Source organism: Sphingosinicella sp. SM1-17, from assembly GCF_056821765.1.
Map to the genome: position 1 here is coordinate 891,663 of NZ_JBPDIO010000001.1, position 109,347 is coordinate 1,001,009.

At 65.0% G+C, this 109,347-nt stretch carries 111 protein-coding genes and 2 tRNA genes (1 of these 113 cut by a window edge); 42 read left to right on the forward strand and 71 right to left on the reverse strand.

Going from position 1 to position 109,347, the window contains the following annotated elements:
• Nucleotides 1-39: 39 nt before the first annotated feature.
• Together dapD and ACRYLT_RS04520 are read right to left on the reverse strand one after the other, a co-directional pair.
• Nucleotides 40-861 (reverse strand): 2,3,4,5-tetrahydropyridine-2,6-dicarboxylate N-succinyltransferase, encoded by an 822-nt coding sequence (gene dapD / locus ACRYLT_RS04515; RefSeq protein WP_482662914.1) that lies wholly within the window; start codon nt 859-861, stop codon nt 40-42.
• Complete coding sequence (locus ACRYLT_RS04520) at nt 858-1,532, reverse strand: pyrimidine 5'-nucleotidase (RefSeq protein ID WP_482662915.1); 675 nt, start codon at nt 1,530-1,532, stop codon at nt 858-860. The genes dapD and ACRYLT_RS04520 overlap by 4 nt, the downstream gene beginning before the upstream one ends.
• Nucleotides 1,533-1,635: 103 nt before the next feature.
• Here ACRYLT_RS04520 and ACRYLT_RS04525 point away from each other — a divergent pair, with 103 nt between their 5' ends.
• Nucleotides 1,636-3,930, forward strand: a complete 2,295-nt coding sequence (locus ACRYLT_RS04525) for a S8 family peptidase (protein ID WP_482662916.1) — start codon at nt 1,636-1,638, stop codon at nt 3,928-3,930.
• On the opposite strand, the gene ACRYLT_RS04530 is transcribed toward ACRYLT_RS04525, so the two are convergent.
• The 8 genes from ACRYLT_RS04530 to ACRYLT_RS04565 all read right to left on the reverse strand — a co-directional run bounded on the left by ACRYLT_RS04530 (nt 3,927) and on the right by ACRYLT_RS04565 (nt 10,259).
• Complete coding sequence (locus ACRYLT_RS04530; protein ID WP_482662917.1) at nt 3,927-4,286, reverse strand: HesB/IscA family protein; 360 nt, start codon at nt 4,284-4,286, stop codon at nt 3,927-3,929. The two genes, ACRYLT_RS04525 and ACRYLT_RS04530, sit on opposite strands and share 4 nt — an antisense overlap.
• On the reverse strand, nt 4,283-4,753 hold the full coding sequence (locus tag ACRYLT_RS04535) for an SUF system Fe-S cluster assembly protein (protein ID WP_482662918.1): 471 nt from the start codon (nt 4,751-4,753) through the stop codon (nt 4,283-4,285). The genes ACRYLT_RS04530 and ACRYLT_RS04535 overlap by 4 nt, the downstream gene beginning before the upstream one ends.
• A 9-nt stretch (nt 4,754-4,762) precedes the next feature.
• On the reverse strand, nt 4,763-5,953 hold the full coding sequence (locus tag ACRYLT_RS04540; RefSeq protein ID WP_482662919.1) for a cysteine desulfurase: 1,191 nt from the start codon (nt 5,951-5,953) through the stop codon (nt 4,763-4,765).
• Nucleotides 5,954-5,964: 11 nt separating this feature from the next.
• Complete coding sequence (locus tag ACRYLT_RS04545; RefSeq protein ID WP_482662920.1) at nt 5,965-7,041, reverse strand: SufD family Fe-S cluster assembly protein; 1,077 nt, start codon at nt 7,039-7,041, stop codon at nt 5,965-5,967.
• A complete protein-coding gene (sufC, locus tag ACRYLT_RS04550) occupies nt 7,038-7,781 on the reverse strand; it encodes a Fe-S cluster assembly ATPase SufC (RefSeq protein ID WP_482662921.1) in 744 nt (247 codons plus the stop codon). The genes ACRYLT_RS04545 and sufC overlap by 4 nt, the downstream gene beginning before the upstream one ends.
• Before the next feature lie 200 nt (nt 7,782-7,981).
• Nucleotides 7,982-8,383 carry a hypothetical protein gene (locus tag ACRYLT_RS04555; protein WP_482662922.1) on the reverse strand — a complete coding sequence of 134 codons (402 nt, stop codon included), beginning with the start codon at nt 8,381-8,383 and terminating at the stop codon, nt 7,982-7,984.
• Entirely contained in the window at nt 8,380-9,852 is a 1,473-nt protein-coding gene (gene sufB / locus ACRYLT_RS04560; RefSeq protein ID WP_482665394.1) for a Fe-S cluster assembly protein SufB, read from the reverse strand. The genes ACRYLT_RS04555 and sufB overlap by 4 nt, the downstream gene beginning before the upstream one ends.
• The gene (locus ACRYLT_RS04565; protein WP_482662923.1) at nt 9,852-10,259 is read right to left on the reverse strand and encodes an RrF2 family transcriptional regulator; all 408 of its coding nucleotides are present in this window, start codon (nt 10,257-10,259) and stop codon (nt 9,852-9,854) included. Before ACRYLT_RS04565 ends, sufB begins: the two co-directional genes overlap by 1 nt.
• Nucleotides 10,260-10,361: 102 nt before the next feature.
• Between ACRYLT_RS04565 and ACRYLT_RS04570 the strand changes: the two genes are divergently transcribed.
• Entirely contained in the window at nt 10,362-11,399 is a 1,038-nt protein-coding gene (locus ACRYLT_RS04570; RefSeq protein ID WP_482662924.1) for a quinone-dependent dihydroorotate dehydrogenase, read from the forward strand.
• A 60-nt stretch (nt 11,400-11,459) separates the two neighbouring features.
• Nucleotides 11,460-11,669 (forward strand): DUF2061 domain-containing protein, encoded by a 210-nt coding sequence (locus ACRYLT_RS04575; protein WP_482662925.1) that lies wholly within the window; start codon nt 11,460-11,462, stop codon nt 11,667-11,669.
• Nucleotides 11,670-11,671: 2 nt separating this feature from the next.
• On the opposite strand, the gene ggt is transcribed toward ACRYLT_RS04575, so the two are convergent.
• Nucleotides 11,672-13,369, reverse strand: coding sequence for a gamma-glutamyltransferase (gene ggt / locus ACRYLT_RS04580; protein ID WP_482662926.1), 1,698 nt, complete (start codon nt 13,367-13,369; stop codon nt 11,672-11,674).
• A gap of 146 nt (nt 13,370-13,515) precedes the next feature.
• On the opposite strand from ggt, the gene ACRYLT_RS04585 reads away from it, so the two are divergent.
• Nucleotides 13,516-15,306, forward strand: coding sequence for an AMP-dependent synthetase/ligase (locus tag ACRYLT_RS04585; protein ID WP_482662927.1), 1,791 nt, complete (start codon nt 13,516-13,518; stop codon nt 15,304-15,306).
• Here the strand turns inward: ACRYLT_RS04585 and ACRYLT_RS04590 are convergent.
• The 5 genes from ACRYLT_RS04590 to ACRYLT_RS04610 form a co-directional block, all read right to left on the reverse strand.
• Entirely contained in the window at nt 15,303-15,704 is a 402-nt protein-coding gene (locus ACRYLT_RS04590) for a hypothetical protein (protein ID WP_482662928.1), read from the reverse strand. The two genes, ACRYLT_RS04585 and ACRYLT_RS04590, sit on opposite strands and share 4 nt — an antisense overlap.
• 63 nt (nt 15,705-15,767) lie before the next feature.
• Complete coding sequence (gene gloB / locus ACRYLT_RS04595; protein ID WP_482662929.1) at nt 15,768-16,496, reverse strand: hydroxyacylglutathione hydrolase; 729 nt, start codon at nt 16,494-16,496, stop codon at nt 15,768-15,770.
• Nucleotides 16,497-16,505: 9 nt separating this feature from the next.
• Entirely contained in the window at nt 16,506-17,582 is a 1,077-nt protein-coding gene (locus tag ACRYLT_RS04600) for an NAD(P)H-dependent flavin oxidoreductase (RefSeq protein WP_482662930.1), read from the reverse strand.
• Entirely contained in the window at nt 17,563-17,970 is a 408-nt protein-coding gene (locus ACRYLT_RS04605) for a VOC family protein (protein ID WP_482662931.1), read from the reverse strand. The genes ACRYLT_RS04600 and ACRYLT_RS04605 overlap by 20 nt, the downstream gene beginning before the upstream one ends.
• A 6-nt stretch (nt 17,971-17,976) precedes the next feature.
• Nucleotides 17,977-18,393 carry a VOC family protein gene (locus ACRYLT_RS04610; protein WP_482662932.1) on the reverse strand — a complete coding sequence of 139 codons (417 nt, stop codon included), beginning with the start codon at nt 18,391-18,393 and terminating at the stop codon, nt 17,977-17,979.
• 281 nt (nt 18,394-18,674) lie between these two features.
• On the opposite strand from ACRYLT_RS04610, the gene ACRYLT_RS04615 reads away from it, so the two are divergent.
• Nucleotides 18,675-19,403 (forward strand): SIMPL domain-containing protein, encoded by a 729-nt coding sequence (locus tag ACRYLT_RS04615; RefSeq protein WP_482662933.1) that lies wholly within the window; start codon nt 18,675-18,677, stop codon nt 19,401-19,403.
• Here ACRYLT_RS04615 and ACRYLT_RS04620 read toward each other — a convergent pair.
• Nucleotides 19,391-20,176, reverse strand: a complete 786-nt coding sequence (locus ACRYLT_RS04620) for a tetratricopeptide repeat protein (protein WP_482662934.1) — start codon at nt 20,174-20,176, stop codon at nt 19,391-19,393. The genes ACRYLT_RS04615 and ACRYLT_RS04620 overlap by 13 nt on opposite strands.
• Nucleotides 20,173-20,913 carry an alpha/beta fold hydrolase gene (locus tag ACRYLT_RS04625; protein WP_482662935.1) on the reverse strand — a complete coding sequence of 247 codons (741 nt, stop codon included), beginning with the start codon at nt 20,911-20,913 and terminating at the stop codon, nt 20,173-20,175. Before ACRYLT_RS04625 ends, ACRYLT_RS04620 begins: the two co-directional genes overlap by 4 nt.
• A gap of 119 nt (nt 20,914-21,032) precedes the next feature.
• Here ACRYLT_RS04625 and thrS point away from each other — a divergent pair, with 119 nt between their 5' ends.
• The 3 genes from thrS (at nt 21,033) to ACRYLT_RS04640 (ending at nt 26,732) form a co-directional block, all read left to right on the forward strand.
• A complete protein-coding gene (gene thrS / locus ACRYLT_RS04630) occupies nt 21,033-23,039 on the forward strand; it encodes a threonine--tRNA ligase (RefSeq protein WP_482662936.1) in 2,007 nt (668 codons plus the stop codon).
• Between the two features lie 107 nt (nt 23,040-23,146).
• On the forward strand, nt 23,147-23,689 hold the full coding sequence (gene infC, locus ACRYLT_RS04635) for a translation initiation factor IF-3 (protein WP_482665395.1): 543 nt from the start codon (nt 23,147-23,149) through the stop codon (nt 23,687-23,689).
• A gap of 199 nt (nt 23,690-23,888) precedes the next feature.
• Complete coding sequence (locus ACRYLT_RS04640; protein WP_482662937.1) at nt 23,889-26,732, forward strand: TonB-dependent receptor; 2,844 nt, start codon at nt 23,889-23,891, stop codon at nt 26,730-26,732.
• Here the strand turns inward: ACRYLT_RS04640 and ACRYLT_RS04645 are convergent.
• Both ACRYLT_RS04645 and mutS read right to left on the reverse strand, forming a co-directional pair.
• Complete coding sequence (locus tag ACRYLT_RS04645; protein WP_482662938.1) at nt 26,710-29,538, reverse strand: [protein-PII] uridylyltransferase; 2,829 nt, start codon at nt 29,536-29,538, stop codon at nt 26,710-26,712. The genes ACRYLT_RS04640 and ACRYLT_RS04645 overlap by 23 nt on opposite strands.
• Nucleotides 29,538-32,141: a DNA mismatch repair protein MutS gene (mutS, locus tag ACRYLT_RS04650; RefSeq protein ID WP_482662939.1), complete on the reverse strand. Its 2,604-nt coding sequence runs from the start codon at nt 32,139-32,141 to the stop codon at nt 29,538-29,540. The genes ACRYLT_RS04645 and mutS overlap by 1 nt, the downstream gene beginning before the upstream one ends.
• Before the next feature lie 88 nt (nt 32,142-32,229).
• Between mutS and ACRYLT_RS04655 the strand changes: the two genes are divergently transcribed.
• Both ACRYLT_RS04655 and ACRYLT_RS04660 read left to right on the forward strand, forming a co-directional pair.
• Nucleotides 32,230-33,105 carry a hypothetical protein gene (locus tag ACRYLT_RS04655; protein WP_482662940.1) on the forward strand — a complete coding sequence of 292 codons (876 nt, stop codon included), beginning with the start codon at nt 32,230-32,232 and terminating at the stop codon, nt 33,103-33,105.
• A gap of 72 nt (nt 33,106-33,177) precedes the next feature.
• Entirely contained in the window at nt 33,178-35,445 is a 2,268-nt protein-coding gene (locus ACRYLT_RS04660; protein WP_482662941.1) for an NADP-dependent malic enzyme, read from the forward strand.
• A gap of 12 nt (nt 35,446-35,457) precedes the next feature.
• Here the strand turns inward: ACRYLT_RS04660 and ACRYLT_RS04665 are convergent, their stop codons facing one another.
• The gene (locus tag ACRYLT_RS04665; protein WP_482662942.1) at nt 35,458-35,934 is read right to left on the reverse strand and encodes an outer membrane protein assembly factor BamE; all 477 of its coding nucleotides are present in this window, start codon (nt 35,932-35,934) and stop codon (nt 35,458-35,460) included.
• A 118-nt stretch (nt 35,935-36,052) separates the two neighbouring features.
• Here ACRYLT_RS04665 and ACRYLT_RS04670 point away from each other — a divergent pair, with 118 nt between their 5' ends.
• Both ACRYLT_RS04670 and ACRYLT_RS04675 read left to right on the forward strand, forming a co-directional pair.
• Nucleotides 36,053-36,568 carry a ubiquinol-cytochrome C chaperone family protein gene (locus tag ACRYLT_RS04670; protein WP_482662943.1) on the forward strand — a complete coding sequence of 172 codons (516 nt, stop codon included), beginning with the start codon at nt 36,053-36,055 and terminating at the stop codon, nt 36,566-36,568.
• On the forward strand, nt 36,565-37,095 hold the full coding sequence (locus ACRYLT_RS04675; protein ID WP_482662944.1) for a YceD family protein: 531 nt from the start codon (nt 36,565-36,567) through the stop codon (nt 37,093-37,095). The genes ACRYLT_RS04670 and ACRYLT_RS04675 overlap by 4 nt, the downstream gene beginning before the upstream one ends.
• A gap of 62 nt (nt 37,096-37,157) precedes the next feature.
• Here ACRYLT_RS04675 and ssb read toward each other — a convergent pair whose 3' ends face one another.
• The 11 genes from ssb to gltX all read right to left on the reverse strand — a co-directional run bounded on the left by ssb (nt 37,158) and on the right by gltX (nt 47,215).
• Nucleotides 37,158-37,658, reverse strand: coding sequence for a single-stranded DNA-binding protein (gene ssb, locus ACRYLT_RS04680; protein ID WP_482662945.1), 501 nt, complete (start codon nt 37,656-37,658; stop codon nt 37,158-37,160).
• A 59-nt stretch (nt 37,659-37,717) separates the two neighbouring features.
• Nucleotides 37,718-39,661, reverse strand: a complete 1,944-nt coding sequence (locus ACRYLT_RS04685; RefSeq protein WP_482662946.1) for an FTR1 family protein — start codon at nt 39,659-39,661, stop codon at nt 37,718-37,720.
• A 63-nt stretch (nt 39,662-39,724) separates the two neighbouring features.
• Nucleotides 39,725-40,384, reverse strand: coding sequence for a COQ9 family protein (locus ACRYLT_RS04690; RefSeq protein ID WP_482662947.1), 660 nt, complete (start codon nt 40,382-40,384; stop codon nt 39,725-39,727).
• A 7-nt stretch (nt 40,385-40,391) separates the two neighbouring features.
• The gene (locus tag ACRYLT_RS04695; protein WP_482662948.1) at nt 40,392-41,285 is read right to left on the reverse strand and encodes a DMT family transporter; all 894 of its coding nucleotides are present in this window, start codon (nt 41,283-41,285) and stop codon (nt 40,392-40,394) included.
• A gap of 32 nt (nt 41,286-41,317) precedes the next feature.
• On the reverse strand, nt 41,318-41,737 hold the full coding sequence (gene ribH, locus ACRYLT_RS04700; protein ID WP_482662949.1) for a 6,7-dimethyl-8-ribityllumazine synthase: 420 nt from the start codon (nt 41,735-41,737) through the stop codon (nt 41,318-41,320).
• A 1-nt stretch (nt 41,738) separates the two neighbouring features.
• A complete protein-coding gene (gene ribB / locus ACRYLT_RS04705) occupies nt 41,739-43,025 on the reverse strand; it encodes a 3,4-dihydroxy-2-butanone-4-phosphate synthase (protein WP_482662950.1) in 1,287 nt (428 codons plus the stop codon).
• A gap of 43 nt (nt 43,026-43,068) precedes the next feature.
• Nucleotides 43,069-43,680 carry a riboflavin synthase gene (locus ACRYLT_RS04710; protein WP_482662951.1) on the reverse strand — a complete coding sequence of 204 codons (612 nt, stop codon included), beginning with the start codon at nt 43,678-43,680 and terminating at the stop codon, nt 43,069-43,071.
• A gap of 39 nt (nt 43,681-43,719) precedes the next feature.
• Nucleotides 43,720-44,703, reverse strand: coding sequence for a bifunctional diaminohydroxyphosphoribosylaminopyrimidine deaminase/5-amino-6-(5-phosphoribosylamino)uracil reductase RibD (gene ribD, locus ACRYLT_RS04715; RefSeq protein ID WP_482662952.1), 984 nt, complete (start codon nt 44,701-44,703; stop codon nt 43,720-43,722).
• Nucleotides 44,700-44,924, reverse strand: a complete 225-nt coding sequence (locus ACRYLT_RS04720) for a hypothetical protein (RefSeq protein ID WP_482662953.1) — start codon at nt 44,922-44,924, stop codon at nt 44,700-44,702. The genes ribD and ACRYLT_RS04720 overlap by 4 nt, the downstream gene beginning before the upstream one ends.
• A 153-nt stretch (nt 44,925-45,077) precedes the next feature.
• A complete protein-coding gene (locus ACRYLT_RS04725) occupies nt 45,078-45,749 on the reverse strand; it encodes an energy transducer TonB (RefSeq protein ID WP_482662954.1) in 672 nt (223 codons plus the stop codon).
• A gap of 125 nt (nt 45,750-45,874) precedes the next feature.
• Complete coding sequence (gene gltX, locus ACRYLT_RS04730; protein ID WP_482662955.1) at nt 45,875-47,215, reverse strand: glutamate--tRNA ligase; 1,341 nt, start codon at nt 47,213-47,215, stop codon at nt 45,875-45,877.
• Nucleotides 47,216-47,423: 208 nt separating this feature from the next.
• Here gltX and ACRYLT_RS04735 point away from each other — a divergent pair, with 208 nt between their 5' ends.
• The gene (locus ACRYLT_RS04735) at nt 47,424-48,359 is read left to right on the forward strand and encodes a ribose-phosphate pyrophosphokinase (RefSeq protein ID WP_482662956.1); all 936 of its coding nucleotides are present in this window, start codon (nt 47,424-47,426) and stop codon (nt 48,357-48,359) included.
• Between the two features lie 105 nt (nt 48,360-48,464).
• On the opposite strand, the gene ACRYLT_RS04740 is transcribed toward ACRYLT_RS04735, so the two are convergent.
• Nucleotides 48,465-48,767, reverse strand: a complete 303-nt coding sequence (locus ACRYLT_RS04740; protein ID WP_482662957.1) for a PspC domain-containing protein — start codon at nt 48,765-48,767, stop codon at nt 48,465-48,467.
• Nucleotides 48,768-49,074: 307 nt separating this feature from the next.
• Here ACRYLT_RS04740 and rpmI point away from each other — a divergent pair, with 307 nt between their 5' ends.
• Both rpmI and rplT read left to right on the forward strand, forming a co-directional pair.
• Entirely contained in the window at nt 49,075-49,278 is a 204-nt protein-coding gene (gene rpmI / locus ACRYLT_RS04745; protein ID WP_166092132.1) for a 50S ribosomal protein L35, read from the forward strand.
• Nucleotides 49,279-49,292: 14 nt separating this feature from the next.
• A complete protein-coding gene (rplT, locus tag ACRYLT_RS04750; protein WP_482662958.1) occupies nt 49,293-49,658 on the forward strand; it encodes a 50S ribosomal protein L20 in 366 nt (121 codons plus the stop codon).
• A gap of 51 nt (nt 49,659-49,709) precedes the next feature.
• Here the strand turns inward: rplT and aceB are convergent, their stop codons facing one another.
• Genes aceB through aceA form a run of 3 tightly spaced genes read right to left on the reverse strand, consistent with a single transcriptional unit; the run spans nt 49,710 to nt 52,778 of the window.
• A complete protein-coding gene (gene aceB / locus ACRYLT_RS04755; protein ID WP_482662959.1) occupies nt 49,710-51,287 on the reverse strand; it encodes a malate synthase A in 1,578 nt (525 codons plus the stop codon).
• Nucleotides 51,284-51,481, reverse strand: a complete 198-nt coding sequence (locus ACRYLT_RS04760; protein WP_482662960.1) for a DUF4170 domain-containing protein — start codon at nt 51,479-51,481, stop codon at nt 51,284-51,286. Before ACRYLT_RS04760 ends, aceB begins: the two co-directional genes overlap by 4 nt.
• Nucleotides 51,482-51,491: 10 nt before the next feature.
• Nucleotides 51,492-52,778, reverse strand: coding sequence for an isocitrate lyase (gene aceA / locus ACRYLT_RS04765; RefSeq protein ID WP_482662961.1), 1,287 nt, complete (start codon nt 52,776-52,778; stop codon nt 51,492-51,494).
• 120 nt (nt 52,779-52,898) lie between these two features.
• Here aceA and ACRYLT_RS04770 point away from each other — a divergent pair, with 120 nt between their 5' ends.
• Entirely contained in the window at nt 52,899-54,308 is a 1,410-nt protein-coding gene (locus ACRYLT_RS04770; RefSeq protein WP_482662962.1) for a helix-turn-helix domain-containing protein, read from the forward strand.
• A gap of 4 nt (nt 54,309-54,312) precedes the next feature.
• Here ACRYLT_RS04770 and ACRYLT_RS04775 read toward each other — a convergent pair whose 3' ends face one another.
• A complete protein-coding gene (locus tag ACRYLT_RS04775; RefSeq protein WP_482662963.1) occupies nt 54,313-54,738 on the reverse strand; it encodes a GtrA family protein in 426 nt (141 codons plus the stop codon).
• A gap of 330 nt (nt 54,739-55,068) precedes the next feature.
• On the opposite strand from ACRYLT_RS04775, the gene pheS reads away from it, so the two are divergent.
• Together pheS and pheT are read left to right on the forward strand one after the other, a co-directional pair.
• The gene (pheS, locus tag ACRYLT_RS04780; protein ID WP_482662964.1) at nt 55,069-56,148 is read left to right on the forward strand and encodes a phenylalanine--tRNA ligase subunit alpha; all 1,080 of its coding nucleotides are present in this window, start codon (nt 55,069-55,071) and stop codon (nt 56,146-56,148) included.
• Nucleotides 56,145-58,520, forward strand: a complete 2,376-nt coding sequence (gene pheT, locus ACRYLT_RS04785) for a phenylalanine--tRNA ligase subunit beta (RefSeq protein WP_482662965.1) — start codon at nt 56,145-56,147, stop codon at nt 58,518-58,520. Before pheS ends, pheT begins: the two co-directional genes overlap by 4 nt.
• A 101-nt stretch (nt 58,521-58,621) precedes the next feature.
• On the opposite strand, the gene ACRYLT_RS04790 is transcribed toward pheT, so the two are convergent.
• The 5 genes from ACRYLT_RS04790 to ftsE are packed head-to-tail and all read right to left on the reverse strand — an operon-like array spanning nt 58,622 to nt 62,543.
• Entirely contained in the window at nt 58,622-59,686 is a 1,065-nt protein-coding gene (locus ACRYLT_RS04790; protein WP_482662966.1) for a beta-N-acetylglucosaminidase domain-containing protein, read from the reverse strand.
• Nucleotides 59,683-60,390 (reverse strand): lysophospholipid acyltransferase family protein, encoded by a 708-nt coding sequence (locus ACRYLT_RS04795; protein ID WP_482662967.1) that lies wholly within the window; start codon nt 60,388-60,390, stop codon nt 59,683-59,685. The genes ACRYLT_RS04790 and ACRYLT_RS04795 overlap by 4 nt, the downstream gene beginning before the upstream one ends.
• Nucleotides 60,391-60,394: 4 nt before the next feature.
• Nucleotides 60,395-60,934, reverse strand: a complete 540-nt coding sequence (locus ACRYLT_RS04800) for a YdcF family protein (RefSeq protein WP_482662968.1) — start codon at nt 60,932-60,934, stop codon at nt 60,395-60,397.
• Nucleotides 60,931-61,830, reverse strand: a complete 900-nt coding sequence (locus tag ACRYLT_RS04805) for a cell division protein FtsX (protein WP_482662969.1) — start codon at nt 61,828-61,830, stop codon at nt 60,931-60,933. The genes ACRYLT_RS04800 and ACRYLT_RS04805 overlap by 4 nt, the downstream gene beginning before the upstream one ends.
• Complete coding sequence (gene ftsE, locus ACRYLT_RS04810; protein WP_482665396.1) at nt 61,827-62,543, reverse strand: cell division ATP-binding protein FtsE; 717 nt, start codon at nt 62,541-62,543, stop codon at nt 61,827-61,829. The genes ACRYLT_RS04805 and ftsE overlap by 4 nt, the downstream gene beginning before the upstream one ends.
• Before the next feature lie 151 nt (nt 62,544-62,694).
• On the opposite strand from ftsE, the gene ACRYLT_RS04815 reads away from it, so the two are divergent.
• Complete coding sequence (locus ACRYLT_RS04815; protein WP_482662970.1) at nt 62,695-63,381, forward strand: zinc-ribbon domain-containing protein; 687 nt, start codon at nt 62,695-62,697, stop codon at nt 63,379-63,381.
• A gap of 14 nt (nt 63,382-63,395) precedes the next feature.
• On the opposite strand, the gene ACRYLT_RS04820 is transcribed toward ACRYLT_RS04815, so the two are convergent.
• Nucleotides 63,396-64,778, reverse strand: a complete 1,383-nt coding sequence (locus ACRYLT_RS04820) for an MATE family efflux transporter (RefSeq protein WP_482662971.1) — start codon at nt 64,776-64,778, stop codon at nt 63,396-63,398.
• Between the two features lie 24 nt (nt 64,779-64,802).
• Here ACRYLT_RS04820 and ACRYLT_RS04825 point away from each other — a divergent pair, with 24 nt between their 5' ends.
• The 4 genes from ACRYLT_RS04825 to ACRYLT_RS04840 all read left to right on the forward strand — a co-directional run bounded on the left by ACRYLT_RS04825 (nt 64,803) and on the right by ACRYLT_RS04840 (nt 69,902).
• On the forward strand, nt 64,803-65,906 hold the full coding sequence (locus ACRYLT_RS04825) for a 6-phosphofructokinase (RefSeq protein WP_482662972.1): 1,104 nt from the start codon (nt 64,803-64,805) through the stop codon (nt 65,904-65,906).
• 74 nt (nt 65,907-65,980) lie between these two features.
• A tRNA-Leu gene (locus ACRYLT_RS04830) sits at nt 65,981-66,067 on the forward strand.
• 117 nt (nt 66,068-66,184) lie between these two features.
• Nucleotides 66,185-67,558 (forward strand): alpha/beta hydrolase, encoded by a 1,374-nt coding sequence (locus ACRYLT_RS04835; protein ID WP_482662973.1) that lies wholly within the window; start codon nt 66,185-66,187, stop codon nt 67,556-67,558.
• 235 nt (nt 67,559-67,793) lie between these two features.
• On the forward strand, nt 67,794-69,902 hold the full coding sequence (locus ACRYLT_RS04840; RefSeq protein ID WP_482662974.1) for a transglycosylase domain-containing protein: 2,109 nt from the start codon (nt 67,794-67,796) through the stop codon (nt 69,900-69,902).
• Here the strand turns inward: ACRYLT_RS04840 and ACRYLT_RS04845 are convergent.
• From ACRYLT_RS04845 to ACRYLT_RS04855, 3 genes are read right to left on the reverse strand one after another with little or no spacing between them, the layout of a single operon-like run.
• Nucleotides 69,899-70,597: a M48 family metallopeptidase gene (locus tag ACRYLT_RS04845; protein ID WP_482662975.1), complete on the reverse strand. Its 699-nt coding sequence runs from the start codon at nt 70,595-70,597 to the stop codon at nt 69,899-69,901. The genes ACRYLT_RS04840 and ACRYLT_RS04845 overlap by 4 nt on opposite strands.
• The gene (locus ACRYLT_RS04850; RefSeq protein WP_482662976.1) at nt 70,587-71,018 is read right to left on the reverse strand and encodes a YcgN family cysteine cluster protein; all 432 of its coding nucleotides are present in this window, start codon (nt 71,016-71,018) and stop codon (nt 70,587-70,589) included. The genes ACRYLT_RS04845 and ACRYLT_RS04850 overlap by 11 nt, the downstream gene beginning before the upstream one ends.
• The gene (locus tag ACRYLT_RS04855) at nt 71,015-71,620 is read right to left on the reverse strand and encodes an SCO family protein (RefSeq protein WP_482662977.1); all 606 of its coding nucleotides are present in this window, start codon (nt 71,618-71,620) and stop codon (nt 71,015-71,017) included. Before ACRYLT_RS04855 ends, ACRYLT_RS04850 begins: the two co-directional genes overlap by 4 nt.
• Nucleotides 71,621-71,692: 72 nt before the next feature.
• Between ACRYLT_RS04855 and ACRYLT_RS04860 the strand changes: the two genes are divergently transcribed.
• The gene (locus ACRYLT_RS04860) at nt 71,693-72,283 is read left to right on the forward strand and encodes an ankyrin repeat domain-containing protein (protein WP_482662978.1); all 591 of its coding nucleotides are present in this window, start codon (nt 71,693-71,695) and stop codon (nt 72,281-72,283) included.
• A 4-nt stretch (nt 72,284-72,287) separates the two neighbouring features.
• Here the strand turns inward: ACRYLT_RS04860 and ACRYLT_RS04865 are convergent, their stop codons facing one another.
• The 10 genes from ACRYLT_RS04865 to ACRYLT_RS04910 form a co-directional block, all read right to left on the reverse strand.
• On the reverse strand, nt 72,288-72,785 hold the full coding sequence (locus ACRYLT_RS04865) for an MmcB family DNA repair protein (protein WP_482662979.1): 498 nt from the start codon (nt 72,783-72,785) through the stop codon (nt 72,288-72,290).
• Nucleotides 72,786-72,888: 103 nt separating this feature from the next.
• The gene (locus tag ACRYLT_RS04870; protein ID WP_482662980.1) at nt 72,889-73,590 is read right to left on the reverse strand and encodes a cell wall hydrolase; all 702 of its coding nucleotides are present in this window, start codon (nt 73,588-73,590) and stop codon (nt 72,889-72,891) included.
• Nucleotides 73,591-73,758: 168 nt separating this feature from the next.
• Nucleotides 73,759-74,097, reverse strand: coding sequence for a DUF1491 family protein (locus ACRYLT_RS04875; protein WP_482662981.1), 339 nt, complete (start codon nt 74,095-74,097; stop codon nt 73,759-73,761).
• Complete coding sequence (locus ACRYLT_RS04880) at nt 74,097-74,555, reverse strand: PaaI family thioesterase (protein ID WP_482662982.1); 459 nt, start codon at nt 74,553-74,555, stop codon at nt 74,097-74,099. Before ACRYLT_RS04880 ends, ACRYLT_RS04875 begins: the two co-directional genes overlap by 1 nt.
• On the reverse strand, nt 74,545-75,012 hold the full coding sequence (locus ACRYLT_RS04885) for a PTS sugar transporter subunit IIA (RefSeq protein ID WP_482662983.1): 468 nt from the start codon (nt 75,010-75,012) through the stop codon (nt 74,545-74,547). Before ACRYLT_RS04885 ends, ACRYLT_RS04880 begins: the two co-directional genes overlap by 11 nt.
• A 58-nt stretch (nt 75,013-75,070) precedes the next feature.
• A complete protein-coding gene (gene hpf, locus ACRYLT_RS04890) occupies nt 75,071-75,649 on the reverse strand; it encodes a ribosome hibernation-promoting factor, HPF/YfiA family (RefSeq protein WP_482662984.1) in 579 nt (192 codons plus the stop codon).
• A 54-nt stretch (nt 75,650-75,703) separates the two neighbouring features.
• The gene (gene dnaQ / locus ACRYLT_RS04895) at nt 75,704-76,417 is read right to left on the reverse strand and encodes a DNA polymerase III subunit epsilon (RefSeq protein ID WP_482662985.1); all 714 of its coding nucleotides are present in this window, start codon (nt 76,415-76,417) and stop codon (nt 75,704-75,706) included.
• A gap of 7 nt (nt 76,418-76,424) precedes the next feature.
• Nucleotides 76,425-77,021, reverse strand: a complete 597-nt coding sequence (gene coaE, locus ACRYLT_RS04900; RefSeq protein ID WP_482662986.1) for a dephospho-CoA kinase — start codon at nt 77,019-77,021, stop codon at nt 76,425-76,427.
• Between the two features lie 350 nt (nt 77,022-77,371).
• Nucleotides 77,372-77,965, reverse strand: a complete 594-nt coding sequence (locus ACRYLT_RS04905) for a Maf family protein (protein WP_482662987.1) — start codon at nt 77,963-77,965, stop codon at nt 77,372-77,374.
• A complete protein-coding gene (locus tag ACRYLT_RS04910; RefSeq protein WP_482662988.1) occupies nt 77,962-78,798 on the reverse strand; it encodes a pyruvate, water dikinase regulatory protein in 837 nt (278 codons plus the stop codon). The genes ACRYLT_RS04905 and ACRYLT_RS04910 overlap by 4 nt, the downstream gene beginning before the upstream one ends.
• Nucleotides 78,799-79,138: 340 nt before the next feature.
• Here ACRYLT_RS04910 and hemE point away from each other — a divergent pair, with 340 nt between their 5' ends.
• From hemE to ACRYLT_RS04930, 4 genes are all read left to right on the forward strand, one after another.
• The gene (gene hemE, locus ACRYLT_RS04915) at nt 79,139-80,164 is read left to right on the forward strand and encodes a uroporphyrinogen decarboxylase (protein ID WP_482662989.1); all 1,026 of its coding nucleotides are present in this window, start codon (nt 79,139-79,141) and stop codon (nt 80,162-80,164) included.
• Nucleotides 80,161-80,616, forward strand: a complete 456-nt coding sequence (locus ACRYLT_RS04920) for a CopD family protein (RefSeq protein ID WP_482662990.1) — start codon at nt 80,161-80,163, stop codon at nt 80,614-80,616. Before hemE ends, ACRYLT_RS04920 begins: the two co-directional genes overlap by 4 nt.
• A 140-nt stretch (nt 80,617-80,756) precedes the next feature.
• Nucleotides 80,757-82,013: a transcription termination factor Rho gene (gene rho, locus ACRYLT_RS04925; protein ID WP_482662991.1), complete on the forward strand. Its 1,257-nt coding sequence runs from the start codon at nt 80,757-80,759 to the stop codon at nt 82,011-82,013.
• Between the two features lie 22 nt (nt 82,014-82,035).
• Nucleotides 82,036-82,770, forward strand: a complete 735-nt coding sequence (locus ACRYLT_RS04930) for a TerC family protein (RefSeq protein WP_482662992.1) — start codon at nt 82,036-82,038, stop codon at nt 82,768-82,770.
• 188 nt (nt 82,771-82,958) lie between these two features.
• Here the strand turns inward: ACRYLT_RS04930 and ACRYLT_RS04935 are convergent, their stop codons facing one another.
• Nucleotides 82,959-83,657, reverse strand: coding sequence for a dienelactone hydrolase family protein (locus tag ACRYLT_RS04935; protein WP_482662993.1), 699 nt, complete (start codon nt 83,655-83,657; stop codon nt 82,959-82,961).
• A 79-nt stretch (nt 83,658-83,736) separates the two neighbouring features.
• Between ACRYLT_RS04935 and ACRYLT_RS04940 the strand changes: the two genes are divergently transcribed.
• From ACRYLT_RS04940 to ACRYLT_RS04965, 6 genes are all read left to right on the forward strand, one after another.
• Nucleotides 83,737-83,970 carry a DUF6489 family protein gene (locus ACRYLT_RS04940; protein ID WP_482662994.1) on the forward strand — a complete coding sequence of 78 codons (234 nt, stop codon included), beginning with the start codon at nt 83,737-83,739 and terminating at the stop codon, nt 83,968-83,970.
• On the forward strand, nt 83,967-85,241 hold the full coding sequence (gene mnmE / locus ACRYLT_RS04945) for a tRNA uridine-5-carboxymethylaminomethyl(34) synthesis GTPase MnmE (RefSeq protein WP_482665397.1): 1,275 nt from the start codon (nt 83,967-83,969) through the stop codon (nt 85,239-85,241). Before ACRYLT_RS04940 ends, mnmE begins: the two co-directional genes overlap by 4 nt.
• A gap of 79 nt (nt 85,242-85,320) precedes the next feature.
• Complete coding sequence (gene mnmG / locus ACRYLT_RS04950; RefSeq protein WP_482665398.1) at nt 85,321-87,171, forward strand: tRNA uridine-5-carboxymethylaminomethyl(34) synthesis enzyme MnmG; 1,851 nt, start codon at nt 85,321-85,323, stop codon at nt 87,169-87,171.
• Nucleotides 87,168-87,803 (forward strand): 16S rRNA (guanine(527)-N(7))-methyltransferase RsmG, encoded by a 636-nt coding sequence (gene rsmG / locus ACRYLT_RS04955; protein ID WP_482662995.1) that lies wholly within the window; start codon nt 87,168-87,170, stop codon nt 87,801-87,803. Before mnmG ends, rsmG begins: the two co-directional genes overlap by 4 nt.
• Entirely contained in the window at nt 87,800-88,582 is a 783-nt protein-coding gene (locus ACRYLT_RS04960) for a ParA family protein (protein ID WP_482662996.1), read from the forward strand. The genes rsmG and ACRYLT_RS04960 overlap by 4 nt, the downstream gene beginning before the upstream one ends.
• Entirely contained in the window at nt 88,579-89,487 is a 909-nt protein-coding gene (locus ACRYLT_RS04965; protein ID WP_482662997.1) for a ParB/RepB/Spo0J family partition protein, read from the forward strand. Before ACRYLT_RS04960 ends, ACRYLT_RS04965 begins: the two co-directional genes overlap by 4 nt.
• Here ACRYLT_RS04965 and holA read toward each other — a convergent pair.
• Genes holA through ACRYLT_RS04985 form a run of 4 tightly spaced genes read right to left on the reverse strand, consistent with a single transcriptional unit; the run spans nt 89,484 to nt 94,015 of the window.
• A complete protein-coding gene (gene holA / locus ACRYLT_RS04970; RefSeq protein WP_482662998.1) occupies nt 89,484-90,506 on the reverse strand; it encodes a DNA polymerase III subunit delta in 1,023 nt (340 codons plus the stop codon). The two genes, ACRYLT_RS04965 and holA, sit on opposite strands and share 4 nt — an antisense overlap.
• Entirely contained in the window at nt 90,503-91,003 is a 501-nt protein-coding gene (gene lptE / locus ACRYLT_RS04975) for an LPS assembly lipoprotein LptE (protein ID WP_482662999.1), read from the reverse strand. Before lptE ends, holA begins: the two co-directional genes overlap by 4 nt.
• Complete coding sequence (leuS, locus tag ACRYLT_RS04980) at nt 91,000-93,519, reverse strand: leucine--tRNA ligase (RefSeq protein ID WP_482663000.1); 2,520 nt, start codon at nt 93,517-93,519, stop codon at nt 91,000-91,002. The genes lptE and leuS overlap by 4 nt, the downstream gene beginning before the upstream one ends.
• 22 nt (nt 93,520-93,541) lie before the next feature.
• Nucleotides 93,542-94,015 carry a DUF3576 domain-containing protein gene (locus ACRYLT_RS04985; protein ID WP_482663001.1) on the reverse strand — a complete coding sequence of 158 codons (474 nt, stop codon included), beginning with the start codon at nt 94,013-94,015 and terminating at the stop codon, nt 93,542-93,544.
• A gap of 229 nt (nt 94,016-94,244) precedes the next feature.
• Here ACRYLT_RS04985 and ACRYLT_RS04990 point away from each other — a divergent pair, with 229 nt between their 5' ends.
• Nucleotides 94,245-94,973 (forward strand): hypothetical protein, encoded by a 729-nt coding sequence (locus ACRYLT_RS04990; RefSeq protein WP_482663002.1) that lies wholly within the window; start codon nt 94,245-94,247, stop codon nt 94,971-94,973.
• Here the strand turns inward: ACRYLT_RS04990 and ACRYLT_RS04995 are convergent.
• Entirely contained in the window at nt 94,970-95,491 is a 522-nt protein-coding gene (locus ACRYLT_RS04995) for a thiamine phosphate synthase (RefSeq protein ID WP_482663003.1), read from the reverse strand. The genes ACRYLT_RS04990 and ACRYLT_RS04995 overlap by 4 nt on opposite strands.
• Nucleotides 95,492-95,513: 22 nt before the next feature.
• Between ACRYLT_RS04995 and ACRYLT_RS05000 the strand changes: the two genes are divergently transcribed.
• Together ACRYLT_RS05000 and ACRYLT_RS05005 are read left to right on the forward strand one after the other, a co-directional pair.
• Complete coding sequence (locus ACRYLT_RS05000; RefSeq protein ID WP_482663004.1) at nt 95,514-96,227, forward strand: YggS family pyridoxal phosphate-dependent enzyme; 714 nt, start codon at nt 95,514-95,516, stop codon at nt 96,225-96,227.
• A gap of 296 nt (nt 96,228-96,523) precedes the next feature.
• Nucleotides 96,524-97,186: an HAD family hydrolase gene (locus ACRYLT_RS05005; RefSeq protein ID WP_482663005.1), complete on the forward strand. Its 663-nt coding sequence runs from the start codon at nt 96,524-96,526 to the stop codon at nt 97,184-97,186.
• Between the two features lie 58 nt (nt 97,187-97,244).
• Here ACRYLT_RS05005 and ribA read toward each other — a convergent pair whose 3' ends face one another.
• The 4 genes from ribA to ACRYLT_RS05025 form a co-directional block, all read right to left on the reverse strand.
• The gene (gene ribA, locus ACRYLT_RS05010) at nt 97,245-98,291 is read right to left on the reverse strand and encodes a GTP cyclohydrolase II (protein WP_482663006.1); all 1,047 of its coding nucleotides are present in this window, start codon (nt 98,289-98,291) and stop codon (nt 97,245-97,247) included.
• Entirely contained in the window at nt 98,288-99,082 is a 795-nt protein-coding gene (locus tag ACRYLT_RS05015) for an exodeoxyribonuclease III (protein ID WP_482663007.1), read from the reverse strand. The genes ribA and ACRYLT_RS05015 overlap by 4 nt, the downstream gene beginning before the upstream one ends.
• 227 nt (nt 99,083-99,309) lie before the next feature.
• Entirely contained in the window at nt 99,310-99,936 is a 627-nt protein-coding gene (locus ACRYLT_RS05020) for a LolA family protein (protein WP_482663008.1), read from the reverse strand.
• A 105-nt stretch (nt 99,937-100,041) separates the two neighbouring features.
• On the reverse strand, nt 100,042-102,330 hold the full coding sequence (locus tag ACRYLT_RS05025) for a DNA translocase FtsK (protein WP_482663009.1): 2,289 nt from the start codon (nt 102,328-102,330) through the stop codon (nt 100,042-100,044).
• 129 nt (nt 102,331-102,459) lie between these two features.
• Here ACRYLT_RS05025 and ACRYLT_RS05030 point away from each other — a divergent pair, with 129 nt between their 5' ends.
• On the forward strand, nt 102,460-103,680 hold the full coding sequence (locus ACRYLT_RS05030; RefSeq protein WP_482663010.1) for an FAD-dependent monooxygenase: 1,221 nt from the start codon (nt 102,460-102,462) through the stop codon (nt 103,678-103,680).
• A gap of 106 nt (nt 103,681-103,786) precedes the next feature.
• Here the strand turns inward: ACRYLT_RS05030 and ACRYLT_RS05035 are convergent, their stop codons facing one another.
• The 3 genes from ACRYLT_RS05035 to ACRYLT_RS05045 are packed head-to-tail and all read right to left on the reverse strand — an operon-like array spanning nt 103,787 to nt 105,496.
• On the reverse strand, nt 103,787-103,960 hold the full coding sequence (locus ACRYLT_RS05035; protein WP_482663011.1) for a Trm112 family protein: 174 nt from the start codon (nt 103,958-103,960) through the stop codon (nt 103,787-103,789).
• A complete protein-coding gene (locus ACRYLT_RS05040) occupies nt 103,957-104,586 on the reverse strand; it encodes an LON peptidase substrate-binding domain-containing protein (RefSeq protein ID WP_482663012.1) in 630 nt (209 codons plus the stop codon). The genes ACRYLT_RS05035 and ACRYLT_RS05040 overlap by 4 nt, the downstream gene beginning before the upstream one ends.
• A gap of 1 nt (nt 104,587) precedes the next feature.
• Entirely contained in the window at nt 104,588-105,496 is a 909-nt protein-coding gene (locus ACRYLT_RS05045; RefSeq protein ID WP_482663013.1) for a tetratricopeptide repeat protein, read from the reverse strand.
• Between the two features lie 321 nt (nt 105,497-105,817).
• Between ACRYLT_RS05045 and ACRYLT_RS05050 the strand changes: the two genes are divergently transcribed.
• A tRNA-Gly gene (locus ACRYLT_RS05050) sits at nt 105,818-105,892 on the forward strand.
• 28 nt (nt 105,893-105,920) lie between these two features.
• On the forward strand, nt 105,921-106,424 hold the full coding sequence (locus tag ACRYLT_RS05055; protein WP_482663014.1) for an FKBP-type peptidyl-prolyl cis-trans isomerase: 504 nt from the start codon (nt 105,921-105,923) through the stop codon (nt 106,422-106,424).
• Between the two features lie 21 nt (nt 106,425-106,445).
• On the opposite strand, the gene ACRYLT_RS05060 is transcribed toward ACRYLT_RS05055, so the two are convergent.
• On the reverse strand, nt 106,446-107,144 hold the full coding sequence (locus ACRYLT_RS05060) for an alpha/beta fold hydrolase (RefSeq protein WP_482663015.1): 699 nt from the start codon (nt 107,142-107,144) through the stop codon (nt 106,446-106,448).
• A 66-nt stretch (nt 107,145-107,210) separates the two neighbouring features.
• On the opposite strand from ACRYLT_RS05060, the gene ACRYLT_RS05065 reads away from it, so the two are divergent.
• Both ACRYLT_RS05065 and ACRYLT_RS05070 read left to right on the forward strand, forming a co-directional pair.
• Complete coding sequence (locus ACRYLT_RS05065) at nt 107,211-108,002, forward strand: nucleotidyltransferase family protein (RefSeq protein WP_482663016.1); 792 nt, start codon at nt 107,211-107,213, stop codon at nt 108,000-108,002.
• Nucleotides 107,983-108,714, forward strand: a complete 732-nt coding sequence (locus ACRYLT_RS05070) for a metallophosphoesterase family protein (RefSeq protein WP_482663017.1) — start codon at nt 107,983-107,985, stop codon at nt 108,712-108,714. The genes ACRYLT_RS05065 and ACRYLT_RS05070 overlap by 20 nt, the downstream gene beginning before the upstream one ends.
• On the opposite strand, the gene ACRYLT_RS05075 is transcribed toward ACRYLT_RS05070, so the two are convergent.
• Nucleotides 108,711-109,347, reverse strand: partial view of a hypothetical protein gene (locus ACRYLT_RS05075; RefSeq protein WP_482663018.1) — the 3' portion only. Its footprint extends 323 nt past the window's final position; 637 of the gene's 960 nt are visible here — the last part of the coding sequence; its start codon lies off the right edge, out of view; it ends in the stop codon at nt 108,711-108,713. The two genes, ACRYLT_RS05070 and ACRYLT_RS05075, sit on opposite strands and share 4 nt — an antisense overlap.

Here is a 109,347-nt window from a genome sequence, read left to right on the forward strand (position 1 = left end):
ACGAAACTTGCGGCCGATTCCATAAGCCGCATTTATCGTTCAGTCGCGGAGCAGGTCGTTGATTCCGGTCTTGGCGCGGGTGCGAGCGTCGACTCGCTTGACGATGACGGCGCAGGCGAGATTCGGGCCGCCATCCTTGCCCGGCAGGGTTCCGGGAACCACCACGGAATAAGCCGGAACCCGGCCGTAGCTTATCTCTCCGGTGGCACGGTCGACGATCTTGGTCGACGCGCCGAGAAACACCCCCATCGACAGAACCGCACCCTCTTCCACGATAACGCCTTCGGCGACTTCCGAGCGAGCACCGATGAAGCAATCATCCTCGATGATCACCGGTTCGGCCTGGAGCGGCTCGAGGACGCCGCCAATTCCGGCGCCGCCGGATATATGGACGTTGCGGCCGATCTGGGCGCAACTGCCGACCGTCGCCCAGGTATCGACCATCGTTCCTTCACCCACATGAGCGCCGATATTGACGAAGCTCGGCATCAGCACCGCTCCCCTGCCGATATAGGCGCCGCGCCGAACGATCGCGCCCGGCACGGCGCGGAATCCCGCCGAAGCGAAGTTGTTCTCGCTCCAGCCGACGAATTTCGAAGCCACCTTGTCCCACCAGGCGGCGCCGCCCGGACCACCTGCAATGGCTTCCATCGGGCTCAGTCGAAAGGAGAGGAGGACGGCCTTCTTGAGCCACTGATTGACTCGCCAGCCCGCCGCCTCCTTCTCGGCGACCCGGGCCTCGCCGGAGTCCAGCCGCCGAATGACCTCCTCGACGGCCGAAGCCACGTCGGTGTCGCCGGCGCTGATCGTATCCCGCCGCTCCCAGGCGGAGTCGATCGTCTGTTGCAGGGCCTCGCTCATTGCGCCTCTTCCTTTGTGATCGCGTTCAGCCATTCGCCGATATCGGCGATGCGGAAATCGATAAAGGCGAGATCGGCCTGGTGGCTTGCCTGGTCCGAACCATTGTCGACCCACACGGTCGTCATTCCGAGCGCCTTTGCCGGCACGAGATTGCGCGCCATGTCCTCCGCGAACAGGGCCCGATTGGGATCGATGCCATGTCGCTCGCACAAGGCCGCATAAGCGCGGGCGTTGGGTTTCGGCACATATTCCATGGCGTGAATGTCGTGCATTCCGTCAAAGGCGTTGGCGAGTCCCAGGCGGTCGAGAACGCGTCGAGCATAAGCGCCGTCGCCATTGGTGAAGACGAACTTCCGGCCGGGTAGCTGGTCCATTGCGGCCACCAAAGCGGGGTCTGCGGTTATCCGGGCCAGATCGATGTCGTGAACGAAGTCGAGAAACTCACTCGGCGAAATGCCCTGTTCCGCCATGAGTCCGGCCAGGGTGGTGCCATGATCGCGGAAGTGCTGCTTCTGGATCCTGCGCGCTTCGACCGGGTCGACTCCGAGCAGCCGCTGAATGAACTCGCCGATCCTGCGGTCGATCAGCTCGAACAGGTTGCTCGATGCCGGATAGAGACAATTGTCGAGATCGAAAATCCAGGTTTCGACATGGGCCAGATCGGAACGCATGGCCGCCGACCTAGCCGGCTTTGCACCGTCAGGAAATTGAAAGGATGAATCGGATAAGTAGCGGCTGAAAATCACATATAATAGAGTATCTTAGGAGAGTGGGATGGCTGTTAGGGCGACCCGTACACGATTGATCCTGTCCGTCTGCGTGGCGGCGATCGCGCTTGCCGGCTGCGGCGGGGGCGGGTCCGGGCCCCGTCCCGAGCCGGTTCCCTTGGCGCCGCCGGCTCCACCTCCTCCGCCACCGCCACCGCCACCGCCTCCTCCCCCACCTCCGCCGCCCGCTCCGGCCGCGGTCAACTATGACGACTCCGAATATCGGCGCTCCAATGGCGCCGTGTCCTCGGGGGCGATCCAGGGCTGGAATGCGGGCGGCCGCGGCCAGGGCGTGACCGTCGGCGTGGTCGACAGCGGTATCAACCCGAATCTTGCGGAATTTGCCGGTCGAATCCATCCCGCGAGCCGGGACATTGCCGGCAACCGCGGCGTCAGCGACAGCGAGGGCCACGGCACCGCCGTCTCCGGAGTGATCGCCGCCAATCGCAACGGCTCGGGATCGGCCGGAGTCGCTTTCGAATCGCTGATCCTGTCGCTCAACACGGCGGATCCGAACAATTGCGATCCCAATGACGGCTGCAAGCATTCGGACACGGCGCTCGGACAGGCGATCGACTATGCCCGTCTCAATGGCGCCAAGGTAATCAACCTTTCGCTCGGCGGCGACGGGGTCGGCTCGGCGGTTCTGAACGCTGCCCGACGCGCCGCAGCGGCCGGGATCGTCGTCGTCATCTCCGCTGGCAATGAGGCAAAGCCCGATCCCAGCGCGTTCGCTCTCGGGACCGCGAACAATGCAAGCGGCCACGTGATCATCGCCGGGGCCATGGACGACAGCCGCAACATGGCGAGCTTCTCCAATCAGGCGGGCGCGGGCGCCGCGCACTATCTCGTCGCGCTTGGCAGTCGGGTACGCACGATCGACGAGAACGGGACCGCCACGCTCTGGTCCGGCACCTCATTCTCGGCGCCGGTGATCAGCGGCGCCGCAGCCCTGCTCGCCAGTGCCTTTCCGAACCTGACCGGAGCGCAGATCGTCCAGCTCCTTCTTTCCACCGCCGACGATGCGGGCGCAACGGGACGCGACCCGGTCTTCGGCAATGGAATCCTCAACATCGCTCGGGCCTTTGAGCCCCAGGGCAAGCTGGCAATGGCCGGGAGCGGAACTCCGGTTTCCGACGCCGGCGAAGGCGATGCATCGGAACCGATGGGCGATGCCGGCGGACAGATGAAAGGTGTGATCATCCTTGACGGCTATTCGCGCGCTTATGCCGTGGACCTCGCCGACAGGATCAGCCGGGCTCCGCAGCAAAGACCGCTCGAGCAGGGCTTGCAGGCCGATCTGTCGACCGGCTTCGCTTCCGCCGGTCACACGATGGTTTCGGTAACGGTGCGCCGCAACCTCGGTGGCCAGCCCTGGGTCGGAGTGGCTCAGACCGGACTGACCTATGAGGATGCCAGCGCTGCGCGCGCCGTCGCCGGTTACGCGGTCAGTCGACTCACTCCGCGAACCGCCCTCGCTCTCGGTTTTTCCGAAAGCGGACGAACCTTGCAGCAGAGGCTGGCGAACGAAGGCGGCACGCCCTTCCTTGTCGCGCGCGATCCGATGGGCCGAGCCGGTTTCTTCGCGGACAGCGGAGCGAGCATGGGCGTACGCCACGATCTCGGCCCGGTCGCTCTGACCGTCACTGGCGAACGCGGTCGCGTGCACCGGACCGGCCCGCGCGTTGGCCGGGAAGAGCCGGGCTACAGCCTCTCCTCCGTCACCGCCGATCGGCGATTCGGCGCGGCCAATCTCTCGCTCGGCCTGACTCGCCTCGGCGAGGAGGAGACGGTGCTGGGCGGACGGTTCGCTTTCGCCCCCGGCGGATCGACCAGCTGGTTCCTCGACGCCGGCGCTCGTTACGATTTCGGCTCAGGATGGGCCGCTGGTCTGGGCTATCGACGGGGCTGGACCTCCATGACCGCCGGAAACGGTCTCGTCGCCGGGGGAAAACTCGCCACCGATGCCTGGTCATTGGACCTGCAGCGGGAGGGCGCCTTCGCGCCCGGAGACCGGCTCGCTTTTCGAGTCATGCAGCCGCTGCGGGTCCGCTCGGGCGGCTATCTGCTGAACGTCCCCGTATCCTACGATTATTCCACGCTCGGTGTCGGCTATGAGCTGCGCAATTTCAGCCTGGCGCCGACCGGCCGGGAGATCGATTTCGAGGCGGCGTACGGCATCGGCATTCTCGGCGGCGCGGGGCATCTGAGCGCCAATGCCTTCCTTCGGCGCGAGCCCGGCCATATCGAGGCGGCAAGGAACGACCTGGGGGCGGCGATCAGGCTGAGCCTGGGCTTCTAGACGGTGAAGCTTTCGCCGCAGCCGCAGGCGCCCTTGGCGTTGGGGTTGTCGAAAACGAAGCCAGCCGTGAAATCGTCCTCGCGCCAGTCCATCGTCGAGCCGATCAGGTACAGCACCGAGGCGCCGTCGATGAAGAAGGTACCGCCCGGCGTCTCGATCTTCTCGTCGAAAGGCTGCTCTTCGGTGACATAGTCGACCGAATAGGCCAGGCCCGAACAGCCTCGCCGGGGAGTCGACAATTTCACGCCGATCGTCCCTTCCGGCGCTCGCGCCATGAGATCGGCGATTCGCGCCTCCGCGGCCGACGTCAACCGAACCGGAGCCGGCCGAGCCCTGATCTTCGTTTCCACCGTCATAGCATTCCCAATTCTAGCTTCGCCTCGTCGCTCATTTTCTGCGGGTCCCAAGGCGGATCCCAGACCAGCTCCACTTCCGCGTCGCCGACACCCGGGACCGCGCCTACTCGAAGCTCGACCTCGCCGGGCATGGATTCGGCGACGGGGCAGTGCGGCGTCGTCAGCGTCATCTTGATCCGGGCATGATGCTCCGGAGTGATCTGGACGTCGTAGATGAGGCCGAGATCGTAGATGTTCACCGGGATCTCCGGGTCGTAGATTTCCTTCAGCGCTTCGATCACCTGCTCGTAGAGGTCGCCCCCAGGCTCAACCGGCTCCGGTTCGGCCGGCCGCGGCTGCTGGGCCAGGAAGCCTTCCAGATAATCCTTCTTCCGTTCGAAGCCTTCGCGCACGTCGGCGACGCGCGCCTTGGGCGGCGGCGCCACGCTCTGAACTTCCTCGGTCTCGATCTTCCGCTGCTCGTTCACTCGAAGATCCTATCCAAAAATCCGTGTCACTCGCTCGATGCCGCGAACCAGCGCCTCGACATCCTGCCGGCCGTTATAAACGCCGAAGCTCGCCCGCGCGGTCGCGTCCACGCCCAGCGCCGCCATCAGCGGCTGGGCACAATGGTGACCGGCGCGGATCGCGACCTTGCTCTCATCCAATATGGTACCGACGTCGTGCGGATGCACCCCCTCGACGGCGAAGCTGACGATGCCGGCGCTGTCCTCCGGCCCGAAAAGGCGAACGCTGTTGAGGCTCGACAGCGCCTGACGCGCTTCGCGAACCAGTGCCGCCTCATGTGCGGCAATCGCCTCGAGTCCGATTCCGGTCACGTAATCGATCGCCGCATGAAGCCCGAGCACCCCCACGACATGAGGGGTACCCGCCTCGAAACGCGCCGGCGGTGGAGCGTAGCTGCTTCGCTGGAAAGTCACTTTCTCGATCATTGCCCCGCCACCCTGCCAAGGCGGCATGGCTTCAAGGATTTCCAAGCGACTCCAAAGAACGCCGATTCCCGTCGGGCCGTAGAGCTTGTGACCGGAGAAGACGTAGAAATCGCAGCCGAGATCCTGCACATCGACCGGCATTCGCGGAACCGCCTGACAGCCGTCGAGAAGCAGCTTGGCGCCGACGCCGTGAGCGATTTCGGCGGCTCGCCTGGCATCGACCACGGAACCGAGCACGTTCGACACGTGGCCGAGCGCCACGAGCTTGTGTCGCGGCCCGATCATCGCCGCCATCGCATCGAGATCGATGCGATGATCCGGAGTCAGCGGAACCACATCTATCTCGGCGCCAATCAGCTGCCAGGGGACAATATTGCTATGGTGCTCGAGCTCCGAAAGCAGGATCCTGTCGCCCGGCTTCAGATTGGCTCGTCCCCAGCTTTGCGCCACGAGGTTGATGCCTTCCGTCGCTCCGCGAACGAAGACTATCTCCTCCGGTCCGGCCGCACCGATGAACTCGGCGGCGCGGCGGCGGCTTGCTTCGAAAGCCAGGGTCATGTCGGCCGACCGCTGGTAGACGCCACGATGCACGGTGGCATAGGTCTCGGAATAGGCACGATCGATGGCCTCGATCACCGTCCGTGGCTTCTGAGCGGTAGCGGCGCTGTCGAGATAAGCCCAACCTTCAGGGATCGCCGGGAAGTCGGCGAGCCAGTCGAGAGGGCGAGCGGACATGATGGCGTCCATCAGGCGAACCACCCTTCCGAATCCGCATAAAATGCCGTGCGAACCTCTTCCTCGCCGATTCGGTCGAGAGCGTCGGCAACGAAGGCCCGGGTCAGGAGAGCCCTGGCCTCCTCCGGCGAGACGCCTCGGCTCTCCAGATAGAAGAGGGCGTTGCGGTCGAGCTCACCGACGGTCGCGCCATGAGCGCATTTCACGTCGTCGGCGAAGATTTCCAGCTCCGGCTTGGCGTTGATGGTGGCACCCCGGTCGAGGAGGATCCCCTTCAGGGACTGCTCGCCGTCCGTCTTTTGCGCGCCTCGCGCGACTTCCACCCGAGCAGCGACCGAGCAGATGGCGCGATCGTCGGCGACGGAGCGCCAGAGCTGTCGGCTCATTCCGGAAGGCTGCTCGTGACGGATGACATAATTGGAATCGTGCCGCTGGCGACCGCGTGCGAGCAGGGCTCCGGCCGCTTCCGCATAAGCCTCGGCGCCCGCGAGGCGGATCGAGCCGTCGAAGCGCGTGTCGGTTCCCCCTGCGGCGAGGGCCGCTACGACCAGGCTGGCCCCCTCGCCGACCGTGGCACGATCGGTCAGGCTGACGAAGCCGCTGGTCCCAAGCAGCCGACGGCTGAGCATCAGCCGAGCGCCCTTGAACAGCGTGATCGCCGTTAGCCGGTTGGCCCAGCCGTCACCGACGAACGTCTCCACCACCGAAGCCTGGGAGTTCACGTCCAGTTCGATCTCCGCAGCGAGATGATCCGCTGCGCCGGTCGAGACATGGACAAGCTGGACAGGCTGACCGGTCGCATGATCACGGCCGAGCTTGAGCTTCCAGCCGGATCGCCCGGCGAGCCGGCCGAGCGGATGGTCGGCGGCGCTGACCGAAACGCTGCCGATCTCCACCGGGCCGGGCGTGCTTCGGGCCTCATCGAAGCGGCCGTCGACGAAAAGCAGTCGAGGTCCCTCCGATTCGATCCATGGCAGGGCCTCCGGAACCCGGCCGGTGGGTGCACGACCGGCCAGCTCCGGAAGGGGCGAAAGGTCGCTCCAGCGCCAGCCCTCCGCCCGGTTCGAAGGCAGGTCGAGCAGAGTCATGCCGCAACCGCTCCATAGCCTTCGCGCTCGAGCTCCAGGGCGAGCTCGGCACCGCCGGAGCGGACGATCCGGCCGCCGGCGAGCACATGGACGAAGTCGGGCTCGACCAGGTCGAGCAGGCGCTGATAGTGGGTGATCAGGAGCACGGCCTTGCCCGGCGAGCGCATGATCCTGTTGATGCCGTCGCCGACCACGCGCAGGGCATCGATGTCGAGCCCGGAATCCGTCTCGTCGAGAATGGCGAGCCGAGGATCGATGATCCCCATCTGAACCATCTCGTTGCGCTTCTTCTCGCCGCCGGAAAAGCCGACATTCACGCCGCGCTTCATCATTTCCATGTCAAAGCCGAGCCGCTGCGCCTGCTCACGGGCAAGGCGCAGGAACTCTCCGGCGGACAGCTCCGGCTCGCCGCGCGCCCGGCGCTGCGCGTTCAAGGCGGTGCGCAGGAACTGGACGTTGGACACGCCCGGAATCTCGACCGGATATTGGAAGCCGAGGAACATGCCCCTGGCGGCCCGTTCGTGCGGCTCCAGTTCGAGCAAGTCCTGCCCGTCGAGCGTGACCGAGCCCTTGGTCACCTCATAGCCCGGCCGGCCGGCGAGCACATAAGAGAGGGTCGACTTGCCGGACCCGTTGGGTCCCATGATGGCGTGGATCTCGCCGCTGCGGACGGTCAGGCTGACTCCCTTTAGGATCTCCTTGCCATCGACCTCGGCGTGGATGTCTTCGATCTGCAGCATCAGATTATCGCGGCCTCCTCCGCCGCACAGTTTGAAACCGTCAGGTAGCGATCACCGGACTTCGAAAGCCTTCGCTTTTGCGCTCAGGCGCACCAATATCATCGACAAGGCCGACCACGTGATGAGGGCGAGCGGCCGGACCGCCAACCGGCCCGGTGCGGAGGGCCGGAATGATCCCGTCTGATCCGCCATCGCCAAACTCAGCGGTCGGCATCTACGCCTCCCGACCGGGCTTGGAAGCGCCGGTCTGCCAGTTGGGCGACGAGCGCGTCGTGCTGACGACCAAAGCAGGCGCCGACCTCCCGGTCGACGGTCGCCTGCAGGGCACGCCGCTCGGCCCGCCGCCGGGCCGCCGCCATGGCGACGATCTGCCCGCGATGTTCGCCGACGCACTGAAGCATGGCACTGCAGCCGATCTGGTCGACATCGGGGTCGCCGCTCGACGTCGTCGTGATGCAGTTGATCTCCCAGCCTTGCTCGCTCACCCGGCCACGCCAGGTCTTGAGGCGTTCGCCGATCACGTGAATCTCCTCCGACGCCTCCGGGGTCGGCGCCGCAGGGTTCTGGGCGATGGCCAAGGCGATCAACAGCGCAGCTGTCATCCCACGCTTCCTTCCAGGCTGATCCCCAGCAGCTTCTGCGCCTCGACGGCGAACTCCATCGGCAGTTGCTGGAGGACTTCGCGGGCGAAGCCGTTGACGATCAGGGCGACGGCGTCCTCCTGGGAGAGGCCGCGGCTCATCGCGTAGAAGAGCTGGTCGTCGCTGATCTTCGACGTGGTCGCCTCATGCTCGATCTGCGCGGTCGGATTCCTGACCTCGATATAGGGCACGGTATGGGCGCCGCACCGGTCGCCGAGCAGCAGGCTGTCGCACTGGGTGAAGTTGCGGACATTCTCGGCGCCGCCATTGACTCGCACCAGCCCCCGATAAGTGTTGTTGGACTGGCCGGCGCTGATCCCCTTCGAGACAATGGTCGAGCGGCTGCCGGCGCCGATATGAACCATCTTGGTGCCGGTGTCGGCCTGCTGGCGGTTGTTGGTGAGCGCGACCGAGTAGAATTCGCCGACGCTGTTCTCGCCCTTGAGGATGCAGGACGGATATTTCCAGGTGATCGCCGATCCGGTCTCGACCTGGGTCCAGCTCACCTTCGATCGAGCGCCGGCGCACATCGCCCGCTTGGTGACGAAATTGTAGATCCCGCCTCGGCCCTCCGAGTCTCCGGGATACCAGTTCTGCACCGTGCTGTATTTGATCTCCGAATCCTCATGGGCGTAGAGTTCGACCACGGCGGCGTGGAGCTGGTTCTCGTCCCGCATCGGCGCGGTGCAGCCTTCCAGATAGGAAACATAGCTGCCCTTGTCGGCGACGATGAGGGTGCGCTCGAACTGGCCGGTATTGGCCGCATTGATCCGGAAATAGGTGCTGAGCTCCATCGGGCAGCGGACGCCCTCCGGCACATAGACGAAGGTCCCATCGGAGAAGACCGCACTGTTGAGGCAGGCGTAATAATTGTCGCGCTGCGGAACCACGCTGCCGAGATATTTGCGCACCAGTTCAGGATGCTCGCGGATCGCCTCCGAGATGGAAAGAAAGATGACTCCGGCTCGCTTCAGCTCTTCCCGAAACGTCGTCGCCACGGAGACGCTGTCGAAAACGGCATCGACCGCCACCTTGCGCGCGCCCTCGACTCCGGCGAGCACTTTCTGCTCCTCGATCGGAATCCCAAGCTTCTCGTAGGTGCGGCGGATTTCGGGATCGAGCTCGTCGAGGCTCTTGAGCGTCGGCTTCTGCTTCGGCTCGGCATAATAATAGGCATCCTGGAAATCGATCGGGGGGATGTCGAGCTTGGCCCAGTCGACCTCCTCCATCGTCAGCCAGGCGCGATAGGCCTTCAGCCGCCATTCGAGCATCCATTCCGGCTCGTTCTTCTTGGCCGAGATATAGCGAACGGTTTCCTCGCTCAGCCCCTTGGGCGCGAATTCCTGCTCCACCTCCGAACTGAAGCCCCATTCATATTTGGCGGCCCGCTCGGCGGCTTCCAGCGCTTCGCGATTACGTACGTCTTCCATCATTTCACCTCGGCGAGGCTGGACAGGCTGACGCTTTGCAGCGCCCCCCGAACCGCCCCGTTCACTAGACCCATGTGCGGCCTCACCTGGCAGGCGCCTTCGAGCGCGCAGTCATGCCGCTCGGAATCGACGCAGCTCGTCATGACGATCGGCCCCTCGACCGCTTCGACAATGTCGGCGAGGCTGATCTCGCCGGCTTGCCGGGCGAGCCGAAAGCCGCCGCCGGTCCCGCGAGCGGTTTCGAGCAGGCCGGCCGCGGCCAGGCGACCGGTCAGCTTCTGCGCCGTCGGCAGGGGAACGCCCGTTTCTTCCGCGAGCAGGGTTGCGGAAAGGCGGGCGCCCGATTGATGTCGGGCGGCGGCGGCCATCATTACGACCGCATAATCGGCAAGGGAGGTAAGGCGCATGTCAATCGGACCGATTCGTTCCGATTGGGCATGTGGGCGCGCCGGCGACGTAAATCAACCCGCGCTTTGACCCCTATCGGAGGGGCTGCCATAGGCAGGTCCATGGCGCTTTACCCCCTTGTGCGGCCGATCGCCTTTGCGCTCGACGCGGAGGCAGCTCACCGACTGACGGTCAGGATTCTCAAGCGGCTGCCGGCCAGCCCTCCGCCCGCTCCGGATCCGCGGCTCACCAGCCAGGTTGCCGGCCTCACATTTCCGAACCCGGTGGGGCTCGCCGCCGGCTTTGACAAGGATGCGGAAGTTTGGCGGCAGATGCTCGGCTTCGGCTTCGGCTTCGTCGAAGTGGGTACGCTCACTCCAAGACCGCAGTCCGGAAATCCGAGGCCGCGCCTTTTCCGCTTGGTCGAGGATCGGGCCGTGATCAACCGGATGGGCTTCAACAATCGTGGTCAGGCGGACGCTCTTCCGCGCCTCCAGTCGAGCGGCATCGGTCCCGTCGGCGTGAATATTGGCGCGAACAAGGACAGCCCGGACCGGATCGCGGACTATGTCGCGGGCGTGGTCGCGATGACAGGGGTCGCAGACTATCTGACGGTCAACATCTCCTCTCCGAATACGCCCGGGCTTCGTGCGCTCCAGGACAAGGCAGCCCTCGACGAACTGCTCGCGGCAGTGGCGGAGGCGCGCGGGGTCGGGCCGCCCATCTTCCTCAAGGTGGCGCCCGATCTCACCGTCGCCGATATCGACGACATCACCCGGATCGTCGCCGAGCGAAAGCTGGACGGCCTGATCGTCGCCAATACGACGGTCAGTCGTCCGGTGCTGAGATCCAGCCACCGCGACGAGGCGGGCGGCCTTTCCGGCGCTCCGCTCAAGGCCCTTGCGTTGCAACGGCTGCGCGATTTCGCGCGCGCAACCGGCGGAACGATGCCGCTGATCGCGGCGGGCGGGATCGAGAATGGCGTCGATGTCTTCGAGCGAATTCGTGCCGGAGCCAGCCTGGTGCAGCTATACACCGGCCTCGTCTATGAAGGGCCGGGCTTGGCCAAACGGATCAATGCCGAGCTTCTTCGCCTGCTCAAACTCCACGGCTTCGGATCGATCACCGAGGCGAGAGGCACTTCCGACCGATCAGTGTGAACGGGAAATTCCGTTGGAACTCCGACGGCTTGCCACTCATTTGATGGGTTGGAGATGCCCATGCCGCGCGAGCTCATCAAGACTTTGACCTATTTGGCGCTTCACCTGACCGTCGCCTTCACGATCGGCTATCTGCTGACCGGATCGGTGGCGATCGCCGGCGGCTTCGCCCTGATCGAGCCTGGCTGCAACGCCATCGCCTATTTCTTCCACGAAAGGGCCTGGAACGGTCGGCTTCGCCTGTTCGGCCGGCGCACGAGCCCGGTCTAGGGTCACTCGATCGCGACAACGCCCTCGCGACGGCGATCGGCGCCGCCGTCGAAACGGCCCTGACGCAGGAAGATCCCGTGAAGACCGGAGTCCTCTCCCTGACCCGGGCGAAGCAGGATCTGACGGGTGCGCAGGCCCTCGATCACTGGTGCCGGGAACTTGTCCACTTCGCCGTTGAAGGTTCCGCCGCGCGCGATCAGGTTCGGGAGATCGATCGCCTGCTGCATCGACAGGTCCCAGTCGATCACTCCGACCAGCGCCTTGCCGACATAGGCCAGAATGGCATTGCCGCCCGGCGAGCCGACTGCCCCGGCAAAGCGGCCGTCCGCGAGCAGGATGGCGGGAGTCATGGATGAGCGCGGCCTTTTCCCGGGGGCGATCGCGTTGGCTGCCGGGCGTCCCTGAGTGTCGCGCGGCTGGAAGGAAAAGTCCGTCATCTGATTGTTGAGGAAGAAGCCGTCGACCATCCGGCCCGAGCCGAAGATGGACTCGACGGTGGTGGTCATCGAGACGACGTTGCCGTAGGCGTCGCCCACCACGAAGTGCGACGTTCCCGCGGGCTCCCGAGTGGAATCGCGTGCCGCCTGCGGGGCGCCTTGCGGATTGCCAGGAAGTGGCGGCTCGCCCGCTCGTTCGCCGATCAGCCTCGCTCGCGCAGCGACATAAGCCGGATCGAGCAGGCCCTCGACGGGAACCGAAACGAAGGCGGGGTCGCCGACATAGCGGTCCCGATCGGCATACATCAGCCGGCTTGCCTCGGCGAAAAGATACCAGGCCTGCGGATCGGAGGGCGACCGAGCGCCGATATCCGTCCGCTCCAGCATCAGCATGAGCTGCAGCAGGGCGACTCCGCTCGAAGGCGGAGGCGGAACGCAGATCAGGTAGAGCCGGTAGGTCCGGCAAAGCGGCTCCCGCTTGACCGGCCGATAGGCGGCCAAGTCTGCCAGAGTCATCGAGCCGGGCAAGGGTCCCGCTCGGGTCCGCTCGACGATTCGCTGGGCGGTCGGACCGCGATAAAGCGCGTCAGGTCCTTCCGCGGCCAACCTGCGGAGGAAATCGGCATAAGCCGGGTTGCGGAGGCGGTCGCCGACATCGAGCAGGCTCCCGTCCGGCTCGGTGAAATAGGCGCGAACGTCAGGCGCATGGTTCTGCGGCCCGTTGCCCGCAATCATCCGGCCGAGCCGGGGGCTGACGGTGAACCCCTCGCGAGCGGTTCGCTCGGAATCGCCGAAGAGGCTGTTCCAGGGCAGGCGGCCATGCTCGTCATGAGCGAGATGGAGCATCCGCACCACTCCGGGCACGCCGGTTGCGCGGCCGCTGACCACGGCCTCGCGGAAGGGCAGAGGCTGGCCATTGTCGTCGAGGAACATGTCGGGCGTCGCCCCGGCCGGTGCGGTCTCGCGGCCGTCATAGACCGTCACCCGACGCTCGGAGGCGTCATAATAGGTCATGAAGGCGCCGCCGCCGATTCCGGAGCTCTGCGGCTCGACCAGCGAAAGCATCGCCTGGACGGCGATGGCGGCATCGACGGCACTGCCGCCGCGGCGAAGCACGTCCATGCCCGCTTCGACGGCGAGAGGATTGGCGGCCGTCACATAGATCGACGGCTTCGGCTCGGCAGGGACGGTCGGAGTGGGAGTCGCGCAGCTCGCTATGGCGGCGGCGGCGATCAGCCATAACAAACGCAGTGACGCTCCCATCTTCGATCCCTTCGCGCGTTTCGGGAAAGGTGCCCTAGCCAATGCGCGCAAAGCCGTCCACGTTCGCTCGGGCGTGGCGCGCTTCGGACAAGCCCGCTAGGAATGCGGGCAACGACGCGGCAAACCGTGCGATCTGGGGAGGGGCGATGCGTCAGCTCGAGCAATTTCCGAATCTGGTAACCATGTTCTTCACTCGCGCTCGAGAGAAGGGCGATGCGCCCTTCCTCTGGGCCAAGCAGAAGGGCCAATGGAGCTCGATCAGCTGGAAGGAATCGGCGCGGCAGGTGTCGCGCCTCGCCGCTGCGTTGAAGCGCCTTGGCCTGGAGAAAGGCGATCGAGTGATGCTGGTGTCGGAGAACAGGCCGGAATGGCTGATCTCCGATCTCGCCATCATGGCGGCTGGCTGCGTGACCGTGCCAACCTACACCACCAACACCGAGCGCGACCACCAGCACATTCTGGACGACAGCGGCGCCCGAGCGGTGATCGTTTCCACGCAGAAGCTCGCCCGGGCCCTCTTGCCGGCGGCCGTTCGCTCCAACAGCTGCGAGCATGCGATCGGGCTGGAGCCGCTGCCGGGCGGCCAGACCGGCAACGTCGCCTTTCACGACTGGGTGAGCCTGATTCAGGCGGAAAAGGCGGATAGCGAAGGCTGCGCGGCCGAAGCGGACTTCCGCCGCGAGGATCTTGCCTGCCTCATCTACACGTCAGGCACTGGCGGCGCCCCGCGCGGGGTGAAACAGCATCATGGCGCCATCCTCCACAATATCGAGGGCTGCACGGCGATCATCTCCGAGGATTTCGGCTGGGACGACGAGATCTTCCTTTCCTTTCTCCCCGCCAGCCACGCCTATGAGCATACTGGCGGGCAGATGTTCCCGATCGGGCTTGGGGCGCAAATCTATTATTCGGAAGGTCTGGAGAAGCTTGCCTCGAATATCGAGGAGGTCCGCCCAACCATCATGGTGGTCGTGCCACGCTTGTTCGAGGTTCTTCGGCAGCGGATCCTCAAGGCGGTCGAGAAGGAAGGGAAGTTCAAGAACTACCTTCTCGATCGGGCCCTCAGCATCGGCGCCAAATCCTATTCCGGGTCGGTCCCGCTCTGGGATCGGCCGATGGACTTCTTTCTGCGCCGAACCTTGAGGCCGAAGATCGCTGCCCGCTTCGGCGGCCGGATCAAGGCGATGGTGTCCGGCGGAGCGCCTCTGAACCCGGACGTGGGGATCTTCTTCCATTCGCTGGGACTGACCCTGCTTCAGGGCTACGGCCAGACCGAAGCGGCTCCGGTGATCAGCTGCAACCGTCCCAATTCGGGCCTCAAGATGGATACGGTCGGTCCTCCGCTGAAGAATACGGAAGTGAGGATTGCCGACGATGGCGAGATTCTGGTCCGCGGCGAGCTGGTCATGCACGGCTATTGGCGCAACGATCCGGAGACCGCCCGAGCCCTGCAGGACGGCTGGCTTCACACCGGTGACGTCGGCCATATCGACGAGAAGGGGCGGATCGTCATCACCGACCGCAAGAAGGACATCATCGTTCTCGACAAGGGCGACAATGTCGCTCCGGCCAAGATCGAGGGGATGCTGACGCTCCAGCCGGAGATTCTCCAGGCCATGGTCGTCGGCGACAAGCGGCCCTATGTGGTCGGGCTGATCGTTCCTGACCCCGAATGGAGTGCGGACTGGTGCGCCTCCAATCGCCGGAGCTGCGACTTCGACCGGATGAAGACCGACCCCGACTTCATCCGCGCGGTCGCGGCGGCCGTGGACCGGGTGAATGCCGAGCTCTCGGTAATCGAGAAGGTGCGGCGCTTCATCATCGCCGACGAGCCGTTCAGCGTCGAGAACGAGCAGCTGACGCCGTCTATCAAGATTCGCCGGCACGTGATCAAGCAAGTCTATGGCGAGCGGCTGGATTCGCTCTACAAACGCTAGCCTGAGCGGCTGTAGGGCGTGAACTCGCCGAGAGTGCAGCCGCCATATTCGATACCGGCGTTCGGATCGAATCCGATCACCAGGTCGCCCTCGCACAGGGAGGTGCCAAGCGTTCGGGTGCGCAAGGCGTGCCACGGGCGAAGGCCAGGACAGGCGTTGCGGGTGCGGTTGACATAGACCCGCCCGCCAGTGGTCTCGAACAGGATCGTGCCCTCGTCGATGATCCGTCGACCGGTGATCTGCCGCTGCTGGATGCATGCGACCGGAGACTCGGCCGTTCGGCCGCCGATCGCCTCCTGAAGCCGGGCCTGCGCTTCCGGGCTGGACCGGACCTCCGTGCCTGCAGATGCGGTGCAGGCGGCAAGCGAGACGAAAGTGATCGCGGTCAGGCTTCTCATGGCGGTCCTCCTGCCGCTGCAACGATCGCCGACGATATATTCTCCGTCCGCCGCCGGACCGGGTCAGCCGCGGAAGCTGTCCTTGCCGCTGCGGCGCTCGGCAAATTGTTCGACCGAGTCGGCGCGCATGAACGGATTGGTGGCGAGCTCCAGGCCGATCGTCGTCGGAACCGTCGCCTCGCCAGCCGCGCGGGCGGTTTCCACCTCGGCCATCCGAGCGGCGAGGTCCGGATTGTCCGGCTCGACCGTCAGGGCGAACCGGCCGTTCGAAAGCGTATATTCGTGAGCGCAATAGACTCGGGTTTCCGGCGGAAGAGTCGCGAGACGCTGGAGATTGGCATGCATCTGAGCCGCGCTCCCCTCGAAGAGGCGGCCGCAGCCCATCGCGAACAAGGTATCGCCGACGAAGATCAGGCCTTCGCCAGGCAGATGATAGGCGATGTGACCCGCGGTATGGGCCGGCACCTCGAGGATGTCGGCGGCGACCCCGCCGAGAAAGACCCGGTCACCCTCGCGGACGGATCGATCAAGCGTCGGGATCCGGTCCCCTTCGGCGGCCGGGGCCGTGACCAGGCAGCCGGTCGCCGACTTGATCGCCGCATTGCCGCCGGTGTGATCGGGATGCCCATGCGTGTTCCAGATCTGGCTGATGCGCCATCCGCGCCGGTCCGCCTCCTCGAGCACGGGATCGGCGACAGCGGGATCGACGACGACGGTCTCGCCCGATTCCGGCTCGTGAGCAAGCCAGACATAATTGTCGCTGAGAACGGGGATGCGGGCGATTTCGAGCATCGAGCCTTCCTAGACCTGGACACGCAACAAGGCCAGCGCAGCCCGGCCGAGCCGCTCAGTCAGGATCCGGGCGGGAACCGCCTCGCCCAGCCGCGCCGCCTGGCCCGACCACATCGGTCTGAACCCCTCCTCGCCGATTGCATCCGCCGCCCGTGCCAGCGGCATCAGCGCCGCCGTCGCGAAGGGGAATGGCGGTGCCTCGGCCCTGACCGGCCCAAGCGAGTCCATCGGCGGCGTGACCAGGCCGCGAGCGAGTCGGCCGCTGAACAGATTGGTGAACATCGTCCTTTCGGCCCGATCGGAGCGCAGCGCGGCACGATGGACGGGCGTGATCAGGCTTTCGGGACAATGCAGATAGGCGGTGCCGATCTGAACCGCCGCGGCGCCAAGCGCGAAGGCGGCCGCAATCCCGCGCCGGTCGGCGATCCCGCCCGCAGCGATGACCGGCACCTCCACCGCGTCGACGATCTGGGGGAGAAGGGCCATGAGACCCATCTGCGCCTCGGGCGGGTCGGCAAGGAAGCGACCGGAATGACCTCCCGCTTCCCAAGCCTGGGCGACGATGGCGTCGACCTTGCGATCCGCGAGCCAACGGGCTTCGTCGATCGTCGTGGCGGTTGCGATGATCCTTGCCCCGGCAGCGCGGGTTCGCTCGAGAAGGCGCGGCTCGGGAAGGCCGAAATAAAAGCTGACGATTTCCGGCCTGACCTTTTCCACCGCCGTGCACGCGGAGTCGTCGAACGGCCGGCGGATCGGACCCTCTCCGTCAGAGCCTGCGATGCCGAAGCGGCTGTAAAAGGGCGCGAGCAGTTCGCGCCAAGAGCGATCGTCACGCGGTTCCGGCATGGCGTGACAGAAGAAGTTGAGGTTGAGCGGTCCGGCGCAACGCTGGCGAACCTCCTCCGCCTGAGCGACGATCTGATCGGGCGTGAGCATGGCGCAAGGCAGCGAACCGACGGCGCCTCCCTCAATCGCAGCGACAGCCAGTTCCACTCCGCCAGCGCCTGCCATCGGCGCCTGGATGATCGGCAGCCGGCTCCCGAGCACGGCCGCGAAGCTCGGCTCGTCAGGTCGCAAGCGAATCATGGCCGTCGGCGTTGAACTCTATCAGGCAGAAGCCGTGGCCGAACGGATCGGCAAACATGGCGATCCGGCCATAAGGGGCTTCGCCCGCCGGAGCTTCGAGGGTTGTGCCCAAGGCGAGCACGCGCGCCGTCGCCTCGTCGAGATCGTCGACGGCTATGTCGAGATGGATCGGGCTCCAGTGGCGGGAATAATGGCGCTCCCCCATTGCGCTGAGCGTCGCCCTGGTGCCGGCCGGCTTGCGCAGCAGGTAGATCGGCGCATCGAGTCCGAGCAGTTCAAGGACGTCGGCCCCCATCCGGCGCCCCACGGTGAGCCCGAAGGCCTGGATGTAGAAGGCTTCGCCGGCGGCTAGGTCGGGCACGTCGATGTTGACCAGCAGCACGGCCATCCGGAGTCACCAATGGCCCGTGTTCGGCATGGATGCCCAGGGCTCCTCGATCGGCAGGTTGGGACCCTTTTGCAGCAACTCGATCGAAATATTGTCCGGTGTGCGGACGAACGCCATTCGCCCCTCGCGGGGCGGTCGGTTGATCGTCACGCCTGCATCCATCAGTCGCCGGCACGTCTCGTAGACATCGTCGACCTCATAAGCGATGTGGCCGAAATTGCGGCCTTCGCCATAGCCCCTCTCGTCCCAGTTATGGGTGAGTTCGATCTGGGCATCCTCGTTGCCGGGGGCAGCGAGAAAGATGAGCGTGAAGCGTCCCTGCTCATTCTCGATCCGGCGCAGCTCGCGCAGCCCGAGCAGCTCGAAGAAGCGGACCGTCGCATCGGGATCGGAGACCCGGATCATGGTATGAAGATATTTCACAACGCTCTACCTTCGTCTCGGACCTGAGATGCAGTCAGATAGGGCGATTGCCGGCCTCGTTCCAGAAGGGGGATGGCGATCCTCGATATTCTTGTTCTGCGCACATGTTCGCGACGGTTCCCCCCCTGCCGTGGAGGTGTGCAGGATGGACCCTTCCGGTCTGCGGGCGGGATTTACGACGAGGCCCTCCAACAATCTTCGACTCGTCGCTATAAATGCACGGTTCATCAGCTTCATGTGAAATGATCGGGTCGGCTGGGCGAGCCGGCTGAGGAGGCTGTATGGCTGAAGGCTCGATCGTTACGCGCAATGCCACTCTGGTCGCAGCCCTGGTGCTTGCGCTTGGTATCATCGTCGGCGGATATCTGCTCGGGGACGGATTGCGCAGGGCACGAATGGCGGATCGGGCGGTGACCGTCCGCGGGCTCGCAGAACGCGACGTCACGGCCGACCTGGCCACCTGGACGCTCACCTTCAGCGCCCAGGGGACGGAACTTGCCGCCGTCCAGGCCGAGGTCGACCGCGACGCTCGAGCGGTCGCCGAATTCTTCCGGACGGCAGGCTTTCCCGCCGATTCGATCAGCGACGCCGGCGGATCGGTAAGCCAGTATTTCGACAGCAGTCGCGGCGAGAATAATGTGACCATCAACCGCCGCGTTCAGCTGCGCACCAGCGACATCGCCCGCGCCCGCCGCGCCCATGCGCGCCAGTTCGACCTGATCCGCGGCGGAGTCGCGATCCAGGAGGGATCGGGGATCCAGTACGTCTTCACCCGGCTCAACGACATCAAGCCGGAGATGATCGCCCAGGCAACGGGCAATGCCAGGGAAAGCGCCGAACAGTTCGCCCGCGATTCAGGCACCGGTGTCGGTGGAATCCGTTCGGCGACCCAGGGCTATTTCTCGATCGGACCGAGGGACGGAGATTCGACGGAGGAAGGCTTTGGCGGCCGGGACTCGCCCTTTCAGAAGGTGCGGGTCGTAACCACGATCGAATTCTACCTGGATTGAGGCGCGGAGGAAGCCGGCGAGACCGGTTCCTCCACCTGCCGGAGAGTGGCCAGGCTTTCCCTGGCCGCTCGGCCGGCATCGCTGTCGGGCGCTGATTCAGCGACCCGGCGATAGAGCCGTTCAGCCTCCTCCATATTGCCGGCGAGGCCGTGCAGCGTACCGGAAAGCAAGAGGAAGTCCGGGTTTGCCGGTGCGATCTGCAGAGCTCGGTCGATGTCGGCCCGGGCGCGGCCCAGATCATCCTCGCGGCGGGCCAGCGCGGCCGACAGGTACCAGGCGAACGGATCGGTCGGAACCAGCGCAAGCGCCCGGTTCAGGGCCTCGCGCGCTCCGGCCAGGTTGTCGAGCGCGACCAGTGCGCGGGCCCGGTCGAGATGGACCTCCCCGCGCAGTTCGTCAGTCAGCGCGGGCGCGGCGAGCGCCGCATCCAGCGCATGGATCGCCTTGGTCGGTTCGCCGGCCGCAAGCCAGGCATTTCCCGCCTGAACCCAATAATCGCCCTGGCGAACGTCGCGAGCCGCTTCGGCGTCCCGCGCGGCCTGTTCGTAAACCGTCGCCGCCGGTGCCCAGCGCTCAAGAGTGACATAAGCCAGCCCCAGGCATTGCCGGGCGAGGATGCCGCCTCCGGCAAGCCGCCAGGCATTGGCCTGCTCCACCGCCTGGTCGGGGCTCGACCGGGCGAGTGTCGCGCACTCGCGAAATCGCGCTTCCGCCGCCGGATCGGCCGGAGCGGCAATCTGGGTGGCGGCGAGCGCCAGCAGGATCGAAATCACAATCGCTCCATCAGCGTGCTTACCGTCGCAATCAGAAGCGCAAGATCCGACTCGCGCGACAGACGGTGATCGCCATCCTTGACCAGAGCCATCTGCACGTCGGCTGAACGGAGCCGGTTGAGGATTTCGAGGGACCAAGTCCAGGGCACGTCGGTGTCGGCCTGCCCGTGCAGCAGCCGAACGGGGCAGTCGAGGTCGACCGGTCCGTGCAGCAGCCGCAATGCCTCGCCGCTTTCCCAGAAGGCTCGCGTGGTGACGTAAGGCTGGTCGCCATAGGGACTGTCTTCGACGAGCTTGCCGAAACTGAGAATGGTCAGCTTCTGATCCTCGCTATAGCCCCAGCTCGTGAAGTCGGGCGCCGCGGCAATGCCGACAAGGGCGGCGACCCTGTCCGGGCGAGCCAGCGCCGCCAGCAACATCAGCCAGCCGCCCATCGACGAGCCGACGAGTACCACCCGTTCCGGCGCGACATGGTCGATCATCGCCAGAACATCGTCGCGCCAGCCGTGCAGGGTCTGGACGTCGAAATCGCCGGGACTTGAGCCGCAGCCGGCATAATCGAAGCGAAGCATGGCTCGCCCCTCGGCCTCTGCCCAGCGATCGAGTGCGGTCGCTTTGCTGCCCTCCATGTCCGACATGTAGCCGGGCAGGAAGATCAGAACCGGGCCGCGACCGGGCCTGAAGCGATAGGCCAGGCGCCGGCTCTCGTCGATCTCGAGGAAGGAAGGATCGTTCATGACCGCGGCCTTACCAAGGCCGCTGCGCCGAAGCGAGCGGGCGTACCCGTGCGACGACACGCTCCGACCTCGCATCGGGTTTCCTTGACGCGGTCGCGCTCCTATCTATGGCCCCGACCATGACGCAGCTCATCAAGATCGCCCTCCCCGACGGCTCCATCCGCGAAGTGCAGCCCGGAACGACTCCGGCCGAGGTGGCGGCGGCGATCGGGCCTGGCCTGGCGAAGGCCGCTCTGGCGGCGCGGGTCGACGGCGAAGTTCGCGACCTCGGCCGCCCGCTCGAGCGCGACTCCGAGCTCGCCATCGTCACTGCGCGCGACGAGAAGGATGCGCTCGAGCTTGTCCGCCACGATTATGCCCATGTGCTCGCCGAGGCGGTGCAGAATCTGTTTCCGGGTACCCAGATCACCTTCGGACCGGCGACGGACGACGGCTTCTACTACGATTTTGCACCTCCGCCCGGCCGCGGCCCGTTCACCGACGAGGACCTACCGGCGATCGAAGAGGAGATGCGGCGAGTCATCAGAGCCGACAAGCCGCTGACTCGCGAAGTCTGGACCAGGGACCAGCTGATCGCCTGGTTCCGGGAGCATGGCGAGAGCTTCAAGGCCGAGTGGGCCGCCGAATTGCCGGAAGGCGAGGAACTGACCGTCTATCGGTCCGGCGACGACTGGCTCGACATGTGCCGGGGACCTCATCTCGCTTCGACCGGCAAGCTCGACCCCAATGCGTTCAAGCTGACCCGGGTTTCGGGCGCCTATTGGCGAGGCGACCAGAAGAACGCGATGCTTTCGCGCATCTATGGTACCGGCTGGCTCAACAAGAAGCAGCTGGACGAGCATCTCCAGCGGCTGGAGGAAGCGGCCAAGCGCGACCATCGCAAGATCGGCCAGGAAATGGACCTGTTCCACCTCCAGGCCGAGGCGCATGGCTCCGTCTTCTGGCACCCGAAGGGCTATATGCTCTGGCGGCAGCTGGAGGCCTATATGCGCCGGCGGCTGGATTCGGCCGATTATCTCGAGGTGAAGACGCCGCAGCTGATGGATGCGCGCCAGTGGGAGCAATCCGGCCACTGGGGCAAGTATCGCGAGAACATGTTCATCGTGCCGGACGAGATTCCCGGTACGGAGGAAGGAGATCCGGTCCTTTCCGGCGACGCCGACCTGATGGCGCTCAAGCCGATGAACTGCCCGGCCCACGTCCTGATCTTCCGGCAGGGTATCAAGTCCTATCGCGATCTGCCGCTTCGGCTGGCCGAATTCGGCTGCTGCCATCGCAACGAGCCGCATGGCGCGCTCCACGGTATCCTTCGGGTTCGCCAGTTCACCCAGGACGACGCCCACATCTTCTGCCGCGAAGACCAGATCGTCGAGGAGACTCGGCGCTTCTGCGACCTGCTCGACCTGATCTACCGCGATCTCGGGTTCGAGAAATATGCGATCAAGCTCGCTCTTCGGCCGGAGAAGCGATTCGGCTCGGACGAGATGTGGGACAAGGCCGAGAGCGACCTTCGCGAAGCGGTAAGGCTGACCGGCCGAGCGACTCCCGAATATGAATGGGAGGAGTTGCCGGGCGAGGGCGCCTTCTATTCGCCCAAGCTCGAATTCCATCTCACCGACGCGATCGGCCGCACCTGGCAGTGCGGGACACTTCAGCTCGACTATGTTTTGCCCGAACGGCTCGACGCTTCCTATGTCGGCGAGGATGGCGAACGGCATCGGCCGGTAATGTTCCACCGTGCGATCCTCGGCACGTTCGAGCGATTCATCGGCATATTGATCGAGCATCATGCCGGACGCTTCCCGCTCTGGCTTGCCCCCGTTCAGGCCGTCGTCGCGACGATCGTCTCCGATGCCGACGATTATGCCCGGGAAGTGACCGAGAAGCTGATCGCGGCCGGGCTTCGCGCCGAATCCGATCTTCGCAACGAGAAGATCAACTACAAGGTGCGCGAGCACAGCCTTGCCAAAGTTCCCTATCTGCTGGTGATCGGCAAGCGCGAAGCGGAGGAGCGCACGGTCGCGCTTCGGCCGCTCGGCGTCGACGCCCGCCAGGAAGTGCTTCCGCTCGACCATCTGGTGGAACGGCTCAAAGCGGAGGCGTTGCCCCCCGACCTTCGCGGCTGATCCGCCACAGAGCGCGATGAAATGCGGTCGCCGTCGCGGCGGCGTCTTTCAATCCGTGCCTTTGTCCACTAACTGGGGGCAGTTTTTCGACTTCAGGAGATTCAAACATACGTCCGCCTCTCAACCGGCGTCCCAGCGCCCCGCCGCTCAGCGGCCCACGCTTCAACGAATTCATCTCCGTGCCGCGCGTGCGCGTGATCGATGAAAATGGCGAAAATCTCGGAGTGATGCTGACCGCGGAGGCCATCGAGCAGGCCGCGGAAGCCGGGCTCGACCTGGTCGAAGTGTCGCCCAACGCCGACCCGCCGGTCTGCAAGTTCCTCGATGTCGGCAAGTACAAGTACGAGGCGCAGAAGAAGGCCAATCTTGCCCGCAAGTCGCAGAAGACGCAGGAGATCAAGGAGATCAAAATGCGTCCGAACATCGACGATCACGATTATGGCGTGAAGATGCGCAAGATCCACGAGTTCATCGAGGAAGGCGACAAGGTGAAGGTCACTTTGCGCTTCCGCGGCCGCGAACTGGCCCATGGCGAGCTCGGGATGCAGCTGCTCCAGCGGGTGCAGGCGGACGTCGCCGAAACCGCCAAGGTCGAGCAGCATCCCCGAATGGAAGGCCGCCAGATGCTGATGGTGCTGGCGCCGCGCTGATAATCGCAAATCCGCAGCCTCCGGCGAAATCCAGCTTTCCGTAGCGGAAGCTGGATTTGCCCGTTGCAAGTTGCAACTATTCTGTTGCGGATTTGCCATAAAACTCCGCAAAGCTACGGGAAACTGCGGTTTTTCCGCTGGCGGAAAGGTCACATCCGGGTTAGCTTTTTCCCAAACAAACCAATTTGGGAGGGGTAGGATGAAGACCATTTGGCTGCTGTCTGCCAGCTTTGCCGCCATTGCCGCGCCGGCTTATGCGCAACCCGGAACCGGCCCTGAAGAGCCGCCGACCTCTTCCAGTCCGACCGAGGACGCAGCGGTCCAGAATGCCGATCCCGACCAGGGGCAGGGCCAGAACATCGTCATCACGGCGCAGGGCCGTCGGCAGTTGCTTCAGGACGTTCCGCTCGCGGTCCAGGCGGTGGGGGGCGAGCAGCTGCAGAATTCCGGTGCGAACGACATCCGGCAGCTCAACCAGCTTGCGCCCTCCCTTCTGGTCTCGTCGACCGGCAGCGAAGGCAACGGCTCCGCCCGGATCCGCGGCATCGGCACGGTGGGCGACAATCCGGGTCTCGAAAGCTCGGTCGCCGTGTTCATCGACGGTGTCTACCGCTCACGCTCCGGAATCGGTCTCAACGAGCTTGGCGAAGTCGAGCGGATCGAGGTGCTTCGCGGTCCGCAGGGCACATTGTTCGGGCGCAACGCGTCTGCCGGTCTGATCCATGTCATCACCCGCCGCCCCGAATTCCAGTTTGGCGGCTTCGCCGAGCTTTCCTACGGCAATTACGACTATGTCCGGGCGTCTGGAGCGGTTACCGGACCGATATCCGAAAGTCTCGCCTTCCGGCTCGATGCTGTCTACGCGCGCCGTGACGGCTTCTACGATGTCGTCAATGCCGCCGGCGGGACCGAAGAACGAGTCAACGACCGTAATCGCATCTTCACGCGCGGACAGTTGCTCTTCGAGCCCAACGACGCCCTGAGCATGCGCCTGATCGGCGACTTCTCGACCCGAAGCGAATCCTGCTGCGGTGCCGTCTTCGTGGAAACCCGGGAGACCTATGATCCCACCCCCGGCGTCCCGGGAGATTTTGCCTATCGCCAGCCGGGCGAAGGCGGCTCGCCGACCGGCAACCGAATCCTCGACGTGCTGCAGAGCCTGGGCGGCGTCTTCCCGTCGATCGGCGACCCGTACAACCGCCAGATCGCCATCACCCCGGGGACGACCTACGAAGGCGAGACCACGGACTGGGGTATCTCGCTTCAGATCGACTATGATCTCGGTCCCGCGACTCTGACCTCGATCACCGCCTATCGCGACTATATCAACTATTTCCCCTCGGACACCGACTATACCAATGTCGACATCCTGCGGCGCGACGATGACGACAACGCCTTCCGCGAGTTCCGCACCTTCACTCAGGAGATCCGCCTTCAGGGCTCCGCCTTCGACGGGTTCCTCGACTGGCTCGTCGGCGGCTATTTCGCCAACGAGGACCTGCACGTCCGCGACAACCTTCGTTTCGGCTCGCAATATGGCGCCTTCGCCTCCTGCCGCCTTGTCGCCACCGTCAACCCCAACCCGGCACTCCGCAACCCTGCCAATCCAGGCTGCCTCAGCACCGGTTTGGTGGCCCCCGGAGTAACCGCACGCCAGGCGTTTGCGGCCGGCTTCGGTGCTGCGGCGCCCCTCGTGCTTGCCGGGTTGGACCGGCTGAGCACCGTCAACAATGTCGGCGACAATGTTTCAAACTATTTCCAGGACAGCACCAATTGGGCGCTGTTCACCCACAACATCTTCAACATCACGGACAATTTCAGCCTGACGATCGGCCTCAGGTACACCAACGAAAACAAGGATTTCTCGGCCAATTTCAACAACACCAATACGGCCTGTCCGGTCCAGCAGGCCTTCTACGCTCCGTTCCTGACCGGCGGCGCGACGCCGCTGCCGGCGCAGCTCCAGCCGCTGATCGCCGGAATCGTCAACCTGACCTGCCAGGGCAACTCGTCCAGCGCCCTCAGCTCGCTCAACCTCTCCGATTCCCGCGACGAGAGCGAATGGACCGGAACCGGCGTGCTCTCCTATCAGCCGGATCCCGACTTCCTGCTCTATGGAAGCTATTCGCGCGGCTACAAGGCGGGCGGCTTCAATCTCGATCGCTCGGCGCTCGGTCAGCCGATCTTCGCGCCCGGCGATCCCCGCCAGTTCGGCGGCCGGGGCCCCGGATTCGGCACGGCCAATCTCCAGTTCGACCCGGAAATCGTCAACGCCTTCGAAGTCGGCTTCAAGTGGACCGAGCGGCGTTTCCTGGTCAACGTCGCGGCGTTCCACCAGCGCTTCAGCAATTTCCAGCTGAACACGTTCAACGGCTCGGTCTTCCTGGTCCAGAACATCAATGGCTGCAGCGCCGACCTGGGCACCACCGATTCCGATCTGAGTGGAGCCACCGGAAGGTGCGACCCGGACGACGTTAACGCGGGTGTGACGACCACCGGCGTCGAAGTCGAGGCTGCCATCTACCCGCGCCGGGACCTGCAGATGACTGCCGGCTTCACTTATGCCGACACTCGCTACGCCGATGATCTCGTCGGCCAGGACACGGGTTCACCGCTGGATCCGGCGCTGTTCCTGCTGCCCGGGGACAATCTGTCGAACGCCCCGGAGATCGTCGCGACCGCTTCCGTCACCTGGACTCCGGAAATCGGCGGCTCGGGGCTGACGGGTCTGGTCTATGTCGATGGCCGCCTGACCTCCGACTTCAATACCGGTTCCGACCTGTTCCCCGAAAAGGAGCAGGATTCCTTCGCGGTCATCAATGCGCGTCTCGGAATCCGCGGCCCCGGCCAGCGCTGGGCTGTCGAGCTCTGGGCGCAGAACCTGTTCAACACCGATTATCAGCAGGTCGCGTTCAATGCCCCATTCCAGGGCTCCAACAGCCGCGCTCAGGTCCAGGCCTTCGGCGGAACGGCCAATCAGCTCTTTACCAGCTATCTTGCCGAGCCGCGGACCTATGGGATCACCGGTCGCTTCCGCTTCTAATCGTCACGGAAGCGGTTGAAGGGGGCGGGCCCCTGCCGGCGACGGCGGGGGCCTTTCCTTTCTGGGTTGGGCGTTTGGCGGCGCTGTCTCCGGCCGCCGCTTTCAGCAGGCGCGCTTGAAGCGTCTTCAGCTTGCCGGGCTTGTCGATCTTGGCGCCGTCCAGGTCGGCAAGGTAGAAGACATCGACCGCTCGCTCTCCATAGGTGGCGATGTGAGCGCTTCGGATCGTGACCTTCGACCGGTAGATCGCCTGCGCCAGCTCGGAAAGGAGGGCCGCGCGATCCCGGGCATTTACTTCGACGACGGTGTAGCGGCTTGAAGCCTGGTTATCGATGAACACCGCCGGCTGGATCGAAAAGGCTTCCGCCCGGCGACGCGGCAGCGGCCGAGCCGCCAGCCTGTCCGACTGCGGCTCCTGTCCACCCACCGCTGCGAGAACGGCCTGCTCCAGCCGCTCCAGCTGACGCGGATCCTCGAACAGGCTGCCGGTCATGTCCTGGACGAGGAAATTGTCGAGCGCCATGCCGTCGTCGGTGGTGTGGATTCGGGCATCGATGATATTGCCGCCCACCAGACTTATCGCCCCGGCCACGCGATAGAAGAGACCGGGACGATCCTTCGCATAGATCGTCACCAGGGTCGCACCGCGCTCCCCGACGGCCCGCAATTCCACCGGCTTCACCCGATCAGGATGGCGATCGGCGGAATCGATCAGCCGGGCGTTGGCGTCGATCACCTCGGCAGGTTCCGCCAGCCAGTAGCTGTCCGGCAGCCGCCAGGTCAGCCGGGCAAAGCGGCTTTCCTCCCAGCCGAGCCGCTCCGCCAATCCGTCCTGGACCGCCCCAATCCGTTCCTTGCGCCCCTTCTGCTTGTGGCCGAGCCGAAGGACCTCTTCGGCGCGTTCGAACAGCTCCCGGAGCAGCTGCGATTTCCAGCTGTTCCAGGTACCGGGACCAACGGCGCGAATGTCGACCACGGTAAGGATGAACAACAAGCGCAATCGCTCCAGGCTTTTGACCCGATCGGCGAAGTCCTGGATCGTCTTGGGATCGGCGAGATCCCGTTTGAAGGCGGCCGCCGACATCAGGAGGTGCCAGCGCACCAGCCAGGCGACGGTCTCGGTCTCCGCGTCGGTGAGACCCAGCCTGGGGCAAAGGGAGCGGGCGACTTCGGCGCCGAGCTGGCTGTGGTCGCCGCCTCGACCCTTGGCAATGTCGTGAAGAAGAACGGCAACGTACAGGACCCGGCGGGAAGAGATCCGCTTGATCAGCGCGGTCGCGAGTGGGTGGTCCGCCTTCAGCTCCCCCCGCTCGATCCGCGAAAGCAGACCGATGGCCCGGATCGAATGCTCGTCCACCGTGTAATGATGGTACATGTCGAACTGCATCCGGGCGACCACACGGCCGAAATCGGGAATGAAGCGCCCGAACACGCCGGCTTCGTTCATCCAGCGCAGGACGGTTTCCGGGTCGCGCGGGCTGGTCAGCACATCGAGGAAGAATGCATTGGCCCGAGGATCGGACCGCACCGCCGAATCGATCAACTTTGCGTGCCGAGCGGCCGAACGCATTGCGAGCGGATGGGTCTCCAGCTCATAGCGGTCCGCGAGAGCGAACATCTGGATCAGCCGAACCGGATCTTCGGCGAGGAAGTCCTCGTCCGGAACGGCAAGCCGGCCGCGATCGAGCATGAAGCCTTCGAGTCGCCTCGGCCGCCGTCTCAGCGCGGGCAGGTAGAAGAGCCGCTGCCCTCGGCGCGCGAACTTCTCGTCGAGATGCGCGAGAAACACTCCCGTGAGGTCGCCGACCGTCTTGGCGTGGAGGAAGTAGTGCCGCATGAATCGCTCGACCGGCGATTTGCCTGGTCGGTCGGCATAGTTCATCCGCGCCGCAATCTCGCGCTGATAGTCGAACGTCAGGCGTTCCTCGGCACGGCCGGCAATGACGTGCAGATGGCAGCGTACCGCCCACAGGAACCGCTCGGCCCGCTGAAACTGACCCAACTCCACCGAAGACAGCAGGCCGACATCGACCAGGCCGGCGACGGATTCGAGGCGATAGGCGAACTTGCCGATCCAGAAGAGGGCGTGGAGATCACGGAGGCCGCCTTTGCCTTCCTTGACGTTCGGCTCGACGACGTAGCGGCTGTCGCCCATCCGCTGGTGGCGCGAATCGCGTTCGTCGAGCTTCTCCTTTGCGAAGGCCCGGATGTTGCCGGAAGCGACATCGTTCCAGAAGCGCGCCTGAACCTCGTCGAAAAGCAGCTCGTCTCCCCAGACGAACCGCGACTCGAGCAAGGCCGTTCGGACGGTGTGGTCGGCTGCGGCGATCCGGACCAGTTCCTCGACACTGCGCGTCGACTGACCCACTTTGAGGCCAAGGTCCCACAGAAGATAAAGGATCGCTTCGACGACGCTTTCGGTCCAGTGATTGGGCTTCCAGGGAGTGACGAAGGCGATGTCGACGTCGGAGTGAAGCGCCATCTCGCCTCGCCCGTAGCCGCCCACCGCCATCAGCAGCAGGCGCTCGGTCGTGGTCGGATTTGCCAGCGGGTGCAGCCGCTCGGTGACATAGTCGTAGACAAGGCGAAGGATCTGGTCCGTCAGAAAAGCGTAAGCCGCGGCCGTCTCGGTTCCCGCATAAGGCTTTTCCTCCAGCCGTCGGGCGATTTCGGCTCGGCCGGAGGCCAGCGCTTCCTTCAGAAGGGCCGCTGCGGAACCGCGGTCGGCGCTCGCCATATGTTCGGCCAGAGCGCGTCGATCGATGATCTGGCGCCGGTTCGGAATGGCAGCCAGAGGACCCGCCATCAGCCTTTCTCCGCCTGGAGCCGCTTGAGCCGGTAGACCAGCTCCAGCGCTTCCCGCGGCGACAGCGAATCGGGTTCCACTTCGTTCAGAGCCATGTGGACCGGATCGGGCTCGGCCGCCTCAGGACCGGCGGCGGCGGCAAAAAGCGGAAGATCATCAAGCCCTGCGGCTATCCCGCCGGTCGCGGCCCGGCCCTGCTCGAGCTTTGCAAGCACTGCCTTGGCCCGCGCCAGCACGTCCGCGGGTAGCCCCGCCAGCTTCGCGACGGCAATCCCGTAGCTTCGGTCGGCGGGGCCGCTCGCAAGCTCGTGAAGCAGGACAAGATCGCCGCGCCATTCGCGGGCCCGAACATGATGAAGCGACAAGCCATCGAGCCGCTCCGCCAGCCGGGTCAGTTCATGATAATGGGTCGCGAACAGGCAACGACAACGGCACTTGTCATGGATTGCCTCGACCACGGCCCAGGCGATCGCAAGTCCATCATAGGTGGAGGTGCCGCGCCCCACTTCGTCGAGGATGACGAGGCTGCGATCGGTGGCTTGAGAGAGGATCGCGGCGGTCTCGACCATTTCGACCATGAAGGTCGAACGGCCCCGGGCGAGATTGTCCGAGGCCCCGACCCGGCTGAACAGCCGGTCGACGAGGCCCAGGGTTGCACTGGCCGCGGGAACATAGGAACCCGCCTGGGCAAGGATGGCGATCAAGGCGTTCTGGCGAAGGAAGGTGGACTTGCCGCCCATGTTCGGCCCAGTGACGAGCCACAGCCTCTTGTCCGCGCCGAGGCGGCAGTCGTTGGCCACGAAACGCTCGCCGGCGGAGGCGAGCGCTTCCTCGACCACGGGATGGCGGCCGGCGGCGACGTCGAAGCAATTCTCCTCGGTGAAGAGGGGTCGGCACCAGCCGCCTTCGACGGCCCGCTCGGCCAGCGCCGCGGCGACGTCGAGGCCGGCGAGGGCGTCGGCCGTTGCGGCAATCGCCTCGGCCCGGACAAGCGCGGTTCCGACCAGCGCCTCGAAATGGGTGGACTCGGCGGCGAGGGCGTTTGCGCTCGCCTGACCGACCCGCATCGCCTGCTCATGGAGGTCGGCCGCGTTGAAGCGAACGACCCCGGCAAGGGTCTGGCGGTGGGTGAAGCCGGAATCGGCCGCCATCAGCTTGTCGGCATTCCGGGCCGGAACCTCGACATGATAGCCGAGCACGTTGTTGTGCCTGATCTTGAGCGAGGCGATCCCCGTTTCGGCCCGGTACCGCGCCTCGAGTGCGGCAATGGCCCGGCGTCCTTCGCCTCCGGTTGCCCGCAAGGCATCGAGAGCGGCGTCATAGCCCTCGGCGATATAGCCGCCTTGCGAAGCGTCGATCGGGGGGACCGGCACCAGCGCGCGCGACAGGAGGTCGACCAGTTCGCCGTGGCCGGTCAGATTGGCGAGATGGTTGCCGAGCAAGCTTGGCTTGACCGGCGTGCGGTTCAAAAGATCATGCAGCCGCTGCGCGCCATCCAGGCCGTCCCGGAGTTGGCCAAGGTCCCGAGGGCCGCCGCGACCGGCGACCAGTCGCCCGAGGGCGCGCCCGATATCGGGCAGGGCCCGAAGCTGTCGGCGCAATCCTTCCCGAAGCCCCCCCTCCCGCTCGAACAGGGAAACAAGCTCGAGGCGAGCCTCGATCCGGCCCCGGTCGAGCAGCGGTGCCGCGAGTTCGGCGGCAAGGCGCCGGGCACCGGCCCCCGTGACCGTCCGGTCGACCGAGGCGAGCAGGCTGCCGCCCCGGGTTCCGGAAGCGGAGACGGTGAGCTCGAGGCTTTCCCTCGTGGCAGCGTCGATCATCATATGATCGGCGGCCGAAACCGGCACCGGCGGTCGAATGAAGGGGAGCGAATCCCGCGCCACTTCGTCGAGATAGGCGAGCAGGCCGCCGGCTGCGCACAAAGCGGGCCGATCGAACTGACCGAAGCCGTCGAGCGTGAGGACTCCGAACCGCTGTTTCAAACGCCGCTCCGCGACCAGGCTGTCGAACCCGGTCTTGCGCTCCTGGGCGCCCGCAATCGGCTCTGGGGAGACGATCTCCGCAGCCGAAAGACGGGCGAGTTCGGCATCGAGAGTCGCCAGCGGGATGGAGCTCAGCTCGAAGCGGCCGGTGGAAATGTCGGCTGCGGCAATGCCGTAGCGATCGCCGGCTTTTGCGACCGCGACGAGCCAGTTGGCGGCGCGCGAGTCCAGCAGTGACTCTTCGGTCAGCGTGCCGGCCGTCACCACCCGGACGATCGCCCGGTTCACAACCGATTTGGAGCCTCGCTTCTTTGCTTCCGCCGGGCTTTCGGTCTGCTCGGCAATGGCGACTCGGTGGCCGGCCCTGATCAGCCGGGCAAGATAGGATTCCGCGGCGTGGATGGGCACGCCGCACATCGGCACCGGCTCGCCTTCATGTTCGCCACGTGCCGTCAAGGCGATGTCGAGGCACTGTGCCGCCACCTTGGCATCATCAAAGAAGAGCTCGAAAAAGTCCCCCATCCGATAGAAGAGCAGGCAGTCCGGAGCCTCGGCCTTGAGCGCAAGATACTGCGCCATCATCGGCGTAGGCGCCGAGCCCGACTTCAACTGAGTTGCCATGCGCCATCGATAAGGCTTCCCGACCAGGAGCGGAACGCCCTTTCCGCGGCTTGCGAGCGGGTGTGCCCTGCCATTATCGAACCTGCTGATGGACCCGACCCTTGCCCTCGTCGCGTTCGGCCTCGCGCTGGTGGTCGGACCGGCCGCTCTTCGACTCGCCGGGCCGCTGCACCGGCCGCCGCCAAGTAGGGCCGTCCTGGACTGGCGGCTGAGCGCTGCCTCGACGCTCGCTTATGTCCTCGCCTTCAATCTCACCTTCTTCGTCCAGGAGGTCTTTCTCGTCCTTCCAAAGGCTCTCACTCCGGGTCTCACCCCGACATTGTTCCACAACAATCACGATTGGGAAGGCGAGCACCCGCTCGCCGAACTCTTCCAAGGGACCGGCGCCTTCGCCATCCTGTTGACGGGCCTGGGCTTTCTCTTCTGGCTGCGCACCGCGCGATCGGGCAATCAGGGCTTCCGATTGTTCGCGATCTGGATGGCCTATCACGGGCTTGCCCAGTCGCTGCCCCAGTTCACGCTCGGCGCCGCGCTGCCGCAGAATGATACCGGTCGGGCAATGGACTTTCTGGGACTTGATACCGGTTCCAAGACCCTGATCGGACTCGCCGCACTGGCGGCCCTCCCGCCATCGGTTCTGTGGCTCAGAAGAACCTTCCTGGCGCTGTTGCCCGACGGGCTCGACCCCAGGCGATTCCTGCTCAGGTCGGCCACCCTGCCGGCGTTGATCGGACTGCCTTTGATCATCCCATATCGAATCCCGCGGGAGCCGGTGGAGGTCCTGTTCTGGCCACTGCTTGCAAGCTGGTTCGCCGCCGCCTGGCTGCAAGCGGGCGCCTGGCGGCCGACCGCCCCAGCGGGCGGGCCTCCCCGGCCGGGGGCCGCGCTGCCTTGGCTCGGCGCCGGAGCCCTGCTCCTCCTCGCATTCTTCCAGCTGGTCCTCCGTCCGGGGATCAGTTTCTAGACAGCAATCGGCGCAGGCTTGCCCCCGCGTCGCCTGACGGCCTACAGCGGCTGCAGAACAAGGAGGGCGCCGGTGAGCGAGGGAAGCAACGTCAAATTTTCCGAAGCCGAGGCGCTGGAGTTTCACGCCGGCGGCCGGCCCGGCAAGATCGAGATCATCGCCTCCAAGCCGATGGCGACCCAGCGCGACCTCAGCCTCGCTTATTCGCCGGGAGTCGCGGTCCCGGTTCGAGCGATCGCCGAGAATCCCGCCAGTGCCTACGATTATACCGCCAAGGGCAATCTCGTTGCGGTGATTTCCAACGGCACCGCCATTCTCGGCCTCGGCAATCTCGGCGCCCTTGCCTCGAAGCCGGTGATGGAAGGCAAGGCGGTGCTGTTCAAGCGCTTCGCCGATGTCGATTCGATCGACCTCGAGCTCGCGACCGAAGACGTCGACGCCTTCATCAACGCCGTGGCGTTGCTGGAGCCGAGCTTCGGCGGGATCAACCTGGAGGACATTGCCGCTCCGGCCTGCTTCATCATCGAACAGAGTCTTCGCGAGCGGATGAACATCCCGGTGTTCCACGACGACCAGCATGGAACCGCGATCATCACCGCTGCCGGTCTGATCAACGCCTGTTACCTCACCGGCCGCGACCTCAAGGACGTTCGAGTGGTCGTCAACGGCGCCGGAGCGGCAGCGATCGCCTGCACCGAACTGATCAAGGCAATGGGCGTCCGCCACGACCATGTCATCATGTGCGACCGCAAGGGCGTCATTTATCAGGGGCGCGAGGACGGGATGGACCAGTGGAAGTCCGCCCATGCCGCCAGTACGGAGGCGCGCACGCTGGCGGAGGCGCTGGTCGGCGCCGACGTCTTCCTCGGCCTTTCCGCCGCCGGCGCGCTGCAGCCGGAAATGGTGAAGGACATGGCGCCCAGGCCGATCATCTTCGCCATGGCCAATCCCGATCCGGAGATCACCCCCCCCGATGCCAAGGCGGCGCGGCCCGACGCCATCATCGCCACCGGCCGGTCCGACTATCCGAACCAGGTCAACAACGTGCTCGGCTTCCCATTCATCTTCCGCGGCGCGCTCGACGTTCGAGCGACCACCATCAACGACGAGATGAAGATCGCGGCGGCCCAGGCTCTCGCCGATCTCGCGCGGCAGCAAGTGCCGGAAGAAGTCGCTGCAGCCTATGGCGGCCGCGCCCAGAGCTTCGGCGCCGATTACATCATTCCCGCCCCCTTCGATCCCCGCCTGATGGAAGTCGTCCCGGCGGCCGTCGCCCAGGCGGCGATGGACAGCGGAGTCGCGCAAAAGCCGATCGAGGACATGGAGGCCTACCGCACCACGCTGCGCGCCCGCCTCAATCCGACGACGTCGGTGCTGACCCTCGCCTACGAAGCGGCCCGGGCCAATCCGCGCCGCGTCCTGTTCGCCGAGGGCGAGGAAGATGTGGTGCTTCGAGCGGCGATCGCCTTCCGCGACGGCGGTTATGGCGTTCCGGTGCTGGTCGGCCGCGACGATGTTCACGACCGGCTGCGCGCGCTCGGGGTCGAAGATCCGGAATCGTACGAGGTTCTCAACAGCCGCAACTATCCGCGCGTTCCGGAGCTTGCCGACCTGCTTTACCGGCGGCTCCAGCGCCGCGGCTATCTGGCTCGCGAGGCCGATCGGATGGTGAAGCAGGACCGGAACATCTTCGCGGCTTCGCTACTCGCGATCGGCGAGGCCGATGCGATGATCACCGGCGTCACCCGCACCTACGCCCAGAGCCTGCGCGAAGTTCGGCGGGTTCTGGATTCGAAGGACGGAGTGACGCCGTTCGGGATCCACGTCCTCGTCGGACAGAGCCATACCGTGTTCATTGCGGACACCACCGTGACCGAAAGGCCGACTCCGGAGCAACTCGTCGAGATTGCGATTCACACCGCCCAGGTGGCGCGGCGAATGGGTCATGAGCCGCGAGTCGCGTTCCTGTCCTACTCCAACTTCGGCAATCCCGAAGGCAATTATCTGGACCGGATCCGCGAAGGCGTGAAGCTGATGGACCGCCGGTCGGACGTCGATTTCGAATATGAGGGCGAGATGGCGCCGGACGTTGCGCTGAACCCCTCGCTTCAGCGAGTCTATTCGTTCAGCCGGCTGACCGGCCCCGCCAATGTCCTCATCATGCCGGGCCTGCAGACCGCGAACATCTCCGCCAAGCTGGTCAAGGAACTCGGCGGAGACGCCGTGATCGGGCCGATGCTGGTCGGCATGAAGCAGAATGTTCAGATCGCCCCGATGACGGCGACGGCTTCGGACCTGGTGACTCTTGCGGTGCTCGCCGCCGGCCGGATCGTTCAGTAGCCGAGAACGACGTTATTGCGGGTTGTCGGCGGTCTGGCCGCCGCGACCGGCCTGACCGACTGCGCCGATATTGCCGAACAGCTCTTCGAACAGGCTGCGCCGTCGGCCAAGCGTCGGCGTCCTTTCGTTGCTTGGGTCGATCCGGGTGACCAGCTCGAGCCCTGTACGATTGACCTGCTGGACGTTGCCGGCCTCGTCGAATCGGATGTGGAGAACGGTCTGCTCGGTCGGGCGAGGCATGTTGAACGCCAGTTGCTTCGTCTCGCGCGAAACATAGTACCAGTCGCGCTGGTCGAACTGCCCGACGAAGGTGGGCCGACCGAGCGTCCCGGCTACGGAATCGCGATTATCGACGCCAGGCTGGATCGCCGTCACCAGCGTTTCGTCGAGCACATGACCCTGATGATCGCGGATCGAGGCGCAACCGCCCAGCAAGGCGGCACCGAAAATGGCCGCGAGGGCGACGCGTGATCCTTGCCGGAAGCTCATCTTGGTCGATTCTCCTGATCGTGCTGCCGGCCCGACGGGGCGCCGCACTTGACTAGCCCTTCCAATATGAACATCGCCTAACCGGCGCAAGCCGCCCCATTTTCCAACGGGAAGTCCCTTGTCCCTCTTGCAGCGCATTTTCGGCGAAACGAAGCAGCGCGAAGCGCTCCAGCCCCTCTACCGGGCGATTGTTTCCGCTGGCCGGGATCCCCTCTGGTATCGGGAAGGCCAGGTGCCGGACTCGCTTGACGGCCGTTTCGACATATTGGCCGCGCTGACCGCGCTGGTGCTCATCCGGCTGGAGGCCGAAGGCGAAGCGGGCAAGGGCCCGTCCGTTCTCCTGACGGAAGTCTTCATCGACGACATGGATGGAACCCTGCGACAGATTGGAATCGGCGACTATGTCGTGGGAAAGCATCTGGGGAAGATGGTCAGCGCGCTTGGCGGAAGGCTGTCGGCGTTTCGCGGTGCCGAGCCCGGCAGCGAGGCCTTCGCCACGGCGGTTCGACGCAACATTTTTCACGAGTCGCCGCCCACCGAGGAAGCCGTCGAACGGGTGAGCGAAGCTCTCGGCCGGTTTCAACAGGCGCTTTATGCCCGCTCCCTCGCTCAGTTGATGAAGGGCGAGTTGTGACCGTCCCCGAGTTCAGCCGCAGGATCCGGGTAGACACTCTGGGTGAAACGCCGCGACAGATGACGATCGAGGCCGGTGAAGAGGAGCGGGTCGCACTCGCCCGGCGGTTCGGGCTGCAGTCGATCGCGCAGCTCAAGGCCGAAGCCTCGCTGAAGCGCAGGGGCAGCGAAGTCATCGCACAAGGCCGGCTCGAAGCCGAAGTCGTTCAAAGCTGCGTCGCCACTTCGGAGCCGGTCGAGGACCGCCTGGACGAGCCGTTCGACATCGTCTTTCGGCCGCATCCCGAGGGGACGAGCTCCGACGAGGAAGTGGAGCTCAGCGAAAGCGAGATGGACGTCGTCTTCTATGACGAAGCGGCGGTCGATCTCGGTGAAGCCGTCGCCGAGACTTTGGCTCTGAGCCTCAATCCTTATCCTCGCTCGCCCGGGGCGGAAGAAGCCCTCCGCAAGGCCGGGGTCAAAACGGAGGAAGAAGCCGGGCCGTTCGGTTCCCTGGCTGCACTGAGGGACAAGCTCAAAGGATCGTAGACAGGTTCAAGCGCCGCCAGTCGGCGCAAGATCCTGCCCGAGTCCATGCAGTTCGCACGTCCTTAGAAGGGAACGTCGTCGTCCAGGTCGGTATCGAACGCTGGCTGCGGCCGTGACGGCTGCCGCGAAGGCGCGCCGAACTCGTTCGAGCCACCGCCGAAGCTGTCGCCATAATCATCGCCGAAGCCCGCACCGCCGCCGCCGCCTCCCCCACCGCCACGGCTGTCGAGCAGGACGAGTTCGCCGCGGAAGCGCTGGAGGACGACTTCGGTCGAATAACGGTCCTGGCCCGAATTGTCGGTCCACTTGCGGGTCTGAAGCTGCCCTTCAAGATAGACTTTGGAGCCCTTGCGAAGGAATTGCTTCGCGACTCGGCCGAGATTCTCGTTGAAGATGACCACTCGGTGCCACTCGGTCCGTTCCTGGCGGTTGCCGTCACGGTCCTTCCAATTCTCCGAAGTGGCGACTCGAAGGTTCACGACCTCGCCGCCATTGTTGAGGGAGCGCACCTCCGGGTCGTCGCCGAGATTGCCGACCAGGATGACCTTGTTCACGCCCGCCATTTCATTCTCCTCGATCCAGGCTCACCGCATAGGACAACCGTTCCCCGCCGCCAAGCGGGTCAAGCCATGGCGGCGGCGGCAGCACGGCGCGAGCGCAGGAACCCCATGGCAAGGAGAAGCGCGGTGACGAGCTGCGCGACCACCGTTTCGAGCGTGGGATAGAGCCCGAGGATCTCGCTCCGCGGGAAGGCGAGCAGCGGAGTGACGCCGATCAGCCCCGCCTCCTGAAGGGCGGCGAACCCTTTCCCCGCGAGGATGACGGCGAGAACGGCGATCAGCACCGAGCTGTACTGGAAGAATTTGGTTATGGGCAGTCGCTTGCTGTAGCGAAGCATCGCCCAGGCGATGAGGGCCAGCAGAGCGGCGGCGACGGCAATCCCGCCGAGCATCGCGCCTTCCTGCCCCTGAGCCCCGAGTGCGGCGTAAAAGATGATGGTTTCGAACACTTCGCGATAGACCGCAACGAAGGCCAAGCCGAACAACAGCCAGGCCGAGCCCCGGCTGAGCGCGCGATCGAGCTTCTCCTGGACGTAGCGCTGCCAGGCACCGGCCTGGGCCTTGCCGTGCATCCAGATCCCGACGAAGAGCAGCACGACCGCCGCGAGCAAGGCTCCGAAGCCTTCGGTCACTTCGCGGTCGGCGCCGCTGATCGTGAAGAGATGGCTTGCCGCCCACCAGGTCGCAATTCCGGCGACGAGCGCCGCGGCCCAGCCGGCGTGAACGTAGCGCAGCAATTCCCGGCGCTCCGCCTTGATGAGGAAAGTGATCATCGCGATCACGATCAGCAGGGCTTCGAGCCCTTCGCGGAGAAGAATCGCGAAGGCGCCGAGGAAGGTCGATGCGCTGCTCCCCGCTTCCGGCGCAAGCGCAGCATCCGCCTGGCCGAACAGGGCCAGCAGCCGCTCCGTCCGGGCGGCCACATCCTCCGCAGGCGAATGGCGGCCAATGGCTGCCCGCAGCGCGCCCATCTCGCGCTCGACGTCGGCGACCAGCTGCGGGTCGCGAGCATTGAGCAGGGCCTCGACCGGCTCCACCCCTTCAAGATAGGAAGCGAGTATCAGTTCCTGCGCCTGGCTACGATCGCCGGCTCGATAGGCGGCGAGACCGCGACGAAGCAGGTCGCGGGCCACGGCGAGCGGCTGGCCGCCGCTCGTTCGGGATACGACCTCCGGATTCGCGCGCAAATAGGCGATCACGGCATTTGCCCGATCCTCGCCGATCGCGGCGGCGAGGGTCGCGGGCGTCAATCCGGCGAGCGCTTCGAGATCGGGGATTTGGTCGCGAATGGCAGCCTCTGCTTCCCAGATCTGCCGGCCTTGCTCCGCCAGGGCCTCGGGATAGGCGAAGCGGCCCGAATGAAGGGCCAGCGCCCATTTGTCCTCGGCCGGCAGATGGCCGAAGCTTTGCATCGCCGTTCCTTCAAGCCCCTGATCGATCACCTGGTACAGCGCAAAAAGACTGCGCTCGCTCGCCCGTTCGCGGTCGGTAAAGGCGATTGGGGGCGGATCCATGCCTTCGGCCAGCGGCGTTCGGGCGCTTCCGTCGGCACCGTGGCAGGAGGCGCATTGCTGGGCGTAAAGCTCGGCACCTCGGGCCGGATCCGGCGCTGTCGCCGGAGCGAGAGGCACCGGATAGGCGGCGAGAAGCCGAGCGGCGAGGCTTCGCGCCCGTTGCTCGACGTCAGCCGGCGCGGCGCGTCGCTCAACCGCGGTTTGAAGCTGCTCCGCTTCCGCGATGAGTGTCGGCCGCTGCGCATGCTGGGGCAGTTGAGTCAGCCGCTCGCGCACCGAACCGGTGAATTCCAGCATCTCGTCATATTCCAGCTGGCTGATCACCCGGCCGTCCTGAACGGCACCGCGATAATCGACGGCGATATAGTCGAGCAGGCGCCATGTCGTCTGAACCGCCGAGCTGTCGGCCCTGGCGGCTGACGCAAGACACAGGGCGGCGAGAAGACAGAGCGGCATGAGGCGCCGAGTCAGCGAGAGCAGGCGAAGAGGCATCCGTCCCCCAGGCAGGAATGAGGGGTTGGCCTAACGTTCTTGCGAACGATTATCAATAGAGGTCTAAACGACGGGGTAGCGAAGTCGCCCGAGGAACCGGCTCAGCGAAGGCAGGCGTTCGCCGGTTCCGCGCCAGCCTGCCTTGAACTTCTCGAACCGCATGACGTCGTCGATCCGGCGGTTCAGGAAAGCGCGGCTATCGGCGAGATCCTCCTTGTCGTCGTCGAGGAAGACCAGAGTGGCGGATCCGTAAACGCCGATCAGAATCGCTCGCTTGGAATAATGATTGAAGTCGGTCGCGCTGTCCCCGGCGACTCTCCAGATCCGATCGGCCGATCGCCACGCGAGCCGGGCGCCGTCGAGCGCGTTCTGCGGCATGGCGAGAATGGACAATCCTCGCCGAAGCGCCTCGCGGTGCGGCCGCATCCTTTCGAAGCGGAACAGGATCAGCTCGCGAATCCGTTCGCGGATCTTCATCGCCGCAATCCGCTCGGGCGGAAAGGCGTCGAGCATGGCCTTGTCGATCCAGTCGAACCAGCCGTCGATCATTTGCGGCTGCCCGCCCGGAAAGGCGAGCCGCGCCCGTTCAGGTGGAACCCCGAGCTCGTTCGCGGCCATGGCAAGCGCTTCGTCCGACCAGCCGTCGAACGTCGCATGGCCGGGGATCAGCGGCGCAAGAGCGGAACGCAGCTCGTCGAGGGTCATTTCGCGCGGATCGAGCATCAGCGCCTCAATGAGCCGGTGGGGCGTTGGTTGCAACCTTTCCGGACGGCAACCGAATGAGGACGAGGGCCGCGCAGATCAGGAGGGCGCCAGCGCCGTCCATTGCGGACAGGCGCTCGTCATAGACGATCCAGCCGATCAGGGCCGAAGCCATAGGCTGGGTGAGGAAGCAGAGGCCCACCACGACCGGCGAAAGATAGCCCATGGCGTAGACGAGCAGTCCCTGGCCGACGAGCTGGCTGCTGAGCGACAGCAGCAGGACCGGGGTCCAGTTGCCCGGGAGCACCTGTTCGCCGAGCGCGATCGAGAAAAGGAGAAGCGGGAGCGCCCCCGCCGCGGTCGAGACGGCGAGTACCTGCCAGGCACCCATCGCTCGGCGGGCGCGGTCGACCATCACCAGGTAGAGCGCGTAGAAGAAGGCCGCGAGCAGCGAAAAGAGGTCGCCGGTGAAATGGTCGCGGGAGAGCTCGAAGCTCGTTCCGAGCAGGAGCACGGCCCCACTCACGGCCAGGAATAGCGCCACGCCCTGAGTCGCGGCCGGGAGCCGACGCAGAAGAATGAAGCCGTAGATGGCGAAGAGGAAGCTGGCGAAGTTGCCGAACAACGTCGCATTGGCCAGCTTGGTTCTCTCGATCCCCTCGTGCCAGGCGGCGAGATCGGCGGCGAAGAAGAGGCCGCCGAGGGCAACGGCGGCGATCAGCCCCCAGCCGGGATAGGGCCCGCTCCGGCTCTGGCGAAGCGCCAACAGGCCGAGGACGGGGATCGCCAGCGACAGACGCCAGAAGCCGGCGGCAACCGGCCCCACATCCGTCATCCGAACCAGCCACGGCCCGAGTGCCAGAACGAGATTGGCAAGCAGGAGCGCCGGAAATGCGAAGCGGGGTGGAGCGGCGCCGGGCATGGTCGCGCGCTTGGAACCGGCCAGGCCTGGGGTCAAGCGAGCCGGTCGCGCAGCTCCAGCATCGCCAAGGCCGCCTTCGCCGCCTCGCCGCCCTTGTTCTTGTCGTTGGGGCTGGCGCGGGCGATCGCCTGGGCTTCGTTCTCGACGGTAAGAATGCCGTTGCCGATGGCGACGCCGTCGAGGGTCAGCGCCATCAGCCCCCGGGCGCTTTCGCCAGCGACGATCTCGAAATGATAGGTTTCGCCGCGGATCACCACACCCAGCGCGACATAGGCGTCGAACCGCCCGCTCTCGACCGCGATCGCGACAGCCCCGGGGATTTCAAGCGCACCCGGCACGGTCACGGTTTCGTGGCTGTGGCCCGCCGCTTCGATGACTTCGCGCGCCCCCTGCAGGAGCATGTCATTGAGATGCCCGTAGAAGCGGGCCTCGACGATCAGGATCCGCGCCATTTCAGCAGACCGTCGGGATCGGCCGTTCGCCGACGATAGTCAGTCCGTAGCCGGCCAGCGCCACCGGGGTGTGATGGCTGTTGGTCAGGAGGATCATGTCGTGAACTCCGAGCGCTGCGAGGATCTGGGCGCCTACGCCATAGTCGCGGAGCTGCTCGGTGTCGCGCTGTGCCGCCTGGCCGGACCGGACCTTGAGCGCCTGGCTGAGGGCGTCCGGCATCGGCCGATTGATGACGACGATGACTCCCGAACCTTCGGCCGCGATCGCCTTCATCGATCCTTCGAGCAATCCGCTGCGCTCATTGGCCTCCGCAAAGGCGTCGGCAAACAGGCTCAGCGAGTGCATCCGGACGAGCGTCGGCTGCTCGGCATCGATCCGTCCCTTCACCAGGGCGATCTGTTCGGTGCCCGAAGCCTTGTTGAGAAAGGTCTTGGCCGTCCAAAGCCCGCCCCAGCGGCTTTCGAACTGCGCTTCGGCAACCTGCTCGACCAGGCGATCCTTCTTGAGCCGATAGGCGATCAGGTCGCGAATCGTCCCGATCTTCAGATTGTGCAGCTGGGCGAAGGCGATCAGGTCATCCATCCTGGCCATGCTTCCGTCGTCGCCCATGATCTCGCAGATCACGCCCGAGGGATTGAGACCGGCGAGACGGGAAACATCCACCGCCGCTTCCGTGTGGCCGGCGCGAACCAGTACCCCGCCGTCGCGGGCAACCAGCGGGAAAACGTGTCCCGGAGTGACGAGATGCTCCGGGCCCTTCGAAGCGTCGATCGCAACCGAGATGGTCCGAGCGCGATCGGCCGCGGATATGCCGGTGGTCACCCCTTCCTTCGCCTCGACGGAGATGGTGAAAGCGGTCTCCAGCCGGCTGTCGTTGTGGCGTGGCATCAACGGAAGACCGAGCTGGTCGATGCGCTGCTTCGTGAGCGCAAGGCAGATCAGCCCACGGCCATGGCGCGCCATGAAGTTGATCGCCTCGGGCGTCGCCATCTGGGCGGGAATGACCAGGTCGCCTTCATTCTCCCGATCCTCGTCATCGACGAGGATGAACATGCGTCCGTTCCGCGCCTCGTCGATGATCTGTTCGGCCGTTGCCATGACTCCCCGGCTTCCATTGGCAAGGAAGCGCTCCAGCTTCAGCAGGGTGTCGGCGGTGGGATTCCAGTCGTCTTCGCCGAGCCTGCGCAGCGAATTGGGGTGGAGGCCGGCGGCGCGGGCAAGGCCGGCCCGGCTCATCTCACCGGTCGAGACGATTTCGACCAGGCGCTCGATCAGAATGGTGCTCATGGGCGGCGCCTATCACATTCGCGTGTGATGCCGCAACAGGCAATCACATCGAAGCGTTGCGAACCTCAAGCATTCGCCCGATATAGCGGGCCAGTACGTCGATCTCGATGTTGAGCTGCCGTCCAGGCCGCACATCGTCGAAGGTCGTCTGAGCGGCCGTGTGGGGGATGATATTGACTCCGAAGCGCACGCCCTGCCGGTCCGACTCGACGCGATTGACCGTCAGCGACACGCCGTCGAGGGCGATTGATCCCTTCTGCGCCACATAAGGGGCGATGTCCCCTGCCGCAGCGATGCTGAGCGACAATGAGTCGCCGACAGGCTCGACTCCCTCGACCTGGCCGATACCGTCAACGTGGCCCGTGACAATATGACCGCCCAATTCGTCGCCGAGCCGAAGCGCCCGCTCGAGATTGAGGCGCGCGCCCTGCACCCACATGCCCGGCGCGGCGCGGCTCTGCGTTTCGGCCGAAACATCGACGGCGAACCAGCGGTCCCCCTTGTCGACGACGGTCAGGCAGACTCCGGAACAAGCAATCGAAGCCCCAAGATCGACGGTCGCCATGTCATAGCCGCAGCCGATGCGCAGTCGCAGATCGCCGCGAGCCTCGACGGATTCGATCCGTCCCACATCGGTGATGATCCCGGTAAACATGCACTTCGCCCTTTGTCGTTGTGATCGCTGTAGGGGGCGTCAGACCCGATCGCGCTCGTAGACTTCGAGCCGGTCGATGCCAAGCAGCCGAGTTTCCGTCAGTCGCCACCGCCGGTGGGCATCGGCAAGGCTGTCGAGACCGATATAGCCGACCGACGATTTGCCCGCACCGATCAGGATTGGCGCTCGGTAGATCAGCATCCGGTCGACCAGGTCCGCGGCGAGAAAGGCGGTCGCCGTCGCCGAGCCGCCCTCGACGAGCAGGTCGTTGACGTCGGCAAGATCGAAGACTTCTTCCGGAGCGCCGAGCCGGGTCCAACCTTCCACCGCTTCTCCCCGGGTCAACAGCGCGCGGCGAGGCGACCGATCCTCCAGTCCGGGGAGCCGGACATCAAGGCGGGGTGAGTCGGTCAGGTAGGTGCCGCGTCCGACCAGGATCATGTCCGACCGCGCGCGCTCCAGGTGGACATGGGCACGCGCATCCTCGCCGGTGATCCAGCGGCTTTCACCAGACGGAAGCGCGATCTTGCCGTCCAGTGACATGGCGAGCTTCAAGGTGATGTACGGACGCCTCCGGCGGACCCGGCTCAGGAATCCGGCCAGCGAACGTTCCGCAGCGTCGGCGAGGATCCCGACGGCGACCTCCGTTCCGGTCGACCGCAGCCGCTCCAGCCCGCGCCCGTTGGTTCGCGGATCCGGATCGACGACAGCGACGACGATCCGCGCCGGGGCGGCCGCGGCCAGCAGTCCGGCGCAATCCGGACCGCGCCGGCTTTCGTGCGCACAGGGCTCGAGAGTCACGTAAACAGTGGAGTTTCGGGCCGAGTCGCCGGCTTGTTCCAACGCCACGGCCTCCGCGTGAGGTCGCCCGCCCGGCTGGGTCCAGCCGCGGCCGACCACCTCCCCGTCTCTGACGATAACGCAGCCGACATGGGGATTGGGCGCCGTCCGCCCTCTACCGCGCTCGCCGAGCGCGATCGCCGCCTCCATCCAGCGCTCGTCCTCGCTGACGGCCTCGCTCAAATTCCGAGCCGATTGAGATTTTCGTCAAGCCGCTGGAATTCGCGGCGCCTTTGCTCTTCCCTCGCCCGGCGCGCCTCCATGTCCGCTTTCTGCTTGGCCTTGATCTCCTCGTCCGAGCGATCCGCGGGCCAGCTCTCGACATAATAGATGGTCTGACGCGGCGTGAGATTGGTCTGGCCGTCCACATAGAAGGCGACGAGAATTCCGATCGGCATCAGCACCGAAAGCAGCGCCGCGATCCATTGGTGCCGCGGCCTCTCCTTCCAAAAGGCGCGTAGGTCGTTCCAAAGAACGCGCGGAGAGGCGGGGCGGGGCAGGGGCATGACGGCAAAGATAATGCGCCCCCGCGGCCACCGCCACCCCTTGCCCGGAGATCAGAGGTCCTGAAGCCGGAACGTCAAGGTGAGGACCTTCCGGCTCTCGACCGGACGACCGTCCAGCATTGCCGGCCGGAACCGCCAGCGGGCCCGGGCGTGGCGCTCGCTCGCCTGCCAGAAGGCATCGCTGGTCGCGCTCAGCTTCTCCACCGCCTTGACCCGTCCATCGGCGCCGATCGTCACTCTGAGCCGAACAACGCCTTCACGCTCGGCCCGCTGTTCGGAAGGCGGATAGGGCGGCTGCAGATCGTCGATGTAGCGGGGATCGAATTCGGCCTCGGTCCTGACCGGCGGCGGCGGCAGCGGCCGCTCGGCGGGTGGGGAAGGCACGATCTGGTCGCCGACCTCTCCAACCGGAGGGAGTGGCGGAAGTGGACGATCGTCGAAGGCAGGTTGATCGCTGGGTCGATCGATCACCCGTGGCGTGAGGTCGACCAGGCTTGGCTGTTGCGGTTGACGCTGGTCTTTCGGCTGCGGCTGCGGCTCTGGTCTCGGCTCAGGGTCCCGTGGCACGGGAACGTCGTAGATGATTGTGGGATCCGACTTGCGGACGAACTCGGGGCCCTTGATCATGATGACGGTTCCGAGCACTCCCGCATGCAAAAGCACCACCAGCGCCAGGCTGCTGGGGCTCATTCGCTTGGGCTGATAATATCCTCCTTCGGCCATCGCTCTTCTCCTCAGTGCATTACCGACGGGCCGAACGCCGACCCAGCGGCTGCTCTGATGATATACCATCACGTCATGTTATTCTATAACCGATTTCTCGGCGCTGGATCGATCGAGAGCGAATGTCAGGGCCGGGCGGCTGCAGCGCGAAGGCGCTCCACCGATTCGGCCTTGCCGATCAGCGGCAGCAGCACGGCCATTTCCGGCCCGCTGTCACGGCCGGTCAGGGCCCGGCGAAGCGGCAGGAACAAGGCCTTGCCTGACCGACCGCTCGCTTCCTTCAGCCGGGCGACGAGGTCCTGCCACGGCCGTTCGGACCATTCGATCGCCGAAGCCGTCTCCGCCGCCAGAGCCAGGAAGTCGCGATCTTCCTCGCTGGCTGCCTGCTCGACATGGCCGTGCAGGATTTCCCACCATTGGCCCGCCTCCGCGACGGTCTTGAGATTGGGGCGGATGGCCGACCAGTCCGCCTCGCCCATGCCTTGCGGGAGGCGGTCCCGGACCCGATCAAAGGGCAGCAGGTGAACGATCCGGGCATTGAGCGCGCCCAGCTCGTCGAGATCGAACCGGGCCGGCGCTCGGCCGAACGTCGCGAAATCGAAGGTTTCGATGAGCGGCTCCGGCTCGATGACCGGCTCGACCGGAAGGCTGGTTCCGATTCGCGCCAGCTTCGCCAGCAGCGCGATCGGCTCGATTCCGGATTCCCTCAGGGACTCCACGCCGAGCGAGCCCAGCCGCTTCGAAAGCTTGCCTTCCGAGCCGGTGAGGAGCGCCTCGTGAGCGAAGACCGGAGGCTCCGCCTCAAGCGCCGTGAACATCTGCAGCTGAAGACCGGTATTGGTGACATGATCCTCACCGCGGACGACATGGGTGACTCCCATTTCGATATCGTCGACGGTGCTTGGCAGCATGTAGAGCCAGCTGCCGTCCTCGCGGCGAATGACGGGATCGCTCAACAGGGTCGGATCGAGCTGCTGGTGGCCGCGGACAAGATCGTTCCACTCGATCGCGGAATCATGGTCGAGCTTGAAGCGCCAGTGCGGCCGCCTGCCCTCGGCCTCGAGCCGCGCCCGGTCCGAGTCGCTGAGCGCAAGCGCCGCCCGATCATAGACGGGCGGCTTGCCTCGGCCGAGAAGCACCTTGCGCTTGAGCTCCAGCTCCTGGGCCATCTCATAGGCCGGATAAGCCCGCCCGGCGGCGACCAGCCGTTCGAGTGCCGAATCGTAGCGGTCGAAGCGCGCCGACTGGCGATGCACCTCGTCCGGGTCGAGCCCGAGCCAGTGGAGATCCGAATGAATGGCGACGACATTTTCCTCGCTCGAGCGCTCCCGGTCGGTGTCGTCGAGGCGGAGGATGAACCTGCCGCCATGCTTGCGCGCCCAAAGCCAGTTGTGCAGCGCCGTCCGAATGTTGCCGACATGGAGCCGGCCGGTCGGCGATGGGGCGAAGCGAGTGATCACGGTCATATCCTCGGCCTCTAGGCAAGGCGGGCCCGAGCGGCAATGTCAGCTGGAAAGGGCAATGCTGCCGCGCGCCGATCGGACAGGACCGCTTCCGTGCCTCGGCTCTGCCATCGGTCGGCCCCTCATCGTCGCTCCCGCCGCCTGCCCCCTTTCCCGCGCCGCCCCGCCTCTCTAAGGGGTGTCACAGCAAAGTCTTAGAGCGGACCAAGGCATGAAACTCCTTTCGGGCAATTCGAACCAGCCTCTCGTCGAGGCGATCGCCAAATATCTCGAATTGCCGATCACCCAGGCGAGCGTGCGCCGGTTCGCGGACGAAGAGATCTTCGTCGAGATTCACGAGAATGTGCGCGGCGAGGACGTCTTCGTCGTCCAGTCGACCGCCTATCCCGCCAACGACAATCTGATGGAGTTGCTGATCTGCATCGATGCGCTGAGACGCGCGTCGGCAAAGCGGATCACCGCAGTGCTGCCTTATTTCGGCTACGCCCGTCAGGATCGCAAGCCCGGGCCGCGCACGCCGATCTCCGCAAAGCTGGTAGCCAATCTGATTACCGTCGCCGGCGCCAATCGCGTGCTTTCCGTCGATCTCCATGCGGGCCAGATCCAGGGCTTTTTCGACATTCCGACCGACAATCTCTACGCGGCGCCGGTGATGTCGGCCGACATCCAGGCCCGTTTCGCAGGACGGCCGATCACCGTGGTTTCGCCCGACGTCGGCGGCGTTGTTCGGGCTCGCGCCCTTGCGAAGCGGCTCGACAATGCGCCGCTCGCCATCGTCGACAAGCGGCGCGAGCGGCCCGGCGAGTCCGAAGTGATGAACATCATCGGCGATGTTTCAGGCCGCTTCTGCATCCTGATCGACGACATCGTCGATTCGGCCGGCACCCTCTGCAACGCGGCTGCGGCCCTCCGTGAAGGCGGCGCCGAGGATGTCGTGGCCTATTGCACGCACGGGGTCCTGTCCGGCGGCGCGGTGGCCCGGGTCGACAAGTCGGTGCTGAGCGAGCTCGTCATCACCGACTCGATTGCGGCTTATGATGCGGTCCAGGCCACGAACAAGCTCCGGATCCTGACGATCGCGCCGCTGCTCGCGGAGGCCATCAGGCGAATCGCCGACGAGAGTTCGGTTTCCAGCCTGTTCGACTGATCGAGGAGGCGCGCCGTCAACGCCGCACGGCTGCTCGCGGTCGACGGTCCGAGCGCTCGTCGTGCGTGACGTCTTCTGCTCAATCGCGACCGCGCCTGAAACTCGTCAGGCGGCAAGCGCGTCCAACGGCCTTGATTGTGCTTCATCGTTGACGTTTGCGGCGGAATCGGCCGGACTCCCGGCGACGAGCGTCGCGGCTGTCGGCATCGGTTCGGGAACGAGCCAGCGCGAAACCGCGACGAGCGTTCCGACCGCCGCATATAGAGCGATCGCTCCCACCGGACTCCAGAACAGACCCACGCCGAACAGCACCCTCAGGAGGGTGGGGCTGAAGCCGAAATCCTGCCCGAGCGCCTCGCACACGCCGAAGATCGTATCGTCGCGGGCAAACACTTCCTGACCTGCCATGACTCACTCCACTCCACTGCACTCGCCTCGTCCGGATCGCAGCCCGGGCTCGATGGCGCCCTTACCGGCAGCGCTTTTCTGTTCGATGCCGCCGCGGTCGCGGGATTGTTTCAATTGTCAGTGGATCGCGCGCGTTCGGAATCAACCGCGGGATGTCGCAATGGGCGTCACCGAGGGGGCGTGGCCGCACCTTGCTTTTCGGCGTCCCTCCCCATATAGGCGCCTGCTTTCCAGCCTTGGAAAATTGACGAACGGTCCGGCCGAAAGGGCTGCCGTGGCTGTTCCTGAATGTCGCAAAGGAGACGAAATGCCCAAGCTCAAGACGAAGAGCGGCGTCAAGAAGCGCTTCAAGCTCACCGCCACCGGCAAGGTGAAGCATGGTGTGGCCGGCAAGCGCCACCGCCTGATCAGCCACAATGCCAAATATATCCGCCAGAACCGCGGCACCACCGTCCTGTCCGACGCGGACACGAAGACGGTGAAGCTGTGGGCGCCCTACGGCCTGAAATAAGGAGGATATAGACCATGGCACGAATCAAGCGCGGCACGACCACGCGCGCCAAGCACAAGCGGATCCTCGATCAGGCGAAGGGCTATTACGGCCGCCGCAAGAATACGATCCGGATCGCCCGCCAGGCGGTCGAGAAGGCCGGCCAGTACGCCTATCGCGACCGCAAGGTGAAGAAGCGCTCTTTCCGGGCGCTCTGGATCCAGCGAATCAACGCCGCGGTTCGGGCCGAAGGCCTTACCTACGGCCAGTTCATGCACGGCCTGAAGCTCGCCGGAGTCGATCTCGACCGCAAGGTCCTGGCCGACATCGCGATGCACGAGGGTGATGCCTTCAAGGCGATCGTCGCCCAGGCGCGCGGCGCACTGCCTCAGCAGGGCTGACGCCGGACCCGTCGTGAAGGGGGCGCTGCGGAGCGATCCGCGGCGCCCTTTTCATTTCAGGCGCTGATAGGCGGGCAGGGTAAGGAACTCGGTGAGCTCTTCAGCAGTGACGAGTTGCGCGAACAGGCTTTGTGCCTCCTCCAGATGTTCTCCGGCGGCAGCCGCGAGCGACTCCATCTCCTCGCCGAGCAGCCGATCGAACAGTTCCCGGGTCAGGCGGCGTCCGTCGTCCAGCACTGCTTCGAATCGGAGCCACTGCCAAAGCTGGGTGCGGCAGATTTCCGCCGTCGCGGCATCCTCCATCAGGTTGTAGAGCGGGACCGCCCCGCGGCCGCCGAGCCAGGCGGCGAGATACTGAACGCCAACCCGGATATTCTCCCGGACACCCGCTTCGGTGCGCGGCCCGTCGTGCAGCTGAAGCATGTCCGGGCGCGTCACGCCGCTGTCGGTCCTGCGGTGGAGCTGGTTCGGTCCGTCGATCGCAGCGAAGGCCTCGAGCGCAACGGGCACCAGCGCCGGATGCGCGACCCAGGTGCCGTCATGACCATTGCGGACCTCGCGGATCTTGTCGGCTCGGACCTTTTCGAACGCCGCCACATTCGCCGCTTCGTCACCCTTGACCGGGATCTGCGCCGCCATCCCGCCCATCGCAAAGGCGCCGCGCCGGTGACACGTCTCGACGAGCTTCAGCGAATAAGCGGCGAGGAAGGCCTTATCCATGGTCATGGCGGACCGATCCGGAGTCAGTCGATCGGGTGAGCGGCCCAGTCGCTTGATGTAGGAAAAGATATAGTCCCAGCGCCCGCAGTTGAGGCCAACGACATTCTCCTTCAGGGCATGAAGAATTTCGTCCATTTCGAAAGCCGCGGTTATGGTCTCGATCAGCACCGTTGCCTTGATCGTTCCTCGCGCCAGCCCGAGCCTTTCCTCGGCAAAGGCGAAGACGTCGCTCCACAAGGCGGCCTCTTGGTGGCTTTCCATCTTGGGGAGGTAGAAATAGGGGCCGGAGCCGGCGGCAAGCGCTGCCTTGGCATTGTTCCAGAAATAGAGGCCGAAATCGAACAATCCGCCGGAGACCGGATCGCCCTCCACCGTGACGTGCCGCTCGTCGAGGTGCCACCCGCGCGGCCGGACGATCAGCACTGCCGGCGAAGCCCCAAGCGCATAGCGCCTGCCGCTGACCGGATCGTCGAAGTGGAGACGGCCTTGCCAGCGGTCCTTCAGGTTCACCTGGCCCTCGACCAGGTTCTTCCAGGTGGGAGCGGTCGCATCCTCGAAGTCGGCCATGAAGACCTTGGCTCCGGAGTTGAGCGCGTTGATCACCATCTTGCGATCGGTGGGACCGGTAATCTCGACGCGCCGATCGAGCAGATCGGCAGGGATCTCGCCCACCGTCCAATCGCCGGCACGGATGGCCGCGGTATCGGCGGGAAAGTCCGGCAGCTCCCCGGCGTCGAACGCCTTCTGCCGCTCCCTCCTTGCCGCCAGCAGGGCCCTTCGCCTGTCGTCGAATTGCCGATGGAGCTCGGCAACGAACGCCAGCGCCTCCTCAGTCAGCACCTCTTCGGATCGGTCCACGTCCGACGCTGTAACCCGGGCCGGTGGTTCGGCCAAACCCGACTCGATCATCGAAAGGCCTCGGCAGCGATGCTGTAGCGAGTCGTGGCCGAACTGGTTTGGGGGCCGTAGGTCAGCCGGATCCACTCGTTGCGGGCCTTCCTCTCATCCTCGAACGGACCCACCATCTTCTCGGTGCCGGGAATCAGGGAGCGAAACTCCGGACCCTCATATTCCCCGCCGACCACCCAATAGCGCTTGCTCATGTCAATCTCCTCACTCTGCCGCGATGGCGGCGATGAACTGATCGGCCTCGGTCGAACCCGCGAGTGCCGTGGTCGACGCTTCCCCGCCCGAAACGGCCTGTGCGACCAGATCGAAATAGCCGGTCCCAACTTCCCGCTGGTGGCGGGTGGCACTGTAACCCCGCGCCTCGGCCGCGAACTCGGCCTGCTGGAGGTCGGAATAGGCGGCCATTCCCCGGTCGCGATAGCCGCTCGCCAGGTCGAACATGGACAGGTTCAGGCTGTGGAATCCGGCAAGGGTGACAAACTGAAACTTGTAGCCCATCGCTCCGAGCTCGCGCTGGAACCTGGCGATCGTCGCCTTGTCCAGCTTGGCCTCCCAGTTGAAGCTTGGCGAGCAATTATAGGCCATCATCTTGCCAGGAAATTCCCGCTGGACCGCCTCGGCAAAGATGCGCGCTTCCTCCAGATTGGGGTGGCTCGTTTCCCACCAGAGCAGGTCCGCGTGGGGCGCGAAAGCGAGCCCTCGCTTGATACAATGTTTCAGACCCGTTCCCTCCTTGAGCCGGAAGAATCCTTCGGCGGTGCGCTCGCCGATCAGGAATTCATGGTCGCGCTCGTCGACGTCGGAGGTGATCAGCTTCGCGCTTTCGGCATCGGTGCGAGCGATAAGAATCGACGGCACGCCGCAGACGTCCGCCGCGAGCCGGGCGGAATCGAGGTTGCGGATATGCGCCTGGGTCGGGATCAGTACCTTGCCGCCGAGATGGCCGCATTTCTTCTCGGCCGCGAGCTGGTCCTCGAAATGGACTCCGGCGGCACCCGCCTCGATATAGGCCTTCATGATTTCGAAGCAGTTGAGCGGGCCACCGAAACCCGCTTCGGCGTCGGCGACGATCGGTGCGAACCAGTCGTGTCGGACACCGCCCTCGCTATGCTCGATCTGGTCGGCCCGCTGCAGGGTCCTGTTGATCCGACGGCAAAGCTCGGGGCCGGCATTGGCCGGGTAAAGCGACTGGTCCGGATACATGGCGCCGGCCGTGTTGGCGTCCGCAGCGACCTGCCAGCCCGACAGGTAGATGGCCTTCAGGCCCGCGCGAACCATCTGCATCGCCTGGTTGCCGGTGACGGCGCCCAGAGCATGGACATAGGATTCGCTGTTCAAGAGTTCCCACAACCGCTCGGCGCCTCGCCGGGCAAGGCTGTACTCGATAGTTGTCGATCCGCGCAGCCGCTCGACATCGGCGGGTGCGTAGGGACGGGTGATACCCGCAAACCGGCCCTCGGGCGCTTGGACGATTGTTTCGAATCCGCTCATATCTGCCTCACTTTCTGCAGCGAGGAGAACGCGGGTTCGCCGCCATGGCACCGGTGAAAAGGGTCGAGCAGTCGCAGCTTGTCTTGCTACCTTTGTAAAGTTGTGACAGAGTTACAAGCCGTGGCTGAGCGCAAACTCTATCTTGGCGGACGGATCCGGCGCCTGCGACGCGAGCTCGGCCTCAACCAGAGCGCCATGGCCGCCGAGATCGGCGTTTCCCCCTCCTACCTCAACCATTTGGAACGCAATCAGCGACCGGTCACGGCACAGGTCCTGCTTCGCCTCGCCGAGGCTTATGACGTGGACCTCAAGAGCTTTGCCGCGGAAGGGGCCGAGGCCACCGGTCCGGAGCAGCTTGCGGAGATCTTTTCCGATCCGATGTTCGCCGATCTGGGGATACCGCGGTTCGAACTGCTCGAGGTCACCGACAACGCGCCATCGGTCGCGGACGCGGTTTCGCGGCTCTATTCCGCTTTCACCGAATTGCGTCGCCAACCTCCGATCGAGGGAGAGCGGGAGGGCAATTCACCGCTGACTCCGGAAAGCTGGGTGAGGGATTTCATCCAGGCCCAGCGCAATCACTTCCCCTATCTGGAAGAGGCGGCCGAAACCCTGGCCGGCGCACTGGGCAATCCCCTCGCCATCGCCGAACCGCTCCGGCGGCGCCTCAAGGAAGGTTTCGGGGTGGAAGCCCGGATCGTTCCGCCCGAACTTCTCGACGGCGCCAGCCAGCATTTCGACCTTCATCGCAAGCGGCTGATGCTTTCGGCGCTGCTTCGACCGGAAAGCCGAACCTTCGGCCTCGCCTACCAGCTCGCCTTGCTGGAATTCCGGCCGCTGATCGCCCGAATGATCGAGGCAGCAACGCCCCCGGACGCTCCGACCCGTCGGCTGCTGCACATGAGCTTCGCCAATTATGCGGCGGGCGCGATCATGATGCCGTACCAGCCTTTCCTCGAGTCGGCCGAGCGACACCGTTATGCGATCGACCGCCTGTGCGCCGAATTCGGCGCCAGCGTGGAGCAGGTTGCCCACCGGCTCACCACGCTGGGGCGGACCAGCGCCAAGGGCGTACCCTTCTTCATGCTCAGGGTCGACGCCGCCGGGAACATCTCCAAGCGGTTTGCCGGTGAGAGTTTCCCCTTTTCCCGATTTGGCGGCACCTGCCCGCGCTGGAACCTTCACGCCGCCTTTCAGACTCCCGGCCGGATCGTCACTCAGGTCGTCGAAACCCCCGATGGCCAGCGCTTCTTCACCCTCAGCCGGACCGTCGAGCGAGCTGTCCGGCTCGACCCGCGCGAGGACAGTTCGCTCGCGGTCGGGCTGGGCTGCGACGTTCGCCACGCTACCCGGATCGCCTATGCCGACGGGCTCGACCTTTCCGATCCGCTGGTCACGCCGATCGGCCCGGCCTGCACCGTCTGCCCGCGCATCCGCTGCCCGCAACGGGCCGCTGCTCCGGCCGGTCGCACCCTCACCGTGAACGAGATGCGCAAGACGGTGTCTCCCTTCCCCTTCCTTGGTGGGTGAGTCGTCAGAGCGCCTTGAAATTGAAGAACGCATTCAGGAAGAAGACGAGGATTCCGGCCACCGCGGAGGCGACCAGTCGCGCCACCAAGTAGTGGAGGCCCACCAGCTCCACCAGCGAGGCGAAGGCGAGCATGGTGACGACCAGCCCGATTCCGGCATTGGCCAGGAAATAGACGTAGCCGCTCGCGAGTCCACGTTCGGTGCCTCGGAACACCCAAATCCGGCAAAGGAGATAATGGACGCTCATCGCGACCAGGAAGGCCGCCGCCGCGGCGGGATAATAGCTGAAGCCGGCCTGCTCGACCGCGACCCAGAGCAGGCCGAGATCGAGGGCGAAGGCCAGGATGCTCGCAAGCGTGTTTCGCCCGAACAACCGCGCTGCCTGCGCCGGCTGGCTGCCGGCGCGGCAGCGGGATGTCTCATAGAACATGGAGGGATCAACGCGCAGAGGCCGATCCGTTCCCGGGAAGAATTGCTCGGCCGGTCTTCACGGCTCCAGCCGGAGAAGAGTTAGTCTCACGCGTACGGGCGCGCCTTCAGAAGCGGCCGAAGCCGCCCATTCCGCGTCCGCCGATCGAGCGGCGGCCGGCAAAACGGCGGAAGAGATAGCCGATACCGGCGGCGAAAAGCAGTCTCCTGAGCATGACGTCCTCACTTCTTGTTGTACGGACCGCGAAGCCATGGCCGCCAGGAAGGTTCCGCCGGCAAGCCGAGCGGAGGGCTTTTATCGGCAGCCCGGACTCGTCTAAGGCCGCCGGTCATGAGTGACCTTGAACAGCTGCGCTCCGTCATCCTGGCCCGAATTGCCGACGCCGCCGATCTTTCCGCACTCGAGGCGGAGCGAGTCGCAGCGCTCGGAAAACAGGGGTCAGTGACCCAGCGACTGAAGACGCTCGGCGGCATGACGCCAGAAGAGCGGCAGTCGCAAGGGCCGCAGATCCACGGCCTTCGCGAAGCAGTGACTCAGGCCATCGCCGAGCGCAAGGCGGCCCTGGAAGCGGCCGAACTCGAGCGGCGGCTCGCGACCGAGACGCTCGACATGACCCTGCCTGTCGACACCGGCCCGCAGGGAAGTGTTCACCCGGTCAGTCAGGTGATGGACGAGCTGTCGGAAATTTTCGCGGACCTCGGCTTTTCCGTCGCAACGGGGCCGGAAATCGAAGACGACTGGCACAATTTCACGGCCCTCAACTTCCCGCCCGACCATCCGGCGAAGGCCATGCACGACACCTTCTACTTCGAGCAGACCGATCCGAACGGACTGCCGATGCTGCTTCGCACCCATACTTCGCCGGTGCAGATCCGAACCATGGTCGACCAGAAGCCGCCCATCTACGTGATCGCTCCCGGCCGAACCTATCGATCCGACAGCGACGCCACCCACACGCCGATGTTCCATCAGGTGGAAGGGCTGGTGATCGATCGCGGGATCACGCTCGGCCATCTCAAATGGACTTTGGAAACCTTCCTCAAGGCCTATTTCGAGCGCGACGACATCGTCCTTCGACTTCGCCCGAGCTACTTCCCCTTCACCGAGCCCTCGGCCGAGGTCGACGTCGGCTACCATATGGAGAATGGCCGCCGTGTTCTGGGCGGGACCGAGCGCTGGATGGAACTGCTCGGCTCCGGAATGGTCCATCCCAATGTCATCCGCAATTGCGGCCTCGACCCGGACGAATGGCAGGGCTTCGCCTTCGGCTGCGGGATCGACCGACTGGCCATGCTGAAATATGGAATGGACGACCTTCGCGCCTTCTTCGACGGCGACATACGCTGGCTGAAGCATTACGGCTTCTCCGCGCTGGACGTGCCGACCTTGAGCGGAGGAGTCGGCGCATGAAGTTCACCCTTTCCTGGCTCAAGGACCATCTCGAAACGACGGCAGGCGTCGACGAGGTGGTCGAGGCGCTCACAGCGGTCGGGCTCGAAGTCGAGGGCGTCGAAAATCCGGCGGACCGGCTGAAGCCGTTCGTCATCGCCGAGATACTGACCGCACAGCCGCATCCGCAGGCCGACAAGCTGCAGGTGCTGACCGTCGACGCAGGCACCGGCGAAGCGATCCAGGTCGTCTGCGGCGCCCCCAATGCGCGCGCTGGCCTCAAGGGCGTGTTCGGTCCGCCCGGTGCCTATGTCCCGGGAAGCGACCTGACCTTGAAGGTCGCCGCGATCCGGGGAGTCGAAAGCCGCGGGATGATGTGCTCGATCCGCGAGCTGGAGCTAGGCGAGGAGCATAGCGGGATCATCGAACTGGCGGAGGATTCGCCGGTCGGTGCGAGCTTCGCCCAGCATGCCGGTCTCGACGATCCGGTGATCGACGTCGCCATCACGCCGAACCGGCAGGACGCGATGGGAGTCTATGGCATTGCCCGCGATCTCGCTGCAGTCGGGCTGGGGAGGTTGAAGCCGATCGACGTCCCGGCGATCGAGAGTCGCTTTCCCTGCCCGATCGAAATCCGCACCGATGACCCGGAGGGTTGTCCGGCCTTTTACGGCCGAGTCGTTCGCGGCGTCCGCAACGGCCCATCGCCGGCCTGGCTTCAGCAGCGGCTCAAGGCGGCCGGCCAGCGGCCGATCAGCGCCCTGGTCGACATGACCAACTATATCATGCTGTTATTCGGCCGGCCGCTCCACGTCTATGACCTTGGCAAGCTCAGCGGCGCGATTGTCGCCCGCCGCGCCCGCGCGGGCGAGGAAGTGCTGGCGTTGAACGGCAAGACCTATCGGCTCGATCCCGCAATGACCGTGATCGCCGATGATCGCGAAGTGCACGACATTGGCGGGATCATGGGCGGCGAGCATAGCGGAGTCACCGAAGAGACGACGGATGTTCTGATCGAGTGCGCCTATTTCGATCCGACCCATATCGCCCGCACCGGACAGAAGCTGGCGCTGGCGTCGGATGCCCGAACCCGGTTCGAGCGGGGGGTCGATCCGGACTTCCTGGTGCCGGGGCTCGAGATCGCCACCGCGATGGCTCTGGACCTGGTTGGCGGCGAACCGTCGGAGCTGGTCCGTGCCGGAAAGCCGCCGAAGCTGGAACGGACGATCGCCTACCGGCCGCAGCGCTGCGCCGAACTTGCCGGCCTGGACGTCCCCGCCGAACGGCAGGCCGACATTCTCCGCCGACTGGGATTCGAAGTGAGCGGCTCGGACATTCTTCAGGTTGGCGTGCCGTCATGGCGTCGCGATGTCGAAGGCAGCGCCGACATCGTCGAGGAAGTCGCTCGAATTGAAGGGTTCGACAAGATTCCTTCGACCGCGCTGCCCCGCGCCGCTGGCGTTGCGAAGCCCACCGCCACTCCGGATCAGTTGATCGAACGCAAGGCACGGCGCACCGCCGCGGTTCGAGGGCTCCACGAAGCCGTCACCTGGAGCTTCATTTCCGAGGCCGAGGCCGAGCCGTTCGGTGGTTCCGCCTGGGTGCTGACGAACCCGATCAGCGAAGAGCTGAAGGTCATGCGCCCGTCGCTCCTGCCGGGCCTGCTCGGAGCCGTCGCCCGGAACCTCGCCCGGGGAGCCGAAAGCGTCCGCCTGTTCGAGCTCGGACGCCGCTATTTTGGCGATGGCGAGCGGCCGACGATGAGCCTGGTGCTCGCCGGCGACAAGTCCGCGCGGCATTGGCGGCGGGGGCCGGCACAGCTTTTCGATGCCTTCGAAGCCAAGGCGGAAGCACTGGCGATCCTCGCGGCGATCGGTGCTCCGGTCGACAATCTCCAGGTGCTGGGCGGCGCCTCCGCCACCTACCATCCCGGCCGATCCGGCCGGCTGGGCCTCGGCCCGAAAACCATCCTCGCCGAGTTCGGCGCCCTTCACCCGCGCGTGCTCAAGGCGTTCGACCTGAACGGCCCCGCGGTCGCCGCCGAGATCTTCCTCGATTCGATCCCGCGCAAGCGTTCGAGCGGACATATGCGGACGGCTTATGCCCCGCCGCCACTTCAGGCGGTGAAGCGGGACTTCGCCTTCCTCGTTCCGGAGCAGCTCGCGGCCGACCAGCTTATCCGAGCCGTCCGGGGCGCCGACAAGACCGCCATCACGGACATAAGCCTGTTCGACGTCTTCACCGGCCAGGGCGTCCCGGAAGGTCAGAAGTCGCTTGCGGTCGAGGTCACTCTTCAGCCCGGCGAGAAGAGCTTTTCCCATGAGGAGCTGGAGGCGATTTCCTCGCGAATCGTCGCTGCCGCGGCTAAGCTCGGCGCGGTCCTCAGGGCCTGAGGCGGACAAGCGGGCGCCGACTCGCTTGGATTGCAGCCGCGAAGTTCTCGCTGCCGATCCATTGCCTTGCAAGGTGCCAGCGCCGAAGCCCTTCGGCGTATCTACTGGGTCTGGACGAGTTCGTCCGTCACCTCCCAATGGCCGTCGAGCCAGGCGACAATCTCGCGTGCTGCCGGGTGATCGAAAGCCGAATAACGCTCGCGCAGGCTGGCGCGGCGATCGCCGAGACGATCCAGCCCCCGGTCCTGAAGGACAATCAGGTCGCGCTGAATGCGCTGCGCCAGCTCGCCCCCGAGCACCTCGACCGCCGCTCGGGAGAAGGCCGCGCCATATTCGTAATGCTCGGCCGCGGCATAGCTTTCCACCAGAGTGAGAGCCGGGATCAGGCTAAGCACCGGCTGGGAAGCCGGGTTGATGCCATGGCCCGACAGGTGGGCACCGATCGCTGCGGGACGACCGGTGAAGGCGCGCAGATGGAGGTGCCTCGACATTCGCGCGCCGTCATTCACGGGGTAGTTGTCCCAGAGAAACGGTTTGCGGCCGAGCAAATCGGCAATCCGATCGAGATGACCGGGCGAAAATTCCCGGCTCACCACTTCCTCGCCCGTCCACATGATCTCGATCGAAGGATCGAGGAGCCGGCCGAGCTGTTCGAGATACTGGTCGGGTCGACGACCGAAGGCGACGTCCAGGACCGGATCGTCGGAATAATATGAAGGGCAGACGAGGATCCGCGTTGCGGCGCTGCGTTCGGCGGCGAACTGGACAATCGCCGCCTGCCGTTCGGCAAGATCCGGCACGTCGCCCCGCATGTCGTCGAAGAGAATGGCAAGATCGTCGAACTCGAGAGCGTTCAGTTCGGCCACTTTCCGGGCGATCAGGTCCTGCCATCCCGTCCCGGTCTGAAGGTGCAGTTCGAACGGCGTCAATCCGATTCCGAAGCGCATGCCGGCTTCCCGGCAGAACCGGCCGAACTCCGTCAGCCGTTCCAGCTCTTCCACCGGATGCGGCTCCTGCCATCGACGGCGCAGCCAGGGATCCGCCTTGGGGGCGTAAAGATAGAAGCGATAGCCGCGCGGCGCGAGAAACCCCACGGCGTGGCGCCGATCGTCCCAGCTCCACGGCCTGCCGAAAAAGCCTTCGATCAAGCCGAGCTCAGGAGTCACGCGCTCGGCTCCAGACCATTGATCGCCTGATGCACCGCCGCTTCGATTTCCTTCCTGGGTAGCCCCGGCGGGAGCGCCGGACCGAAGCGGAACGTCACGATACCCGGCCGTTTGACCACACGGCCGCGCGGCCACAGCCGGCCGCTGTCCAACGCGACCGGCACGACCGGCAGCTTGAGGGCGCGATAAAGGCCGGCAAAGCCGGGCTGGAGCGGTGGCTGCTCACCCGGAGGTACTCGGGTGCCTTCGGGAAAGATGACGATCGGCCGTCCTTCGCCGATCGCCGCCTCGGCCGCGCGCATCATCCGCCTCAGCGCTGGGGCGCCCGCCGAGCGGTCGACCGGGATCACGCCGTACCGCTTCACGACCCAGCCCCACAACGGGATGTCGGCCAGTTCCCGCTTCAGCACGATCGCGGGTTCCCTGAGCATCAGAAGGATTTCCAGCGTCTCGAACATCGATTGGTGCTTGGGCGCAACCAGCACGGCCCCTTCCGGCGGCCGGCCTTCGACCCGGCTTCGAATTCCGAGCAGCCATTTGGCGCACCAGCGGTGGAAACGGGCCCAGCCGTGCGCCCAGGCGCGGACCGCCCGAGTGCCGAACAGGCTGATCGGAAAGGACAGCAGCACGGCAATCACGGTCCAGGAATAGAAGACGAGGGCAAAAGCCGCCGAACGGATGAAGTGGACCAACTTTGGAGCCATGATCCTATATGCCGATCAGGTCCGCGGCGCGGCCAAGCAGATATTTGTTATATTCGGTGAAGATCTGCGAGAAGCTGGGATCGGTCGGGACCGCATCGGTGATGATCGTCACCTCTTGGCCGATCCGCTTGCGCAGTTCGTAGCCCGCGCGCGGCATGTGCAGATCGTTCGTGACGAGACGCATGGAGCCGAGCCTTCGCCGCTCCATCCAGCGCGCCACCTCATCGGCATTCGATCGAGTGTCGAACGCCTCCCGCCCCAGAGTCACGCAACAGTCGAGCAGCCCTTCGTCCACCTCGTAGGCGGCGGCGAGTTCCTGCGCTCGAACGGTTCGGGCGACGCCGGAGATCAGCATCCGGTCGGCCCGCTGCTGCTCAAGCAGCTCGAACCCCCGTTCGAGCCGCCCCTTGCCACCGGTGAGGACCACGATGGCGTCGGTTCGCTCGTTTCCGGCGGGTCGCGGCAGCAGCGCTGCGAAGGCGGCGTAGCCGAGCACATAGGCCAGCAGAATGAAGGCGGTGAATCGGCCCAGGTATCGGATCATAGCATTCGGCCCAATGCGCGCAGGATGGTGAGGCGTGCAACCAGCATGGCGAGAATAACGCCGAACAGGGGCAGAGCGATCAACGCTCCCCAGGCCTCGCGCGGGAGGGCAGCCGAGCCAAGCAGCTCCGATCCTAGCGCCGAGACCCTGTCTCCTATCGCGATCAGAACCGCCCCGGCAAGAATGAAGCCGATCAATCCTCCGAACAATGCATCGAGCGCGATCCGCCGCTGGAAGAGCCGCGCCACCTGGACGTCGGTCGCTCCCATCAGGTGAAGGATCTCGATCGTGTTGCGGTGGGTGTCGAGCGCCGCGCGTGCGGCAAGGACGACCGTCGCCGCAGTGGCCCCGATCATCAGCAGCACGAGACCGCCTGCAAGCCATTGCAGCGCCGTGATCAGCGAGGCGACGGGAGCGAGCCAACGCGCACTGTCGTCCACTCGGGCCGCGGGCGCCACTTCGGCGACGGCCGTACGCAATCGATCCAGGTCTGCCGCCTCGGTGCCGGAGGCGAGGTCGACGTCGATCAGAGCAGGCACGGGGAGATCGCCTTCGAGACCGCCGGCGCCGATCCAGGGTTCGAGCAGGGCCTGGATCTCCTCGTCGGGAACCTGGCGGACCTCGGCCACGCCGGGCTGGCTCCGGAGCATCTCCGCGGCGGCCTCGGCTTGGGCCCGACGGAGACTCGGATTGGCCTCGATCACCTGAACCGTCACGCGCTGGTCGATCTGGTCTTCGAGGCGCGAGGCGGCGCCGGAAAGGCCGAGGCCAGCGGCGGCGGCGAGGATCGTGAGGAACATCATGATCGCAATCACCCAGGGCATCGGACCGGCCATCCGACCTTCGGGAAGCAGTCCTCGCTCCGCCGCTCCGAATCTGCGGATGCCGCCCCTCATGGCTCCGCTCTCCGCGGCGGATTGCGCAGGGCTCCGGTCGGATCCGCGATCTGGCCCCGATCCAGCCGGAGCATCTCCGCCCGCTGTATCCGAGCGAGCAGGTGGAGATCATGGGTGGCGACGATCACCGTCGTGCCGAGCTTGTTCAGGGAATCGAAGAGATGGAGGAGGCGCAGGGCCATTTCCGGGTCGACATTGCCGGTCGGTTCGTCGGCGACGAGCAGTTCCGGCCGGCCGATGACGGCGCGGGCGATGGCCACTCGTTGCTGCTCTCCCCCCGAGAGCGTCGCCGGGCGGGCGCTGGCCCGATCGCCGAGCCCGACCCAGGCCAGCATCTCGCGCACCGGAGTTTCCAGGTCCCGGTCCTCGACTCCCGCAACCCGGAGCGGAAGAGCGACATTGTCGAAGGCCGACAGGTGCTGGACCAGCCGGAAATCCTGAAAGACGACTCCGATCCGTCTCCGGAATCCGGGAAGGCGCGCGCGGGGCATGGTAACGATGTCCTGTCCGAACAGTCGGATCAGTCCCCGGCTCGGCCGCAAGGCGAGATAAAGCAGCTTCAGCAGGGAGGTCTTGCCTGCACCCGAGGGTCCGGTGAGGAAATAGAAGCCGCCTTCCTTCAGCGAGAAGGTGAGATCGGACAGGGTCTCGGCCCCGGTCCCATAGCGCAGCCCCACATTTTCGAACTGGACGATCGATCCGGTCGCGTTCAGACCCGCCTCCCACCGCTAGCCGGCACCCGACCAATGGCACGGCGGGAGCATCCGCTTCAAGCGGATCGCCTCGCAAATACCTGCATTTGCTTGCACCCGCGCCCTCAGACATGCTTAGAGTCCGCGAAATCTTGCCGGGACGCCCGTATCGATGATCCTTACCTGTCCGTCGTGCCAGAGCCGCTATGTCGTGCCGGACAGCGCGATCGGCCCCACCGGACGAAAGGTTCGCTGCGCCAACTGCCGCTACAGCTGGTTCCAGGAACCCACGCCGCTGGAGCTCAGGCCGGAACGCGAACAGGCGTCATCGCCACCGGTCGCTCCGCCGCAGAGACCGGATCCCGAGCCCCCGATCCCCGCTCCCGCCGCTGTCGAGGCTCCTCCGCCACCGGTCGAGGAGGCGCCCGCCAGACGCCCTCGGCGCAATCCGGCCAGGCTGTGGACCATCGCTGCAATTGTCGCGGCGGCGCTGATGCTGGCGGCCGTCTTCGCGATCCAGAAGTGGGGGCTGCCGCAGATCGGCAATGTCGGCATCCCGATCCAGGGCAGCCATGCGTTGACGATCCAGAACCAGAGTGCGGACCGCCGGCGCCTCGAGAGCGGCAACGAACTGCTCGAGGTCCGGGGAGAGATCGTGAACCAGACCGAGGAGATCCAGCGCGTGCCCCAGATCCGCGCGGAACTCAGGGACGCTCAGGGCCGGGTCATCTACGCCTGGTCGATCGCGCCTCCCGTGTCTCGGCTTCAGCCTCGGGCTCGGGTGACATTCAACAGCGCGAATGTCGACGTTCCACGCGGCGGTGCGAACGTCAAACTCGAGTTCGGACCCGGAACCTGATCCGATTTCAAGTTCTAGAAGGCGCCTGAACCTCCTCGTTCAAGCGACTCGGGCTTCCTCAGCACCCAGGCAAGCCGTCCGAATTGCAGCACCGCGCAGACCAGCATCCCGATCCCGGCTGCAAGGGCAAGTCCTTCTGCTGACCAGCCTGATTCGACGAGCAGCCATCCCAGCCCCCCGGTCACGACAAAGAACCCGACGATTCCGTTGAGAGCGGCCCAGACCTGTTCTCCGATCGAGCGAAGAGCGGATCCGAAGACATATTGAAGGCCGTCGAAAATCAGGAAGGCGCCCATGATCGACAACATGGTTGCCGCGAGCGCAAGGACCTGGGGATCGTCCGAAAAGGGCCAGACTAGATAAGGCGAGGCAAGGACGAGCAGCACCGACCCGAAGCCAAGGATCAGTGCCGTCAGGCCGCCGGCTATCATCGCCCGGGTCCAGGCCGCCTCCGGCTCACCGGCGCCGATCGCATTGCCGACTCGGACGCCCGCCGCGGAGCCCAAACCCATCGAGCAGGCGAAGGCAATGTTGTGCACCGCCAGCATCGCCTGGAAGGCTCCCGCGGCGGCAAAGCCCAGTTGGGTGGACAGCGCCATCAGCCAGGCGAAGCCCGCCAGCTCCAGGCTGGCCCCGATCGCGGGCATCAGGCCGAATCGCGCGAGCCTCGGAACACCTCCAAGCGCTCGGCGAATCGCCTCCGGCGACCAGTCGCGCACGCGGCGCGGCCCCGCCCGCGGCAACCGCCAGATCAGCACAATCATCAGGACGGCTCCAGCCGCGGAGGCGGTGGCGGTGGCATAAGCGGCGCCAACCGCGCCCAGTTCAGGCAGGCCTAGATGGCCGTCGACCCATGCCCAGGCGAGCAGCGCGTTCAGGGGAAGCATGGAAAGATTGACCGCCATCACCCGCTTCGGACGGGCGATTCCTTCCAGAAAGAATGAGCTGGCGGCGAGCACGAACTGGAAGGGAAAGGCGAGCGCCATGGCTTCGACGACCTCGGCCCCAGGAGTCAGCAGGCTCGGTTCGACACCAACCGTGTCGAGCAGTTCATAGGCTGCCAGTCCGAGTATGGCTGCAACGATCAGCCCGAGCGTCACCGCGAGGATCAGTCCTGAGCGCATCACGTCGCCGGTTTCTGCGAGACTGCCGGCTCCGTCGGCGCGCGCGGTAAAGACCAGGATGCCGGTGAGCCCCGCGAAGCCGAGGACGATGGCAAGGAAGGTGAGAGTCCGGCTGGCGGCAAAGGCGGCGAGTTCCGCAGTCCCGTACTGACCGACGACGACGACGTCGATCATGTGCATCAGGGTCCAGTTGAGACTTGTCAGCATGATCGGCCAAGCCAGGCCCATAATGCGCCTCGCCTCGGCGGCGATCTCTGCCCGGTTGTAGCGCATCGCCGCCGTCGATAGACCGACAATATGAGGATCGGAATACTCACCGGCGGCGGCGATGTGCCGGGGCTCAATCCCTGCATCCGCTCGGTCGTCCTTTCGGCCGACGATCTCGGCTGGGATGTGATCGGCTTCAGGCGCGGCTGGGAAGGGGTGATGGCGATCGACCCGCTGGACCCCGAAAGCATCGCGTCCAACTCGATACCGCTCAGCCGCGAAAGCGTGCGGGGGATCGACCGGATGGGCGGCACGATCCTGCACACCTCCCGCCGCGATCCGCGAACCCACAAGGACGGGGACAAGACGCGCCATGTGCTTCACGTTCTCGAGCGACTCGGGGTCGACGCGATGATCACCTTGGGCGGGGACGGAACGCTCCGATTCTCCGCCCACTTGGCGGCTCAGGGGGTGCCGGTCATTTCCATTCCCAAGACGATGGACAATGACGTTTTCGGGACGGACTATTGCATCGGCTTTTCCACCGCGGTCAGCCGATCCGTGGAAGCGATCAACGCGCTTCGCACCACGATCGAAAGTCACGAGCGGATCGGGGTCGTCGAGCTGTTCGGTCGGCGCAGCGGCGAAACCGCTCTGCTGGCGGGCTTTCTCGCGCAGGTGGATCGCACCATCATCGCCGAAGTGCCGGCGGATCTCGACGTGCTCCTGCCTTTGCTCGCGGAGGACAAGGCGTCCAATCCGGCGCGCTATGCGATCAGCGTCATATCCGAAGGGGCAAGGATCAAGGGCGAGGAAGCGGGAGCCGAAGGCGATATCGCCAAGTCGGCGATCCACCGTCAGGATCTGGGCGTGGGTCAGAGGCTCGGCCGAGCCATCACCGAGCGGCTCGGAAGCGGCGCGGTCGTCCAGGAACTGGCCTATCTGATGCGCGCCGGAGAGCCCGACGCCATGGACCGGATGGTCGGCTTCGCCTTTGGCGGCCTTGCCGTCCAGCTGCTCCAGCGCGGCGAAAAGGCGCGGATGGTCGCCCTCGCCGACGGCAATTACAGCCATGTGCCGGCCGACACCCTGCTCCAGGGCTGCAAGGCCGTCGACGTGAGCTCGCTCTACGATCGGCCCACTTATCGGGCGCGCTTGATCCGAGTCGAAGGTATGCCCATGTTCCTGTACTGAGAGGCGTTGCCTGGCGGCGATTCCGTTGCTAGACGCGCCGCTCCTACCGGCCCGGTCCTTCCGGGCGATCACGTGCGGTCGTGGCGGAACTGGTAGACGCGCAGCGTTGAGGTCGCTGTGGCCGAAAGGCCGTGGAAGTTCGAGTCTTCTCGACCGCACCATGATTTGCTCGCCATGCTCTCCGGGCATGGCTCGAAGCCAGGCACTCGCAGCCTGCTTTCTCCGCGATTTGCCTTTTCGGTCCGAATCGGGAAAGCTCCGGCTCGAAGGAGCCGCGGATGACCTTGTCCGTCCTTGCCGCCGCGACCTTGACGGCGGCTTCGCCGGTCGGGTTCGTGGATCAGCCCTGCACCGATCCTCGGCTCGAAGCGGTAGCACGCTGTGGGAGGATCGAAGTCCCCGAAGATCGGGCGATTCCGTCCGGTCGAACTCTGGCCCTCAACATCATCATCCTTCCCGCCGACTCGGCACGGCCCGATCTGCCCCCGCTGTTCGATTTGGAAGGGGGCCCCGGACTTCCGGCGACCAAGAATGCCGGCTTCTATCTGACGGCAGGTGCCGGCTACCGCGCCCGCCGGCCGATCATTCTTCTCGATCAACGCGGAACCGGCGGATCCAATCCGCTCGACTGCCCGGAGCTTGACGATAGCGCGGATCCGTATCGCGAGATGTTGCCGGTGGCTGCGGTCATCGCTTGCCGCGATCGACTGGCCGGCCGGGCGTCGCTGGAATCCTACGGAACCGACGATGCGGTTCAGGACCTGGAAGCCGTCCGCACCGCCCTGGGCTTCGAACAGATCGACCTGTTCGCCCTGTCCTATGGAACGATGGTTGCGCTGAGATACATGACCGAGTTCCCCGCCAGGGTAAGAGCGGCCGTCCTGATGGGGACGGCGCCCCCCGAAGCGATGCCGCCCCGACTTCACGCGCCGGCCGGGGAACGGGCGCTTCGACTGCTGTTCGAGGATTGCGCCGCCGACGAGCCTTGTCGTCGCCGATTCCCGACGCCGGCTGCGGATCTCGAACGGGCTCTTGAGCGGTCGGAGGTCGAGGGACGGATTCCTCGGCAGGTCTTTGCCGAGAAGCTTCGAAGCCTGCTCTATTCACCGGCCGGCGCACGCCAGATCCCGTGGTTGCTCAGCCGAGCCGCCATTGGCGATTTCGAGCCGTTCCGAGAGGCGACTCGACCCCGAGAGTCGCTGCCTTATTCCGACGGGATGTTTCTGTCGGTCACTTGCGCGGAAGGCATCGGACTGCTCGACTATGAAGTGGCAGCGGCAGCGGCCCGGGAAACGACTTTCGGCGACTATCGTCTTCGGCGGCAGCGAGAGGCCTGCAACCACTGGCCGTCGGGTCGAGCCGCGCCCACCCATCTTGCCCCCGTCAAATCGGAGGCGGCGATCCTGATGATCTCGGGCCATCTGGATCCCGTCACCCCGCCGGAGTGGGCCGATCGGCTGCTCCCGTCCCTGCCCAATGCCCACCACTGGGTGATCCGTCATGGCGGTCATATTCTCGACGGTCTTCAGGGCATCGACAGCTGCCTCGATCCGTTGCTGATCCGATTTTACGAGACGGCAGACCCGGCCGGACTCGACTCCCGTTGCCTCGGCGCCTTGCAGCCGCCGCCCTTTCGCCTCGGACCCTCCTGAGCTGCACAGCCGGCAAGGTTGCAAGGCTGCGTCCTTGGGCCTTCCCTCGCCCCCAAGCCCCACTCGCAGCATTCACGATTTCAGGATCCGAGTCGCGCCAGACGACTTTCCCGATCGCCGCCCTATGGCCCGGTTCGAAGGCGGCCGTCGCTGCGGCCGAGGCCGGAGTAAGGCCGTGTTAATGCGCCTGCTGCTTCTTGTGGGCATGCGCTGCTCCCCCTATCGCTAGGCCTCGATGGCGAGTTCTTCCCCTTCCCGCCTCAAGCGGGTTCTCATCACCAGCTTGAAAACATCGCTCTACCTGCTTTTCGTGGGTCTGGTGGCGCTTGGGGTTGCCGTGGCGGTCGCCGTGAGTCAGCTCCCCAGCTATGGCGAACTCGTCCGGCGCGACGATCTTGGCCAGATGATCCGGGTCCGCGCGGCCGATGGAACCGTGATCCATTCGATCGGTCCAAGCTTCGGCGAATGGCTTCGCTACGAACAGATCCCGCCGATCATGCGTGACGCCATGGTGGCGGTCGAGGATCGGCGCTTCCGCTCTCATCCCGGAGTAGACCCGATCGGAATCGCCCGCGGCATCTGGGTGAGCCTTACCCGAAACGATCAGGTTCGGGGCGTCTCGACCATCTCGCAGCAATTGGCGCGCAACATTTTCCTCACCAATGATCGCAGCCTCGGCCGCAAGGTGCGGGAGGGTATCCTCGCCCTGGCACTGGAGTGGCGCTACTCCAAGGATCAGATCCTCGAACTCTATCTCAACCGGGTATATTTTGGCGGCGGCGCCTATGGAATCGATGCCGCGTCCCGCCGCTTCTTCGGCCATTCGGCCACTCAGATGAGCGTCGGCGAGGCGGCGATCATCGCCGGCCTAGTCAAGGCACCCTCCAATTATTCGCCAACGGCCGATGCGGAGGCGGCACGTAGCCGAGCCGGTGTGGTTCTCGACCTCATGGTGCGCAATGGCGCGATCAGCCGCGCGGAGGCGGCCGCCGCCGACCCGGAGAGCGTCGAACTGGTTCGAACGGCCGAACGGCAGAACAGCACCCGCTATTTCACCGATTGGGTTCTGCCCCAGCTCGACATGATGATCGACGAGACGGTTGCCCCGATCGACGTCTGGACGACCATCGACCTTGGCATGCAGACTGCCGCCGACAGGGCGATCAACGCCAATGTTCCGAACGGCGCCCAAGGTGCGCTGGTCTCGCTTGATCGCGATGGGGCGGTGCGCGCGATGGTGGGCGGACGGGACTATGTCAGCTCGATCTACAATCGCGCGACCCAAGCCACCCGCCAGCCGGGATCGGCGTTCAAGCTCTTCGTCTATCTCGCGGCGATCGAATCAGGCTTCACCCCCACCACCGCCGTCCAGGACGCACCGATCACCGTTGGTGGGTGGAGCCCACGCAACGATAACGGCCGCAATATCGGGACGGTTTCCCTCCGCGCCGCCTTCGCCTTGTCAATCAACACCGTCGCCGTCAGGCTGGCCCAAGAAGTCGGCACCCGGACCGTCGCCGACATGGCCCAAAGGTTCGGTATCACCACTCGAGTCAGCACCAACCCGTCGATGGCGCTGGGAACGTCGGAAGTCCGGCTGATCGACATGACTCGCGCCTATGCGGCGGTTGCGCGCGGCGGAGTTGCCGTGACTCCCTATGGCGTGCGGCGGGTGACGACCGCCGACGGGACCTTGCTCTACCAGCACGAATCCGACGAATCCCGCGTCCTGGTAGCGCCCTGGGTGGCCGCACACATGACCGATCTCCTCCAGTCGGTGGTGGCGAGCGGTACCGGACGGGCCGCGGCGTTGGGGCGCCCGACGGCAGGAAAGACCGGAACGACGAGTTCGAACAAGGATGGCTGGTTCATCGGCTTCTCCAGCGGCCTCACCACGGGCGTCTGGATGGGGCGCGACGACAATCGCGCGCTTCCAGGGCTCGCCGGGGGACGCGCTCCGGCCCGCGCCTTCCACGATTACATGGTCCGCGCCGTGGCCGATCGTCCGGCGGAGCCGTTCGCAACCGAAGTCGCAGCGCCCGACTGGCAAGTCGAACCCGACGAAGACGTCTGGTTCGCTCCACCCGATGACGGTCCGATCGTCGATCCGGACGGCAACCCGCTCGAGCCTGCGACACCTTATCATGACGAGAGCATCGGTCCGCCGGAGCGACAGCGTGAGGATCCAGGCGAGGAGAAGCCGGACCCCGGGCGGATCGATCGCGAATGGCTCGACCGTGCGCTCAACCGCCCCCGGCCACCGGAGCGGGAGCCGCCACCCCCCCGCCGGGAGCGGGAGCGCGAACAGGGTCGGGACTTTGGAAGCGAGGAGATCGGCTTCTAGCCCGCGCGTCGCCCAACCTGATGAAGCCGCGCACCGTTCCGCCGGAGCCAAAGTCGGGCCGGGTCGGCGCTCTCTCCCAACAATTCATCCACCAGAGCGTGAAACTCCGCGCCATGATTCATGTGGACGAGATGCGCCACTTCGTGCGCCACGGTCGCGCGTCGAACGAAATCCGGCGCAAGGATCAGCCGCCAGCTGAAGGCGATGGTTCCGGAACTCGAACAACTGCCCCACCGCGATGTCGGGTCGCCGATCCGGACCCTCGACGGCTTGACGTCAATCTTGGCAGCAAATTCGTAAGTTTCCTGCTCAAGCAGTAGCCGCGCTTGGGACCTGAGCCAACGAAGCACCCGGCTTTCAACCGTATCGGCGGGCCCGCCGAGGCGAATCCGTTCGTCCTGCCGTTCGACGCGCCTGGGCCGTTCGGCGCTCCAGTCAATCTGGTGCACTTCTCCCCGGAACGGGACGGCTGTGTTGGGGCCGATCGGCGCCTCGGCCGGAATCGACGCCAGGGTGGTTTGGATCCAGTCGCTGTGTCCGGCCGCCCAGGCGAGCGCGCGTTTCTGCGACATTCGTCTTGGGACCGTCAGCAGAACCGCTCGCCGGCGGGAATCGACCCGAAGCCTGATCCGCTTTGCGCGTGGGGAGATCCTAACCGTCACCGGAACCCCGGCTATGGTCGGTTCAGAGCTCACGATCCACCATATGATGTTCGAGCTCGCCCGCCTCGTCCTCGGAGATGGTCCAGCCGCGCACCGACATGCCTTGGCGATGGACCTCCTCGCGATCTCCGCAGATGAGATAGTGCCAGTCAGGCAAGGGCTTGCCTTCCTGGCGCCGCCGATAGGCGCAGGTCGAGGGCAGCCAGTCGATCTCGGCGACGCTCTTCGAGTCGAGCCTCACGCAATCCGGAACGAAGACTCGGCGCAGCTTGTAATTGCTGCAGCGGCAGGTCCTTCTGTCGAGCAGACGGCAGGCGACATTGGTCGGATGGAGTTCAAGTGTGACCTCGTCCTCCAGCTTGTGCAGGCAGCATTTGCCGCAACCGTCGCACAGCGCTTCCCACTCCTGACGGTTCAGCTCATCGAGCGGCAGTTCCCAGAACCGCTCCCTCATCTCACCCAGCGATCCAGCTCCGCCAGCGCTGCGTCCACGCCCTGGTCGTGGGGCAGGATGGCGAGCGGCTGTCCTTGCGGGTCGTAGAGAACGATTATCCGCTGGTGATCGACGAGATACTGGTCAGCCGGAGCTCCTGGCTCCGGATCGCGCCGATCATAATAGACACGGAACGCCCGGGCCACCTGAGCAATCTCTTCTTCGCTTCCAGTCAGGCCGATCAAGCGGGGATGAAAATTGGCGACATAGTCGCGCATGACCTGGGGCGTGTCGCGAGCCGGATCGACGGTTATGAAGATCGGCTGGACCTTCTGCGCCCGTTCGGGGGCATTCTCTTCGAATCGGCGCATGACCGCCCCGATGGTCTGGAGATCGGTGGGACAGACGTCCGGGCAGGATGCGAAGCCGAAATAGATGATCCGATACTTGCCGGCGAAATCCGTGTCGCTGACCCGCCGGCCATGATGGTCGGTGAGCGTGAAGGGCCCGCCCATGGATGCGCCGGCGAGCGGGGGAGTTCCGGGATCGTTCTGACAGGCGCCAATCAGCAGCGCGATCAGCAAGCCGATCCACCCGAAACGAAATGCGGGACTTTCATTCATGACAGGGGCAGCCTTGCTTTGCTAAGGCGCGCCAATCAAGGCCTCTCTCAAAATGCGGGTGAAATCGGGAAAATGAGCGGGATCGACAAGCGCGGGATACTGGCCGCGGCGGCGCTGGCGGTGATCGCAACTCCGGTTCTTGCCCAGAATATGGGCTTCTCCGAAGCTTATAATTTCCTCAAGGCCGTCCGGGCCCGCGACGGCAACACGGTCGAGTCGATCGTTTCCAACCCGAGCTCGACGGCGATCAACGCTCGCGATCCGGCTACCGGCGAAGGTGCGCTGCATATCGTCGTTCGGGGCCGGGATACGAACTGGCTGGTTTTCCTGCTCGGCAAGGGCGCGCGTCCCGACATCCAGGCCAACGATGGCACCACTCCGCTGATCCTGGCGGCGCAGATTGGCTGGCGCGATGGCGCTGAGCAGCTGCTGGCTCGCGGCGCCAGTCCCAACATGGCCAATAATCGCGGCGAGACCCCGCTGATCTTCGCGGTCCAGCGGCTGGACCTGCCGATGGTGCGGCTGCTCGTGAATCAGGGAGCCGACCCGAATCAGACCGACAATGTGGTCGGAAATTCCGCGATCGACTATGCCCGGCAGGAGCGGCGCGCGGCCGCGATCCTGCGCGTGCTAGAGGCTGGCCCTCGCACCAGCCGCCAATAGGGGCTCAATCGAGGCCGGCCAGGCCCGGATCCAGGTCCCCCGCCAGGCGCCGGGCCGCTCGGCGCGCGAAGCGGAGGGTTTCGGCCTTGCGCCGCGCGGCAGCCATCGGCCGGCACGCCGCTTCCCGGATCAGCTCGGCATCATAGCGGTCGGCGACGATCAACCCCGCGCAGTCACGCCCAAAGCCCTCGCCTTCGAACGGATCCAGTGCGAACCCGCTTGGAACGGCCCAATAAAAGCGATCACAATAATCGAGATAGCCGGGCCACTTCTGGTCTCCCAACAAGTCCGCGCGCGAAACCTTGATCTCGACGATCACCAACTGACCCTTCGGATCGATCGCCATCAGGTCCGCCCGTCGGCCGTTCGGAAGCGGCACCTCGCACAGTGCGAAAATGTCGGCGCGAAAGAATAGCCGAGACACGCCTCTCGCTACGTCCCGAGCGAGAAGCGGCAAATCGTCGAAGCAGGCGTTTCGGTTCGAGTCGGGGAGGGAAGCCATGGCCCGCAGGCTAGAATGAAACGAGAACAAGTGCAAAGGGGCAAAGGAAAGGCCCGCTCTCCGGGCACTGGAGAGCGGGCCGGTCCCACCGCTATTCGCGAGGTCAGCGGTAGAAGATGTGATTCCCGACGGTGGCGACGCGGGTCAGGCGCCAGCCGGGGCGAACATGGCGCGCATGAAAGAAAAGCGCCCGCGGGGCTGCGCCGTCGGCAAGGTCTTCCATGGCCACTCGAGCGATCGCAACCGCGGTGCGCCACTGGGCATTGTTCGGCGGCTCCGGAATATAGCCTCGCCGAACGAAGGAGAATTGACTGGGCTGGCGGACAACGCCGCAGATGGTGGAGGGGAATCGCCCGGAACGGGCGCGGTTGATGATGACCTCCGCCACGGTGAGCTGCCCGGACAGCGGCTCGCCCTTGGATTCGAAATAGACGGCCCGAGCCAGGCATTCGGCCTCTTCGTCGGGAGTCTCGCTGGAAGCGAAGTCCTGCACCAGTTCGCTCAGCGAGCGCGTTTCGGGACGATCGTGAAGCTCGTCGGCTCCGCCGGGCGCCGGAAGCGCCGGGGCCATGGCGTGAACAGCGACCGGAGTGCTGGCCTCGAAGGCGCTGTTGGGTCGTACCTGATCGTCGAGGGCATTGACCCCCAATTCCGCGCTCTGGAGCGCGACGCTGGCATGTTCGATATAGGGGATGGCCGGGCCGCTTTCGGCCTCCGATGCCATGGAAGGGGCCGCGAAGCCGGCGGCCGTGCACAAGGAAAAGGCAGCCGCGGACAAGGCCGCGACGCGGAAGGAAACTCGCATTGAAACTCAGTTCATTGCGGCTGACGGGTCCGCTGGCGCGCGCAGACTGCGCCGCCGGGATCGCCCTCCGTCTCGCGTGCCGTCCTGCTCATCCTGAGCAGATAGCGGACGGCCCCGCTCCTACGCTTGAAGTGCTGCAGCCCGGCTAGCGGCTGAGATCAGGAACCGTCAATCGAACGCGTTCATTTCAGCGGCGAACCGTTCGGTCGACGCGATATCCAGTTCCAAAATCCACAAATCGGGATCGATCCGCCGCCGCTTTTCGAGGAACTTTCCAAGTTCCTGGTCGTTTTCAAAGGTTTGTGGCGATTCCCGCCAGGCGTAGCTTCCATCTGCGCCCATGACCCTCTCAAAAAACCGCGGCGATTCAGACCTTTGGGTCAGAATCACGGCCACCGCCCCTGCGGTCGAATCGCCTTTGGCGAGAACCGCACCGAAGCCGCCTTCCGACTCGGCGCGCCGAAGCAGAGCCGAAACGAGGACCGAGCTGGCAAGGCGCGGTGGCATCAGCCGGTCCGATATCCTGCAAGGCTGGACAATGGGATGTGCGAGCGCATGAAGGTGCCGGTGCCACGGGCCGCTTCCTCGCCGTCGGGAAGGACGAGCCGCGCTTCCGCGACGAAGACCCGCCTCTTGCCGCTTATCCATCTCCCCTCGGCGACCACCGGCCCCGACTTCAGCGGTCTGGTGAAGTTGAGGTTGAAGGCCGTCGTGAGCAGGAATCGATCGCTGACGAGGCTGTTGCAGGCATAGAAGGCCGCATCGTCCATCATCTTGAAGTAGAGCGTGCCGTGGGCGGCACCCGCGGCATGATAAAGCTCCGGCTGGACCGCGAACCGGATCCGTGCGACTCCCGCTTCCTCGATCTCGAGTTCCGAATCGAACAACCGGCAAATCGGTGCGCTCTGGTAGAGCGACTCCAGCGCTCGGAAATGGGCAATTTCTCCGGCCGCTTCAGGCGGCATTCCGGGCTTCCTCGCCGGCCAGAAGCGCGAACAGGGCATCCTTCGAGCGAGCGCCGCGCAGCTTCGCGAGGATCTGTCGGTCGCGGAAGGTACGACTGATGCTGGCCAAGGCCTTGAGGTGATCGGCGCCTGCATCGGTCGGTGACAACAGCAGGAAGACGAGATCGACGGGCAGGCTGTCCACTGCCTGATAGTCGATCGGCGCAGACAGGCGCGCAAAATAGCCGAAGACCTGTTCCAGACCCTCGATCTTGCCGTGCGGAATGGCGGTACCCCCGCCAAAGCCGGTCGAGCCGAGCTTCTCGCGTTCATTGAGCGCCGCGACGATCTGCTTCGTCGGCAGCCCAGTGAGCCGTGAAGCGGCTGCGCCGAGCTGCTGGAACAACGCCTTCTTGTTCGCGACGGAGAGGTCGGAATCCACCGCCTCGACCGTCAGTATTTCCGGGAGTTCGCTCATTGATGCACCGGCAGGGCCCTGGGCCCGTTACGAGATAGGAAGAAAGCGGGCGGTAAGGCTAGTCGCGCTGCGGCTCGACCCAACCGATCGTCCCGTCGCCCCGACGATAGACCATGTTGAAATTGCCCGTTCCGCTGTTGCGGAAAAGGAGCGCGTTGGTGTTGCGCAGATCGAGCAGCATGACGGCATCCGACACGGTGGCCGTGGGAACGTCGACTCGAGTCTCGGCGACGATGGGAGGGTTTTCGGCCGGCTCCTCTTCCTCCGGCGCCGTCGCGAACACCGTATAAGCGGCATCGACGGTCTCGACTCGTGCCTCGGCATGGGCACTCTGCGCATGCCGATCCTTGAGCCGGCGCTTGTATCGTCTCAGCTGCTTCTCGATCCGCTCGGCCGCCTGGTCGAAGGCGGCATGCGCGTCGGCAGCGGCGCCATGTCCCTTCAAAACCACGCCCTGGGGTACGTGAGCGACGATATCGCAGGTGAAGCTTCGGTCGTAGGGACCCTTCCCGAAAGTCACCTGCGCCGAGATGGCCCGGGAAAAGAACTTCTCGGCAATGCCGTTCAGTCGTTGGTCGACATGGGTGCGTAGCGCCTCGCCGGTATCGATCTGATGACCAGAGACACGGATGTCCATTGCCTTCTCCGCTTAGCCCCCGCCGCGCGGATTAGGCCCCACGCCAGCCGGCCGTCAACCGCGGCCGTCCAGACGATTCCAGATCGGATCGGTGATCTTGGCCAGAAAAGCGGCGTGCCGTTCCAGCTCTTCGTCGGTCGGAGCATGGGGCCTGGGCGGGCGGATGGTCGCAACGATCGTCGCTTCGCTCGAGGGCATCGAACCGACCGGCTCCGCCTCGCGCTCGATGACTTCAGCGACCAGGGTAAGGCCGATCTGCCGCCCGCCGGTGAGCTCGACATAGACCTGGGCGAGGAGCTGGGCATCGATCAGCGCGCCGTGCTTCACCCGAAGCGACCGGTCGACCCCGAAGCGCGTACACAGGGCATCGAGACTGTGCTTCGCCCCAGGGAATTTCTGCCGCGCCAGCGGCAGAGTGTCGATCATCCTTGAGGTACAGACGACCGGACGGCCACATTGGGCGAGTTCGTGGTTGATGAAGCAAAAGTCGAAGGTGGCATTGTGCGCCACCAGCGGCGAGTCGCCGATGAATTCGATCAGGTCCTCGCACACGTCCCCAAACAGGGGTTTGTCCGAAAGGAACCGATCGGAAAGTCCGTGCACCGCTTCCGCCTCGCTTGGCATCGGGCGCTGGGGGTTGAAATAGGAATGGAAGGTCCGGCCGGTTTCCACCCGGTTGACCAGCTCGACACAGCCGATTTCCACCAGCCGGTCGCCGTTCTGCGGATTGAGCCCTGTGGTTTCCGTGTCGAAAACGATCTCTCGCATTCCGCCTCTATGAATCGCTGCCTTGCCTCAGACAAGCGACGATGCGGCGAACCGAATCCCTTGTTTCGTCCAGTGAACAATCGGTGGGAATGACAAAGTCGGCCCGCTTGCGCTTTTCCGAGTCGGGCATCTGGTGGGAAAGGATGCGGAGAAACTTCTCCGGAGTCATTCCCGGCCGCGCCAAGGTCCGGAGTCGCTGGATTTCGGGATCGGCGGAGACCACCGCGATCTTGTCGACCCGCTCGGCGCCGCCTCGCTCGAACAGCAAGGGAATGTCGAGCACGACGAGCGGCTCGCCGTCGTGGCGAGCGAGAAAGGCTTCGCGTTCCCGAGCAACCGCGGGATGAACCAGAGCTTCGAGTCGAGCGAGCGCTTCGGGCTCGCCCAGCACCCGTTCCGCCAGCGCGTTGCGGTTCACGCCGGAGGCTCCGGTCGTGCCCGGAAAGCAGGCTTCTATTTCGGCCACAAGCTCGCCTTCCGGGCCCTGCAGCCGATGAACCACCGCGTCCGCATCGAAAACGGGCACATCCTCGTCGGCGAACATCCGCGCCACCGTCGATTTGCCCATGCCGATGGAACCGGTGAGGCCGAGAATCCTGGTCATTGCTCGAGCAGCTCCCGGATCTCCGGATCGCACGCTTGCGGTGGAGGTGCTCCGAAGAAGTGGCGGAAGGAGATTGCCGCCTGCGGAATCAGCATGGAACAGCCCATTGATGGTTCGAAGCCCCCTTCGGTCTTGCCGTCCTGATCAGATCGGTTTCGAGGGCACATAGACCAAGTCGTAGACGATGGCATCATCGGTTGACGGATCGAGCGGCACGGGAAAAGGAGCTTTGATTCCCCTCCCGCCCCAGCTTGCGGAGCCGGTAACGGTGGATCAGGGCGACTCCGAACGGGCGATCGGATCGGCGATCGCTTCGGCACAAGGGGACCAGGCCGAACCTTCGGAAACCACTAACTCCGGAGCAGACCGCGTTCGCGAAGATAGGCGAGCAGCGGGAGGAGGGGCATTCCGAGAATGGCGAAATGGCTACCTTCGATCCGGTCGAAGAGTTGAACGCCGAGACCTTCGATCCGGTAGCCACCGACGCTCCATCGGATCGAATCATATTCGCGGTCGAGATAATCGCGAAGGAAATCATCGGACAAGTTGCGCATTGTGAGGGCGACGCTTTCCCTCGCACTCCAACGACGCTGCCCGTCCTCCACCAGAGCCGCCGCCGAGTGGAGATAATGAGTCCGGCCGCTGAGCGAGCGAAGCTGCTCGAAAGCCTCGGCGCGCGATTGCGGCTTGCTCAACAGCGACCCGTCCTCCCGCTCGAGCACCTGATCGGAGCCGAGCACCAGATCCCCTTCGCTGGGCGGGACGCTTCGCGCCTTCATCTCGGCAAGCCTCTCGGCAAGGTCCCTCGGCTCGAAGCCGGCGGCGATGAGCCCCTGCTTCGCTCCGTCCTCGTCGAATTGCGAAGCGACCGCTTCGAACGTGACGCCCGCCGCCTCGAGCATTTGGCGCCTCGTCTCGCTTCTTGAGGCCAGCAGGAGTTTCATTCCGAATCCTGTTCGAGCCGTTCGGCATGCAGCTTCACGATCGCCAGCGCCGTTTCCTCGATCGACCGCCGGGTCACATCGATCACCGGCCAGCCCTGATCGGCAAACATTCGTCGGGCAAAGGCGAGCTCGGAATTGACCGCTTCGATATCCACATAGTCCGTCTCGGGCGCCTGATTCAGCGACAGCAGCCGGTTCCTTCTGATCTGGACAAGGCGATCCGGATTGGTGGTCAGCCCGACGATCAGCGGGTGCTTGAGTTGGAAGAGACTGGGCGGCGGCGGCGACTGCGGCACGAGCGGGATATTGGCAACCTTGTAGCCTCTGTTGGCCAGATAGATGCTGGTCGGCGTCTTCGATGTTCGCGAGACGCCAGCCAGGACGATGTCGGCCTCCTCCCAATTCTCAGGCCCGATCCCGTCGTCATGGGCGATGGTGAACTGGATTGCGTCCACCCGCGCGAAATAAGCGGCGTCGAGCACATGCTGCCGGCCGGCCCGGCCTTTCGCTTGTTCCCCGCTGATCGCCGCAAGGGCATCGATCACCGGGTCGAGCACGGAGACCGCATGGATCGAGCGGCGTCGGCACTTGCGCTCCAGCTCTCGGCGGATCATCGGATTCACCACGGTGTAGAGAACCAGCCCCGGGCGCCGCTCCACATTATCGAGAACCCGGTCGAGATGGCCTTCGGAGCGAACCATCGGCCACAGGTGCCGGATCGCCTGGACATTGTCGAACTGGGCGAGGCACGCCTTGGCCAGCATGTCGAGCGTTTCGCCCGTGGAATCGGACAGAAGATGAAGGTGCAGTTGCTTGGTCGCGGCCGAGTTCATGCGTTCGACCGGCCGGAGACATTCCAATCGGATTTCGGGCTGTGGATAAGCATGGGGAAAGCGCTAGCGGAAGCCTGAGCGCGACTTCAAGGACAGGATTCGCCCCCGCTAGACCCAGAACTGTCCACAGCGACGCGCACAGTGCACAAAATCCACTGGCACGCTGTGGATCATGGGGATCGCCCCAGCGACTCCGCAGAACTGCGAGTGCCGGTCGTCGTCAAGCTTGTTGGCAAAATATGTGCGAAGCCATAAACCCCGGCTTCCGCCCCCCTACTCACCTCAACAGACTCTCTAGGAATCTTATAAGAAGAAGAGAGAGCGGAGACGCGCTGTTCCCATGTCTGGTTCCATCAAGCCCTTGCTCAACGTTCTAAGTGGCGGAAAAAGCGACGTTATTCCTATATGGCTGATGCGTCAGGCTGGCCGTTACCTGCCCGAGTATCGCGCGTTGCGTGCGGAGAAGGGCGGGTTTCTCGAGCTCGTGTACGACTCCGACGCGGCGGCAGAGATCACGCTTCAGCCGATCCGCCGCTTCGGTTTCGACGGCGCCATCCTTTTTTCCGATATCCTGATCGTTCCTTATGCGCTCGGCCAGAGCCTGCGCTTCGAAGCGGGCGAAGGTCCGCGACTGTGGCCACGCCTGGCCGACACCGCGCTGATCTCCCTTGAGCGCCATCAGAGCCGGTTGGCGCCGATCTACAGGACTGTGGAGAACGTGAAGGCTCGATTGCCTTCCGAAACGACTTTTCTGGGGTTCGCCGGCAGCCCCTGGACCGTGGCCACCTACATGGTCGCCGGGCAGGGGAGCCGCGAACAGTCGGAAGCAAGGGGCTTTGCCTATGCCAATCCCGGAGCGTTCGAGCAGATTATTGACGCCATCGCTGAAATGACGGTCGATTACCTGTCCGGCCAGATCCGCGCCGGAGTCGAGGCCGTGCAGCTGTTCGACAGCTGGGCCGGGAGCCTCGCCCCGAAGCAGTTCGAGCAATGGGTTATTGCGCCTACGGCGCGTATCGTAGCCGATCTGAAGAGGCGCCATCCCGACGTTCCGGTGATCGGCTTTCCCAAGGGCGCGGGCGGAAAGCTCGGCGTCTATGCGCGGGAAACCGGGATCGACGCCATCGGTCTCGACGAGACGGTGGACCCCGTCTGGGCAGCGCGCGAACTGCCCGAACAGCTGCCGATTCAGGGCAATCTCGATCCCCTGGCTCTGCTTGCCGGCGGCGAGGCGCTTGAAAGCGCGGTGCAGCGCATCCTATCTGCCTTTCAGGGGAGGCCGCATATTTTCAACCTGGGTCACGGAATCATCAAGGAGACGCCGATCGCCAATGTCGAACGGCTGCTCGAGCTGGTGCGCCGGTGAGCCATGACGCCTGGACGGTTCTGAACTTGCTCTACGCGTGGCTCAAGGCTGGCCATATCATCTTCGTGATCTTCTGGATCGCGGGCCTTTTCATGTTGCCGCGCTATTACATCTACCATCAGGAAGCGGTGCCCGGTTCGCCCGAGGAGCAGAAGTGGATCGAGCGCGAGCGCAAGCTTCGCAACATCATCATAAGCCCCGCAATGGCGCTGGTCTGGATCTTCGGCCTCACTCTGGCCTTCGTCACCGAGGCCTGGAGCCAGGGCTGGTTCCTGGCCAAGTTCGCTCTCGTCGTGGCCTTGTCCGGTTACCATGGCTGGATGGTCGGTTACGGCAAGAAGCTGGCTTCGGGCGCGAGGCCGGCCAGTGGCAAGGCGCTCAGGCTGATGAACGAACTGCCTGGGATTGCCGTCGTCCTGATCGTCGTGCTGGTGATTATACGGCCTTTCTGAGGCCGCTCGCTTGACTTCAACCAGGTCGGAGCATAACGGCGATTCGGTCGTTGGCCCGCCGTCCGCGCGGGTGCTCAAATCCCCATCAAGATCTTTCTGAGCAGGCCGCGCCCAGAATCCGTTCTCCGAAGAGAATCCAGATGCATCTCAATGATCTAAAACAGAAAACCCCCGCGGAGCTGGTGGCGATGGCCGAGGAGCTCGGCGTCGAAGGGGCCTCGACGCTCCGCAAGCAGGAGCTGATGTTCTCCATCCTCAAGGTGATGGCGGAGCGCGGCGAGGAAATAATGGGTCAGGGCACGATAGAAGTGCTCCAGGACGGCTTCGGCTTCCTTCGTTCGGCCGATTCGAACTATCTGGCCGGCCCCGACGACATCTATGTTTCGCCCAACCAGGTCCGGAAGTTCGGCCTGCGGACCGGCGACACGGTCGAAGGGGAGATTCGCGGGCCCAAGGATGGCGAGCGCTATTTCAGCCTCGTACGCGTAACCCAGATCAATTTCGACGATCCCGACGTGGTTCGGCACCGGGTCAATTTCGACAATCTCACTCCGCTTTACCCGGACGAGAAGCTGCGTCTCGACACGCTCGATCCGACGGTGAAGGACAAGTCGGCGCGAGTGATCGATATTGTCGCTCCTCAAGGCAAGGGGCAGCGCGCACTGATTGTCGCTCCTCCGCGCGTCGGCAAGACGGTGCTGCTTCAGAACATCGCCAAGGCCATCACCGACAACCATCCGGAAGTCTTTCTGATCGTCCTCCTGATCGACGAACGTCCGGAGGAAGTCACCGACATGGAGCGTTCGGTGAAGGGCGAAGTCATCTCCTCGACCTTCGACGAGCCGGCCTCGCGGCACGTGCAGGTGGCGGAGATGGTGATCGAAAAGGCGAAGCGCCTCGTCGAGCACAAGAAGGATGTCGTGATCCTCCTCGATTCGATCACGCGCCTCGGCCGGGCCTACAACACGGTCGTCCCGAGTTCGGGCAAGGTGCTGACCGGCGGCGTCGACGCCAACGCGCTGCAGCGGCCGAAGCGCTTCTTCGGTGCGGCGCGCAACATCGAGGAAGGGGGATCGCTGTCGATCATTGCGACGGCCCTGATCGACACCGGATCCAAGATGGACGAGGTCATCTTCGAGGAGTTCAAGGGAACCGGCAATTCGGAGATCGTGCTCGATCGCAAGGTTGCCGACAAGCGGATCTTCCCGGCGCTCGATGTCGGCAAGTCCGGCACCCGCAAGGAGGAGCTGCTCGTCGACCAGGCAACCCTGTCCAAGATGTGGGTGCTCCGCCGTATCCTCATGCAGATGGGAACGGTCGACGCGATGCAGTTCCTGCTCGACAAGATGAAGGACTCGAAGACCAACGAGGACTTCTTCGCTTCCATGAACCAGTAGCCTCTGAGGACGTTCGCCGGTGATGCTGGATTTTCTGCTCAGTCTTCAGGCCGGTTTCGGCAGCCCGTCCCAGATGTTGGACCATATCGTCGCCGATTTCTCGAATCTGGGTTCGCCCTCCGCATTGGCGGCGTTCGGCCAGGTGCTGATGATCGACATCATGCTTGCCGGCGACAATGCGATCGTCGTCGGGGCGCTGGCGGCGGGTCTTCCGGCCCATCAGCGGCGCCAGGTCATCATGATCGGCATCATCGCTGCCCTGGTGCTGCGGATCTTCTTCGCCCTGCTCGTCACTCAGCTGATGCAGATCGTGGGTCTGATCCTCGCCGGCGGCGTGCTGCTGCTGTGGGTGTCCTGGAAAATGTATCGCGAACTCCAGCATTCGGGCGAGTCCAGCGGTTCCGCTGAAATTGTCGGGGACGAACATAGCGGGCTGAAGCCAGCAAAGAGTTTCGCGGGCGCGGCCTGGGCGGTTGCCCTCGCCGACGTCTCGATGAGCCTGGACAATGTTCTGGCCGTTGCCGGAGCTGCCAAGGATCACCCGGGGATCCTGATGATCGGCCTCGTCCTGTCAGTCGCGCTGATGGGCCTCGCGGCCAATGTGATCGCCAAATATATCGATCGCTATCGCTGGATTGCCTGGGTCGGCCTGGTCGTCATCCTCTGGGTGGCAGGCAAGATGATCTATGAAGGCTTCGTCGACCATGAAGTCGGCGTCCTGAACTATTTCTGGCCGGGGTCGGTTCAGCCGCACTGACCGAATCGCTCGTCGCCGGTTCTTCCGGTTCGGGGCAATCGAGACTCGTCATGCATTTGCAACAGGCGGGGAATAGCCTCGTTGCATGATCAAGATCCTCAGTCGGTGCGAGCGGCCGTGCGCCCAGTCCGCTTTCTGGGTTCGGGTGATTCTCTGGGCGAGTCGGAACGTTCGCGCCTGAATTTCCTTCAGCCGATATGCTCGGCGAAGAAGGCTTCGGTTCGGCTGTCCGCCAGCTGGGCTGACTGCTCGCTTCGGCGTTTGCCCATCTCCGCCGCGAAGCCGTGATCTTCTCCGGGATAGTCGTGGATCGTGACTCGGGGGTGATCGTCGAGCTTCTCATGGATGGCGCGCTGCTGGTCCTTGTCGACGAAATGGTCCTCGCAGGCGATGTGGAGCATCAGCGGACGAGCGATCGCATTCTTCTCGTGGAGAAGGTTCGGCAGGGCCACGCCATAATAGCCGACGGCCGCGTCGACGTCGGTGCGGGTTGACGTCATGAAAGCCAGTCGCCCGCCGAGGCAGTAACCGACTGCACCCACCTTGGCGCCTGCTGGCAGGCGTCGGCGGGATTCGCGAATGGTCGCCTCGATATCGCTCACGCCCTGATCCTGGTCGAAAGCCTGCATGAGCTCGAGCGCCCGCTGGAACTGATCGGGGATGTCGGGGTCGAGTTCGACGCCGGATTCAAGGCGCCAGAACAGGTCGGGAGCGATGCCGACATAGCCGAGGCTTGCCCAGTGGTCGCACTTGCGGCGGATACCTTCATTGACCCCGAAGATCTCCTGAATGACGACGATCGCGCCTTTGGGGGTGCCTTGGGGCTCTGCCAGATAAGCCTTGAAGCTGCCCTCGCCGTCGAGCGTTGGAACGTCGATCATCGCCATTGCGCATCCTCCCAATCTTGCGGAGCGTCGGTCTATAGACATAGTGGCTGGCTGGCCCAACAGCGCCGAGGGGAAGAGCATGAAAATCACGGTGGACGTCGATTGCACTCCGGAGGAGGCACGGCGCTTCCTGGGCCTTCCGGATTTGACGCCGGTGCACGAAGCTTATGTCGAGAAGATGCGCCAGGCGGTCGCGGATGGAGTTCGGCCGGAAATGTTCGGCGACCTGGTCAAGGCTTGGGGACCGATGAGCGAGGCCGGCATGAACATGTGGCGGCTGATGCTCGAGCAGATGACGAAGGCCGGCAACTGACCCAGACCATTTTCGCCCTGTCTTCCGGCGCGCCCCCGGCAGCGATTGCGGTCGTTCGGATAAGCGGCCCCGACGCCGACGGGGCGCTTCACACCCTGTCGGGCAGGCTTCCCGAGCCGCGAAGGGCAACCCTGGCGACGTTGCGCCACGCTGGAGACCTGCTCGACCGGGCCCTCGCCATCCGGTTTCCCGGGCCGAACAGCGCAACCGGAGAGGATCTGGTCGAGCTGCACCTCCATGGCGGCCGGTCGGTCGTGGCGGCCGTACTTGCGGCGCTGGCTGGAATGCCGACACTGCGTCCCGCCTTGCCAGGAGAGTTCACGCGCAGGGCGTTCGAGAATGGGCGGATCGACCTTACGGAGGCGGAGGGTCTCGCCGATCTCCTCATGGCAGAGTCCCAGACACAGCGGCGCGCGGCGCTGGCTCTGGCGGGAGGGGCGCTGAGCCGTCAGGTGGAATCCTGGCAGTCGCGTCTCCTTTCGCTTGCAGCACAGGTGGAAGCGGAACTCGACTTCGCCGACGAAGGCGATGTCGAAACGAGTGGCCAGTCCGACGTGAAGGCCGGCATCGCCGCCCTGGCGGGCGAATTGGAGCGCTGGCTTGCACGACCGGCGGCGGAGCGGCTTCGGGAGGGCGTGCGGGTGGTGATCGCCGGCCCACCCAATGCCGGAAAATCCAGCTTGCTCAATGTGTTGGTCGGACGCGAAGCAGCAATCACCTCGGCAATAGCCGGCACGACTCGAGACTTGGTAGAGGCGCCGACCATGATTGGTGGTACGCCCTTGCTGCTGATCGACACGGCAGGTCTTCGCTCGAGCGAGGATTCGATCGAGGCGATCGGTGTGCAACGTGCCGAGGCTTCCATTGCCAGTGCCGACCTGATCCTCTGGCTAGGGAATCCGGCGGCCTGTCCTGAACCGACCCGCTCGATCATCATTCACGCGAAAGCGGATATCTCCGAGCCTGATCCGCGCGCCGATATCAGCGTATCGGCGAAGACGGGCGAGGGTCTCGATGCCCTGACCGCACTTCTGCTGGAGCGGGCCCGGAGCCTCCTGCCGGCTGAAGGCGAAATAGCGATCAATGGACGGCACAGAGACGCTCTGGGCGAATGTTTAGCCTGTCTCCATGAAGCCGAGGCTTCAGGGGATCTCCTGGTGGTCGCCGAGTCGCTTCGCCAGGCGCGCGCGTTCCTCGATCGCGTGACCGGTCGAGCCGGAGTCGAGGAGATGCTCGATGCGCTGTTCGGTCGATTCTGCATCGGCAAGTGAGTTCGCGACAGCCCACATCATGCGCAGCGAATGTCGGTCGCTGGTTGTTCCACGTGGAACAACGACCTAGATGCGCACCGTGCGGAACGCCTTTGATGTCATCGTTGTGGGTGGTGGCCATGCCGGTACCGAAGCCGCCGCGGCTGCGGCGCGAACGGGTGCGTCTGTCGCGCTTCTGAGCTTCAGCCGGGATCAGATCGGCGCGATGTCCTGCAATCCTGCCATGGGAGGGCTTGGCAAGGGGCATCTGATCCGCGAGGTCGATGCCTGTGACGGGTTGATTGCTCGAGCGTCCGACCATGCTGCCATTCACTACCGAATGCTCAATTCCAGCAAGGGTGCGGCGGTCCGAGGGCCTCGGATCCAGGCCGACCGCAAGCGCTACAAGCAGGCGATCCATGATCTGATCGACTCTCAGGACGGGCTGGTGGTGGTCGAGGGGGAGGCCGCCGAACTCCGGCTCGAAGGACGACAGGTGAGGGGCCTCCTGCTCGCCGACGGTCGGGAGCTCAAGGCGAAGGCCGTGGTGCTGGCCACCGGGACGTTCCTGGGCGGTCGACTCCATTTCGGGATGCGCAGCTGCGAAGGCGGCCGGGTGGGGGAACGGGCCGCGACGGCTCTGGCCGGACAGCTCCGCCTGCTGGGGCTGCCGTTGGCTCGCCTCAAGACCGGAACTCCGCCGCGCCTCGACGGGCGGACGATCGAATGGTCGAGGCTGGAACGTCAACCTTCCGACGAAGGTGACTGGACCATGTCGCCGATGAGCGATGGCCGGGCGGCACCGCAGCTCTTCTGTGCCATCACTCGAACCAATCCGCGGACTCACGAGATCATCAAGGCCAATCTCGATCGATCCCCCTTGTTCGCGGGAGCGATCAGTGGAGTCGGGCCCCGCTACTGTCCTTCGATCGAGGACAAGGTTCACCGGTTCGCCGATCGCGACGGGCACCAGGTCTTCCTTGAACCGGAGGGGCTGGACGATCCGACCGTTTATCCAAACGGTATCTCGACCTCGCTCCCGGTGGACGTGCAACTCGCCATGGTCAGATCCATGCCCGGACTCGAGCAGGCAGAGATTCTTCAGCCCGGCTATGCCGTCGAATATGATCATGTCGATCCGCGGATCCTCGAGCCGACGCTCGCGGTACGCGACGTCGCTGGCCTGTATCTTGCCGGGCAGATCAACGGCACGACGGGCTATGAAGAGGCGGCTGCGCAGGGGCTGGTGGCAGGCCTGAATGCTGCGGCGGCGGTCGCCGGTGCGCAGCCGATCCTGTTCGAACGCAGTGAATCCTATATCGGCGTCATGGTCGACGACCTCGTGCTTCAGGGAGTGACGGAGCCCTATCGGATGCTGACCGCGCGCGCCGAGTACCGGTTGCGTCTTCGCGCAGACAATGCCGAGGCCCGGCTGACCCCCAAGGCGATTGCTGTCGGATGCGTGACGAAGCAGCGGCAGCGCCACTTCGAAGCGGCGCGAATCGAGCGGGCCGCTATCGAGTCCCATTTGAGTCAGCGCTACAGCGGATCGCAGTTGATAGCGGCCGGAGTCGCGGTTCGCGACGACGGGGTTCGGCGCACCCTCGGCGAATGGCTCCGCTTTCCGGAACTCGGAGCCGATGGGCTGATCAGGCTGTCGCCCGGCCTGGCCCAATATTCTTCGTCACGCCTGGAAGAGGCGATCCAGGATCATCGCTATGCCCCGTACATTGCTCGGCAGCAGAATGAGATCGACCGGATTCGGGCCGACGAGAAGGTCCTGATTCCGCCCGAACTGGACTATCGATCGGTTCCCGGTCTTTCCAACGAGATGGTGGAGCGACTCGAACTCGCCCGGCCGGCAACGCTTGGTGCAGCGTCCCGGCTACGCGGCATCACTCCAGCCGCACTTGCCGCGATTCTTGTTCATGCCCGGCGGCGAGCGGCATGATCGAAGCGGCACAGGCGCGTGATTGGTTTGCCTCGGAGTTCGACGTTTCACGTGAAACAATGGCGCGAATCGACGCCTTTGCGGATCTGCTACGATCCGAGAATGAGCGCCAGAACCTCGTTTCACGTGGAACGTTTGACCAGCTCTGGCTGCGCCACATCGTCGATTCGGCGCAGTTGCTCCGCCATGCCTCCGATCCTGAGGCGAGTTGGGTCGACCTCGGAAGCGGAGCGGGTTTCCCTGGCCTAATCATAGCCCTGCTTCACCAAGGCCGGGTAACTCTGGTCGAGGAGCGGCGCCTGAGGATCGAGTTCCTCTCCCGAGCCGCGGAAGTTCTCGGGGTCGAAGTGGACATCCTTCCCGGCAAGGTCGAGCGTTTCAACCCGCGCCCCTTTGACGTGATCAGCGCCCGGGCCTTTGCGCCGCTCGGCAAGCTGCTCGATATCGGCACCCGCTTTTCCACAAAAAAGACCGTCTGGGTTCTTCCCAAAGGGAGAAACGCGAAGTCGGAACTGGAAGCGCTTGAGTCTTCGTGGCAAGGTGACTTTCGTCTCGAACCGAGCCTCACCGATGCCGAGGCGAGGATCATTGTCGCCACGGGCGTCCATCGGGCGAAGGGGAAGAGATCATGATCCGGATAGCGATCGCCAACCAGAAGGGCGGAGTCGGCAAGACGACGACGGCGATCAACCTCGCCACGGCCCTGGCGGCGACCGGCTGGAGGGTGCTGCTGATCGACCTCGACCCACAGGGCAATGCCTCCACCGGCCTCGGCATCGGTCATGCACTGCGCGAACGGTCCAGCTATGAACTGCTGACGGGCGAGGGGACCATCGATGAGGTGGTGGTTTCGACACGCGTGCCCAGGCTCGACATCGTTCCGGCGAAGGTGGATCTTTCCGGGGCCGAGATCGAGCTCATCGAGTTTGAGCGCCGCACTCACCGCCTGGACGAGGCGCTGGAAGGCGTCGCAGACCTCCGCTGGGACGTCTGCCTCATCGATTGTCCGCCTTCTCTGGGCCTCCTGACCGTCAACGCGCTGATCGCCGCCAACTCCATCCTGGTCCCCCTCCAGGCCGAATTCTTTGCCCTCGAAGGGCTCAGCCAGCTGCTCCAGACGGTCGAGCGGGTTCGGGCGCGGTTCAATCCGGAGCTGTCGATCCTGGGTGTTGCGCTGACGATGTACGACCGCCGGAACAATCTGTCTTCCCAGGTAGCCGACGACGTCCGGGCCTGCCTCGGCGATGTGGTCTTCAAGACGGTCGTGCCTCGCAACGTCCGGCTTTCGGAAGCGCCGAGTCATGGGATTCCCGCCCTGATATACGATCATCGCTGCCCGGGATCGGAAGCCTATATCGCCCTGGCGCGCGAGCTGATCGGCCGCTTGCCGAAGAAGGCAGAGGCCGCATGAGCGACGACGCCCGTCGAGCAGAACCCACCGAGCCGCGCAAACGTCCTTCGGGTCTGGGTCGCGGACTTTCCTCACTTCTCGGCGAAGTGGCGAAGGAGACGCCCGTCAGCGGAGCTCCGGATCGTGGGAATGTGAGAATGATCCCGGTCGCGAGCATCGAGCCACACCCCGATCAGCCGCGGCGGATCTTCAATGAGGATGCGCTGGCGGAGCTTGCCGCCTCCATTCAGTCCAAGGGCGTCATCCAGCCGATCGTCGTCCGTCCGCATGGGCACCGGTTCCAGATCGTTGCGGGCGAGCGGCGCTGGCGCGCTGCGCAGAGGGCGCGGCTGCACGAAGTGCCGGCCATTGTCCGGGACTTCAACGAAGCCGAAACGCTCGAGGTCGCCCTGCTGGAAAACATCCAGCGCCAGGACCTCAACGCCATCGAAGAGGCTCAGGCCTACAAGCGACTGATCAAGGATTATGGCCACACTCAGGAAGAACTCGGCAGGATCGTCCACAAATCGCGGAGCCACGTCGCCAACTTGCTGAGATTGCTCGAGCTCCCGCCCAACGTCCAGATCATGGTCGGCACCGGTGAGCTCAGCATGGGGCATGCCAGGGCACTGATAACCGCGCCCGATCCGGAGAGTCTTGCCGACGAGGTCGTCCGGCGAGGGCTTTCGGTGCGGGAAACGGAACAGCTCGCCCGCGAAGGCAAGCCGACTCGGCAGCGGCCGCTTCCGATCGGTTACAAGGGAGCGAGCGCCGATATCGCCGCGCTTGAGCGTCAACTCGGCGACCTGCTCGGACTCAGGGTCTCGATCAAGCACAGCCCAAAGGGCGGCTCGGTGACTCTTGGCTATTCAACGCTGGATCAGCTCGACATGATTTGCCAGCGGCTCAGCGGAGACAAGTTCTAGCGCAGCCGCGCAGCCTGACGGCAGATGGCGAACAACTCGGCATCGGCGGCGATCACCCCAGGGCCGCCCGGGCTCATCACCTGTCGCTCCGCTTCGGCGAGCCGGGTCACCGTCCTTGCGATCAAGTCGGACCTCCAGTGCGCGACCTGCCGGCCGACCGTGTCTTTTTCCTTCCAGAACAATGACTTGCCTGATGACGCCATGACTTCGCCAAGGCTTTTGCCCTGTTCCACTTCGGCCCTGAGGCGCGCCAGAACCATCATCCTTCGGAGCACCGCACGAAGGAGAGTTATTCCCTCCTGGCCTTCGGCGCGCAGCCGAGCGATCTCGGCCTCGAGGATCCCCGCGTCTCCGTTCGCAACGCCGTCGACCAGTCGCGACAAATCGCCTTCATTTGCGCCGGCGCCGATCAGATCGACGACTTCATGCTCAAGCGCCTTCGGGACATCCGGGGAGGCATCGAGATAGAGCGCGAACTTGCGAAGCTCCTGCTCGATCACCGCCCGATTGGACCCGCAGGCCTCGCCGACGCGTCGAGCCACGTCGCGCTGGACGTTCAGGCCATGCTCGCGCGCCAGTTCCAGGACCAGCCGGTCGGAGTCTCGTGAGTCGGGCGCGTAGCTGGCAAAGGCGAGGCCCGACGGAGCCGACAAAGAAAGCTTGAGTAACTTCGAGGCGGGCTTGAGTGCGCCGGCGACGATCGCAACCGGATTGCCCGCGGCCGGCGATTCGATCAGCGACTCCAGCGCCGAGGCGATTTCGTCTCCGGCCTGCTCCACGAGGATCCAGCGCCGGTCGCCGAACATCGAAATGGCGGCCGCTTCGTCAGCCAGCCGGGCACTGTCGACCTTCAAGTCCGCGCCGGTCAGGTCGATCCGCTCGGCCTTCTCCCCCATGGCGGTCGCGAGCAGCTTTACAAGGCCCCGGCTGCCGGCTTCATCCGGACCGTGCAACAGGAAGAAACGGGTCTCGCCCGGGTTCCTCAGCGCCTTCTCGATCTGGGCGCGATTTGCCTTCACCGGCCGCCGCCGGTGCGTGACGCGTAGAGCGCGATTCGAGCCACGATCTGGTCCGCAACTTCGACGGACAGCCGCTCCAGAGCCGTCTGCTCCGCGGCCACCGTGGCATATTCCGAAGAGACGACGTCGACGCCGGCGTCCGAGCCTGCCGTGGCGTCGAGAACGACTGTACCGCGTTCCGCCTCGACGAGGCGGTAACGCGCCCGGAGAGTTCGTCGCTCACGAGTGACCGCATTGTCGCGCCGGATACCGAAGCCGGTAATGTCGTCGTCCAGCTCGACCTCAAGCCGATAGCGTGCTGCCCCGTCCGCGCCGCCGCCGAGCCGGTCCTCGAGCGCGGTCCGAACGAGCCACCCCGCGCGGCCGGGAATTGGTGCGATACTTACCGACTGCAGCGCCTGCGCGACTTCGCCGGAGCCGCCGCCGCTATAGAGTGGTCGCAGGGTGCAGGAAGACAGGACGAGCGCAGCGGCGAGGAAGATCAGCCGCCGCCTCATGCGACCAGATTCACCAGCCGGTCCGGAACGACGATCACCTTTCGAGGCGGTTTGCCTTCCAGGACCCTCACCACCTTTTCGGATTCCAGAGCCATCTGCTCCAGCGTCTCCCGCGTCGTACCCTTGGGGGCCGTGAGCGTGTCGCGAAGCTTGCCATTGACCTGGACAGCGATGGTGACCTCGTCCTCGATGAGCAATGCCGGGTCGGGTTGTGGCCAGGCGGCGTCGGCGACCAGGCCTTCCCGTCCCCACAGCGCCCAGGCCTCTTCGGCAACATGGGGCACCATGGGCGCTGCAAGCCGAATCATCGTTTCGATAGCCTCGCGGCGAGCGGCTGAAGGCTTGGCCTTCTCGATGGCGTTTGCGAGCTCGTAGATGTTGGCGACGGCCTTGTTGAAGGCCAGCGAGTCGATATTCGCTCCGACTGCCGCAATCGTCTGATGAAGCTTGCGCGTGAGTCCGGGATCGTCGCCTTCCGCCGCCGTCGCATCGGACGCGAGCCGCCACAGCCGCTGGATGAAGCGCCAGGCGCCGTTGATCCCTTCTTCGCTCCACTCCAGATCCCGCTCGGGCGGGCTGTCCGAGAGCATGAACCAGCGGACTGCGTCGGCACCATACTGGTCGACAATCGGCTCCGGATCGACCGTGTTGCGCTTGGACTTCGACATCTTCTCGACTCGGCCGCGCTCGAGCCGTTCGCCGGTCGCGGCTTCGACCAGCTGCCCGTCCTTGATCGCGATCTCGTCCGGGCTGATCCAGCGCCCGTCGGGCGCCCGGTAGGTCTCGTGAGTGACCATGCCCTGGGTGAACAGGCCTCGGAACGGCTCCTCCACGTCGAGCCTGCCGATCCGATTCAGCGCCCGGGTCCAGAAGCGGGCATAAAGCAGGTGGAGGATGGCATGCTCCACCCCGCCAATATACTGATCGACCGGAAGCCATTGCTCGGCGACCAATCTGTCGAACGGCTCGCCTTCCGGTTGGCTGGCGAAGCGGATGAAATACCAGGAGGAGTCGACGAAGGTGTCGAGAGTGTCGGTTTCCCGCCGCGCACTGGCGCCGCAGCTCGGGCAATCGACATGCTTCCAGCTTGGGTGACGCTCGAGCGGATTGCCGGGTGAATCGAACGTGACGTCTTCCGGCAGCCTGACCGGCAGCTGGTCCTTCGGGACAGGGACGGCGCCGCACGATCCACAATGGATGATGGGAATGGGCGTGCCCCAGTAGCGTTGGCGCGAAACGCCCCAGTCGCGCAGCCGCCAGACGGTGGTTCCCTCACCCCAGCCGTCGGCTTCGGCGCGACGGATCACCTCCGCCTTGGCCTCCTCGACCCCGAGGCCGTCCAAGAAACGCGAGTTGACGAGGATCCCGTCGCCATTATCGGCTTCGCCCTCGATCGGGCGGCCGGCCTCGTCTGGAGAAGCCGCGACCACTCGGCGGATCGGCAGGCCATATTTGGTCGCAAACTCAAAGTCTCGCTGATCATGGCCGGGCACTCCGAAAATGGCGCCCGTTCCATAGTCCATCAGAACGAAGTTCGCGATGTAGACGGGGAGCCGCCAGTCCGGATCGAGCGGATGGATTACCTCCAGGCCGGTATCGAAACCCTTCTTCTCCTGGGTTTCCAACTCGGCCGCGGTGGTTCCACCCTTCTTGCATTCGGCGATGAACGCCGCCGCAGCCGGATTCGACTCGGCCAGTCGAGCGGCGATCGGGTGATCGGGGGACAAGGCGGCGAAGCTGGAGCCGAAGATCGTGTCGGGCCGAGTAGTGTACACTTCGAAGCTGTCATGATCGGCGAGGGGCCGGGCGAGCCGGAAGCGGAACCGCATGCCGCGGCTCTTGCCGATCCAATTCTCCTGCATCAGCCGGACCTTGTCCGGCCATTGGTCGAGGCGGCCGAGCCCTTCGAGCAGATCCTCCGCAAAATCCGTGATCTTCAGAAACCATTGGTTGAGCTTGCGCCGCTCCACCAGCGCTCCGGAACGCCAGCCTCGTCCGTCGATCACCTGCTCATTGGCGAGCACGGTCATGTCGACCGGGTCCCAATTGACTTCGCTTTGCTTGCGGTAGACGAGCCCGGCTTCGAACAGGTCAAGGAACAGCGCCTGCTCGTGGCCGTAATAAGCGGGGTCGCAGGTCGCGACCTCCCGGCTCCAGTCCAGAGCGAAGCCGAGCCGCTTGAGCTGCGCCTTCATCGTGGCGATGTTCGACCATGTCCACTCGCCGGGATGAACCTTCCGCTCCATGGCCGCATTTTCGGCCGGCATCCCAAAGGCGTCCCAGCCCATCGGATGGAGCACTTCATACCCGTTCATCCGGCGGTAGCGGGCGAGCACGTCCCCCATCGTATAGTTGCGGACATGGCCCATGTGGATGCGTCCCGACGGGTAGGGAAACATCTCCAGGATATAGGCTTTCGGCCGTTCACTGCGGTCCGAGGCGCGGAAGCTGCCGGCTTCCTCCCAGACTTTTTGCCAGTGCGCATCGGCCTTGAGGGGATTGAAGCGCGATGCCATCGCCAACGACTTTCGAAGAAGATTATCCGGCGAGGGCGGCGCGCCTCAGGTCGCGGGCGCGAGTGAGGATGATCTCCTCCAGCCGCTGAACGGTGGCCGCGGTCACCGGCGCCGGCACCCACTGGCCGTTCTGAAGAACCTCGCGCGCGGCGGTGACCCGGAGGGCATCGGCTCGAAGATCGGCGTCCAGGATGGCGACGGTCACCTTGGCTCGTTCCGACGGATTGTTCGGATTGGCATACCATTCGGTCGAGATCACGCCGCCGTTTGAGTCGCTCTGCGCCAGCGGCGCGAAGGAAAGCGTGTCGAGCGCGGCGCGCCAAAGATAGGCGTTCACACCGATCGAGGTCACCTGGCTGGCAGCAAGGTCGGTGCGACGGGCTTCCTGCTCCGGCGAGCGGCCGAGCGTCCGATTGACATCATCGCGGACGAACTGGCAGCCGGCCAGGGTAACGGCGCAGGCCGCCGCCAGGCCAAGGGTGAATACGCGCGCCATCTCAGAATTCCTTGGAAACACTCTCTGTGAGGGCCGTTATAGAAGTCGGCGCGCGGGCGGCAAGCGTCTCGTGCCCGCTCCTGGCGGCTGGAGCTACGGTCGACGGCAGGCGCGTTGTGGGAAACTTGCAACAGGAAGGATGATTCACGGTTACTTCGGCCGGCTTCGCTAGGAATAGGTTGAGAGTCGTACTAAATCCTTGGGCAGTGGGGAGGACTGGCGAGTCTTGATGAGGATTCGGGCAATTGCAGTGGCAGCCGGCGCGTCGCTGATGGCGATGACGCTGATGCTCGCCCCCGCTCTGCCTGCCGACGCCCAGCAGAATTCGAGGTCGCGCCCGCTGCCGAGCGCCAATTCGCGTCCGGTGGGCGCCTTCACTCCAGCGGTGTCGGACCCGCGGCTCGCGGCCTTTCTCGCCCGCCGGGGCTCTTCCCTCGGCTCCGGGCTTCGCTTCACTCCAGCGACAACGGCGCCTGAGCGGAGCCGAGCCGTTCGAGTGGCGATCCGGGCCCGGGCGAATACGCCGGCCGAGGCGGTTCGTGGAGTCGTGAGCGCTTCCTCGGCATCGCCGGTGACTCCGATCACGCCAAGCTCGTACAGCCTCGGAGCATCGCTCGGCTGGCGGCGCTTCGCCATTTCCGGCGATGTCGTGGAGGCGGAGGGCGGCACCGTGCCGGGCCGCCGGCAATCTGCCCAGGTCGGCATGAGCTATCGCGCCGACAACCGCCTTACCGGCCGAGTGGCCGTGGCTGCGGAACGCGCGGAAGGCACCCAGCGACTGCTCACCGAGGACGAAGCTTATTCGCTCGACGTCGGTGGCGCCTTCTCGATTGCGCGCAACGTCGATGTGACCGCCGGCGCCCGCTACCGGATCTCCCGAGACCGGCTCGACGCCATGACCCGTGACGAGCGCCGCGACAGCCAGGCCGTCTATATTGGGACCGCCTTCCGCTTCTAAAGCCAGGCGTCGATTCCCGCCCAACCATAAGCGTCCCGAAGGACCCGGCAGCGGGCCTCGTTCAAACCCCCGAGCGCAACCACCGGCAGACGCGTTTGCCGCGCCAAGATCGCGAAGCGCGCCGGACCCAGAGGTCTGCCGTCGGGGTGGCTTCGGGTGGCGAATACCGGTGAGAGAAAGAGAAGAGCGGCCCCGGCGCGCTCAGCGGCTCGGATTTCCCGGGCACAATGGGCGGGCGCCGTGCGAAGGCCGAAACCCCGCCCACGGCCATGGCTGCCATGTGCGCCCCAGGCCTGAGCCTGCGCCGAAGAGCCGGCGAGGAGAAGGAGATGCCCCCGCTGGCGGGCAGCCTGCTTCACGCGTTCGAACAATTGCCGTCGCTCGGCCTCGGCGAGTCGATAATGACGAAAGACGATTCCAGAGCCGCTCGGCAGCCGTTCGATCGCTTGGAACAGTCGGTTGCCCAGTCGTTCGTCGGTCATCAGCCATCGACGCGGGAGGTGCTGGCGGCGGAGCATGCCCCTTCCTATAGCAAGCGCGATGGACGAAGCATCGGAAAGGCTCGCGCAGGTACGGTCGAGCATTGCGAAAGCGGCAAGGCTTGCCGGTCGGCAAGCTGGCGAGGTGACCTTGATCGCCGTCTCCAAAACCTTTGGAGCGGACGCGATCGAGCCGCTCGTCGTCGCCGGCCAGCGCCATTTCGGAGAAAACCGCGTCCAGGAGGCCAGCGCGAAATGGCCGGAACTCCGAAAGCGCTTTCCTGACATCCGCCTCCACCTCGTCGGCCAGCTCCAGTCGAACAAGGCTGAGGAGGCCGTCGGCCTGTTCGATGCCATCCACTCGGTCGATCGCCCTTCCGTCGTGGCGGCCCTCGCCAAGGCCATGGAGCGGGCCGATCGACGACCCGACTGCTTCATCCAGGTGAATATCGGTGACGAGCCGCAGAAGGGCGGCTGCGCCGTCGCCGACCTTCCGAAGCTGATGGTGGAAGCGCGCTCGGCCGGACTGCCCGTCGCAGGCCTGATGTGCATCCCACCTGCCGATGTCGAGCCGGCCCCCTATTTCGCTTTGCTCGCGAAGCTCGCGCGGCGCCATGACGTCACTGGCCTGTCGATGGGCATGTCGAGCGACTATGAAACGGCCGTCATGGTCGGCGCCACTCACGTGCGTGTCGGGACGGCCCTGTTCGGAGTGCGACCGACGGCAGCTGATGAGGCTGCGGACGCCAGCCCCATCGCCCCGGAGAACCCATGAGGTACGACGATCGCGTCTACCCGCTGATCATCGGTCCGGGGGACCGATGAGGTACGACGATCGCGTCTACCCACTGATCATCGGTCCGGGGGACCGATGAGGTACGACGATCGCGTCTACCCACTGATCATCGGTCCGGGGGACCGATGAGGTACGACGATCGCGTCTACCCACTGATCATCGGTCCGGGGGACCGATGAGGTACGACGATCGCGTCTACCCACTGATCATCGGTCCGGGGGACCGATGAGGTACGACGATCGCGTCTACCCACTGATCATCGGTCCGGGGGACCGATGAGGTACGACGCGATCATCTTCGACTTCGACGGGGTGCTGATCGAAAGCGAGTTCGTCGGCAACAGGCAGATCGCCGAATATCTCACCGCGATCGGGCATCCGACCAGCGTCGAGGAATCGATGAACAACTTCATGGGACTGTCGGGACGCGACTTTCTCGAGGCGATCGAGCGCTGGATCGGCCGCACGCTCCCCGAGGATTTCCATGTTGCCCGGGCACGGGAAGATGCCCGAGTTCTCGCCGAGGGCGTCGAAGCCGTCGCCGGAGCGATCGCCTTCATCGAGAGCCTGCCTCCCGGCCTTCCTCGGGCGATCGCCTCCTCCAGCTCCGTGCGATGGATCGAGCGCCACCTCGACCATCTCGGGCTGAGCCACCATTTCGGGGACAAGATATTCAGCGGCCGCGAGCATGTTGAACGCGGCAAGCCCGCGCCGGACCTGTATCTCCACGCCGCGGCCTCGCTTGGCGTCGACATCGGTCGCACGGTGATCATCGAAGACTCGCCCGTGGGCGTGCAGGGCGCGCTCAAATCGGGAGCGGACGTCATCGGACTATGTGCCGGACAGCATTGCCTGCCGGGCCACGCCGATCGGCTACGCTCGCTCGGCGTTCGATCGATCGCCCACAATTTCGACGAGGTGGCGACGCTGATCTTCTGAGCGCGATCGCGGAGCCGGTAAAGGGCGCGATCAGGGGCAAAGCCGACGCTACGCCCCGTCAAAGCTGATGTCCGCTGCGATCCCGTTTGGTCGCCAGATAGGCGCGATTATGCTCGCCCGGATCGATCTTCAAAGGCACCCGCTCGACGACTGAAACACCCTCGGCTTCAAGGGCCTCCACCTTTCGCGGATTGTTGGTGAGCAGCCTCACCCGACTTCGTCCGAGCTTTTCCAGCATTCGGGCAGCGACGGCAAAGTTTCGCTCGTCGTCGTCAAAGCCCAGCCGGAGATTGGCGTCCACGGTGTCGAAGCCCTGGTCCTGGAGCGCATAGGCCCTCAGCTTGTTGACCAGCCCGATGCCGCGACCCTCCTGGCGCAGATAGAGCAGAATGCCCCATCCCGAGCCGGCGATGGAAGCGAGCGCGTCGGCCAGCTGGGGACCGCAATCGCATTTCAGCGAACCCAGCGCATCGCCGGTGAGGCACTCGCTGTGCACCCTGACGAGGGGCGGCGAATCCGAAGGCTCGCCGAGCACCAGCGCAACGTGCTCGGCCGTATCGCCGTCCGACCGGAAGGCGACGATGTCCGACCGCTCGGCGAAGCGAGTCGGCAGTCGCGCACGCGAGACGATCCGCAGGTCGTCGCCCCGGCCGAACGCCATGACGTCACTCGCCGAGACGCTGGCTTCGGCACCGCCCGTCCGGCGCGTGAAGACCGCCGGCAGGAGACCGGCGAGCCGAGCAAGCCGAAGGGCCGCGCGCGCCGTCGGGGGCGAGCAGAGCGGTGCCGTTTGAAACGGTCCTTTCAGCGGATTTGCGAGATCGAGGGCCGGATCGGCAATCGCCGCTGCCGTCGCCAGGTCGATCCAGGAACTGCGCCGGATCAGCACCGGATCGGTGGGAAGCGCTTCGCGCTGGTTGGTCAGCTTCAGGGTGACGGCGCGGTTGCCGGAAATCAGGATGTCGGCCCTTCGATCGCCATCGAATTCGGCAAGGGCCTCGTCGCCGGCCGTTTCGATCGCAAGGAAGCGGATATCGTCCACCGCCACCGGCCAGCCGCGGCGGAGGGCGTCGATCGCGCGGGCAACCTCCCGCGCGCCGTTCAAATTTCGAATTCCGTCATGAGCGGCACATGATCCGAGGGCCGCGTCCAGTTGCGGCAGGGTTCAAAGACTTGATGGCTCCTGGCGAGGGCCGCAACGTCCTTCGTGGCCCACATATGGTCGAGGCGCCGGCCGCGGTCATTCTTGGTCCAATCCGGAGAGCGATAGCTCCACCAGGTGAACAGGCGCTGCGGCGCCGGCACGAACTGCCGGCCGAGATCGACCCAGTCGTTGCTTTGCTGAAGACGGGTGAGCGCTTCAACTTCGACGGGCGTATGGCTGACGACATTGAGGAGCTGCTTGTGGCTCCACACGTCGCATTCGAGGGGCGCCACGTTGAAGTCGCCAACGATGATGGTCGGGCAGGCACAGGCTTCCGACCAGCGGGTCATCCGCTCGATGAAGTCGAGCTTCTGGCCGAATTTCGGGTTCTGGTTTCGGTCGGGAACGTCACCGCCGGCCGGAACGTAGACATTTTCGAGGCGAATCCCGCAGTCCAGCCGGACGCCCACGTGGCGAGCTTCGCCATTGGCCTGCCAGTCGAGACGCTCATCCTCGCGAATCGGCACTCGACTCGCAATGGCGACCCCGTGATGCATCTGCTGACCGCAGATGATGATGTGGTTGTAGCCGAGGCGGCGGAACAGGCCTTCGGGAAAGTCGGAATCGCGGACCTTCGTTTCCTGCAGGCAGAGAATGTCGGGGCTCTCTTCGATCAGGAACTTTTCGACGATCTCCACCCGAGCGCGAATGCTGTTGATATTCCAGGAGGCGATTTTGAGGGTCGAGGGCATTGGCGCGGGCTTAACGGCAGGAATCCTGAGTGTCGATGACGGGGTCCGTCGCGGAAACGGAAAGGCCCCCGCTCCGGGGGCGTGGAGCGGAGGCCTACCAAGCGTTCTCACGCGAGGTCAATCGCGGAGCGGTAATCCGGGCAACAGGGGGAAAACCCGAAAGCCCGCTCCGCAATTGCAAATCACTATCTAATAGTGAGCACCTGTCGCCTCGATGAACAATTCGCCTAGCCGCGAGGCCCGCGACGCCGGGGATCGCGATAAGTGAACAGGTTGTCGGCGACGGCGACGTTGAAGCGCTGATTGGACAGCCTGACGCTGGTCAGGTTGTTCTGCGCATCGACCGTGTTCCAACCCTGCAGGGTCAGCCCGGCTGGAGCTCCGGGAACCTTGGCGAAGGCAATGGTGATCGTTCCGAACTCGCGCCTGCGCGGATCGCGGGCCTCGATCATCAGGACCTGATCGTCGTTCCGCACCACACGGGCAAAGCGACTGAGATCCTGGCTCGGATTGAGCAGGACGGAAAGCGGCGAATCCCCGATCGGCCAGCGCTGGACCTGATTGACGTCATAATCGACGAAGGCGAGGGCCCGGCCGTCGCCTACCACGAGCATGTTGGCGCTCCGGCCATAGTCGAACCGGATCTTGCCAGGGCGCTTGATCGCGAGCGACCCGCGAAGAGTCTGGCCGCCCCGCCCGGTCTGGGTGAAAGCAGCGGTCATCGTGTTGACGGCGCGGAGATGGGCCTGCACCTGTGACAGACCCTGGTTCGACTGCGCGACGACCGGCGCCGGGGCCAGCACGGCAACGCCGATCGGTACGGTCGCCAGTGCGAGTGCGCTGAAACGCAGCATGTTCATTCCTCCAAATTCGGCAGATGTTGCGCCGGATATGGCGTCGCGGGCTTGAATGCCCAGTGAACCCGGGGGTTCCCGCAGGTCAGGGGTCCGGGGATGGCCTCAGGCGATCGGTCGACCTTCGGGATCGATAAGAACCTCGCGTCGGCCAACATGATCGGGCGCGCTCACGAAGCCTTCCTTTTCCATCCGTTCGATCAGCCGCGCCGCGTTATTATATCCGACGCGAAGCTGGCGTTGCAGATAGGAGGTCGATGCCTTCTGGCTCTCGGCTACGACCTGCACCGCCTTGCGGAACAGCTGGGTTTCGGCGTCGTCCTCGCCGACGGGCTGGCCTTCGAACATGTAGCCGCCATCCTCGGGCTCTTCGGTGACCGCCTGGATATAATCGGGCGCTCCCTGCCCGCGCCAGTGATCCGCAACGGCGCGCACCTCCTCGTCGCTGACGAAGGGGCCGTGCACTCGGGCGATCTGTTTGCCGCCGGGCATGTAGAGCATGTCGCCCTTGCCGAGCAGCTGCTCTGCCCCCTGTTCGCCGAGGATGGTTCGTGAATCGATCTTTGAAGTGACGGCGAACGAAATTCGGGTCGGCAGGTTGGCCTTGATGACCCCGGTGATGACGTCGACCGAAGGGCGCTGGGTCGCCATGATCAGGTGAATTCCGGCCGCGCGCGCCTTCTGGGCGAGGCGCTGGATCAGGAACTCGACTTCCTTCCCGGCGGTCATCATCAAATCCGCAAGCTCGTCGACGACGACGACGATCTGCGGCAGAACCTCATATTCGAGCTCTTCCATCTCGTAGCGGGGCTGCCCGGTCTCGGGATCGTAGCCGGTCTGCACCCGTCGTCCGAGCGGCTGCCCCTTCATCTTGGCTTCGCGCACCTTGGCATTGAAGCTGGAAAGCTGGCGGACCCCCACCGAGGCCATCATCCGATAGCGCTCTTCCATCTGCTCCACGGTCCATTTGAGCGCCCGGACAGCCTTTCCTGGCTCGGTGACAACAGGCGCAAGCAGATGCGGGATGTCGTCGTAAACGCTCAGTTCGAGCATCTTCGGATCGATCAGGATCATTTTGCACTGCTCCGGGGTCAGTCGGTACAGCAGTGACAGGATCATGCAGTTGAGGCCGACCGACTTGCCCGAGCCGGTCGTGCCGGCCACCAGCAGGTGCGGCATCGGCGCGAGGTCGGCGACCACCGGATCGCCGGCGATATTCTTCCCCAGGATGATCGGCAGCTGGGCAACATGGTCCTCGAAGGCCGGACTGGCCACCAGTTCCGAGAAGCTGACCATCTCGCGCTTGGCATTGGGCAGCTCGATTCCGATCACGCTTCGGCCGGGGATGGTCGCCACTCGGGCCGAAAGGGCCGACATGTTGCGGGCGATATCGTCGGCAAGCTGGATGACTCGGCTGGCCTTGATTCCGCTTGCCGGCTCGAGCTCGTACATCGTCACTACCGGTCCGGGACGGACTTCGACGATCTCGCCTTTGACGGAAAAGTCCTCGAGCACCGATTCGAGCAGGCGGGCGTTGCGTTCCAGCGCCGCCTTGTCGAGCGCGACATTGGCCGGCGGCGGCGCCGGGTTGAGCAGATCGATCGACGGCAGCGCGAAACTGTCGCCGAGGGCGAGCGAGGGCTGCCGCTCGCGGAGCGGTCTTCGCGGGGCTTCGCTCGGGCGCGAACGCTCGGCAATGACCGGCGCTCGAGACTCCGCCGGAGCGACCACGGGAGTCCGTGCCGGACGTTGCTGGGGCTCCGGCCGTTCCGGTTCATCCTCCACAAACTGCCGCTGCGGAAGGCGGCGACTGGCAAGCCAGCGTCGCTCTTCCACCGACAGTCCAAGTCCGGCGAGGCAGAAAGCCAACCCGCCCGCCGCCGCAAGTGCCACCGCGGCGATCCGGAATGGTTCGACGATGCCCTGGTCGCCCAGCGCGGCCAGCCCGATCTCGGCCAGATTGCCGAGACCAAGACCGATCGCCCCTCCCCATCCCGCAGGAAGACCGCTCACCGCTCCGCCGACCAGCAGACCGGCGGCTGCACCGATGAGCGAGATACCCAGCACCGTCAGGACGAGCGAGCGAAGCCATCTTCCCGGCTCTACGCCGCGAATGAGCCTGAGCCCGATCACGAACAGAAGCGGCAGGATCAATCCGCCCGGCGGTCCCATCAGGCTCAGGATCAGGTCGGCCGTCCAGGCACCGATTTCGCCCATCCAGTTTCCGACCGGCCCGCCGGAGGCGGTGTTGAGCGACGGATCGCTCGGCCGATAGCTGAGCATCGCCACGAGTGCGAACAGCGCTCCGAGGCTCAGCGCCAGACCGCCGACAAAGGCACCGGAGCGCCGGGCTGCCGAGCGAAGCGATTCGCGCCATCGCGCCATCCGGCTCATGGCCGGTGCCTTCTGCGCTGTTGCTGTCGCCATTCCCGTGCCCCAAATGTTCCCCTGCCTCTAATGCGCTTCGGCGGAGACACCGGTCAAGCGCTTGGCGTTGCAGCCTTGCATCGCTACAGCGGGAAAATGGACCGCGCTGACGTGATCATCCTCGGCGGCGGCCTGGTCGGCCTGACGCTCGCCATCGCGCTGGACCGGCATGGGCTGACCAGCATCGTCATCGATCCGGCGGATCCGCAATCCCAGCTGACGCCCCAATATGACGGCCGAGCCACGGCAGTTTCGAGCTCCTCCTGGCGAATGCTTCAAGCGATCGGAATCGGTGATCGCCTGAGCGGCAAGGGCTGTCCGATCGAATCGATTCGGGTGAGCGACGGGCTCAAGTCGGGGGCCATCCTGTTCGATCCGGATCCCGACGACGATCCGCTGGGAAGGATGTTCGAAAATCGGCTGCTTCGAGCGGCGTTGCGCGACTGCGCCATTGCGGCCGACGGGGTGAAGCTGCTGATGCCTTCCCGCCCGGGTGAGATCGTCCGCGACGGCAATGGCGTTCGCGTGGCGTTGGAGGACGGGCGCCTGGCGGCTGCGCCCCTCCTCGTCGGCGCGGAAGGTCGCAACTCGCCGATCCGGGAAGCGGCAAATATTCCGATCGCTCGCTGGAGCTACGACCATGTCGCGATCGTCGCGACCGTGGCGCATGAGCGATGGCACGAGAATGTCGCCTATGAAATCTTCTACCCGGAAGGGCCGTTCGCAATCCTGCCGATGCTTTCCGCCGAGGATGGTCGGCAGCGTTCGGCGATCGTCTGGTCGGTCTCCGCCGACGATGCTCCGGCGATTCTCGATCTGCCGGACCGGGCGATCGCGCATGAGATCCGCAAGCGAATGGGGGGCTTCCTCGGTGATGTCTCGCTCGCCGGCCCCCGCTGGAGCTACCGGCTCGGCTTCCACCATGCCGCCCAGATTACTGCGGAGCGGCTCGCCCTGGTCGGGGATGCCGCGCATGGGATCCATCCGATTGCCGGGCAGGGTCTGAACCTGGGCTTCCGGGATGCCGCGGCTCTCGCCGAAGTGCTTGTCGAAGGCGCTCGGCTCGGCATGGACCTCGGCGATGCGCAGCTTCTCGATCGCTACCGGCGCTGGCGAAGCCTGGATACGTTCATGGTTGCCTTCGCCACCGACGGACTGACGCGTCTCTACGGAGTGCCGGGGCGCGCCGCTTCGGCCATCCGTCGCTTCGGCATGGGTGCGGTGCAGCGGATCGGCCCACTGAAGAACCGCCTGATGGCGGAGGCCCGCGGGGAGACGGGCGACCTGCCACTGCTGCTCCGTGGACTGCCGATCTAGCGCGTGCTGACCGTTTCGCCAGTCTGTCTCACGACCGTCTCCTCAACCCGCGAGCCGCGTGACATGAAGAAGGTGCCGGCCCGAACGCGACGGGGCGCGCCGTCGCTCATGGCCGCAACGACCGCGCCTTCTCCACCAGCATGACCGGAGTTCCGTTCCGGATCGGGAAGGCGAGCCCGGCGGCTTCCGAAACAAGCTCCTGCCTCACCTCGTCATAGCGCAAGGGGGTACGCGTGACCGGACAGACGAGTATCCGGAGCAATTCCGGATCGAGACTCATTGCAGGGTCTCCGGACCATCGGCGCCGCCGGGCGCCATGCGCTGGAACTGCATGAACTGGACGAGCAGGTCGGCGCGGCAGGCGAGGTCCGGCGCCTCCAGAAGCGCCTGCTTGGATCCGATATCGAGCGGGGCGATCTGGCAGATGCTGTTCACGAGCATCTCGTCATCCAGCCGGGCGACCGAATCCCAGTCGACTCCATAGCCCAGCGATTCGGCATAAGCGCGGGCTTCGCGCTCGACTTCCGCCCGCTGGGCGAGACCGAGAACCGGGTCAGGGTCTTCGTCGAACCCCTGCCGGTCGGCGTCGACCTGGCGGTAGGGCGTCGCGACTTCGGCTTCGCGTGCGACACGAAACCGGCTCAACCCCTCCAGAACGATGTTGAACCGTCCGTCCTCCAGTTCGTCGCACGCCGAGATCCGGCCAATGCAGCCGATGTCGAACAAAGGGGGCGGTTCTTCGCTGGTGCGCGGCTGAACCATCGCGATCAGCCGATTGCTGGCCAGGGCATCGCGAACCATGGCCTGGTAGCGCGGCTCGAAGATGTGGAGCGGAAGCTGACTTCGAGGGAAGAGAATGGCTCCAGCGAGCGGAAAGATGGGAAGCCGGAGGAGCGCGGGATTCATCTCAGCCGAACAGGATGGCGGAAAGCCGTCGGCGTTGCTGCGCGGCCCAGGGATCTTCCAGTCCGACGGCTTCGAGCAGCTGGAGCAGGCGAATCCGCGCCGCACCCTCATTCCACTCGCGATCGCGCCGAACGATCTCGAGCAGCTCGTCGGCAGCCCGATCGCGCTCGCCGCGGCCCATCAGCGCCCCCGCAAGTTCGAAGCGGGCGTCGAGATCCTCCGGGTCGGCCGCGACTCGCGCTTCCAGATCCGACGATTCGGCGGCCGGAGCGATTTCGGCCAGAGCCAGAGCAGAACGTGCGCGGCCGAGGGCCGGGTCCTTGGCGGCCTTTTCCGGGGCGCCGTCGAGCAGGCTTCGAGCCTCGTCCAGCTTGCGTTGCGCGATCAGCGCTCGGGCGAGGCCGGAAATCACCTCCGGATGCTCGGGCGCCATTTCCATGATCTGATGGAAGATGTTCTCGGCCCGCGCGGCATCGCCGCCCTCGAGCACGTCTTCTCCCATCGCAATCAGCGGCTCGACCTCTTGCTCCACCTGCTGCGCTTCGCCCTGGATCGGAAGCTGTGCGAGGATCTGGTCGAGCGTCCGGGATAGCTGGCCTTCGGTTCGAGCCGACGACAGGTCGGCGACGGGCTGACCCTGGAACAGCGCGTAGACGGTGGGTATCGACTGGATCCGGAACTGGGCGGCGATGAACTTGTCCTCGTCGACGTTGATCTTGACCAGCTTCACGCCGCGATTCGCATAGTCCGCCGCAACCTTTTCGAGCACCGGAGTGAGTTGCTTGCACGGACCGCACCATTCCGCCCAGAAGTCGACGATAACCAGCGAAGTCATGCTGGGTTCGACCACGTCCCGACGGAATTTTTCCACCGCCTCGCGGTCGGCTGCGCTCAAGCCCAATGTCGCCACTTCTATCGTCTCCGAAGCATTTGTCTGTTGCCCGAGGACAGAATCGTCCCAGGCCAATCGGCCGAGATGAGTATTCTGGCCTCAATATACTTGGCCTCGAGATAGTCGAGAGCCTGATTCTCGCCGTCGCCGAAGCGCGTGGGCGCTTCGACCTCAGCCAATCGCAGGCTCTATGTGGGATGGCGGCGGTGTCTGCCAAGCCCGCCTGGAGGGTGCTCGACCAACCCGAAGCAGGAGCCGGGAGGACGGGCTTGCGGGCGCGGGACTCCCATGCTAGCAGCCGCCGCCTTACCCGGACCGGTCAGCCCGGTTCCGCCGAGAGCGGGCGTAGCTCAGGGGTAGAGCACAACCTTGCCAAGGTTGGGGTCGAGGGTTCGAATCCCTTCGCCCGCTCCAGTTCCTTTCTCCAGGTCGGGCGACTGCCATGAAAAGATCTGCGTCACTTGCGCTCGCCGGCGCCTTGCTCGCGATGGCGGGCTGCGGCCCGTCCGATTCGGAGCGGCTTGCCGACATGGCCAACGAAGTGGACTCCGCTCGTCAGGCCGAGCTCAACGCCCCTTCCCCTCGGTCGGTCACCACCGATTCCGGGCTTCGCTTCGAGACTCTCTCGCCCGGCAACGGCCCACGGCCCCAGATGGGGCAGCCGGTACTCGTCACATATGAGGGGCGCCTCGCCGACGGGACGATGTTCGATTCGAGCAGTGAGCCAGTGCAGATGGTCGTCGGCCAGCTGATCCCCGGGTTCAACGAAGGGCTGCTGCTGATGAATCGCGGCGGGCGCTACAGGCTGCGAATCCCGCCGCAGCTCGGCTATGGCGAGCAGGGCGCCGGCGGAGTCATTCCGCCAAACGCCGAACTCGATTTCATCGTCACCCTCGTCGACGTCGGCGGCGCCGCTCCGCCGCAGCTCCTCCCGCCGCAGCAATAGAGTTCCCCTGCCGGGGGCGGTTCACGCTCCCAGCCACTGGACCAGGGCCGCCGTCACTTCCGCGGGCTTCTCGATCGCCGACAGGTGACCGCTCCCGGGCACAATCACGAGCCGGCAATCGGGGATAGATTCGGCCATCTCCCGGGCACGTTCGGGCGGGGTGACCTGGTCGCCTTCTCCTACCAGCACGAGGGTGGGGCAGCGAATCCCGCCAAGGTCCGGACGCGAGTCGGGACGCCCGATGATCGCCATTTGCTGGCGGACGAAGGCTTCGGCACCGGTTTCCTCCGCCATCTGCCGGACAAGCCGGCGCAGTTCTTCGTCATTCACGCGCGACTCGTGGACCAGCCGCGGGAACAAGGTGTCGATCACCTCGAGGTAGCGGCCGGAGCGCGCGGCTTCGATCTGCTCGCCGCGGATCTTCGTCTGCTCCGGGAGGTCGGGTCGAGCCGAGGTGTCGAGCAAGGCGAGCCTGGCCACGCGCTCCGGCGCCTGGCGCATGATCTCGAACGCGAGATAGCCTCCCATCGAGAGACCAAGAAGGGCGAATCGTGGTGGCGCGTCGGCTAGGATCCTCCGGGCGAGGCCTTTCATGCTGGCGTCGCGCCGGTGGTCGGCCACGCTTACGGGGCCGAATTGCCAAAGCGCGGGAAGCTGACCGGCGTAGAAGCGCGGAGTGAGGAACAGGCCCGGGATGAGGACGGTCGGCAAGGATTCCATTTCGTCAGCTCCTTCGGCGTTGGGACGGCAGCGGAACGCTTTGCGCTGATCCGCCGTTTGGCGGCCATGAGCGTTCAACTCGAGACGTTAGACGCGTCGGTCTTCGAGCCGCCGCCCGAGGCCGTCGACTTCTATGTCGAGAGTCTGAGAATGCTGTCGGACACCCAGTACCGTTTCCTCCTGTCGGGCACCTATGCCTTGTCATGCTATACCGGCATCACCCGTCCCACCAAGGACCTCGACATATTCTGCAAGCCGTCGGACGCTCCCAAGATCCTGAGCTTCTTCAAGAGCCAGGGTTACCGGATCGAGATCGAGGACGAACGCTGGATCGGCAAAGTCTGGCGCGACGATAATTTCTTCGACGTCATCTACAACATTTCGACCGCGAGCATTCCGATCACCGACGAATGGTTCAGGGAGGTCTACGAGGTCGAGGTGTACGGAACGACCGTCCGGATCACTCCTCCGACCGAGTTCATCCTGTCCAAGCTCTTTCTCCAGGACCGGTACCGGTATGACGGCGCGGATGTCGCCCATGTCATTCTGAAAAAGCATGAGGAGATCGACTGGCACCGACTGCTCAATGCGATGGAACTCTATTGGGAGGTGCTGCTGATCCATCTCCTCAATTTCAGGTTCATCTATCCCACCGAGCGGGACTGCATTCCGCGCTGGCTCTTCGACGAGTTGATGGAGAGACTGCAGGCGCAGGCGCAGATGCCGGCGGCCCAGATGAGGATCTGCCGCGGACGATTGTTCAGTCCTCGGGACTATATCACCGACATTGCCGAATGGGGCTTTGCCGACGTCGTCGGCAAGGGGATCGAAGAAAAGCATGAACGAAACCACAAGTGACACCATCACGCTCGCGGCGGTCGGCGACCTCCATGTCACCGAGACCAGCGAGCATCGCTACCGCGACCTGTTCGCCGAAATCTCGGCGGAAGCGGACGTGCTTGCGCTCTGCGGCGACCTTACCAATTTCGGCAAGCTGCGCGAGGCGGAAATCCTCGCCGAGGATCTGAGGCATTGCACGATCCCGACCGTCGCCGTGCTTGGCAACCATGACTATGAGTGTGGCCAGGCTGAAGAGGTGGCGAAGATCCTCCACGGCGCCGGAGTGACCGTCCTGGGCGAACAGGCGGTGGAGATACTGGGCGTCGGCTTCGCCGGCGTGAAAGGCTTCCTTGGAGGCTTCGGCCGGGGCGAACTCGGCGCTTTCGGCGAAGCTCCCATCAAGCAATTCGTCGATGCGGCACTCGATGAGGCTCGCAAGCTCGAAAATGCGTTGCGAACGCTCCGCACCGACCGGACGGTCGCCGTGCTCCATTATTCTCCGGTGGCGGACACGGTCGAAGGCGAGCCGCTGGAAATCTACCCCTTCCTGGGCTGTTCCCGGCTCGCCGATGCGATCGACCGCTTCGAGAATGTTCGAGCGGTCGTTCACGGCCACGCTCATCGCGGGCGCCACCGGGGGCGCACGCCGCGGGGGACGCCGGTCTACAATTGCGCGATCATGGTCGCCGAGGCCGAGCTGTCGAGGCCCTACGCCCTGATCGAAGTCTAGGGCTGGGGCTGAGGCTGGGGCTGGGGCGCCGCCTCCGGCGAGGGAGCGGAGGTCGACGAACTCCGGCCCGTTCGCGGCTCCAACAAGGCTGCCGTTTCGATTGCGTCCAGGGCACGGCGGGCAATCACGTAGCGGCGCGCGTCGGCGATCCATTCCCGGGCATTCTCCCGCCCCGGCAGCCGCAAGACTTCGGCGAGAGCGACGTCGACCTGTCCGGCCTCCAGTCGCCGAGTGGCCCGGCGCAGCCGCTCGCGCGGCTCCGGAGACGGGGTGCCCTCACGACGCACGGTGACGAGATTGCCGAGTTCCGAGCGAAGTGCTTTCCACCAATTCTGCTGCGGTCCCGCTCCGGTCAGCTGAGGCGCGACTTCCTGCAGCCCCTCCTGGAGATCCTGAAGGGTCACCGGCTCGCGAGCCGCGCTGATGATCGTTCCGACCGCCTGCGGCTGAGTGGCCGCGAAACGCTGGCGAAGCAGGGCCTCCAGATAGCCGAGCGGCACACCGCGATCGAGCGCCCGCCGAGCCGCGAAGGCGACGAGCAGTCCCTCGGCGCGATCGGCATTGCCGACCGCGGCGCGCGACTGGGTGTCGATCTGCGCGATCCTCTGCTCCAGCTGAGTCACCCGCCGAGTG

Coding starts and splice junctions, on each gene's coding strand:
- ACRYLT_RS04840 (WP_482662974.1), top strand. CDS start 67,794: ATGGCGAGTTCTTCCCCTTCCCGCCTCAAGCGGGTTCTCATCACCAGC.
- lptE (WP_482662999.1), bottom strand. CDS start 91,003: ATGAGGCGGCGGCTGATCTTCCTCGCCGCTGCGCTCGTCCTGTCTTCC.
- ACRYLT_RS04600 (WP_482662930.1), bottom strand. CDS start 17,582: ATGATTCGCTTGCGACCTGACGAGCCGAGCTTCGCGGCCGTGCTCGGG.
- ACRYLT_RS04605 (WP_482662931.1), bottom strand. CDS start 17,970: ATGGCCGTGCTGCTGGTCAACATCGACGTGCCCGACCTAGCCGCCGGC.
- ACRYLT_RS04930 (WP_482662992.1), top strand. CDS start 82,036: ATGCTGGATTTTCTGCTCAGTCTTCAGGCCGGTTTCGGCAGCCCGTCC.
- ACRYLT_RS04625 (WP_482662935.1), bottom strand. CDS start 20,913: ATGAACGATCCTTCCTTCCTCGAGATCGACGAGAGCCGGCGCCTGGCC.
- ACRYLT_RS04540 (WP_482662919.1), bottom strand. CDS start 5,953: ATGTCCGCTCGCCCTCTCGACTGGCTCGCCGACTTCCCGGCGATCCCT.
- thrS (WP_482662936.1), top strand. CDS start 21,033: ATGACGCAGCTCATCAAGATCGCCCTCCCCGACGGCTCCATCCGCGAA.
- ACRYLT_RS04760 (WP_482662960.1), bottom strand. CDS start 51,481: ATGAGCAAGCGCTATTGGGTGGTCGGCGGGGAATATGAGGGTCCGGAG.
- ACRYLT_RS04530 (WP_482662917.1), bottom strand. CDS start 4,286: ATGACGGTGGAAACGAAGATCAGGGCTCGGCCGGCTCCGGTTCGGTTG.
- gltX (WP_482662955.1), bottom strand. CDS start 47,215: ATGACCGTGATCACTCGCTTCGCCCCATCGCCGACCGGCCGGCTCCAT.
- ACRYLT_RS04825 (WP_482662972.1), top strand. CDS start 64,803: ATGAGGATCGGAATACTCACCGGCGGCGGCGATGTGCCGGGGCTCAAT.
- ACRYLT_RS04935 (WP_482662993.1), bottom strand. CDS start 83,657: ATGGCGATGATCGACGTTCCAACGCTCGACGGCGAGGGCAGCTTCAAG.
- ACRYLT_RS05025 (WP_482663009.1), bottom strand. CDS start 102,330: ATGAGCCGGATGGCGCGATGGCGCGAATCGCTTCGCTCGGCAGCCCGG.
- ACRYLT_RS04740 (WP_482662957.1), bottom strand. CDS start 48,767: ATGGCAGGTCAGGAAGTGTTTGCCCGCGACGATACGATCTTCGGCGTG.
- dapD (WP_482662914.1), bottom strand. CDS start 861: ATGAGCGAGGCCCTGCAACAGACGATCGACTCCGCCTGGGAGCGGCGG.
- rpmI (WP_166092132.1), top strand. CDS start 49,075: ATGCCCAAGCTCAAGACGAAGAGCGGCGTCAAGAAGCGCTTCAAGCTC.
- ACRYLT_RS05035 (WP_482663011.1), bottom strand. CDS start 103,960: ATGAGTCTCGATCCGGAATTGCTCCGGATACTCGTCTGTCCGGTCACG.
- ACRYLT_RS05040 (WP_482663012.1), bottom strand. CDS start 104,586: ATGAATCCCGCGCTCCTCCGGCTTCCCATCTTTCCGCTCGCTGGAGCC.
- ACRYLT_RS05005 (WP_482663005.1), top strand. CDS start 96,524: ATGAGGTACGACGCGATCATCTTCGACTTCGACGGGGTGCTGATCGAA.
- ACRYLT_RS04815 (WP_482662970.1), top strand. CDS start 62,695: ATGATCCTTACCTGTCCGTCGTGCCAGAGCCGCTATGTCGTGCCGGAC.
- ACRYLT_RS04905 (WP_482662987.1), bottom strand. CDS start 77,965: ATGAAACTCCTGCTGGCCTCAAGAAGCGAGACGAGGCGCCAAATGCTC.
- ACRYLT_RS04885 (WP_482662983.1), bottom strand. CDS start 75,012: ATGAGCGAACTCCCGGAAATACTGACGGTCGAGGCGGTGGATTCCGAC.
- ACRYLT_RS04995 (WP_482663003.1), bottom strand. CDS start 95,491: ATGCTCCGCCGCCAGCACCTCCCGCGTCGATGGCTGATGACCGACGAA.
- hemE (WP_482662989.1), top strand. CDS start 79,139: ATGTCTGGTTCCATCAAGCCCTTGCTCAACGTTCTAAGTGGCGGAAAA.
- ACRYLT_RS04805 (WP_482662969.1), bottom strand. CDS start 61,830: ATGAGGGGCGGCATCCGCAGATTCGGAGCGGCGGAGCGAGGACTGCTT.
- ACRYLT_RS05070 (WP_482663017.1), top strand. CDS start 107,983: ATGAACGAAACCACAAGTGACACCATCACGCTCGCGGCGGTCGGCGAC.
- ACRYLT_RS05065 (WP_482663016.1), top strand. CDS start 107,211: ATGAGCGTTCAACTCGAGACGTTAGACGCGTCGGTCTTCGAGCCGCCG.
- ACRYLT_RS04565 (WP_482662923.1), bottom strand. CDS start 10,259: ATGCGCCTTACCTCCCTTGCCGATTATGCGGTCGTAATGATGGCCGCC.
- ssb (WP_482662945.1), bottom strand. CDS start 37,658: ATGGCGGGCGTGAACAAGGTCATCCTGGTCGGCAATCTCGGCGACGAC.
- ACRYLT_RS04685 (WP_482662946.1), bottom strand. CDS start 39,661: ATGCCTCTTCGCCTGCTCTCGCTGACTCGGCGCCTCATGCCGCTCTGT.
- mutS (WP_482662939.1), bottom strand. CDS start 32,141: ATGGCAACTCAGTTGAAGTCGGGCTCGGCGCCTACGCCGATGATGGCG.
- ACRYLT_RS05015 (WP_482663007.1), bottom strand. CDS start 99,082: ATGCCCTCGACCCTCAAAATCGCCTCCTGGAATATCAACAGCATTCGC.
- dnaQ (WP_482662985.1), bottom strand. CDS start 76,417: ATGCGAGAGATCGTTTTCGACACGGAAACCACAGGGCTCAATCCGCAG.
- ACRYLT_RS04850 (WP_482662976.1), bottom strand. CDS start 71,018: ATGAGGGAGCGGTTCTGGGAACTGCCGCTCGATGAGCTGAACCGTCAG.
- ribH (WP_482662949.1), bottom strand. CDS start 41,737: ATGGCGCGGATCCTGATCGTCGAGGCCCGCTTCTACGGGCATCTCAAT.
- ACRYLT_RS04520 (WP_482662915.1), bottom strand. CDS start 1,532: ATGCGTTCCGATCTGGCCCATGTCGAAACCTGGATTTTCGATCTCGAC.
- ACRYLT_RS04545 (WP_482662920.1), bottom strand. CDS start 7,041: ATGACTCTGCTCGACCTGCCTTCGAACCGGGCGGAGGGCTGGCGCTGG.
- leuS (WP_482663000.1), bottom strand. CDS start 93,519: ATGGCATCGCGCTTCAATCCCCTCAAGGCCGATGCGCACTGGCAAAAA.
- ACRYLT_RS04865 (WP_482662979.1), bottom strand. CDS start 72,785: ATGGCTTCCCTCCCCGACTCGAACCGAAACGCCTGCTTCGACGATTTG.
- ACRYLT_RS04525 (WP_482662916.1), top strand. CDS start 1,636: ATGGCTGTTAGGGCGACCCGTACACGATTGATCCTGTCCGTCTGCGTG.
- aceA (WP_482662961.1), bottom strand. CDS start 52,778: ATGAGCGGATTCGAAACAATCGTCCAAGCGCCCGAGGGCCGGTTTGCG.
- ACRYLT_RS04695 (WP_482662948.1), bottom strand. CDS start 41,285: ATGCCCGGCGCCGCTCCACCCCGCTTCGCATTTCCGGCGCTCCTGCTT.
- ACRYLT_RS04555 (WP_482662922.1), bottom strand. CDS start 8,383: ATGACAGCTGCGCTGTTGATCGCCTTGGCCATCGCCCAGAACCCTGCG.
- ACRYLT_RS05055 (WP_482663014.1), top strand. CDS start 105,921: ATGAAAAGATCTGCGTCACTTGCGCTCGCCGGCGCCTTGCTCGCGATG.
- ACRYLT_RS04585 (WP_482662927.1), top strand. CDS start 13,516: ATGCGTCAGCTCGAGCAATTTCCGAATCTGGTAACCATGTTCTTCACT.
- ACRYLT_RS04910 (WP_482662988.1), bottom strand. CDS start 78,798: ATGAACTCGGCCGCGACCAAGCAACTGCACCTTCATCTTCTGTCCGAT.
- ribB (WP_482662950.1), bottom strand. CDS start 43,025: ATGAGCACCATTCTGATCGAGCGCCTGGTCGAAATCGTCTCGACCGGT.
- sufB (WP_482665394.1), bottom strand. CDS start 9,852: ATGGAAGACGTACGTAATCGCGAAGCGCTGGAAGCCGCCGAGCGGGCC.
- rho (WP_482662991.1), top strand. CDS start 80,757: ATGCATCTCAATGATCTAAAACAGAAAACCCCCGCGGAGCTGGTGGCG.
- coaE (WP_482662986.1), bottom strand. CDS start 77,021: ATGACCAGGATTCTCGGCCTCACCGGTTCCATCGGCATGGGCAAATCG.
- ACRYLT_RS04645 (WP_482662938.1), bottom strand. CDS start 29,538: ATGGCGGGTCCTCTGGCTGCCATTCCGAACCGGCGCCAGATCATCGAT.
- ACRYLT_RS04615 (WP_482662933.1), top strand. CDS start 18,675: ATGGCTGAAGGCTCGATCGTTACGCGCAATGCCACTCTGGTCGCAGCC.
- ACRYLT_RS04570 (WP_482662924.1), top strand. CDS start 10,362: ATGGCGCTTTACCCCCTTGTGCGGCCGATCGCCTTTGCGCTCGACGCG.
- ACRYLT_RS04940 (WP_482662994.1), top strand. CDS start 83,737: ATGAAAATCACGGTGGACGTCGATTGCACTCCGGAGGAGGCACGGCGC.
- hpf (WP_482662984.1), bottom strand. CDS start 75,649: ATGGACATCCGTGTCTCTGGTCATCAGATCGATACCGGCGAGGCGCTA.
- ACRYLT_RS04855 (WP_482662977.1), bottom strand. CDS start 71,620: ATGAATGAAAGTCCCGCATTTCGTTTCGGGTGGATCGGCTTGCTGATC.
- sufC (WP_482662921.1), bottom strand. CDS start 7,781: ATGCTGCAGATCGAAGACATCCACGCCGAGGTCGATGGCAAGGAGATC.
- ACRYLT_RS04710 (WP_482662951.1), bottom strand. CDS start 43,680: ATGTTTACCGGGATCATCACCGATGTGGGACGGATCGAATCCGTCGAG.
- gloB (WP_482662929.1), bottom strand. CDS start 16,496: ATGCTCGAAATCGCCCGCATCCCCGTTCTCAGCGACAATTATGTCTGG.
- ACRYLT_RS04725 (WP_482662954.1), bottom strand. CDS start 45,749: ATGGCCGAAGGAGGATATTATCAGCCCAAGCGAATGAGCCCCAGCAGC.
- ACRYLT_RS04800 (WP_482662968.1), bottom strand. CDS start 60,934: ATGATCCGATACCTGGGCCGATTCACCGCCTTCATTCTGCTGGCCTAT.
- rplT (WP_482662958.1), top strand. CDS start 49,293: ATGGCACGAATCAAGCGCGGCACGACCACGCGCGCCAAGCACAAGCGG.
- ACRYLT_RS04960 (WP_482662996.1), top strand. CDS start 87,800: ATGATCCGGATAGCGATCGCCAACCAGAAGGGCGGAGTCGGCAAGACG.
- ggt (WP_482662926.1), bottom strand. CDS start 13,369: ATGGGAGCGTCACTGCGTTTGTTATGGCTGATCGCCGCCGCCGCCATA.
- ACRYLT_RS04990 (WP_482663002.1), top strand. CDS start 94,245: ATGAGGATTCGGGCAATTGCAGTGGCAGCCGGCGCGTCGCTGATGGCG.
- ACRYLT_RS04735 (WP_482662956.1), top strand. CDS start 47,424: ATGAAACTCCTTTCGGGCAATTCGAACCAGCCTCTCGTCGAGGCGATC.
- ACRYLT_RS04835 (WP_482662973.1), top strand. CDS start 66,185: ATGACCTTGTCCGTCCTTGCCGCCGCGACCTTGACGGCGGCTTCGCCG.
- ACRYLT_RS04870 (WP_482662980.1), bottom strand. CDS start 73,590: ATGCGAGTTTCCTTCCGCGTCGCGGCCTTGTCCGCGGCTGCCTTTTCC.
- ACRYLT_RS04665 (WP_482662942.1), bottom strand. CDS start 35,934: ATGAGCTTCCGGCAAGGATCACGCGTCGCCCTCGCGGCCATTTTCGGT.
- aceB (WP_482662959.1), bottom strand. CDS start 51,287: ATGATCGAGTCGGGTTTGGCCGAACCACCGGCCCGGGTTACAGCGTCG.
- ACRYLT_RS04860 (WP_482662978.1), top strand. CDS start 71,693: ATGAGCGGGATCGACAAGCGCGGGATACTGGCCGCGGCGGCGCTGGCG.
- ACRYLT_RS04965 (WP_482662997.1), top strand. CDS start 88,579: ATGAGCGACGACGCCCGTCGAGCAGAACCCACCGAGCCGCGCAAACGT.
- ACRYLT_RS05030 (WP_482663010.1), top strand. CDS start 102,460: ATGGACCGCGCTGACGTGATCATCCTCGGCGGCGGCCTGGTCGGCCTG.
- ACRYLT_RS04820 (WP_482662971.1), bottom strand. CDS start 64,778: ATGCGCTACAACCGGGCAGAGATCGCCGCCGAGGCGAGGCGCATTATG.
- ACRYLT_RS05020 (WP_482663008.1), bottom strand. CDS start 99,936: ATGCTGCGTTTCAGCGCACTCGCACTGGCGACCGTACCGATCGGCGTT.
- ACRYLT_RS04640 (WP_482662937.1), top strand. CDS start 23,889: ATGAAGACCATTTGGCTGCTGTCTGCCAGCTTTGCCGCCATTGCCGCG.
- ACRYLT_RS04590 (WP_482662928.1), bottom strand. CDS start 15,704: ATGAGAAGCCTGACCGCGATCACTTTCGTCTCGCTTGCCGCCTGCACC.
- ACRYLT_RS04880 (WP_482662982.1), bottom strand. CDS start 74,555: ATGCCGCCTGAAGCGGCCGGAGAAATTGCCCATTTCCGAGCGCTGGAG.
- ACRYLT_RS04875 (WP_482662981.1), bottom strand. CDS start 74,097: ATGCCACCGCGCCTTGCCAGCTCGGTCCTCGTTTCGGCTCTGCTTCGG.
- rsmG (WP_482662995.1), top strand. CDS start 87,168: ATGATCGAAGCGGCACAGGCGCGTGATTGGTTTGCCTCGGAGTTCGAC.
- ACRYLT_RS04985 (WP_482663001.1), bottom strand. CDS start 94,015: ATGGCGCGCGTATTCACCCTTGGCCTGGCGGCGGCCTGCGCCGTTACC.
- ACRYLT_RS05060 (WP_482663015.1), bottom strand. CDS start 107,144: ATGGAATCCTTGCCGACCGTCCTCATCCCGGGCCTGTTCCTCACTCCG.
- pheS (WP_482662964.1), top strand. CDS start 55,069: ATGAGTGACCTTGAACAGCTGCGCTCCGTCATCCTGGCCCGAATTGCC.
- ACRYLT_RS04690 (WP_482662947.1), bottom strand. CDS start 40,384: ATGCTCGATCCGCGCGAAATGACCCTCGACGAGCTGCGTTCCGCTCTT.
- ACRYLT_RS04775 (WP_482662963.1), bottom strand. CDS start 54,738: ATGTTCTATGAGACATCCCGCTGCCGCGCCGGCAGCCAGCCGGCGCAG.
- pheT (WP_482662965.1), top strand. CDS start 56,145: ATGAAGTTCACCCTTTCCTGGCTCAAGGACCATCTCGAAACGACGGCA.
- ACRYLT_RS05000 (WP_482663004.1), top strand. CDS start 95,514: ATGGACGAAGCATCGGAAAGGCTCGCGCAGGTACGGTCGAGCATTGCG.
- ACRYLT_RS04795 (WP_482662967.1), bottom strand. CDS start 60,390: ATGGCTCCAAAGTTGGTCCACTTCATCCGTTCGGCGGCTTTTGCCCTC.
- ACRYLT_RS04655 (WP_482662940.1), top strand. CDS start 32,230: ATGGACCCGACCCTTGCCCTCGTCGCGTTCGGCCTCGCGCTGGTGGTC.
- ACRYLT_RS04575 (WP_482662925.1), top strand. CDS start 11,460: ATGCCGCGCGAGCTCATCAAGACTTTGACCTATTTGGCGCTTCACCTG.